Origin of the sequence: Allomesorhizobium camelthorni, assembly GCF_011045125.1 — a bacterium.
Taxonomy (GTDB): Bacteria; Pseudomonadota; Alphaproteobacteria; order Rhizobiales; family Rhizobiaceae; genus Allomesorhizobium; species Allomesorhizobium camelthorni.
This window is the reverse complement of the sequence record NZ_JAAKZF010000004.1, coordinates 115,344-227,957: the sequence shown is the minus strand read 5'-3', so window position 1 is coordinate 227,957 and position 112,614 is coordinate 115,344. Positions and strand designations below refer to the sequence as shown.

At 63.5% G+C, this 112,614-nt stretch carries 103 protein-coding genes and 1 pseudogene (1 of these 104 cut by a window edge); 61 read left to right on the top strand and 43 right to left on the bottom strand.

The window, feature by feature from the left end:
• The 4 genes from G6N73_RS06320 to G6N73_RS06305 form a co-directional block, all read right to left on the bottom strand.
• On the bottom strand, nucleotides 1–538 hold a 538-nt coding region (locus tag G6N73_RS06320), incomplete at its 3' end, for a carbonic anhydrase (RefSeq protein WP_246251694.1).
• 169 nt (nucleotides 539–707) lie between these two features.
• The gene (locus G6N73_RS06315) at nucleotides 708–1,277 is read right to left on the bottom strand and encodes a histidine phosphatase family protein (RefSeq protein WP_165024844.1); all 570 of its coding nucleotides are present in this window, start codon (nucleotides 1,275–1,277) and stop codon (nucleotides 708–710) included.
• 28 nt (nucleotides 1,278–1,305) lie between these two features.
• Entirely contained in the window at nucleotides 1,306–1,824 is a 519-nt protein-coding gene (locus G6N73_RS06310; RefSeq protein WP_343044560.1) for a nuclear transport factor 2 family protein, read from the bottom strand.
• A gap of 254 nt (nucleotides 1,825–2,078) precedes the next feature.
• Nucleotides 2,079–2,846, bottom strand: a complete 768-nt coding sequence (locus G6N73_RS06305; protein ID WP_246251702.1) for a ChbG/HpnK family deacetylase — start codon at nucleotides 2,844–2,846, stop codon at nucleotides 2,079–2,081.
• 9 nt (nucleotides 2,847–2,855) lie between these two features.
• Between G6N73_RS06305 and G6N73_RS36745 the strand changes: the two genes are divergently transcribed.
• Complete coding sequence (locus tag G6N73_RS36745; protein ID WP_246251708.1) at nucleotides 2,856–3,008, top strand: hypothetical protein; 153 nt, start codon at nucleotides 2,856–2,858, stop codon at nucleotides 3,006–3,008.
• 84 nt (nucleotides 3,009–3,092) lie between these two features.
• On the opposite strand, the gene G6N73_RS06300 is transcribed toward G6N73_RS36745, so the two are convergent.
• From G6N73_RS06300 to G6N73_RS06290, 3 genes are read right to left on the bottom strand one after another with little or no spacing between them, the layout of a single operon-like run.
• Nucleotides 3,093–3,428 carry a hypothetical protein gene (locus tag G6N73_RS06300; protein WP_165024841.1) on the bottom strand — a complete coding sequence of 112 codons (336 nt, stop codon included), beginning with the start codon at nucleotides 3,426–3,428 and terminating at the stop codon, nucleotides 3,093–3,095.
• Nucleotides 3,428–4,294 (bottom strand): DUF6772 family protein, encoded by an 867-nt coding sequence (locus tag G6N73_RS06295; RefSeq protein WP_165024894.1) that lies wholly within the window; start codon nucleotides 4,292–4,294, stop codon nucleotides 3,428–3,430. The genes G6N73_RS06300 and G6N73_RS06295 overlap by 1 nt, the downstream gene beginning before the upstream one ends.
• Nucleotides 4,295–4,335: 41 nt before the next feature.
• Nucleotides 4,336–5,502: a mandelate racemase/muconate lactonizing enzyme family protein gene (locus G6N73_RS06290; protein ID WP_165024840.1), complete on the bottom strand. Its 1,167-nt coding sequence runs from the start codon at nucleotides 5,500–5,502 to the stop codon at nucleotides 4,336–4,338.
• A gap of 121 nt (nucleotides 5,503–5,623) precedes the next feature.
• Here G6N73_RS06290 and G6N73_RS06285 point away from each other — a divergent pair, with 121 nt between their 5' ends.
• The 13 genes from G6N73_RS06285 (at nucleotide 5,624) to araD (ending at nucleotide 19,389) form a co-directional block, all read left to right on the top strand.
• A complete protein-coding gene (locus G6N73_RS06285) occupies nucleotides 5,624–6,382 on the top strand; it encodes a FadR/GntR family transcriptional regulator (RefSeq protein WP_165024839.1) in 759 nt (252 codons plus the stop codon).
• The gene (locus G6N73_RS06280) at nucleotides 6,379–7,170 is read left to right on the top strand and encodes an SDR family NAD(P)-dependent oxidoreductase (protein ID WP_165024838.1); all 792 of its coding nucleotides are present in this window, start codon (nucleotides 6,379–6,381) and stop codon (nucleotides 7,168–7,170) included. The genes G6N73_RS06285 and G6N73_RS06280 overlap by 4 nt, the downstream gene beginning before the upstream one ends.
• The gene (locus tag G6N73_RS06275) at nucleotides 7,167–8,081 is read left to right on the top strand and encodes an SMP-30/gluconolactonase/LRE family protein (protein WP_165024835.1); all 915 of its coding nucleotides are present in this window, start codon (nucleotides 7,167–7,169) and stop codon (nucleotides 8,079–8,081) included. The genes G6N73_RS06280 and G6N73_RS06275 overlap by 4 nt, the downstream gene beginning before the upstream one ends.
• A 31-nt stretch (nucleotides 8,082–8,112) precedes the next feature.
• A complete protein-coding gene (locus tag G6N73_RS06270; RefSeq protein ID WP_165024832.1) occupies nucleotides 8,113–9,360 on the top strand; it encodes an extracellular solute-binding protein in 1,248 nt (415 codons plus the stop codon).
• A 10-nt stretch (nucleotides 9,361–9,370) separates the two neighbouring features.
• Complete coding sequence (locus G6N73_RS06265) at nucleotides 9,371–10,300, top strand: carbohydrate ABC transporter permease (protein WP_165024829.1); 930 nt, start codon at nucleotides 9,371–9,373, stop codon at nucleotides 10,298–10,300.
• Nucleotides 10,297–11,139 (top strand): carbohydrate ABC transporter permease, encoded by an 843-nt coding sequence (locus G6N73_RS06260; protein ID WP_165024827.1) that lies wholly within the window; start codon nucleotides 10,297–10,299, stop codon nucleotides 11,137–11,139. The genes G6N73_RS06265 and G6N73_RS06260 overlap by 4 nt, the downstream gene beginning before the upstream one ends.
• Before the next feature lie 16 nt (nucleotides 11,140–11,155).
• A complete protein-coding gene (locus G6N73_RS06255; RefSeq protein WP_165024824.1) occupies nucleotides 11,156–12,187 on the top strand; it encodes an ABC transporter ATP-binding protein in 1,032 nt (343 codons plus the stop codon).
• A gap of 132 nt (nucleotides 12,188–12,319) precedes the next feature.
• The gene (gene ytfQ, locus G6N73_RS06250; RefSeq protein WP_246251700.1) at nucleotides 12,320–13,264 is read left to right on the top strand and encodes a galactofuranose ABC transporter, galactofuranose-binding protein YtfQ; all 945 of its coding nucleotides are present in this window, start codon (nucleotides 12,320–12,322) and stop codon (nucleotides 13,262–13,264) included.
• A gap of 60 nt (nucleotides 13,265–13,324) precedes the next feature.
• Entirely contained in the window at nucleotides 13,325–14,869 is a 1,545-nt protein-coding gene (gene ytfR, locus G6N73_RS06245; RefSeq protein WP_165024822.1) for a galactofuranose ABC transporter, ATP-binding protein YtfR, read from the top strand.
• Nucleotides 14,866–15,882: an ABC transporter permease gene (locus G6N73_RS06240; RefSeq protein WP_165024820.1), complete on the top strand. Its 1,017-nt coding sequence runs from the start codon at nucleotides 14,866–14,868 to the stop codon at nucleotides 15,880–15,882. Before ytfR ends, G6N73_RS06240 begins: the two co-directional genes overlap by 4 nt.
• Entirely contained in the window at nucleotides 15,882–16,865 is a 984-nt protein-coding gene (gene yjfF / locus G6N73_RS06235) for a galactofuranose ABC transporter, permease protein YjfF (protein ID WP_165024818.1), read from the top strand. The genes G6N73_RS06240 and yjfF overlap by 1 nt, the downstream gene beginning before the upstream one ends.
• The gene (locus G6N73_RS06230; RefSeq protein WP_165024815.1) at nucleotides 16,862–17,623 is read left to right on the top strand and encodes a FadR/GntR family transcriptional regulator; all 762 of its coding nucleotides are present in this window, start codon (nucleotides 16,862–16,864) and stop codon (nucleotides 17,621–17,623) included. The genes yjfF and G6N73_RS06230 overlap by 4 nt, the downstream gene beginning before the upstream one ends.
• Complete coding sequence (gene araD / locus G6N73_RS06225; RefSeq protein WP_165024812.1) at nucleotides 17,620–19,389, top strand: L-arabinonate dehydratase; 1,770 nt, start codon at nucleotides 17,620–17,622, stop codon at nucleotides 19,387–19,389. Before G6N73_RS06230 ends, araD begins: the two co-directional genes overlap by 4 nt.
• 84 nt (nucleotides 19,390–19,473) lie before the next feature.
• Here araD and G6N73_RS06220 read toward each other — a convergent pair whose 3' ends face one another.
• The 4 genes from G6N73_RS06220 to G6N73_RS06205 all read right to left on the bottom strand — a co-directional run bounded on the left by G6N73_RS06220 (nucleotide 19,474) and on the right by G6N73_RS06205 (nucleotide 23,709).
• On the bottom strand, nucleotides 19,474–20,298 hold the full coding sequence (locus G6N73_RS06220; RefSeq protein ID WP_165024810.1) for a galactosyl transferase: 825 nt from the start codon (nucleotides 20,296–20,298) through the stop codon (nucleotides 19,474–19,476).
• 112 nt (nucleotides 20,299–20,410) lie between these two features.
• Nucleotides 20,411–21,013 (bottom strand): sulfotransferase family protein, encoded by a 603-nt coding sequence (locus G6N73_RS06215; RefSeq protein WP_165024808.1) that lies wholly within the window; start codon nucleotides 21,011–21,013, stop codon nucleotides 20,411–20,413.
• Between the two features lie 138 nt (nucleotides 21,014–21,151).
• Nucleotides 21,152–22,159: a polysaccharide pyruvyl transferase family protein gene (locus G6N73_RS06210; protein ID WP_165024806.1), complete on the bottom strand. Its 1,008-nt coding sequence runs from the start codon at nucleotides 22,157–22,159 to the stop codon at nucleotides 21,152–21,154.
• Between the two features lie 65 nt (nucleotides 22,160–22,224).
• A complete protein-coding gene (locus tag G6N73_RS06205; protein ID WP_165024804.1) occupies nucleotides 22,225–23,709 on the bottom strand; it encodes a lipopolysaccharide biosynthesis protein in 1,485 nt (494 codons plus the stop codon).
• A 395-nt stretch (nucleotides 23,710–24,104) separates the two neighbouring features.
• On the opposite strand from G6N73_RS06205, the gene G6N73_RS06200 reads away from it, so the two are divergent.
• Nucleotides 24,105–25,268 (top strand): M20 aminoacylase family protein, encoded by a 1,164-nt coding sequence (locus tag G6N73_RS06200; RefSeq protein ID WP_165024801.1) that lies wholly within the window; start codon nucleotides 24,105–24,107, stop codon nucleotides 25,266–25,268.
• A 6-nt stretch (nucleotides 25,269–25,274) separates the two neighbouring features.
• Here G6N73_RS06200 and G6N73_RS06195 read toward each other — a convergent pair whose 3' ends face one another.
• The 5 genes from G6N73_RS06195 to G6N73_RS06175 form a co-directional block, all read right to left on the bottom strand.
• Nucleotides 25,275–26,336 carry an ABC transporter ATP-binding protein gene (locus G6N73_RS06195; RefSeq protein WP_343044558.1) on the bottom strand — a complete coding sequence of 354 codons (1,062 nt, stop codon included), beginning with the start codon at nucleotides 26,334–26,336 and terminating at the stop codon, nucleotides 25,275–25,277.
• Nucleotides 26,333–27,385, bottom strand: coding sequence for an ABC transporter ATP-binding protein (locus tag G6N73_RS06190; RefSeq protein ID WP_165024799.1), 1,053 nt, complete (start codon nucleotides 27,383–27,385; stop codon nucleotides 26,333–26,335). Before G6N73_RS06190 ends, G6N73_RS06195 begins: the two co-directional genes overlap by 4 nt.
• Nucleotides 27,382–28,359 carry an ABC transporter permease gene (locus G6N73_RS06185; protein WP_246251689.1) on the bottom strand — a complete coding sequence of 326 codons (978 nt, stop codon included), beginning with the start codon at nucleotides 28,357–28,359 and terminating at the stop codon, nucleotides 27,382–27,384. The genes G6N73_RS06190 and G6N73_RS06185 overlap by 4 nt, the downstream gene beginning before the upstream one ends.
• Nucleotides 28,360–28,361: 2 nt before the next feature.
• Nucleotides 28,362–29,342 carry an ABC transporter permease gene (locus G6N73_RS06180; protein ID WP_165024796.1) on the bottom strand — a complete coding sequence of 327 codons (981 nt, stop codon included), beginning with the start codon at nucleotides 29,340–29,342 and terminating at the stop codon, nucleotides 28,362–28,364.
• A 68-nt stretch (nucleotides 29,343–29,410) separates the two neighbouring features.
• Complete coding sequence (locus G6N73_RS06175; RefSeq protein WP_206078686.1) at nucleotides 29,411–31,027, bottom strand: ABC transporter substrate-binding protein; 1,617 nt, start codon at nucleotides 31,025–31,027, stop codon at nucleotides 29,411–29,413.
• Between the two features lie 419 nt (nucleotides 31,028–31,446).
• Between G6N73_RS06175 and G6N73_RS06170 the strand changes: the two genes are divergently transcribed.
• The 8 genes from G6N73_RS06170 to G6N73_RS06135 all read left to right on the top strand — a co-directional run bounded on the left by G6N73_RS06170 (nucleotide 31,447) and on the right by G6N73_RS06135 (nucleotide 43,148).
• The gene (locus G6N73_RS06170) at nucleotides 31,447–32,703 is read left to right on the top strand and encodes an ABC transporter substrate-binding protein (protein ID WP_165024781.1); all 1,257 of its coding nucleotides are present in this window, start codon (nucleotides 31,447–31,449) and stop codon (nucleotides 32,701–32,703) included.
• Between the two features lie 99 nt (nucleotides 32,704–32,802).
• Entirely contained in the window at nucleotides 32,803–33,678 is an 876-nt protein-coding gene (locus G6N73_RS06165) for a carbohydrate ABC transporter permease (protein WP_165024777.1), read from the top strand.
• Nucleotides 33,675–34,595: a carbohydrate ABC transporter permease gene (locus tag G6N73_RS06160; protein ID WP_165024775.1), complete on the top strand. Its 921-nt coding sequence runs from the start codon at nucleotides 33,675–33,677 to the stop codon at nucleotides 34,593–34,595. The genes G6N73_RS06165 and G6N73_RS06160 overlap by 4 nt, the downstream gene beginning before the upstream one ends.
• Before the next feature lies 1 nt (nucleotide 34,596).
• The gene (locus G6N73_RS06155) at nucleotides 34,597–35,652 is read left to right on the top strand and encodes a LacI family DNA-binding transcriptional regulator (protein ID WP_165024772.1); all 1,056 of its coding nucleotides are present in this window, start codon (nucleotides 34,597–34,599) and stop codon (nucleotides 35,650–35,652) included.
• A 40-nt stretch (nucleotides 35,653–35,692) separates the two neighbouring features.
• Nucleotides 35,693–37,597, top strand: a complete 1,905-nt coding sequence (locus tag G6N73_RS06150) for a glycoside hydrolase family 127 protein (RefSeq protein ID WP_165024770.1) — start codon at nucleotides 35,693–35,695, stop codon at nucleotides 37,595–37,597.
• 211 nt (nucleotides 37,598–37,808) lie between these two features.
• The gene (locus tag G6N73_RS06145) at nucleotides 37,809–39,203 is read left to right on the top strand and encodes a sigma-54-dependent transcriptional regulator (protein WP_165024767.1); all 1,395 of its coding nucleotides are present in this window, start codon (nucleotides 37,809–37,811) and stop codon (nucleotides 39,201–39,203) included.
• Entirely contained in the window at nucleotides 39,196–41,220 is a 2,025-nt protein-coding gene (locus G6N73_RS06140; protein WP_165024766.1) for a sensor histidine kinase, read from the top strand. The genes G6N73_RS06145 and G6N73_RS06140 overlap by 8 nt, the downstream gene beginning before the upstream one ends.
• 278 nt (nucleotides 41,221–41,498) lie before the next feature.
• Nucleotides 41,499–43,148 (top strand): OFA family MFS transporter, encoded by a 1,650-nt coding sequence (locus G6N73_RS06135; protein ID WP_165024763.1) that lies wholly within the window; start codon nucleotides 41,499–41,501, stop codon nucleotides 43,146–43,148.
• An 81-nt stretch (nucleotides 43,149–43,229) separates the two neighbouring features.
• On the opposite strand, the gene G6N73_RS06130 is transcribed toward G6N73_RS06135, so the two are convergent.
• Entirely contained in the window at nucleotides 43,230–43,898 is a 669-nt protein-coding gene (locus G6N73_RS06130; protein ID WP_165024761.1) for a TetR/AcrR family transcriptional regulator, read from the bottom strand.
• A gap of 161 nt (nucleotides 43,899–44,059) precedes the next feature.
• Between G6N73_RS06130 and G6N73_RS06125 the strand changes: the two genes are divergently transcribed.
• From G6N73_RS06125 to G6N73_RS06105, 5 genes are all read left to right on the top strand, one after another.
• Nucleotides 44,060–44,974: a shikimate dehydrogenase gene (locus G6N73_RS06125; protein WP_165024758.1), complete on the top strand. Its 915-nt coding sequence runs from the start codon at nucleotides 44,060–44,062 to the stop codon at nucleotides 44,972–44,974.
• 53 nt (nucleotides 44,975–45,027) lie between these two features.
• Nucleotides 45,028–46,014 (top strand): TRAP transporter substrate-binding protein DctP, encoded by a 987-nt coding sequence (dctP, locus tag G6N73_RS06120; RefSeq protein WP_165024754.1) that lies wholly within the window; start codon nucleotides 45,028–45,030, stop codon nucleotides 46,012–46,014.
• Nucleotides 46,015–46,098: 84 nt separating this feature from the next.
• Nucleotides 46,099–46,617 (top strand): TRAP transporter small permease, encoded by a 519-nt coding sequence (locus G6N73_RS06115; protein ID WP_165024752.1) that lies wholly within the window; start codon nucleotides 46,099–46,101, stop codon nucleotides 46,615–46,617.
• Nucleotides 46,614–47,915, top strand: coding sequence for a TRAP transporter large permease (locus G6N73_RS06110; protein ID WP_165024750.1), 1,302 nt, complete (start codon nucleotides 46,614–46,616; stop codon nucleotides 47,913–47,915). Before G6N73_RS06115 ends, G6N73_RS06110 begins: the two co-directional genes overlap by 4 nt.
• Before the next feature lie 14 nt (nucleotides 47,916–47,929).
• On the top strand, nucleotides 47,930–48,364 hold the full coding sequence (locus tag G6N73_RS06105) for a type II 3-dehydroquinate dehydratase (RefSeq protein ID WP_165024747.1): 435 nt from the start codon (nucleotides 47,930–47,932) through the stop codon (nucleotides 48,362–48,364).
• Between the two features lie 51 nt (nucleotides 48,365–48,415).
• Here G6N73_RS06105 and G6N73_RS06100 read toward each other — a convergent pair whose 3' ends face one another.
• The 7 genes from G6N73_RS06100 to G6N73_RS06070 all read right to left on the bottom strand — a co-directional run bounded on the left by G6N73_RS06100 (nucleotide 48,416) and on the right by G6N73_RS06070 (nucleotide 55,554).
• Nucleotides 48,416–49,795 carry an FGGY-family carbohydrate kinase gene (locus G6N73_RS06100; RefSeq protein WP_165024745.1) on the bottom strand — a complete coding sequence of 460 codons (1,380 nt, stop codon included), beginning with the start codon at nucleotides 49,793–49,795 and terminating at the stop codon, nucleotides 48,416–48,418.
• Complete coding sequence (gene rhaM, locus G6N73_RS06095; protein ID WP_165024742.1) at nucleotides 49,792–50,112, bottom strand: L-rhamnose mutarotase; 321 nt, start codon at nucleotides 50,110–50,112, stop codon at nucleotides 49,792–49,794. Before rhaM ends, G6N73_RS06100 begins: the two co-directional genes overlap by 4 nt.
• Complete coding sequence (locus G6N73_RS06090; protein ID WP_206078685.1) at nucleotides 50,109–51,119, bottom strand: ABC transporter permease; 1,011 nt, start codon at nucleotides 51,117–51,119, stop codon at nucleotides 50,109–50,111. Before G6N73_RS06090 ends, rhaM begins: the two co-directional genes overlap by 4 nt.
• Complete coding sequence (locus tag G6N73_RS06085) at nucleotides 51,116–52,093, bottom strand: ABC transporter permease (protein WP_165024739.1); 978 nt, start codon at nucleotides 52,091–52,093, stop codon at nucleotides 51,116–51,118. Before G6N73_RS06085 ends, G6N73_RS06090 begins: the two co-directional genes overlap by 4 nt.
• Nucleotides 52,090–53,628, bottom strand: a complete 1,539-nt coding sequence (locus G6N73_RS06080; RefSeq protein ID WP_165024737.1) for a sugar ABC transporter ATP-binding protein — start codon at nucleotides 53,626–53,628, stop codon at nucleotides 52,090–52,092. The genes G6N73_RS06085 and G6N73_RS06080 overlap by 4 nt, the downstream gene beginning before the upstream one ends.
• Before the next feature lie 78 nt (nucleotides 53,629–53,706).
• On the bottom strand, nucleotides 53,707–54,702 hold the full coding sequence (gene rhaS, locus G6N73_RS06075; protein WP_165024735.1) for a rhamnose ABC transporter substrate-binding protein: 996 nt from the start codon (nucleotides 54,700–54,702) through the stop codon (nucleotides 53,707–53,709).
• Nucleotides 54,703–54,744: 42 nt separating this feature from the next.
• Nucleotides 54,745–55,554, bottom strand: coding sequence for a DeoR/GlpR family DNA-binding transcription regulator (locus G6N73_RS06070; RefSeq protein WP_165024733.1), 810 nt, complete (start codon nucleotides 55,552–55,554; stop codon nucleotides 54,745–54,747).
• A 190-nt stretch (nucleotides 55,555–55,744) separates the two neighbouring features.
• Between G6N73_RS06070 and G6N73_RS06065 the strand changes: the two genes are divergently transcribed.
• On the top strand, nucleotides 55,745–57,847 hold the full coding sequence (locus G6N73_RS06065) for a bifunctional rhamnulose-1-phosphate aldolase/short-chain dehydrogenase (RefSeq protein WP_165024731.1): 2,103 nt from the start codon (nucleotides 55,745–55,747) through the stop codon (nucleotides 57,845–57,847).
• A 199-nt stretch (nucleotides 57,848–58,046) separates the two neighbouring features.
• A complete protein-coding gene (gene rhaI, locus G6N73_RS06060) occupies nucleotides 58,047–59,339 on the top strand; it encodes an L-rhamnose catabolism isomerase (protein WP_165024729.1) in 1,293 nt (430 codons plus the stop codon).
• A gap of 22 nt (nucleotides 59,340–59,361) precedes the next feature.
• On the opposite strand, the gene G6N73_RS06055 is transcribed toward rhaI, so the two are convergent.
• Entirely contained in the window at nucleotides 59,362–60,054 is a 693-nt protein-coding gene (locus G6N73_RS06055) for a FadR/GntR family transcriptional regulator (protein ID WP_165024879.1), read from the bottom strand.
• 174 nt (nucleotides 60,055–60,228) lie between these two features.
• Between G6N73_RS06055 and G6N73_RS06050 the strand changes: the two genes are divergently transcribed.
• Genes G6N73_RS06050 through G6N73_RS06030 form a run of 5 tightly spaced genes read left to right on the top strand, consistent with a single transcriptional unit; the run spans nucleotide 60,229 to nucleotide 64,329 of the window.
• Complete coding sequence (locus G6N73_RS06050; RefSeq protein ID WP_165024727.1) at nucleotides 60,229–61,224, top strand: ABC transporter substrate-binding protein; 996 nt, start codon at nucleotides 60,229–60,231, stop codon at nucleotides 61,222–61,224.
• A 9-nt stretch (nucleotides 61,225–61,233) separates the two neighbouring features.
• On the top strand, nucleotides 61,234–62,061 hold the full coding sequence (locus tag G6N73_RS06045) for an ABC transporter permease (RefSeq protein WP_165024725.1): 828 nt from the start codon (nucleotides 61,234–61,236) through the stop codon (nucleotides 62,059–62,061).
• Nucleotides 62,062–62,098: 37 nt separating this feature from the next.
• A complete protein-coding gene (locus G6N73_RS06040; RefSeq protein WP_425484050.1) occupies nucleotides 62,099–62,866 on the top strand; it encodes an ABC transporter ATP-binding protein in 768 nt (255 codons plus the stop codon).
• 6 nt (nucleotides 62,867–62,872) lie between these two features.
• Nucleotides 62,873–63,628, top strand: a complete 756-nt coding sequence (locus tag G6N73_RS06035) for an ABC transporter permease (RefSeq protein WP_165024721.1) — start codon at nucleotides 62,873–62,875, stop codon at nucleotides 63,626–63,628.
• Nucleotides 63,629–63,630: 2 nt separating this feature from the next.
• Complete coding sequence (locus G6N73_RS06030) at nucleotides 63,631–64,329, top strand: fumarylacetoacetate hydrolase family protein (protein ID WP_165024877.1); 699 nt, start codon at nucleotides 63,631–63,633, stop codon at nucleotides 64,327–64,329.
• A 51-nt stretch (nucleotides 64,330–64,380) separates the two neighbouring features.
• Here G6N73_RS06030 and G6N73_RS06025 read toward each other — a convergent pair whose 3' ends face one another.
• Both G6N73_RS06025 and G6N73_RS06020 read right to left on the bottom strand, forming a co-directional pair.
• Entirely contained in the window at nucleotides 64,381–66,582 is a 2,202-nt protein-coding gene (locus G6N73_RS06025) for a xanthine dehydrogenase family protein molybdopterin-binding subunit (RefSeq protein WP_165024719.1), read from the bottom strand.
• 2 nt (nucleotides 66,583–66,584) lie between these two features.
• The gene (locus tag G6N73_RS06020; RefSeq protein ID WP_008837236.1) at nucleotides 66,585–67,043 is read right to left on the bottom strand and encodes a (2Fe-2S)-binding protein; all 459 of its coding nucleotides are present in this window, start codon (nucleotides 67,041–67,043) and stop codon (nucleotides 66,585–66,587) included.
• A 500-nt stretch (nucleotides 67,044–67,543) separates the two neighbouring features.
• Between G6N73_RS06020 and urtA the strand changes: the two are divergent.
• The 5 genes and pseudogenes from urtA to urtE form a co-directional block, all read left to right on the top strand.
• A pseudogene (urtA, locus tag G6N73_RS06015) lies at nucleotides 67,544–68,770 on the top strand (urea ABC transporter substrate-binding protein); the annotation flags it as partial.
• A gap of 181 nt (nucleotides 68,771–68,951) precedes the next feature.
• Complete coding sequence (gene urtB, locus G6N73_RS06010; RefSeq protein ID WP_165024875.1) at nucleotides 68,952–70,532, top strand: urea ABC transporter permease subunit UrtB; 1,581 nt, start codon at nucleotides 68,952–68,954, stop codon at nucleotides 70,530–70,532.
• Nucleotides 70,533–70,710: 178 nt separating this feature from the next.
• Complete coding sequence (gene urtC / locus G6N73_RS06005) at nucleotides 70,711–71,946, top strand: urea ABC transporter permease subunit UrtC (protein WP_165024715.1); 1,236 nt, start codon at nucleotides 70,711–70,713, stop codon at nucleotides 71,944–71,946.
• Nucleotides 71,947–71,949: 3 nt separating this feature from the next.
• Nucleotides 71,950–72,696: an urea ABC transporter ATP-binding protein UrtD gene (urtD, locus tag G6N73_RS06000; RefSeq protein ID WP_165024713.1), complete on the top strand. Its 747-nt coding sequence runs from the start codon at nucleotides 71,950–71,952 to the stop codon at nucleotides 72,694–72,696.
• A 285-nt stretch (nucleotides 72,697–72,981) separates the two neighbouring features.
• The gene (urtE, locus tag G6N73_RS05995) at nucleotides 72,982–73,677 is read left to right on the top strand and encodes an urea ABC transporter ATP-binding subunit UrtE (RefSeq protein WP_165024711.1); all 696 of its coding nucleotides are present in this window, start codon (nucleotides 72,982–72,984) and stop codon (nucleotides 73,675–73,677) included.
• Nucleotides 73,678–73,699: 22 nt separating this feature from the next.
• Here the strand turns inward: urtE and G6N73_RS05990 are convergent, their stop codons facing one another.
• The 7 genes from G6N73_RS05990 to G6N73_RS05960 form a co-directional block, all read right to left on the bottom strand.
• A complete protein-coding gene (locus tag G6N73_RS05990; protein ID WP_165024873.1) occupies nucleotides 73,700–75,244 on the bottom strand; it encodes a SpoVR family protein in 1,545 nt (514 codons plus the stop codon).
• 17 nt (nucleotides 75,245–75,261) lie between these two features.
• On the bottom strand, nucleotides 75,262–76,572 hold the full coding sequence (locus G6N73_RS05985) for a YeaH/YhbH family protein (protein ID WP_165024709.1): 1,311 nt from the start codon (nucleotides 76,570–76,572) through the stop codon (nucleotides 75,262–75,264).
• 19 nt (nucleotides 76,573–76,591) lie between these two features.
• A complete protein-coding gene (locus G6N73_RS05980) occupies nucleotides 76,592–78,541 on the bottom strand; it encodes a PrkA family serine protein kinase (protein ID WP_165024707.1) in 1,950 nt (649 codons plus the stop codon).
• Between the two features lie 571 nt (nucleotides 78,542–79,112).
• Nucleotides 79,113–80,186, bottom strand: coding sequence for a D-alanine--D-alanine ligase family protein (locus G6N73_RS05975; protein ID WP_165024704.1), 1,074 nt, complete (start codon nucleotides 80,184–80,186; stop codon nucleotides 79,113–79,115).
• Nucleotides 80,187–80,380: 194 nt separating this feature from the next.
• On the bottom strand, nucleotides 80,381–81,421 hold the full coding sequence (gene ftsZ, locus G6N73_RS05970) for a cell division protein FtsZ (RefSeq protein ID WP_165024700.1): 1,041 nt from the start codon (nucleotides 81,419–81,421) through the stop codon (nucleotides 80,381–80,383).
• Between the two features lie 152 nt (nucleotides 81,422–81,573).
• Entirely contained in the window at nucleotides 81,574–82,449 is an 876-nt protein-coding gene (locus G6N73_RS05965; protein ID WP_165024697.1) for an MBL fold metallo-hydrolase, read from the bottom strand.
• A 20-nt stretch (nucleotides 82,450–82,469) separates the two neighbouring features.
• Nucleotides 82,470–83,942: an aminotransferase class V-fold PLP-dependent enzyme gene (locus G6N73_RS05960; RefSeq protein ID WP_165024695.1), complete on the bottom strand. Its 1,473-nt coding sequence runs from the start codon at nucleotides 83,940–83,942 to the stop codon at nucleotides 82,470–82,472.
• Nucleotides 83,943–84,049: 107 nt separating this feature from the next.
• Here G6N73_RS05960 and G6N73_RS05955 point away from each other — a divergent pair, with 107 nt between their 5' ends.
• From G6N73_RS05955 to G6N73_RS05935, 5 genes are all read left to right on the top strand, one after another.
• Complete coding sequence (locus tag G6N73_RS05955; RefSeq protein WP_165024693.1) at nucleotides 84,050–84,520, top strand: Lrp/AsnC family transcriptional regulator; 471 nt, start codon at nucleotides 84,050–84,052, stop codon at nucleotides 84,518–84,520.
• A gap of 351 nt (nucleotides 84,521–84,871) precedes the next feature.
• The gene (locus tag G6N73_RS05950; RefSeq protein WP_165024691.1) at nucleotides 84,872–87,007 is read left to right on the top strand and encodes a BTAD domain-containing putative transcriptional regulator; all 2,136 of its coding nucleotides are present in this window, start codon (nucleotides 84,872–84,874) and stop codon (nucleotides 87,005–87,007) included.
• 131 nt (nucleotides 87,008–87,138) lie between these two features.
• Complete coding sequence (gene gntR, locus G6N73_RS05945; RefSeq protein ID WP_206078684.1) at nucleotides 87,139–88,206, top strand: HTH-type transcriptional regulator GntR; 1,068 nt, start codon at nucleotides 87,139–87,141, stop codon at nucleotides 88,204–88,206.
• A 239-nt stretch (nucleotides 88,207–88,445) separates the two neighbouring features.
• The gene (locus tag G6N73_RS05940; protein WP_165024689.1) at nucleotides 88,446–89,570 is read left to right on the top strand and encodes a sugar ABC transporter substrate-binding protein; all 1,125 of its coding nucleotides are present in this window, start codon (nucleotides 88,446–88,448) and stop codon (nucleotides 89,568–89,570) included.
• A 192-nt stretch (nucleotides 89,571–89,762) separates the two neighbouring features.
• Entirely contained in the window at nucleotides 89,763–91,325 is a 1,563-nt protein-coding gene (locus G6N73_RS05935) for a sugar ABC transporter ATP-binding protein (RefSeq protein WP_165024686.1), read from the top strand.
• Between the two features lie 4 nt (nucleotides 91,326–91,329).
• Here the strand turns inward: G6N73_RS05935 and G6N73_RS05930 are convergent, their stop codons facing one another.
• A complete protein-coding gene (locus tag G6N73_RS05930; RefSeq protein WP_165024684.1) occupies nucleotides 91,330–91,617 on the bottom strand; it encodes a BrnA antitoxin family protein in 288 nt (95 codons plus the stop codon).
• Nucleotides 91,577–91,807: a BrnT family toxin gene (locus G6N73_RS05925; RefSeq protein ID WP_343044561.1), complete on the bottom strand. Its 231-nt coding sequence runs from the start codon at nucleotides 91,805–91,807 to the stop codon at nucleotides 91,577–91,579. Before G6N73_RS05925 ends, G6N73_RS05930 begins: the two co-directional genes overlap by 41 nt.
• A gap of 155 nt (nucleotides 91,808–91,962) precedes the next feature.
• On the opposite strand from G6N73_RS05925, the gene G6N73_RS05920 reads away from it, so the two are divergent.
• The 3 genes from G6N73_RS05920 to G6N73_RS05910 are packed head-to-tail and all read left to right on the top strand — an operon-like array spanning nucleotide 91,963 to nucleotide 94,500.
• Complete coding sequence (locus G6N73_RS05920) at nucleotides 91,963–92,943, top strand: ABC transporter permease (protein WP_165024679.1); 981 nt, start codon at nucleotides 91,963–91,965, stop codon at nucleotides 92,941–92,943.
• Nucleotides 92,940–93,926 (top strand): ABC transporter permease, encoded by a 987-nt coding sequence (locus G6N73_RS05915; protein ID WP_165024676.1) that lies wholly within the window; start codon nucleotides 92,940–92,942, stop codon nucleotides 93,924–93,926. Before G6N73_RS05920 ends, G6N73_RS05915 begins: the two co-directional genes overlap by 4 nt.
• A gap of 7 nt (nucleotides 93,927–93,933) precedes the next feature.
• A complete protein-coding gene (locus G6N73_RS05910; protein ID WP_165024674.1) occupies nucleotides 93,934–94,500 on the top strand; it encodes a gluconokinase in 567 nt (188 codons plus the stop codon).
• 202 nt (nucleotides 94,501–94,702) lie between these two features.
• On the opposite strand, the gene G6N73_RS05905 is transcribed toward G6N73_RS05910, so the two are convergent.
• The 6 genes from G6N73_RS05905 to ehuR form a co-directional block, all read right to left on the bottom strand.
• Nucleotides 94,703–95,791 carry an alcohol dehydrogenase family protein gene (locus tag G6N73_RS05905; protein ID WP_246251686.1) on the bottom strand — a complete coding sequence of 363 codons (1,089 nt, stop codon included), beginning with the start codon at nucleotides 95,789–95,791 and terminating at the stop codon, nucleotides 94,703–94,705.
• Nucleotides 95,792–95,893: 102 nt separating this feature from the next.
• Nucleotides 95,894–97,273 carry an aspartate aminotransferase family protein gene (locus tag G6N73_RS05900; RefSeq protein ID WP_165024671.1) on the bottom strand — a complete coding sequence of 460 codons (1,380 nt, stop codon included), beginning with the start codon at nucleotides 97,271–97,273 and terminating at the stop codon, nucleotides 95,894–95,896.
• Nucleotides 97,274–97,470: 197 nt separating this feature from the next.
• A complete protein-coding gene (locus tag G6N73_RS05895) occupies nucleotides 97,471–98,964 on the bottom strand; it encodes an NAD-dependent succinate-semialdehyde dehydrogenase (RefSeq protein WP_165024669.1) in 1,494 nt (497 codons plus the stop codon).
• A 143-nt stretch (nucleotides 98,965–99,107) separates the two neighbouring features.
• Nucleotides 99,108–99,533, bottom strand: coding sequence for a type II toxin-antitoxin system VapC family toxin (locus G6N73_RS05890; RefSeq protein ID WP_165024666.1), 426 nt, complete (start codon nucleotides 99,531–99,533; stop codon nucleotides 99,108–99,110).
• Complete coding sequence (locus G6N73_RS05885; RefSeq protein WP_165024664.1) at nucleotides 99,530–99,772, bottom strand: type II toxin-antitoxin system Phd/YefM family antitoxin; 243 nt, start codon at nucleotides 99,770–99,772, stop codon at nucleotides 99,530–99,532. Before G6N73_RS05885 ends, G6N73_RS05890 begins: the two co-directional genes overlap by 4 nt.
• 219 nt (nucleotides 99,773–99,991) lie before the next feature.
• The gene (gene ehuR / locus G6N73_RS05880; RefSeq protein WP_165024661.1) at nucleotides 99,992–101,377 is read right to left on the bottom strand and encodes a MocR-like ectoine utilization transcription factor EhuR; all 1,386 of its coding nucleotides are present in this window, start codon (nucleotides 101,375–101,377) and stop codon (nucleotides 99,992–99,994) included.
• A 91-nt stretch (nucleotides 101,378–101,468) separates the two neighbouring features.
• On the opposite strand from ehuR, the gene G6N73_RS05875 reads away from it, so the two are divergent.
• The 12 genes from G6N73_RS05875 (at nucleotide 101,469) to G6N73_RS05820 (ending at nucleotide 111,812) form a co-directional block, all read left to right on the top strand.
• Nucleotides 101,469–101,960 carry an Lrp/AsnC family transcriptional regulator gene (locus G6N73_RS05875; protein ID WP_165024867.1) on the top strand — a complete coding sequence of 164 codons (492 nt, stop codon included), beginning with the start codon at nucleotides 101,469–101,471 and terminating at the stop codon, nucleotides 101,958–101,960.
• An 82-nt stretch (nucleotides 101,961–102,042) separates the two neighbouring features.
• Nucleotides 102,043–102,828: an ectoine/hydroxyectoine ABC transporter ATP-binding protein EhuA gene (gene ehuA / locus G6N73_RS05870; RefSeq protein WP_165024659.1), complete on the top strand. Its 786-nt coding sequence runs from the start codon at nucleotides 102,043–102,045 to the stop codon at nucleotides 102,826–102,828.
• Nucleotides 102,829–102,893: 65 nt separating this feature from the next.
• Nucleotides 102,894–103,754, top strand: a complete 861-nt coding sequence (gene ehuB, locus G6N73_RS05865) for an ectoine/hydroxyectoine ABC transporter substrate-binding protein EhuB (protein ID WP_165024656.1) — start codon at nucleotides 102,894–102,896, stop codon at nucleotides 103,752–103,754.
• A gap of 178 nt (nucleotides 103,755–103,932) precedes the next feature.
• Entirely contained in the window at nucleotides 103,933–104,592 is a 660-nt protein-coding gene (gene ehuC, locus G6N73_RS05860) for an ectoine/hydroxyectoine ABC transporter permease subunit EhuC (protein WP_165024653.1), read from the top strand.
• Nucleotides 104,592–105,251, top strand: coding sequence for an ectoine/hydroxyectoine ABC transporter permease subunit EhuD (gene ehuD, locus G6N73_RS05855; RefSeq protein WP_165024651.1), 660 nt, complete (start codon nucleotides 104,592–104,594; stop codon nucleotides 105,249–105,251). The genes ehuC and ehuD overlap by 1 nt, the downstream gene beginning before the upstream one ends.
• Nucleotides 105,252–105,434: 183 nt before the next feature.
• Nucleotides 105,435–106,214, top strand: coding sequence for an ectoine utilization protein EutA (eutA, locus tag G6N73_RS05850; RefSeq protein ID WP_165024648.1), 780 nt, complete (start codon nucleotides 105,435–105,437; stop codon nucleotides 106,212–106,214).
• 7 nt (nucleotides 106,215–106,221) lie between these two features.
• The gene (gene eutB, locus G6N73_RS05845) at nucleotides 106,222–107,202 is read left to right on the top strand and encodes a hydroxyectoine utilization dehydratase EutB (protein WP_165024646.1); all 981 of its coding nucleotides are present in this window, start codon (nucleotides 106,222–106,224) and stop codon (nucleotides 107,200–107,202) included.
• Nucleotides 107,203–107,419: 217 nt separating this feature from the next.
• Nucleotides 107,420–108,412, top strand: coding sequence for an ectoine utilization protein EutC (eutC, locus tag G6N73_RS05840; protein WP_165024643.1), 993 nt, complete (start codon nucleotides 107,420–107,422; stop codon nucleotides 108,410–108,412).
• Between the two features lie 40 nt (nucleotides 108,413–108,452).
• A complete protein-coding gene (doeA, locus tag G6N73_RS05835; RefSeq protein ID WP_165024641.1) occupies nucleotides 108,453–109,634 on the top strand; it encodes an ectoine hydrolase DoeA in 1,182 nt (393 codons plus the stop codon).
• A 9-nt stretch (nucleotides 109,635–109,643) separates the two neighbouring features.
• A complete protein-coding gene (gene doeB, locus G6N73_RS05830; protein ID WP_425484051.1) occupies nucleotides 109,644–110,642 on the top strand; it encodes a N(2)-acetyl-L-2,4-diaminobutanoate deacetylase DoeB in 999 nt (332 codons plus the stop codon).
• 404 nt (nucleotides 110,643–111,046) lie between these two features.
• A complete protein-coding gene (locus tag G6N73_RS05825) occupies nucleotides 111,047–111,271 on the top strand; it encodes a hypothetical protein (RefSeq protein WP_165024638.1) in 225 nt (74 codons plus the stop codon).
• A 142-nt stretch (nucleotides 111,272–111,413) separates the two neighbouring features.
• The gene (locus tag G6N73_RS05820; protein ID WP_165024636.1) at nucleotides 111,414–111,812 is read left to right on the top strand and encodes a (R)-mandelonitrile lyase; all 399 of its coding nucleotides are present in this window, start codon (nucleotides 111,414–111,416) and stop codon (nucleotides 111,810–111,812) included.
• A 6-nt stretch (nucleotides 111,813–111,818) separates the two neighbouring features.
• Here G6N73_RS05820 and G6N73_RS05815 read toward each other — a convergent pair whose 3' ends face one another.
• Nucleotides 111,819–112,157, bottom strand: coding sequence for a hypothetical protein (locus G6N73_RS05815; protein WP_165024635.1), 339 nt, complete (start codon nucleotides 112,155–112,157; stop codon nucleotides 111,819–111,821).
• A 204-nt stretch (nucleotides 112,158–112,361) separates the two neighbouring features.
• Here G6N73_RS05815 and G6N73_RS36735 point away from each other — a divergent pair, with 204 nt between their 5' ends.
• Nucleotides 112,362–112,614: the start of a hypothetical protein gene (locus G6N73_RS36735; protein WP_246251683.1), read on the top strand. The gene runs 269 nt beyond the window's last position; the window shows 253 of its 522 coding nt (coding positions 1–253); the start codon lies at nucleotides 112,362–112,364; its stop codon lies off the right edge, out of view.

Below are 112,614 nucleotides of genomic sequence, written 5' to 3'. Positions count from 1 at the left end.
CCCCGACCGAGGCTTTGCCACCCGCCTCGGCCGGGAAAGCCGCGGCCAGGCTCGCAAACGTCTCGTTCTTCGCACCCGGGGTCAGGAACACGCCCAGCACGCCGAGCGCACCGCTTTCGGGATTCTTATGGACGAAATGCACCTCCATGGGGAAGGTCTTGCCTTCCACCAGATGTTCACTCGGCGCGTGGAAATGAAATTGCAGCAGGTCGTAGGCCTTGCCGCCCCGGGTGAGGGTGCTGCCTTCCGGCAGGTTGATCTGGATCGTGTGGCCGTTATTGACGACCGCGCCGCCGCCTGCCTTCCAGTCGATGCCGATTTGCGGGATATCCGCCTTGATGGCGCCAGTCAGGTTCAGGGGCGACTGCTGCACCCCGGCCGAGCATGCGGCGTTGGCGCCATCGAGCGCCCCCCAGTGCTCCGGACCGTTTTTCCCACCATAACTCCAATGGACGCCTTCGTCGGCAATACCTGCCCGCGCGCAGATCGCGCATGCGCCCAATGCTATGAATCCTTTAATTAAATTGCGCCGTTGCATGTCGTTCTTTCATTCCATTTCTGTTGCGGGATCAAAAGCCTCTGCGTCCGCAGAGGATGAGTTGAATGGCTTCGCCGCGCGTGTCGCCCGCCTGAGGAGCGGGAAGGGGACCCGAGCGGAAGATGGCCGGCGCCGCTCGGGCCGGAAATCCGGCCAATTGACGCATCATTCAGAAAGGCGCTGGCACCCGGCCGATGACCTCGACGGGACGATCGGCGTGAATCCGCGCAACGATCATCTCGCCTCGATCAGGCACTTCACCGGTAAGGCCGGTGATGTTGACCTGATGCGTGACGAAGATGGCAGGTCCGCCGAAACTCTGCTCGCGGAGCCAGTCCAGGAGAGCGGCCGAGCGTGCCGGTCCCGCCGAACTGTCGCCGAAGAACGAATTGAGTAGGTCGAGCGGCACAACCTCGCCCAGGCCAAGCAGGCGGGCCGTGTCGAGGCAGCGGCACCACTGGCTCGAATAAACGGCCGCCGAGGCGATGCCGTTCGCGCGGAACAGATCGCCGATCGCGCGGGACTGAGCCCGCCCGTCTTCCGACAGATTGCGCTGGGTGCTGCAATCGCCGAGCTTGAACCCAGGCGGATCGCCCGAGCCCGGAGCCTCGGCATGGCGCAGCAGGACGATGGCTTTTCCGGACCGCAGCTCCGCCCAGAACGGCTCTGCGGCCTGCGCTTTCTCGAAGCCGGCCGCCACGAGCGACAGGGCGAGAAATTGTCGGCGTCCAATTGGCATTCGCTCTGAACCTCGAAGCAATTCCGGCCTATTCGCCGGGCTGGAGATCGGGGGACTCGCCTACCAGGGCAGGATCCCAATGCTCCACCGCCTTGCCGTCCACGATCCGCCACATGTCGAACCAGGTAGTGCTGTAACCGCCGTTCGGGTGCTTTTGATCCTTGACCTCGCGCGGATAGGTGACGACCACCAGATCGCCCTCGGCGGTGACCGAGGTGATCGGCATGCCGAGCTTTTCGGGGATCGGCTTCGGCTCCACCTTCAGGACTTCGGTGAAGTATTTGACGACGGCCTCGCGACCGCTGGCGGCGTTCGGATTGTGCTGGACGTACTCCTCCGACAGGAACTGGTCGGCCATGTCCCAGTGGCCCGCTTCGAGCAGGTCCCTGATGATGTGATAGGCAACCTGCTTGTTGGCGTGGAGCTTGGGATCGGGGCTCGTGAACAGCTCTTCCGCATTGCTGGCGGCAATCACGGGCTCCTGCGCGAAAGCCGGAAACCCGCTGCAGGCGGCGGCGATCAGCACCGCAAACAGAACTCGTTTCACACTGATTTCCTTTCCATACTTCGGCGTCTGTTGATATTCGGGCCATGACGGCTTGCCGCAAACCAGGCGGGTGTTCATCGCCTTCACTCGAGCGAGTTGCGGCCTCGAAGACTGCAAATAGCAAGGCAGCTTATGTTTGGTAAGTACCAACAAAAAAGTAAGTGTCGCACGCACCGAAGCCCTGGCTGTTTATTCCGGCTCGGCAATGGTCGCACAAGGCGATAACCACCGGCTGCGATCAAATCGGCAGAGTATCAGCCTCCCGCGCGCATCGCGTCGCGGAAAGACCGCATGCCAACGAGGCTCAGCCCTGCAGCTTCGATCAAAGTCTTGGCGCGGCCAGAGCGAAAGAACTGGTATTCGGCTAGCCTGGTCGGCGCGTCGTCAGAAATCATCGCGAAGTCCCCGGGCGCTGTGAAATGGAAAGCGCCCCAATTGAGCCCCGGGACAGCTGCACTGAAAATTTCTGCATAAGCGTCTTTATCGGGAGCCGGATTGCCGAAGGGCGTCATCAGGAAACGTTGGAAATCAGGATTGCCCCGTTCCACCGATCGTTTGAATTCGGGTTCGAAATTGAAATCGGCGGGCGCCATCTTGCCGACGTCACGTGTCAGGACGATCGGCAGGCGGAATTCTTCGCCCAGACGTTGGTAGAGATCAACAAACTCGGGCTGCCATACGGTTCCCATATGCGAGTCGAGATGCGTCGCGTCGATTCCGGCTTCGAGCGCCGTTTCAATTTGTGCGCGCAGCTCTTCCTCGACCGCCTTCAAATCCGCCGCGCGCGCATCTGCAACGCTGCTCCAGAAGAACCCGCTTTCGTCGGTCAGGCCGTTCCGTTTTACTCCAGTGAGCGGCCGCCAGCGGAAGCCGGGAAATTCGGCGGTCAAGGTCAGATGCACGCCGATATCCAGGTCCGGCCGCTCGCGCGCAATCGCTGCTATCTCGGGAAACCAGGCGCAAGGCACCATCACCGAGCCGGAGGTCACCACTCCCATGTCGAACAGCTCAACGAACGCCATGTTGGCGCTATGGCTTCCGCCAAGGTCGTCGTGGTGCATTACGAGCATGCGGATTGGAAGAGCTTCGGCCATCGCGGCAGGGTAGTCAGAAGGCGTCCACATGTCAGCCTGTTTCGGCATGCCTTCGACGTGAGGCGGGCGTGGGACGCCGAGTGGGCCTGATTCAGGTTCGCGCCGCCAAGACATACGCGATATCTCCAGAGGAGATCACGTCACAGCGGGCTATCTCGAATCGATGACGCGTGTTCAAGCCTTGAGGTGAACTGTCACGAGCACGGTGCACTCCGCCCCTTGCTCGAATTGCGTCGCCACGCGCAGCCAGTTGCCGAAGCATGTCAGTCGAGCGGCCGCGATCGCATCCTTTTGACTCGGCATCCGGAATTCGGTTCCTTCGCGCAGCCAATGCATGCCGTCCGGCGATATCTCGATCCAACCGGTCGGCGATGCGCCGACCGGCTGTTTGAGCGCCCGGATGAAGAACAGCGCCTCGCGCGCCCAGCCGGCTTCGTAGGGTTCGCTGGCCGCGTCGCCGGTCCAGCGTTCGTTGCGGGCGATGACTGCCGTGATGTTTTCGGGCAGCATCAGAAGTCTCCCGATATGCAGATGGAATCGACGTAAAGGAAGGCGCGCTTTGCCACGTCGGTTTCGGCGAACAGGCAGAAATTCAGCATGCACCAGAGGTTCTTCATGGCCGGGATGCGGATCGAATCGAAACCCGACAGGTCGAAGTTGCGGTCGTTGCAGTGCAGACCCAGCGCCCGCATCGATTCCAGGTCAAAATCGAAGCGCAGATAGCTCCAGTTCACCTTGGTCGCTATCTCGTTGTAGCAGAGGCGCTGCTCGCCATCCGGCAGGTCGAGCCAGCCTTCGGGCGCCAGGTGATAATGGCTCAATATCTTGTCGCCGGCGCCGACCGCCTCGAACCTCGTTGTCTCGCGCTTGTACTGCCACTTCTGCAGGTGCTTGCCGTCGGCGGCGTTGAGGAAGCGCAGATGCGGCATCACCCGCTCGCCGTCGCCGTCGCGGTCGCCGCACTGCAGGTCGAACAGGAAGCCGATCGAACGCACGTCGGTTTCCGACAGTTTGAGCTCGCTCGCTTCCGGCTTGAAGGTGAAATAGAGTTCGAAGCGGATCGGCCCGCGCTTGCGGAAGGTGTGTCGCTTGATGGCGACGTTTCGCGCGCCTGGCCTGGCCCGCGTCGCGATCTTCAGCGCATAGGAAGAGTCCATGGCGCCATGCGAACCGGCATCCCAATGGCCGAGCGTGGAAAGCATGGCGCTGGAATGCTGCGCATAGCCCGGCAGCATCGTATCCAGATCGTCTTCGTAGTTGCCGACAAGCTGCGACCAGCCGCAATGGCCGCGCGAGAAATCGTCGAAGGAGATGATCCGGGGGAGGGGATCGAAACGGCTGAGCGCCGGATCGGCGCGCAATATAGCGAGGCGCATTGCTTCGGCCATGTCGGTCGCGGCAAGATCGGCAGGTGCTTTCATCCGGCCCTCAATCTTTTCACCGCGTCCCAATCGATCTCGATGCCGAGGCCAGGTCCGGTCGGCACCGGCAGCAGCCCGTTCTTCTGCCGGTCGGCGCCCGGCGCCGCGCCGGTTATCGCGGTCTTGAACGGGCTGGAGTCGGTCTCGCACTCCATCGCGCGCAGGTTTGGCATTGCAGCGGCGAGATGCACGCTGGCCGTCTCGCACACGATGCCCGACATGCCGATATGCGGCGCGTACTGGACGTCGTGGGCCGCCGCGAACTCGGCCATGCGCCGCGTCTCGGTGATTCCGCCGGAGCGCGCGACATCGGGCTGGAGGTAGGAAAGCGTACGGTTTTCGACCAGCCGCATCGCCTGGTCGAGCGTGAAATTGCTTTCGCCCGCCGCCAGTGGCGTGGCGCAACGGCGATGCAGTTCCTCGTAGCCGCGTTCGTCCTCGGGACGGAGCGGCTCCTCGAACCAGAAATAGGCATTATCGGTCAGCGCGCGGCCGACCTCGACCGCTTCCTCCAGCGTGTAGGCCCAGTTGGCGTCGACGCACAGTTCGATGTCGTCGCCCGCCCGTTTGCGCAATCGCTCGATCCGCCGTCGCGCTTCCTTTACCGGATTGGCGATCTTGACCTTGATGCGCGGAAATCCCTTTTCGAGATAGCGGTCGAGCTCGCAATCCATGAACTCGTCGCCGCCCCAATTGACGGAAGCGGCGTAGACCGGGACTTCGGTGCGGCCAACGCCGCCGAGCAGGCGGTGGATTGGCAGGCCGGCGATCTTGCCGAGAATGTCCCAGAGGGCAATGTCGACGCCGGCGATCGCCTCGAATAGCATGCCTCCGGAGCGGCCGGACAGCGCGCGGCGCATGGTCCGCCAATGCGTTATGATATCCGTGGGGTTGCCGCCGACGAGCCGCGGCTTGAGCGAGGTCTCGATGAGATCGGCGTAGGCTTTCGGCGAAAATCGCGCCAGCGCCTCACCCACGCCGGTGATGCCGGCGTCCGTGCGCACCTCGACAAGCACGATCGAAACCTCGGTATACTTCCCCCACGATGTCACTGTCGGCTGCGGCAGCTTCTGGGTCAGCGGATGTGCAATCACATCGGTGATGCGGATGTCCGCCTTGTCGCTGCCGTCAACCGTCAACTCGTTCTCTCCCGCGTGTCGCATCGCGGCCACCCGATGGGCCGACGCTGGAATTTCTAGCGAGCGCCAAGCAGCTTGGCAACTGATAAACTTAGTTGCTAAGTTATAAAATGCTGTGCTAGCTGTTGCGCAATCGAGGATGCGAATGACCGCAAGTCCGACCCGAAAGCCGATCTTCTCCACCAAGCTCGCGAGCCCGTTGCGGCTGGCGGACGCAGTGTCGGATGCGATTGCGGCCGCGTTGTTCGACGGCCGGATCGCGCCCGGCGAGGCGCTGCCGCCGGAAGGCGAGATCGCCCGGGAGTTCGGTGTGTCGAAACCGATCGCCCGCGAGGCGCTGCGCCAACTCACCTCTGCGGGGCTGATCTTCACCCAGCAAGGCAAGGTCGCGCGCGCCAAGGCGCTCAACGGCGAGCCGCTCGAGCGCATCTACGGCTATGCCGTGCGTTCGAGCCTTGAGCGGCTGCGCGAAGCCAACGAGATGCGCCGGGTGATTGAAACGGGCATTGCGCGGCTTGCCGCGGAGCGCCGCGACCAGGCCGGGCTCGAAGCCATGAAGCAGGGCCTTGCCGACATGCGCGCCTCCCTTCGCGAACCGTCCGGCTTCACCGAGGCGGACATCCTGTTCCACCTCGGCCTCGCCATGGCGACCGGCAATTCGATGATCCGCGTCCAGATGGAAGGCTTGCGCTCCGTGCAGCGCGAGGTCTCCGAACTTTTCTCGCGCCGCGCCAACCGCACGGACGCGGACTGGAATGCGACGATCGAACGCCACCAGGCGATCTACGAGGCGGTCGTGGCCGGCGACGCCGATCTCGCCGAACAGAAGATCAGGGTCCATTTCGACGCGGCCGACATTGCTTCGTTCGAAGTCGCCGACAAGCTCGCGGCTGCGAAACGATGAGCGCGGACCGTTTTTCGCTGGAAGGCAAGCGGGCGCTGGTGACCGGCGCCAACTCAGGCATCGGCAGGGCGATCGCGCTTGCGCTGGCGGAGCATGGAGCGGGCATCGTGCTGCACCACTTCGGCGATGCGCAGGGCGCGGCCGGGGTCGCAAATCAGATCGGTCGGGATACGCCCGTGGTGGAGGCGGATTTCACCGATACCGCCGCCGCGGCCGCGCTGGCCGACGACGTGCTGGCGAACCACGGTCCGATCGACATCCTGATCGCCAATGCCGCGATCGGGAGGCGGCTGCCCTGGCAGGAGACATCGCCGGATCATATCGAGGCGCATGTCGCGGCGAATTTCACTTCATTGCTGACGCTGACGCGCCGGCTCGTACCCGCCATGGCGGAGCGCGGCTGGGGCAGGGTGGTGGCGACCGGCAGCGTGATGGCCATGCGCCCACGAGCGGAAACCGTGGTGTACGCCTCCGTCAAGGCGGCGCAACTGGTCGCCATACGGGCCATCGGCCGCGAGGTCGCTGACCGCGGCGTAACCATGAACGTCGTGTCGCCAGGCGCGATCGAAACCGAAGCGACGGCGCATCGCTACGCTGATGCCGCGTTCCGTCGCGCTGTGGTGGCGAAAATCCCCACTGGGCGACAGGGCCGTCCGGACGATCTCGTCGGCGCTTTCGTCTTCCTGTGCAGCGATGCCGCGAGCTACGTCACCGGCGCGGACATCCCGGTCGATGGCGGCTGGACGATAGGCGATGCGCCCGGCGCACTGCCCGGAGAGACGGCATGACCGGCGTGCCTAAAATCTCCGTTTTCCACGACGGGCGCGACCGGGTCGGCGAGAGCCCTCTTTGGGATGCCGGCTCGGCTTCGTTGTGGTGGGTAGACATCGAAGGCATGGCGCTGCGCTGCAAGCATGTGGCGAGCGGGCAGCTGACCAGCTTCGCTCTCGACATCATGCCCGGAGCGCTCGCGCTTGATGAGGACGGCTCGGTCATCGTCGCGGCCGGCGTCGGCTGGTATCGTTTTGATGCCGAGGCCGGTGTGCTGGCCCTTATCGCCGAAGTGACGACGCCGCGCACTGACATGCGCATGAACGACGGCGTTGTCGATCCGGCCGGCCGATTTTGGGCCGGCACGATGCACATGCCGCCCGAACGCGAGCCGATGGGAACCCTCTACGTGTTTGACGACAACAAGGCCGTGGCGGCGGTCGAGGGTCTTCGCACCCAAAACGGTTGCGCGATCTCTCCGGACGGCAAGACATTCTACCTCGCCGACAGCCACCCCGCGGTCCGCACGATCTGGGCGTTCGATTTCGATGTCGATACGGGCGTGCTCGCCAATCGCCGCGTCTTCCACAAACCGTCGCGCGGGCGGCCGGACGGCGCCTGCATCGACGCCGACGGCTGCTACTGGTTCGCGGCCGTCGAGGGCGGATGCATCACTAGGCTCGATCCCGACGGCAACGAGATCGCGTCGATCGACCTGCCGATGTCGCGCCCGACCAAGCCCGCCTTCGGCGGCGATGATCTCTCGACCATTTTCGTCACCTCGATGAGCGCCGGGCTGGACACCGCCCAGCTTGCAGGCGAGCCGCTGGCCGGGTCAGTCCTCGCCGTCGAGGTCGGAGTGCGCGGCTTCGCTCAGCCACGCTTCAGGAGAATACCCGCACGGCAACCCGCCGCCGCGGGTTCGTAGAAACGGCTATCGAATCCAGGGAGGAGACCACATGAAAGCCGCAAGAACATATTTAACAGCGTCTGCATTGGCGATCGGCTTGATGTCGACGTCCGCGCTGGCGGAGGAACTTCGCTTCACCGTCTGGTCTGGCAACGAGGCGCACCTGAAGATGCTGAACGGCATTGCCGAAAGCTTCAAGGCCACGCATCCGGACGTCACCGTGAAGTTCGAGACCATTCCGCCGGCCGACTACACCCAGAAGCTCACCTTCCAGATCGCCGGCGGCAACCCGCCGGATCTTGGCTGGATGATGGAAGACGCGGCGCCGACCTTCGAGAAAGCCGGCGTCCTGATGGACATCGGGCCGTCCGTGAAAGCCGCCGAGGGCTATGATTTCGGCGACCTTTCGCAGGCTGCGATGGGCCTGTGGCAGGATGGTGACAAGGTGTACGGCATTCCGTTCTCCACCTCGCCGTTCATGATCTACTACAATAAGGCGATGTTCGACGAAGCCGGTCTCGAGGACCCGCTGGCGCTCGCCGCCAAGGGCGAGTGGAACATGGACAAGTTCCAGGAAGTCGCCAGGAAGCTCACCGAAGCCAACCCGGGCAAATGGGGCTTCGAGTTCAAGGATGGCGAGGGCTACGCCTCGCGCGTCATGCACGCGCTGATGCCGCCGATCCGCGCCTATGGCGGCGATGCCTGGGTAAATGGAGAATGCGGTTTCGACAAGCCGGAAGCCGTCGCTGCGGTGACGCAACTGCATGACATGGTGTTCAAGGACAAATCGATCGTGCCGCCGGGAGAACAGGGCGACTACTTCTCCGGCAACTCGGCGATGACAATCAACCAGATCTCGCGCGCGTCGAAAATGCCCGAAGCCGGCTTCGAATGGGGTATCGCTCCGCTGCCTACCGGCCCGGGCGGTGAATCTCCCGTGATCGGCCAGGCCGCTATCGTCGTCTTCGACCAGGGCAAGCAGAAGGACCTCGCCGCCGAGTTCGTCGCGCACATGACGAACAAGGAGAACGTCGCCACCATGGCGCAGTTTTTCCCGCCGGCGCGCAAGAGCGTTCTCGAAACCGACACCTTCATCAACAGCAACAAGCTGATCCCGGCCGACCAGATGAAAAACCTGAGCGCAGCGATCTCGGCCGGCAAAGTGCTGCCGAGCCATGAGAAGAGCCCGCAGATTCTTGCCGCTATGGCGCCGCGAATCGATGGGCTGTGGAAGGCCGACGCAAATGTTGAAGAGTCGCTGAAAGCCGTCTGCGCATCGATCGAGCCTCTGCTGTAGCGACCGGCCGATGACCGAGACCATTCTTCGGCAAACCACGGCGCGTCCCAAGGACGTGCCGTGGCTTTCCTTGAAGTACAGGGAGATGCTGGAGGCTTGGCTGTTCATCAGCCCGACGCTGATCGGCTTCCTGATCTTCTTCCTCGGGCCGCTGATGGCCATCGTCTATTACTCGATGACCGAGTGGAACCTGCTGACCCAGCAGGCGACATTCGTGGGCCTCGACAATTTTCAGGACGCCTTGTTCGTCAACCCGGATTTCTGGCACGTCGTCCGCAATTCGGTGATCTTCGCGCTCGGCCTCGTGCCGCTGAATATGGCGCTGGCGCTAACGCTGGCGCTCGCGCTGTCGCGGCCGTTCTTCGGCGTGGTGTTCTTCCGGACTGTCTTCTTCGCTCCAGTGATCACCTCGGCGATCGCCTGGGCGATCGTCTGGAAATTCCTGCTGCAGGGCGAAGCCGGCGCGGTGAACCAGATGCTCGCCTGGGTCGGCATTGACGGTCCCAACTGGCTGCGGGAGCCCAACTGGGCGATGGCGGCCGTCATCGTCACCCGCGTCATCAAGATGGTCGGCCTGAACATGATCCTTTACATCGCTGCACTCCAGGCGATCCTGCGCGACTATGAGGACGCGGCGCGTCTCGAAGGCGCTTCGCGCTGGCAGATCTTCCGTATGATCATCTGGCCGCTGCTCGCGCCGACCACGCTCGTCATCATGGTCATCACCACGATCGGCTCGTTCAAGGTGTTCGACCACATCTATCAGATGACCGGTGGCGGGCCGGAGAACGGCACGCTGGTGCTCGCCTATTACATCTATCAGCAGGGCTTCGAGTTCTTCGATGTCGGCTACGCCTCGGCGCTGGCGATGATCATGTTCGTCATCGTCATGGTGCTGACTGTCGTGCAGGTCACCGTGCGGCGAAGGGGAATGGAATGACCCAGCGCCAGATCCGGATCATCTATCGCACCTGCTGGACGTTGGCGCTGCTCATCGTCGCGATCCCGTTCGTCTTTCCGTTCCTGTGGATGGTGTCGGCCGGCTTCAAAAGCGTCACGGAGATATTCGGCGCACCGAGCCTCATTCCCCGCGTCTGGCGGTTCCAGAATTTTGTCGAGGTCTTCACCTATCAGCCATTTGCGCGACAGTACTTCAACTCGATCTACATCGCGCTTGCGGTCACGGCGCTGACGCTCGTCATCTCGTCTCTCGCCGGCTATGCGCTGGCGCGCATGCGCTTCGCCGGCGCCGGCCTGCTGATGCTGTTCCTCGTCTCGGCGCTGATGGTGCCGGAGGAGGTGACCATCATCCCGAACTTTTTCCTCATCAAGTGGATGGGATTGATGGACACGCATTGGCCGCTGATCCTGTTGCCGACTTTCGGCCCGCACGGCGTCATGGCGACCTTCCTCATGCGCCAGTATTTCCTGGCGCTGCCAAAGGAACTGGAAGAGGCAGGCAGGATGGACGGCCTGTCGCGGCTCGGCATCTGGTGGCGGATTGCGCTGCCCATGTCGCGCCCGGCGCTCGCCGCCGTCGCGATCATCACGTTTCTCTTCTCGTGGAACCTCTTCCTCGAGCCGCTCATCTTCCTGAGTTCGCTCGAAATGTTCACCCTGCCGCTGGCGCTTTCGAATTTCACCGACACTTACGGCCTGCCGCTCTGGAACCTGCAACTCGCCGCGACCACGCTGGCGGTGGTTCCGATCCTGATCGTCTATCTGATCGCGCAGCGCCAGATCATCGAAAGCTTCGCGCTATCGGGCGTCAAAGGCTGAGACGAAGGAAATCTCAATGACCGGTCTCGTGCTCAAGGATTTGAAAAAGCGCTTCGGCGGCACCCAGGTGATCCGTGGCGTCGACCTCGCGATCGAGGATGGCGAATTCGTCGTCTTCGTCGGCCCATCCGGCTGCGGCAAGTCCACGCTGCTGCGCATGATTTCAGGGCTCGAGGATATCACCAGCGGTGAGCTCTACATCGGCGACAGGTTGGTGAACGACGTGCAGGCCGCCAAGCGCGGCGTGGCGATGGTGTTCCAGTCCTACGCGCTCTACCCCCATCTCAACGTGCGCGACAATATGGGCTTCGGCCTCAAGGTCCGCAAAGTGCCGGCGGCGGAGCGTGAGCGGCGCGTCAACGAGGCCGCGGCGACGCTGAAGCTCGACGCGCTGCTGCACCGGTATCCGCGCGAACTCTCCGGCGGTCAGCGCCAGCGTGTCGCGATCGGCCGCGCCATCGTCGGCAATCCGGACGTGTTCCTGTTCGACGAACCGCTGTCCAACCTCGACGCGGAATTGCGTGTCCATATGCGCTCCGAGATCGCATCGCTGCACAAGCGGCTGTCGACCACCATGGTGTATGTCACGCACGATCAGATCGAGGCGATGACGCTCGCCGACAAGATCGTCGTACTGCGCGACGGCCTGATCGAGCAGGTCGGCTCGCCGCGCGAACTCTACGAGCGGCCGGGCAATCTGTTCGTCGCCCAATTCATCGGCAGCCCGAAGATGAATATACTGCCGGCAGCGAGCGCCCGGTTGCTGGCGCCGTTCGCAACTCCGCCGGCTTCGGCCGAAAGCGTCGGGGTTCGGCCCGAACATTTGGCGGTCGTGGAGCCCTCTGATAATGTTCTGCGCGGCAAGATCGCATTGAGCGAATACACCGGCGCCGTGACATTGATGCATGTCGAACTGCCGAATGGGCAGACCTGTCTCGTCGTCCATGATGGCAAGGACCTCCCGGCATTCGGCAGCGAGATCGGCCTTATGGCCGATCGCCAAAACCTTCACTTTTTCGATCGAAACCAGATGGCGGCCCAGCAGTAGGTGGACCATCCTTCGGGCTCCCACTAAGCCTCTTGCCAAAAGTCATACTATATGACTATACGGTTCAGACGATCGGGGAGGAGCCGCGATCGATTTTTTGGGAGGGTTCGAATGACCAGAATTTTGAAGACCATGCTGCTCGGATCTGCGATCGCCCTGGCGCTCGGCGGATCTGGATTGGCCGCGGACTTGACGGTCGGCTTTTCGCAGATCGGATCGGAGTCCGGCTGGCGCGCGGCCGAAACCAGCGTCACCAAGCTCGAGGCTGAAAAGCGCGGCATCGACCTGAAATTTGCCGACGCGCAGCAGAAGCAGGAAAATCAAATAAAGGCGATCCGCGGCTTCATCGCCCAGGGCGTCGACGCGATTCTCGTGGCGCCGGTCGTCGCGACGGGCTGGGAATCGGTGCTTGAAGAAGCCAAGGACGCCGAAATCCCGGTCATCCTGCTCGACCGCGGCATCGACGGTTCGCCGGACCTCTACATGACCATGGTCGCATCCGACCAGGTGCTCGAAGGCAAGGTTGCCGGGGAGTGGCTGGTGAAGGACGCTGCGGGCAAGGAGTGCAGCGTCGTCGAACTGCAGGGCACGACGGGTTCCTCGCCTGCCATCAATCGCAAGAAGGGCTTCGAGGAAGCGATCGCCGGTACGCCGACCATCAAGATCATCCGGAGCCAGACCGGCGACTTCACCCGCGCGAAGGGCAAGGAAGTGATGGAAGGTTTCCTCAAGGCCGAGGGCGGCGGCAAGAATATCTGCGCGCTCTACGCCCACAATGACGACATGGCGGTCGGCGCGATCCAGGCGATCAAGGAAGCAGGCCTGAAGCCCGGCGCCGACATCAAGGTCGTTTCGATCGACGCGGTGCCGGACATTTTCAAGGCGATGGCCGATGGCGAGGCAAACGCCACCGTCGAGCTGACCCCGAACATGGCCGGACCGGCCTTCGACGTCCTGGAGAAGTTCAAGGCTGACGGCACCATGCCGCCCAAGCAGATCATCACGGAATCGAAGCTTTATACCCCCGCCGACGATCCGATGAAGGTCTATGAGGAAAAGAAGGGCCTCGGCTACTGATATCCCTCGCAAGCGGGCCGGCCTTCCAAGGTCGGCCCGCGTCATCTGACGAACCGTGGCATGCGCCGCATCACCCTCGGGGAGGACGCCGTGAGCGAGCCTGACCTGCTGCTCGACGCGACCGAAATCCGCAAGAGCTTTCTCGGCTTGAAAGCCCTTGACGGTGTCGACTTCTCGGTGCGCAAGGGCGAAATCCATGCCCTGCTCGGCGAGAACGGCGCCGGCAAGTCGACGCTGATCAAGGTGCTGACCGGCGTCCACAAGCCCGACAGCGGCGCCATCGAACTTGACGGCCAAGCCGTGGCCGTGCGCGACCCCATGCACGCCCAGCAGTTGGGGATCGGCACGGTCTATCAGGAAGTGAATCTCCTGCCGAACCTGACGGTGGCGGAGAACCTCTATATCGGCCGCCAGCCGAGGAGATTCGGGCTCGTCGACACCCGTACGATGCAGAAGCAGGCCAGGGCGCTGCTCGCCCGGTACGACATCGAGATCGACGTCGGCGCACAGCTCTCCAGCTTCTCCATCGCCGTGCAGCAGCTCGTCGCCATTGCCCGCGCGGTGGACATGTCCGGCTCGGTGCTGATCCTCGACGAGCCGACCGCGAGCCTCGACAGTCACGAGGTCGAGCTTCTCTTCGGCGTCATGCGCAAGTTGCGCGACCGCGGCCTCGGCATCGTTTTCATCACCCATTTCCTCGACCAGGTCTACGCCGTCAGTGACCGCATCACGGTGCTGCGCAACGGCAAGCTGGTGGGAACGAGACAGACCAGTGATTTGATGAAAGTCGACCTCGTCTCGATGATGCTGGGCCGAACGCTGGCGGCTGCGACCGAGCACGGCCGCCGCGCGGCGCCACCGCCGTCGGAACGCAAGATTTCATTTTCAGATTTCGGCCGTGCACGATCGGTCGCGCCTTTCGACCTCACAATCTCCGCAGGTGAGGTTGTCGGCGTCGCCGGGCTGCTCGGCTCCGGGCGCACCGAGACGGCGCGCCTCCTGTTCGGCATCGATCTGCCGGATCGCGGCACGATCACGGTGGACGGCAAGCCGGTCAGGATCGCGTCTCCGCGCGACGCCATCCGGCTTGGCTTCGGACTTTGCCCCGAGGACCGCAAGGCGGACGGCATTGTCGGCGACCTGTCGGTGCGCGAGAACATCGCTCTCGCCCTTCAGGCGCGACGTGGCTGGCTCCGCCGCATGTCGACGCGCGAGCAGACGGAGCTGGCCGACCGTTTCGTCAAAGCGCTAGATATACGCACCACCGACATCGAAAAGCCCGTGAAGCTGCTCTCCGGCGGCAATCAGCAGAAGGTTATCCTTGCCCGCTGGCTGGCCACGCAGCCGCGTTTTCTGATTCTCGACGAGCCGACGCGCGGCATCGATGTTGGGGCGCATGCCGAGATCATCGAACTCATAAACAAGCTCTGCGACGAAGGCTTGGGACTGCTGGTCATTTCGTCCGAGATCGAAGAGATCGTCGCCTATTCGACGCGCGTGCGCGTGCTGCGCGACCGTGTCCATGCCGGTGAATTGGCCGGCGCCGAGATCTCCACCGACAACATCATGCGGGCGATCGCCGCTGAACACGGAGCAGCACGATGAGCGGGCTTGGCTCCGGATTGCGCAAGGCTGCCCCGCAGCTCGCTTGTCTCGCCGTCATCCTGTTTTTCAACTGGCTGGCATTTCCCGGCTTCTTCGACCTGCGCCTGCAGGATGGACGCCTGTTCGGCAGCCTGGTGGATGTGCTCAATCGCGGCGCGCCGGTAGCGATCCTTGCCATCGGGATGACAGCGGTCATCGCCTCCAAGGGGGTCGACCTGTCCGTCGGCGCGGTGATGGCAATGGCCGGCGCAGTGGCGGCGACCATGACGGTCGAGGGCTATTCGCTTCCCGTGGTGTTGTTGTCGTCGCTAGCGGTCGGTATCGCCTGCGGCCTGCTCAATGGCCTGCTTGTCGCCGTTCTCGAACTCCAGCCCATCGTGGCGACCCTGATCCTCATGGTCGCCGGCCGCGGCATTGCGCAGCTCATCACCGAGGGCGTCATCGTCACCTTCGTCGAGCCGGGTCTGATTTTCTTCGGCACCGGCTCGTTCCTCGGTCTGCCGATGCCGGTCATCATCGCGGCGGCGCTCGCGCTGCTTACCGTGCTGGTCGTGCGGCGCACCGCGCTCGGCCTGCTGATCGAGTCGATCGGCGTGAACCGCTCGGCCTCCACATATGCGGGCATCAACAGCCGCCTGCTGATCGTGATGATCTATACATTCTGCGGCTTCTGCGCCGCCCTGGCCGGCATCATCGCCGCTGCCGACATTCGCGGCGCCGACGCCAACAATGCGGGCCTGTGGCTCGAACTCGACGCAATCCTCGCGGTCGTGATCGGGGGCACTTCGCTGCTCGGCGGCCGCTTTTCAATACTGATGTCGGTCCTGGGCGCGATCATCATCCAGTCGATGAACACCGGTATCCTGATCTCCGGCTTCCCGCCGGAATACAATTTGATCGTCAAGGCAGCCGTCATCATATTGATCCTGCTCGTCCAGGCTGCCTCGCTGAGCGGCTTCAAACTGCTGCTCCGGCCCGGCGCCGCCGCAACTGCAAGGAAGGCCGAAGCCTGATGACTTCCTCGCGCCTCCTTCCCTTCTACGCCACGCTGGTGATCTTCCTGCTCGCATACGCAGTATGCGTCATCCAATTTCCGAACATGCTTTCGACGCGCGTCCTGGGCAATCTGCTCACCGACAATGCGTTTCTCGGCATAGCGGCGGTCGGCATGACCTTCGTGATAATCTCAGGCGGCATCGACCTGTCGGTCGGGTCCGTGATCGGCTTTACCAGCGTTCTGATCGCCGTGCTTGTGACTTGGTACGGCATACATCCGCTCGCCGCCTTCTGCATCGCACTTACTATTGCGACCGCCTTCGGCGCCGCTATGGGCGCGGTCATCCACTATCTCGATGTGCCGGCGTTCATCGTGACCTTGGCGGGCATGTTCCTGGCGCGCGGCATGGCTTTCGTCATCACCACCGATTCCATTCCGATCGCGCACGAGTTCTACACCACGCTCCACGGCTTGTACTTTCGCATGCCGGGCGGCGGGCGGCTGACACTCATCGGCGGATTGATGGTGATCGTCTTCCTGGCCGGCATCGTGGTCGCGCATTACACCCGGTTCGGCTCTTACATCTACGCTCTCGGCGGCAACAAAACCTCGGCCGAACTGATGGGCGTGCCCGTTGCTCGCACGACGATCGGCATCTATGCGCTCTCGGGTTTCCTGTCCGGGCTCGCAGGCGTCGTCTTCTCGCTCTACACCTCGGCCGGCTATTCGCTCTCGGCCGTCGGCGTCGAACTCGACACGATCGCGGCGGTCGTCATCGGAGGCACCCTGCTGACGGGCGGCGTCGGGCTGGTAGCCGGCACCTTCGTCGGCGTCATCATTCAGGGCCTGATCCAGACCTACATCGTCTTCGACGGCACGCTGTCGAGCTGGTGGACGAAAATCGTCGTCGGCCTTTTGCTCTTTGCATTCATTGCCCTGCAACGGCTATTGGTGGTCCTTTCGGCCCGCAAAGGGTCGTCGCAGGTCGCAACACCATGATCACCATCCAGCCAGGCATCAGCCGCACGCTCCCGCCGAAGGGATTTCACGGCCATGTGATGGCCGATCTCGGACGCGGCATTGTTTCCGGCGCCTTCCCCGAAAACTCCATTCTTCCCCGCGACGCCGAGCTTCAGCACCGCTACGGCGTCTCGCGCACGGTTCTGCGCGAAGCTTTGAAGACGCTGGCCGCCAAGGGAATGATCATGCCCAAGGCCAAGATCGGAACGCGCGTGATGCCGCGCGACAACTGGAACCTATTCGACCCCGACATTCTCCAGTGGCATGCAGACACAGGTGCGGTGGACGCCAAGTTCCTTTTCAGCCTGCAGGAGATGCGGCTGGCGCTGGAGCCGGAAGCGGCCGCTTTGGCGGCCATGCGCCGGACTGACGAGCAGGTCAAGGAATTGTACCGATGCGTCGACCGCATGGGCGACCCGGCCGTGACGGGCGATGATTTCGTCGAATACGATCTGCGCCTGCACATCGGAATTGCCGAGGCTTCGCAAAACCCGTTCATGCGGGCAATCAGCGGGCTGATCGAAGTGGCGCTCGCCACCACTTTTGCCGTCAGTTCGCCAATCCCCAATACGGAGCGACACAAGCTTACGGTGGAGCGTCACCGCGCCATCGTTAGCGCCATCGAAAGCCGCGATCAGGCAGCGGCGCGCGCAGCCATGCGACAGGTCATCCAGGAAGGCATCGACCGCGTCGCCGACGTTACCGGCAATTTGCCGCCGGAAGGGCAATTTTCATGACGATCCAAAGCAAGCCCAACCAGGGCAGATTCACGCCTGCAATTTGGCCGCGAAAGCTGCGTTCCCACGAATGGTTTGGCGGTACGTCGCGCGACCACATCTATCACCGCTCCTGGATGAAGAACCAGGGACTGCCGGCCGACCTGTTCGACGGCCGCCCGGTCATCGGCATATGCAACACCTGGTCGGAACTGACGCCCTGCAATGCGCATCTGCGTGATCTCGCGCAACGCGTGAAGCACGGCATTTACGAGGCTGGCGGGCTGCCGCTGGAATTCCCGGTATTCTCCACCGGCGAGAGCGCTCTGCGCCCGACCGCCATGATGTACCGCAATCTTGCGTCGATGGATGTCGAGGAGGCGCTGCGGGCTAACCCGCTCGACGGCGTGGTGCTGATGGTCGGCTGCGACAAGACCACGCCGGCTCTCCTGATGGGCGCTGCTTCCGTCGACATTCCCGCCATCGCCGTCACCGGCGGGCCGATGCTCAATGGCTGGTTCCGCAACGAGCGCGTCGGCTCCGGTACTGCGCTCTGGCAGATGTCGGAGGCGATCAAGGCCGGCACGATGAGCCAGAGCGATTTCCTCGATGCCGAGCAGGCGATGAGCCGCTCGCCCGGTTCCTGCAACACGATGGGCACCGCCTCCACCATGGCCTCCATGGCCGAGGCGCTCGGCATGGCGCTCTCGGGCAACGCCGCCATCCCCGCCGTCGATAGCCGCAGGCGGGTTATGGCTCAGCTCACTGGCCGGCGCATCGTGCAGATGGTCAAGGACGATCTGAAGCCCTCGAACATTCTGACGTATGCGGCATTCGAGAACGCGATCCGCACAAACGGCGCCATCGGCGGCTCGACCAACGCCGTGGTGCATTTGCTGGCCCTTGCCGGCCGCGCCGGTGTAGATCTGACGCTCGACGACTGGGATCGGCTCGGCCGCGACGTCCCGACCATCGTCAATCTGATGCCGTCCGGGAAATATCTGATGGAGGAGTTCTTCTATGCCGGCGGGCTTCCCGTCGTGCTGAAACGGCTCGGCGAATCCGGATTGCTGCACAAGGATGCGCTGACGGTTTCCGGCCAGACGCAATGGGAGGAGGTCAAGGATGTCACAAACTGGAACGAGGACGTCATACTGCCGGTCGACAGGGCGTTGACGCAGCAGGGCGGCATCGCGGTGCTGCGCGGAAATCTCGCGCCGAAGGGCGCGGTTCTGAAGCCTTCCGCAGCGACGCCTGCACTGATGGTCCATCGCGGCCGCGCCGTCGTCTTCGAGGACATCGACGACTACAAGAAGAAGATCAACGACCCCGATCTCGACATAGACGAGACCTGCGTGATGGTGCTGAAGAACTGCGGGCCGCGCGGCTATCCGGGCATGGCCGAGGTCGGCAATATGGGTCTGCCGCCAAAAGTGCTGAAGAAGGGCATAACGGACATGATCCGCATTTCGGATGCGCGCATGTCCGGAACCGCTTACGGCACGGTGATCCTGCATACGAGCCCGGAGGCGGCGGCCGGCGGGCCGCTGGCCATCGTGCGCAACGGCGATGTCATCGAAGTCGATGTGCCGAACCGGCGGCTGCATCTCGACGTGCCGGAAGACGAGATCGAGCGGCGGCTCAGGGATTGGAAAAACCCGGTCAGGCGGCCCGAAAGCGGATATGCCATGCTCTACCACGACCACGTGACGGGGGCGGATACCGGTGCCGATTTCGACTTCCTCAAGGGAGTGCGCGGCAACGCCGTGCCGAAAGATTCTCACTGAGGCGGAACAGGGGCGGCATGGCCCTGACTAACCGCTGAGCGGTGTCCTGCCCGTTGCCCCGGCATCAAAAGGATCGCGTGGTGCTCAGGCGTTGGGCGAGGCGGGCATGCCGAAAAACTCCTGCCTTGCAGTCTCGCCGACCAGCCGGAGCTTGCTCAAGTGTCTAAGCAGCCGTCTCGGCCGCTTCATCGCCTCCCAACTCAGAAAATATTTGACGAGGAGACTCGGCGCCTTGCTGTGCGACCCTCTGTGGGCAACGCGGTAGACAGCGCCGCGGAATGGCAGCGGCGCCAGCGGCGTTCCACGTTCGGCGAGGATGTCGGCGATGCGGACATGGCTGCCGAGCATCGACTTGATCCAATCGAGCGAGGCGTCCTCGAAGCGCTCCGGCACGCCATAAAGGTCCGATCGGATAATCAACGACGTTCCGCAGAGATGGTCGAAATCGTCATACCCCAACAGGAGCTTGCCACCGTCGTCCCAAATATAGCCGCGGTTGATGGTCCATCCGTTCGCATCGGGATTTTCCGATACGTATTGGACGATCCTGGCGCTTACGAAGTCGTCGTCGTCGACGATCATGAAGAAGCGGCTGTCGCGGGCGGCGAGCATTCCCTTCAGCACGCGGCGTCCCTTGTCGGCGCGGAAGGCGTCGTAGACGTCCTTGATGCTGCCTGACTTGCCGATCTCGTGCATATCGTTTGGAGGAAAGGTGACGCGCTCGACGCTGAAGCGGGGCGGCAGGTCGGGCAGGTCGGCGCCCTCGTTCGCCACGATGACGCCGCGCCAATCACCATTGGTCTGGTTCGAGATCGAGGCGATGGTTTGCGTCAGGTTCGCCTTGAGCAGGCTCCAATCGCGGGCATTGACCTGATGGCGGACGGGAATGATGAAGGTGAGGAGGGTCATTGATTTCCACTTCTGCAGATGCTTGTTTGTACTTCCCGCATCATTCGCCGGCCCGAAAGGGTCACCTGGCGGCGTGCCCAGGCGATCCCGCCGTCGAGGGGCGCCACTTTGGTCAACCTCTCGCCATCACTTTGGTCAAAACGCGCCTCATCATGGATTGAGACGAATACTTGCCTTTGTTCGCGTGAGGAAACGGCTCGCGAGGAACCTCCCGCCCCAGGAAATCACAGAGCTCCTTCCACCCGTCACCCCGTTCCCAATCCACGATGAGCAAATCTTCCGGGCGGTCGCGGAAGTAAAGTTGCACTTCCTGATTGTGCCTTTGACACCTCTCGATGAGTTGCGCTTCGGTTACGTCGGGAAACGGCAATCCATACAATATTTGACGAATCCTGTTCGTGCTTTCAGATGCGGTTCCTTTATTGGCCAGCATGTTCGTGTAGCTTCGAACCCATTTTTCCGTATCCCGTACGGTGAGAACAAAGCGGCTGTTGGGGAAAGCCTCGTCCAATTCCTTGTACAGGATGATCCACGGCCAATCCTCGAAAGTCTCCTTTTGTTGCGCGAGCGCCATTATTCTCGAAAGGTCATCCTTTGGGATGCCATCGACGAGACTCAAATCCTGACTTTGATGATTGAAGCCCAGGGTTCTGAAGCAATGACCCAGGGTCGTGGTTCCCGTCTTGGCCCAACCGATTCCGAAGATCTTGGACATTCTTTCTGTCCTCCATTGTATGGTCAACGATCGTGTTAGCCTGAGACTGTAATATTGATGCCCGTGCGTAGCAGCTCAGCTTCGCCAGGCTGCGTCTCGACATTTCCAGGTCCCGCCTTCCCGCCATTGACTGCCGCGTCATGCGGCGGCTCCCATGCTGGCCTGATGGCGCGCCCAGGCGATCCCGTCGTCGAGCGACGCCGCCTTGTACGAGAGATCGGTCCCGCCGGAGAACGCGTTCATGAAGCGCCGCACCTTGCCGTAGCTGTTGTCGAGCACGGCGTGCGGCCGCCCGAGCAGCAGCGCACAGATGTGCACGTGCAGGCGATCGGTCACGATCGCTCGCCCGCGAGAGATCTGTCTTATGCCGCGCCGGAAGCGGTTGTGCGCCGCCGCTTCGAGCTTGGCGCCCCTGATCCGCTCGGGATTGAACGAAACGGCCACCTTCGCCGCACCGAGCGCCTTGGCGATGCGGACGGGCGTGCGGGACTCGCTGATCCAGTCCTCCACAGGGATGTCGGGATAGGCGGAAAAGTCATAGTGCGAGGCCTTTTCCTTATCCGCCCGCAGCATGGCCAGCACGGGGAATTGCGAAGCCGCCAATGGCTGGATCGGGCCGATGCAGAACGCCATGTCCGGACAAAGATGCACCCGGCAATCGAAGTGCTTTTCCGCGAATTCCTTCGACTCCTCGTCGCGCACGAGCAGGACGAAATTCTTGTGGCGCGCGATTGCCCGCGCCATCCGGTCGGCGTGCTCTTGCGACTTGTAATGAATGGACTGCGGCAGTTGCACGACCAGACGGCCGGGCCAGCGCTCCAGAATGCTCTCGCGAAGCTCCTGGTGTCCCGGCCAGATGTCCCCGAACGTTCCTCCCCCGGTGATGAGGATCGGCCCGGACGGCATCGCCTCGTCGAGCCTGTCGTGCGAATGGTCCTGCAACGACGATATATATGACGGGCTCTTTTTGAGCCGGGATGAAAGGTAGGCTATCTGGCCCAGCCAGATGGCAGAATCGCCGACATTCTTGTAGTCCGGGAAATCGACCATCGCCACCGGCTCGCCATCGGAGACATAGTCTTTCAGGCAGTCATGTACGACGCCCTGCAACCTGGCGATCACGTCCAGATTTGATTCTGCAGGCATTTTTTTCATCTCCATCTGGCTGGTAGGGCGGCGGGTTGGCGGCGGCAGGAATTGCCCTGTAGTCTTCAAGCTGGGCGAACTTTGGACAGGACTTTGCCCAGTATCTTCTGGATCTCCGTCTCGGGTCCGGCCGGGCGCCTCATCAATATCCAGAGCAGGAAAGTCGACCCGCAATAAAGGACGGCGCCCAGCGCAACCAGCATCGCCAACTGCTCCGCCAGCATGATTTTCTCGGCCGTGTGGGGCAGGTAGCTGGACGCGAGCACCACGCCTGCCGCCATCACTGCGATGCTCGTCAGCGCCCGCATATTGGCCGAGAGTTGCTTCAATACCGTGACGCCGATAAAGCGCCGCACGAGGATCATGTTGACGAACGCGCTGAACAGCCCGGTGAACACGCGGCCGATGATGACCCCCTGAAGGCCGGCGAGCATCAGCCCGGCTATCATGATGGGAACGCGGACGCACAGCATCTGCGTGTCGCGGATGAACAAAAGCCGCGTCTCGCCCTTGGCCATGCCGAGCGGCTGCACCAGCGAGCCCAGCGTCTGCAGCGCGAAAACCGAGGCGAGCGACTGAATGATGAAGATGATCGGCGCCCATTTCTCCCCAAGCGCCAGCCTGACCAGCGGGTCTGCGACCACCGCGACCCCGATGCCGGCGGGAAGAGCGATCGCGGCGACCAGCGCCTGCACGCGCTGGTAGGCGGCGGCGAGTCTCGCCGGATCGTCGCGAATGCTGGAGAAGCCGGGATAGATCGTCTGCATAAGCGGCGCGGTCGCTTCGCGCGTCGGCATCATGGCAAGATTGGAGCCGACCGAATAATAGCCGAGCGCCGTGCCGCCGAGCATCTTGCCGACCAGCAGATAGTCGAAACGCCAGTTGAGCGTGTTGACGATCTGGCCCGCCGTCAGCCACGCGGAGAAGGAAAAGAACTCCCGTATGTGCTGGAAGGTGATCCTGGGCCGGAACGGCAGCACAAGATAGGAGATGATGACATTTGTGGCCTGGGTCACCAGCGTCCCGACCACCAGCGCCCAATAGCTCTGATAGATTATCGCGATCGCCACCGCCGCGATGAAGCCGGTCAGCTTCTGCGAGACGCTGAGCACGAACTCCTGCCAGAAGATCAACTCGCGCTGAAGCATGATCAGGCGCGGGTTGGTCAGGCCGCCCAGCAGCATGCTGAAGCCCAGGGCGATCATGACGCCGGCGAGCCTCGGCTCCTCGAACAGCCTGGACGCCGGATAGGCGCAGGCCGCAAAGAGAAGGCAAAGGAGCAGCCCGCGTGTGGCGTTGAGCGTCCAGGCGGCGCTGAAATGCGATTCCTTGGGCGCCTCGTGACGGATGAGCGCCTGGGTGAGTGAGAGCTCGGTGACGGTGCTGACGATCAGCAGCATGGTCGTGCCCAGCGCGACGACGCCGAAATCGGCGGGCGCTAGGTACCACGCCAGCACGATGGTGCTCAGCGTCGCCAGCCCGTTCACGATCGCCCGGGACAGGCTTAGCCACATGCTTCCCTTGATTAGCCGACCGCTGATGCTGGTCATACGATGGGAATAGCCTTGTTGGTGCTGACCCCAGTGCAGACCACCGGGACAACGGTATTCGTCCTCAAATCGTCATTCATGAGAGGGATGTCCGCCGGCGCCAAACCGTACTCCAATCGGAACTGATGCGGCGGCAATCCGCACGCCCTGAATTCCTGCACTCGGCTGATGGTGCTTGCAGACCACGCCGCTGACCGAAGCCGCCGCGAACTTAATTGCACCTATGCTGCACTGCAATAGGAATGAGATCACGGTTCGTTTCAGGCGTTTTCGAAAGTTCGAATTCTACTACCGCCGTGGACTTGGCGATGGATTGACTTGCCTCCATGCCGGCGCGCCTTCATTGTCCCGGCTTCCCGCCTAGCGCGATGCGCATGACCAGCCAGGAGAAACGGATGCCTATCATCAACCGGATTTCGGGGTTTCACGACGACATCACGAAATGGCGGCGCGACATTCACGCGCACCCCGAACTGCAGTTCGACGTCCACCGGACTGCGGCTCTGGTGGCCGAGAAGCTGAAGGAGTTCGGCGTCGACGAGATCGCTACCGGCATCGGGCGCACCGGTGTGGTCGGCGTCATCAAAGGCCGCCAGACGGCGAGCGGCAAGGCGATTGGCCTGCGCGCCGATATGGATGCGCTGCCGATCCAGGAGATTGTCGAGCGGCCCCATATGTCTAGGACGCCAGGCGTGATGCACGCCTGCGGCCATGACGGACACACCGCGATGTTGCTCGGAGCCGCGCGCTACCTTGCCGAGACACGCAATTTCGACGGCACCGCGGTGGTCATATTCCAGCCGGCGGAGGAGGGGGGCGGTGGCGGCCGTGAAATGGTCAACGAAGGCATGATGGACCGCTTCGCGATCGACGAGGTCTACGGCATGCACAACGCGCCGGGCATTCCCGTCGGCCAGTTTTCGATCCGTTCGGGGCCAATGATGGCGGCCGCCGACATGTTCATAATCGACATCGAGGGCAAGGGCGGCCACGCCGCTCGTCCGCAACGCGTCATCGACACGACGCTGGTCGGCGCGCACATCATGACTGCGCTGCAGTCGGTGGTGGCGCGCAATGTCGATCCGATCGAGGCAGCGGTGATCTCGGTCACCACCTTCAAGGCCGGCGACGCTTTCAACGTCATCCCGCAGACGGCGCGGCTGACCGGCACGGCTCGCACTTTGTCGCCCGAAGTGCGCGACCTCTTGGAAAACCGCATGAGGGAAGTGGTCGAGCACACGGCGGCAGCCTTCGGCGCAAAGGCCACTCTCGACTACCAGCGTCACTATCCGGTCCTGTCGAACAATGCCGAGAAAGCCGAGTTCGCCGGCTCCGTCGCCCGGCTCGTCTCCGACAAGGTCGACATGAACACGCCGCAGGTCATGGGCGGAGAGGACTTCTCCTTCATGCTGGACGCCAGGCCGGGTGCTTTCATCTATCTCGGCCAGGGCGACACTCAGTACCTGCACCACCCCGAATACGACTTCAACGACGACATCATCCCGATCGGCGTGTCCTACTGGGCCAAGCTCGTCGAGACGGCGTTGCCCGCGCTTTGAACCGGGTCAGCGCGCTAGCGGCGGGAGGGCGGCGTTGACGCCGTCCGCGTAGAGGTGACAGAGCACCTTGGCGCTGCCCACCTGGTAGAGCGGCGGCACGGTCGTCTTGCAATGCGGCATCACATACGGGCAGCGCGGGTTGAAGTGGCAGCCGGCCGGCGGGTTGATCGGATTGGGGATCTCGCCGGCGATCGACTGGCGCTCAGCGCCTTCCATGCCGATGTCGGGAACGGCGTCGAGCAGCATTCTTGTGTAGGGATGTTTTGGCGCGGCGAAGAGTTCACGCGCCGGCGCTTCCTCGACCAATCGTCCGAGATAGAGAACGCCCACCCTTGTCGCCATGTGGCGCACAACGGCCAGATTGTGGCTGATGAACAGGTAGGTCAGCCCGAGGCGCTCCTGCAACTCCCGCAGCAGATTGAGAACCTGCGCCTGCACCGAAACGTCGAGCGCCGAGGTCGGCTCGTCGCAAACGATGAATTCGGGTTCGGAGGCGAGCGCACGGGCGATCGCGATGCGCTGCCGCTGGCCGCCGGAAAATTCATGCGGAAATTTTCCGGCGTCGCGCGGATCAAGACCGACGAGCGCCAGAAGTTCGCCGACCCGGGCCTCCCGGTCGCGGGCGTCGGCGATCAGGCCGAACGCCTTGATCGGTTCGGCCACGATCGAGCCGACGCGCCAGCGCGGGTTGAGGCTGGCGAAGGGGTCCTGGAAAATCATCTGGATCCGCCGGCGAATCTGGCGCTGGCGCACACCGCCGCTCTCTGCCCATATGTCGGCCCCGCCGATATGGACGCTGCCGGCCGTCGGCGGCAAAAGGCCGACCACCATCCTGGCGATGGTCGACTTGCCCGATCCCGATTCCCCGACCAGCGCATAGGTCTCGCCGCGGTTGATCGAGATGTCGACGCCGTCGACGGCGGTCAGCGTCACCCTGCCGCTGCCGTCGAGAATGCGGTTCAGCCAGCGCTTGGACAGGTCGAAGACGCGGCCCAGCCCTTCGACCTCGACCAGCGGCGCGGCGTCTGCCGCCGGAGCCTCGGCGATATGGTCCGGGGCGGCGCTCACAGGCTTGCTCCCGCGGGAACGGCTCGGACCTCGATGCCTGCAGCCACCGCCCTGGCGGCGGTTTCGGCCGGCGGCGGCTTGCCCGTAGGGTCGAGCAGGAAGCACGACGCCCTGCTGGCGGAGGTTTCGTAGATGCCGGGCCGCTCGGCCGGGCAGCGGTCGAAGCGGAAGGTGCAGCGCGGATTGAAGGCGCAGCCGTCCGGAATGGCGCCGAGGCGCGGCATGGAACCCGGTATCTGCTCGAGCTTCTCATCGGGGTCGCCGATCAGCGACGGGATCGCGGCCATCAGCCCACGCGTATAGGGGTGCTGCGGATGCTTGACGACGTTGCGCACTGCACCGATCTCGGCGAGCCGGCCGGCATAGAGCACGCAGACCCGGTCGGCCGTCTCGGCGATCACCCCCATGTCGTGGGTGATCAGCATGACCGAGGTTCCGCGATCCCTGCACAGGCGTTTCAGAAGCGCGATGATCTGCGCCTGCACCGACACGTCGAGCGCCGTCGTCGGCTCGTCTGCGATGATGAGTTCCGGGTCGGCCGCCAGCGCCAGCGCGATGACGACGCGCTGGCGCATACCGCCGGAAAACTGGTGCGGATAAGAGGAGAGCCGGGCGCCTGCCGCCGGAATGCCGACCTCGATAAGCAGCCGCTCGGCCTTGTCAGCGGCCGCCTTGGGCGAAAGTCTCTCATGCGTCAGGATGGTCTCGGTCAACTGGTCGCCGATCCGGTAGAGCGGGTTAAGGCTGGTCAGCGGATCCTGGAAGATCATGCCGATGCGGTTGCCCCGGATGCCGCGCATGGCGGCCGGCGAAAGATTGTCGATACGCTGGCTGCCGAGGAGTATCTCGCCGCCGGCGACGCGGCCGGGCGGATCGAGCAGGCCGATGATGGCCGAGCCGGTGATCGATTTGCCTGCGCCCGACTCTCCGACGACGCCGAGCACCTCGCCCGGCGCGATGTCGAAGGACAGATCGTCGATCGCGGTGAGCGCGCCATGGCGGGTGGGGATCTCGACCCGGAGGTTTCTAACGGAAAGGGTTGGGGTCATCTGAGTTTCGGGTTGAGCGCGTCGCGCAGCCAGTCACCCAGGAGGTTCACTGCGAGGGCAAGGATGGCGAGGGTTATGCCTGGGAAGATGGTGATCCACCACTCGCCGGAGAAAAGGTAGTCGTTGCCGATGCGGATGAGCGTGCCGAGGGAAGGCTGCGTCGAGGGAACGCCGACGCCGAGGAAGGAGAGCGTGGCCTCGGTGATGATGGCGAGCGCGAGGTTGATGGTGGCGATCACCAGGACCGGGCCGAGCACATTGGGCAGCACGTGGCGGAACATGATCGTTACGGGCCTCAGGCCGATGAGCCGCGCGGCAAGCACATATTCCTTGTTGGCTTCGACCAGCACCGAGCCGCGAACTGTTCGCGCATACTGCACCCAGAAACTCAGGCCGATCGCGAGGACGAGCACGCCGAAGACGATCTCGTCATAAGCCTGCGGACCGGCAAGCGCCCGCGCCACGCCGTCGATGAGGAGCGCGGTGAGGATGGCGGGAAATGTAAGCTGGACGTCGGCGATGCGCATGATGATCGTGTCGGTGACGCCGCCGACATAGCCGGCGACGAGGCCGAGCGTCACGCCGAGCATCATGGCCAGAAGGACGCTGGCGAAGCCCACGGCCAGCGAGATGCGCATGCCGTAGAGGATGGTGGAGAGCACGTCGCGGCCCTGGTCGTCGGTGCCGAGCAGGAAGCCGGACTGTCCATCGGCGGACCAGACCGGCGGATAGAAACTGTCCATGATCGAGATCGACGCCGGATCGAACGGGTCGTGCGGAGCGACTATCGGCGCGAACAGCGCCGCCAGAACGAGGATCAGACTGACAATCGCCGCCCCTATGGTCAGCGGCGAATGTCGGAAGGAATACCAGATGTCGGAATCGAGCATGCGCGCGAATGCGCCGCGCCCCGCCGTATCGCCTGCCGCAACTCCCGCCCTTGCCTTCGATTCTTCGCCTGTGAAGTAGGGCATCGTCAGCCTGCCGTTCCGCCGAGCCTGATGCGTGGATCGACCGCGACATAGAGCAGGTCGACGATGAAATTGATCAGCGTGAACAGGAAGGCGATCAGGAGCAGATAGGCGGCCATGATCGGGATGTCGACGTTCTGCACCGCCTGCAGGAACAGCAACCCCATGCCGGGCCACTGGAAAACGGTTTCGGTGATGATCGAGAACGCAATGATCGAGCCGATCTGAAGGCCGGTGATGGTGATGACCGGCACCAGCGTGTTCTTCAACGCGTGGCCGAAATTTATCGCGCGCCGGGAAAGTCCGCGGGCGCGGGCGAATTTGATGTAGTCGGTGCGAAGCACTTCCAGCATCTCGCCCCGCACCAGGCGCATGATCAGCGTCATCTGGAACAGGCCAAGGGTGATTGCAGGAAGGATGAGCGAGACCAGCCCGGAGCGGGTCAAAAGGCCAGTGGTCCAGAAGCCGCCGATCGAAACGGTCTCGCCGCGGCCGAACGACGGCAGCCAGCCGAGATTGACCGAGAAGATGAAGATCAGGAGGATGCCGATCAGGAATGTCGGCAGCGATATGCCGACCAGGCTGATGGCGAGGAAGAGCCGCGACAAAAGCGTATCCCGATAGAGCCCGGTATAGACGCCCATAGGCAGGCCGACGAGCAGGGCGAAGATGGCCGATACGAAGGAGAGCTCCAGCGTCGCCGGAAGGCGCGAGGCGATGAGTTGGGCGACCGGCTGCTTGATTTGGTACGAAATGCCGAAGTCGAAACGCGCTGCCTTGCCGACGAAACGCGCGAATTGCACGTAAACCGGATCGTTCAGGCCGAGATCCTCACGCAGTTGCGCCCGCTGCTCGGGCGTCGTGTCGACGCCGACGAGCTGGTTGACCGGGTCGCCGACGAACCGGAACATCAGGAACGAGATCAGCGCCACGACCAACATGACGCCTGCCGCCTGGATCAGGCGCCGGATGGCAAAGGCAAACATTCAACGGCCTCCGCGGACTGTGCCGCCCGGACCGCCGATCGGTCCGGGCGGGCGGTTTCGCATGAGGCTCAGTTCAATTTGGCCCAGTAGAACAGCACCTGGTCGTCGGCGCGCTGTGCGATATCGAGGTTCTTACGCTTGCCCCACGCCAGCGACTGCTGATGCAGCGGGATGTGCGAAGTCTCGTCAAGCATGATCTTGTAGGCCTGTTGGATCAGCTCATTGCGCCTGGCGGTATCGGTCTCGACCACGATCTGCTTGGCGAGTTCATCGACCTTGGGATTGCAATAGCCGCCGAGATTGAACGGGCCGCCCTTGCCGGTCTCGTCACGGCAGGTCGCGAGGTTGACCAGCACGTTCCATGAATCGAACGAGCCGGGGGTCCATCCGAGCAGGTAGAAGTCGGTATCGTAGCCGCCAGGCGCCAGAACCTTGGCGAAATACTTTGCCTTGGGCTGGGCATTGAGGTTCACCGTCACCCCGATCTTGGCGAGCATCGACACCACGGCCTGGCAGATCTGCTCGTCATTCACGTAACGGTCGTTCGGGCAATCCATGCCGACGCTGAAACCGTCGGGATAACCTGCATCCGCGAGGAGCTTCTTGGCCGCTTCAACGTCGTTGGGCCAGCGCTTGAGATCGGCGGCATCATGGAGCTGGGGAGCAATGAGCAGCGGAACCGGCGTGGCGAGGCCGCGCATGACGCGCTTGTCGATCGCCTCGATGTCGATGGCCTGATAGAGCGCCTTGCGGACGTTCGGATCCTTGAACGGGTTCTTGCCCTTGATGTTCGAGGTCGGAAGTTCGTCGCGCATCTGGTTGAAGCCGAGATGGATGACGCGCAGTTCGGGTCCCGTCAGCGCCTCGGTGTTGGGATCGGAATTGACGCGGTCGATGTCCTGCACCGGAACCGGCTCTATAAGGTCCACGTCGCCCGAAAGCAGCGCGGCGACGCGGGTCGCGTCGGAGGCGATCGGCGTGAACACAACCCCGTCGAGATTGTGCTCGACGGTACCCCACCAGTCCGCGCTCGTCTTGAAGATGGTTTTTACGCCCGGCTCATGGCTTTCGATGGTGAAAGGTCCGGTGCCGTTGGCCTTGTAGGCGGCCTGGCCCGGATTGGTGTCCTTGGCGGAAACCGGCTTGGTCGCGCCTTCGGCTTCGGCCCACTCCTTGTCCATGATGTACCAGGTGTCCCACTCGTAATGGAGAATGGGATTGGGGGTCTTGAGTTCGACCTCGACGGTGTGGTCATCGACCTTGGTCCAGACCGAATCGGCCGGAATGCGGGTCTTGAGGTCGGAGCCGTCGGCGAGCACGCGTTCGGCCGAGAACAAAACGTCGTCGGCGGTGAAGGCGTTGCCGTTGGCGAATTTCACGCCCTGGCGCAGATGGAAGCGCCAATGCAGCGGATCGATCGTCTCCCAGCTCTCGGCGAGCCCGGGAATGATTGTCAGATCCTTGTCGCGCTTGGTCAGGCCTTCGTAGACGTTGCCCAGCATGCCGAGCGTGAAGGTCTCGTTGAGCGAGTAGGGATCGAGCGCGTTCAAGGTGCCCTGGAAGGCAAAGCGCAGCGTCTTGTCTTGGGCATTGGCCGAAAACGTCGCGGCAGTCAGCGCGCCGGCGACGAAAGAAGCGCGGACCGCCGCGCCTGCCGCTCTGGAAAGAAATGATTGTCGATTCATGTTCCACCTCTTCTTTTTGACGATTGTTTTGATTTTTGTTGCACGGAAAGTCCCGTCGGGAAACCCCGATCCGGATTAACATGTTGGAATACGAGGCATGGCGTCGATAATCCAAGTTGCACGGCCTCGATGCTGAGCCCGTGAGACTGTCCTGGAGTGGAAATGGCGCGTCTGCGAGCTTCGAAATCTGATGTTCATGCTCCGCCGCCGCTCGCTCGCGCTCTGTCGCACAACGCAGGTTCCGCATTCGAAGCGGGGTGTGCAATGTCGCTCCAAATCGGTTGCGCGCTGATCAAAATTGTGCGTCTATGGCATGAGAAAAGCTTTTCCCAACGCATCGGCGGAACTAAAGCCGGCTTTTGCAGGAGGATTGGGAAAAGCTTTTCCCAAAGATGCGAGCTGACGACAGGGAGGAACCTATGAGCTTGCAGATATCGACGAGGTACCGGTCGGCCTTGGCCGGCCTGCTGGCAATGGTGGCGTTGCCGGCCATGGCGGAAGACCTTCAGATGTGGGAGCGAAGTGGCGGCAATGCCGGCATGGTCGACGCTCTTGTCGCGGCCTGGAACGCAAAGAACCCGGATCGCAAGATCAATCTGACCTACATTCCGCATACTGAAATGGTGCCCAAGATCGCCCAGGCCATCGCCAGCGGCGAGGTGCCCGATTTGATGGGCATGGACCTGATCTACGGCCCCCAGTTCGAAGCTGCCGGACAGCTTGTCGACATCACCGACAAGGTCAAGGACTGGCCCGAACTCAAGACCGCCGTCCAGGGCCACATGACCGTCTCGACCTATGAGGGCCGGCTCTACGGCGTGCCGCTCTACGCCGACGTCTCGGCGCTGTTCTACAACAAGGACTTGTTCCGGAAAGCCGGCCTCGATCCCGAGAAGCCGCCGACGAGCCTTTCCGAAATCCGTGAATACGCCGACAAGATCACCGCGCTCGGCGGCGACGTGAAAGGCTATTTCCTGGCTGGCTCCTGCGCCGGCTGCAACATCTTCACCGTCGCCCCCCTGATGTGGGCGAGCGGCGCCACCGTCGAGCCGGAAGCCGCTAATGGCGAGCCACTCAACGGCGAGGGCGTCAAAGAAGTGCTGCAATGGGCGCGCGACATGATCAAGGCCGGCAATGTCCATGAAGACGCGCGCGCCGAGACGGGCGAGACCTTCCACCTGCGCTTCGGCTCCGGCAAGATCGGCATGATGGGCACCGGCAACTTCAACATTACGCTGGCCAAGGAACAAAACCCGTCGATGGATTTCGGCATCGCGCTGCTGCCCGGCGTGAAGAGTGGTCAGGTCTCCTCCTTCGCGGGCGGCGACATCGTCACCATTCCGAACGGCAGCAAGCGGGTCGACGACGCGATCGACTTCATGAAGTTCCTGCTATCGGATGAGACCCAGGTCGAGGTCTACGCCAAGATGCTGAACATGACGACGCGCGGCGACATGACTGAGAACAAGTACTTCCAGGCCGAGCCCAAAGTGCAGCAGGTGGCCAAGGCGATCGCGGTTGCGGAGACGCCCTACACGCTGAAGTTCTTCGAGCTGATCAACTCGCCACAGGGTCCGTGGCTGCAGATGCTGCAGCGCGCCTACTACGAGGACACCGATCTCGACACGATCATTTCGGAGGCCAAGGCGCAGATGAAAGCCATAGCCGCGGAATAGCTTCCCCCGGGAGGGCTGCGGCGCCGCTTCATAGGCGCTGCGGCTCGATCCTGAGCAATTGGCCGGCCTGTCCGGCCCCCACGCAGTCAAGCAGGTTCGATGCATTCGAAGACGAGCAGCTATGTCGGGCTTTTGTACGTCGCACCGGCGCTTGCCTTCGTGCTGACCTTCACGGTCTATCCCTTCGCGCAGATGGTGTGGATGTCGCTCCACAACTGGTCGCTCATCGCGCCCAAGAAATACATCGGCTTCGGAAACTTCGTGAAGGCATGGAACGATCCGCAGGTCTGGACCTCGCTCGAATTCACATTGAAATACACGCTCTTCATCACGCCGATCCTGATGATCCTGGGCTACCTCATCGCGCTGCTCACGGCGGAAAACAGGCCGCTCCGGCAGTTCACGCGCAGCGTCGTCTTTGCCCCGGTGGTCATCGGGCTCGGCGCGTCCAGCCTGCTCTGGTACTGGCTGTTCAGCTACGATTTCGGGCTCATCAATCGCGCTCTGATCGATCTCGGCCTGATCGCCAGGCCGGTCGTTTGGTTCGGCGCCGACGCCGACATATCGATGTGGGCAGTCATCGCTTCCATCGTATGGAAGGTCGTCGGCTTCGGGACGATCTTGTTCGTGGCCGCCATTCACGCCATTCCAGGCGAAATCGGCGAGGCGGCGATGGTCGACGGAGCCAGCTACTGGCAGCGCGTCCGCGCGATCACGCTGCCGCTCACCGCAAAGACCATCCTGCTGGTGACGCTGGTCAGCGTCATCGGTTCGCTGCTTGCCTTCGACCAGTTCTACATCATGACAGCCGGCCAGCCGCGCAATTTGACGGCGACATCCGTCTTCCTGATCTACCTCAACTCGTTTCCCTATCTGAAGCTCGGCTACGGTGCGGCCCTGTCGCTGATATTGGCCGGCATCATTCTCGTCTGCACCTTCCTGCAGATGCTGCTCAGTCGCAGGAGCCACGCATGAGCGCGTTCGGCGAGGCGGCAGGGCAGGGCATGAGCCGCACCTCGGCGCAGCACCGCGCTCAAGCCGGGCTGGTCGGCCGTCTGATCAACGGGCGCCAGAAATATCTCGCAGCAGCGGTCTGCGTGGCCGTCTGCACGGTCATGCTGCTGCCGCTGGTCGCATCGGTGCTCGCGTCGCTGAAATCGACCGAGGAGGCGGCGGCGGCGCCGCCAACCTACATCCCGCACGGACTTAGCCTCGACAGCTACGAGCGCCTTTGGAACTATCAGGCCGGGCTTCCGGTCTATTTCTCGAACAGCCTCGGCGCCGCGGCTCTGACCATCCTCTTTTGCCTCGCACTGACGATACCGGCCGGCTACGGGCTGGCGAAGTTCCGGATCCCTGCCAAGGAAGCGCTGTTCGTCGTGCTCCTGCTCGGTTTGATCGTGCCCTATCAGGCGCTGCTCACGCCTCTGTTTTTCCTGTTCGTCCAGCTCAAGCTGCACAATTCGCTGGTCGGGCTTGCCATCGTCCACACCGCGATCCAGCTGCCGTTCAGCATCTATGTCATGCGCAACGCCTTCGAGGCGGTGCCCCGCGAACTGGAAGAGGCCGCGATCATGGACGGCTGCAACAGCTTCCAGGTGCTGGTCCATATCTGCCTGCCGGCGGTGGTGCCGGCTATGATCACCGTGTCGCTGTTCGCCTTCATCACCTCGTGGAACGAGCTTCTGGCCGCGCTGGTGATCATGAACAAGGACTCCTCCTTCACGCTGCCCTTGATCCTCGCCGCGGCGCGGCAGCAGACCAGCATCGGCGGCACCGACTGGGGCATGCTGCAGGCCGGCATCACGATCTCGATAATCCCGTGCATGGCCTTCTATCTGCTGCTGCAGAAATATTACATGGCCGGCTTCCTCAGCGGGGCGGTGAAGTAGCATGCAGGAGACGGACCCGCCGCCTCCCGAAGGCCGCGTGCCGAACCTCGCTTTCGGCGGAGCTCCGACCATCCGCGACGTGGCGCGCATCGCCGACGTGTCGATCGGCACGGCGTCGAAGGCGCTCAACGCCGGCGGCCGGCTCAGCCAGGAGACGCGCGACAAGGTGTTGCGCGTCGCACGCGAGATCGGCTACCGGCCGAACGATCTTGCGCAGAGCCTGCATCGGGCAAAGTCGCGCACGATCGGCATCATCTCCAACGACAGTTTCGGGCGTTTCACCTTTCCGATCGTCGAGGCGCTCGAGGAGCGGCTGGCGGAGGAAGGCATGGCGGTGTTCATGTGCAACGCCACCGACGACCCGGCGCGCGAGCGCCAGCACCTCGACCAGCTGCTGGGAAAGCGGATCGATGCGCTCGTGGTGACGGCGCGGCGCGCCGATAAGCGCGCCCCGATCGGGCCGCTCGCGCATGGCCTGCCGGTCATCTACGTCTTCTCCCAGGCCGATGACCCCAATGCGCTTTCGCTGCTTCCCGACGACGAAGGCGGCGCGGTGCTGGCGGTCGCCCATCTGGCGGCGCTGGGCCGAAAGCGCATCGCCCATGTCACGGGACCCGAGCATTTCGAGGCCGTGCGACTGCGGCGCAAAGGCTACCGCTCGGTCCTGGCCGAAGCCGGATTGCCCGAGATCGAGGGTTTCTATCTCTCGGGCGTCTGGTCCGAGGCGTGGGGGCGCGAGGCGGCGGCCAGGTTGTTCTCCGGCCCGCAAACGCCGGACGCGATCTTCTGCGGCAATGATCAGATCGCCCGCGGCGCGTGCGACACGCTGCGCGAGATCGGCCTGGCGATACCCGCCGACGTCGCCATCGTCGGCTTCGACAATTGGGACGTGATGGTGCTTGCGGCGCGGCCGCCGCTGACCAGCATCGACATGAACCTGAAGGCGCTCGGACGCGAGGCGGGCGACAGCGTGCTGGAGATGATCGCCGGACGGAAGCTGAGCGGTGTCAGGCGCCGGCCATGTTCGCTGGTCGTGCGGGCATCGTCGAAGCCGTGAGCACGCCATTACACTTCACTGCAGGAACGGAGGCGTTCGAATGAACGAGTTCAAGCCGGTTCGGTTCGTCGATGTCGCGCTGGAGGGGCAATTCTGGCGCGAGCGGCTGGAGACGGTGCTGACACGCACCATTCCCAGCCAGCACGTCCAGCTTGGCAAGCACGGCATATTGGAGTCCCTGACGCTGCCGAATCCGCCACCTCCGCTGAGGTTTCCGCGCAACGAGCACAATTTCACGGTGCAGGTGTTCTGGGATTCCGACGTCGGCAAATGGATCGAAGCGGCGTCCTACGCACTGTCGCACAGGCGCGACGCCGATATCGAGGCCAGGATCGAAAAGATCGTCGACGATCTCGAAAAGGCGCAGGCTCCCGACGGTTATCTGAACTGCTGGTACCTGCAGCGCGAGCCGGACAAGCGCTGGACCAATTTGCGCGACAATCACGAACTCTACAATCTGGGACATCTGCTCGAGGGCGGCATCGCCTACTTCCTGGCGACGGGCCGGCGCCGGCTCCTCGACATCCTTGAGCGCTATGTCGACCATGTGCGCAAGACCTTCGGCCCGAACCCCGGCCAGAAGCGCGGCTATTGCGGCCACCAGGAGATCGAGCTGGCGCTGATAAAACTCTATCGCCTGACGGGAGAGAGGAAGCATCTCGACCTCGCTGCCTATTTCATCAACGAACGCGGGCGCCAGCCGCATTATTTCGACCACGAAGCGGTCGCGCGCGGCGAGAGCCCCAGGGATTTCTGGGCCAAGAGCTACGAATACAACCAGTCGCACAGACCGGTGCGCGAGCAGACCAAGGTGGTCGGCCATGCCGTTCGGGCGATGTACATGTTTTCCGCCATGGCCGACCTCGCCGCGGAACTGAACGACGACAGCCTCAAGCAAGCATGCGAGGTGCTCTGGGCCGATGTCATGACTTCGAAGATCTACATCACCTCCGGCCTGGGTCCGGCGGCCGCGAACGAAGGCTTTACTGAAGACTACGACCTGCCGAACGACACGGCCTATGCGGAGACCTGCGCCTCGGTAGCGCTGATCTTCTGGGCGCAGCGCATGCTCCATCTCGATCTCGACGGCCGATATGCCGATGTGATGGAGCAGGCTCTGTTCAACGGCGCGTTGACCGGGCTGTCTCGCGACGGCGAGCACTATTTCTACTCCAATCCGCTCGACAGCGATGGGCGGCACAGCCGATGGGCCTGGCACACCTGCCCATGCTGCACGATGAATTCGTCGCGTCTCATCGCTTCGGTCGGAGGCTATTTCGTCTCGGCCAGCGAAGACGCAATCGCCTTCCACCTCTACGGCGGCATTTCGACGAACGTCCGGCTCGCAAACGGAAATGTGTTCCTGCGGGAGACCAGCGCCTATCCATGGTCCGGCTCGATCAGGATCGAGATCAGCGCGGACGCGCCAGCCGAGTTCACCGTCAATCTCCGCATCCCCGGCTGGGCGCGAGGCGCCAGCGCGACCGTGAATGGCGAGCCGGTCGACGTCGGGTCCGGCACCAGCAACGGCTATCTTTCGATCTCCCGGCTATGGAGTGCCGGGGACACGATCACCCTCGAGTTGCCGATGCCTCCGGAGCGCATCTATGCCCATCCCTCGGTTAAGGAGGATGTCGGCCGCGTGGCGCTCAAGCGCGGGCCATTGGTCTATTGCGTCGAAGAGGTTGATAATCCCGGAGGCCGGGTGCAGCAGCTCAAACTGCCGCGGGATGCAAGCATCGAAACGGAGTCACGCGGCGACCTCTTCGATGGCGTGGTCACGCTGACCGCCCCCGCGCAGCGCGTCGAAGACCAAGGCTGGGGAGACAGCCTGTACAGGAGTACGCCGCCTGCGGCCTCGGAAAGCAAGCTTACCGCGCTGCCGTACTACCTCTGGAACAATCGACAAAAAGGCTCGATGCAAGTGTGGCTGCTGGAAAGCTGAATTCGGCGCTGCGGTTTCCCGTGGATTTCGACGGCAAGAATTCGCGTCTGAATAAATCGTGAAACTTTCTGCTGCCGGTCCCGGCGGCGTGGACGCAACCGCCCTCGATTCGAGATCGGCTCGCGCCCGGTGTCGGCCGGCTTGTCTGAACGAACGTCACCCATCATCATGACTTCCATCATCAGCATTCGACGACCGGAAGGATTCGATAATGGCAGAGGCGATCTGGAAGCTGCGTCAGCCGACGGCCGATCCTGAATTCGGACCGTGGCTGGCGCAGGCGTCGATCCTGATCGTCGACGATGAGCCGGGGATGCGCAACTTCCTCATGCGCACGCTCGGGCCGCGCTGCAAGCGGCTGGAGGAGGCAGCCGACACCGAGGAGGCGTCGCGCAAGCTCGACGAGCACCATTTCGACGTCGTCATCCTCGACAACATCATGCCGGGCAAGAACGGCGTCGACTGGCTGGCGGAGCAGCGCGCCATCGGCTTCTTCGCCGACGCGATCCTGATGACGGCCTTCGCCGACCTCGACACCGCGATCCGGGCGCTGCGCGCGGGCGCTGTCGACTTCGTGCTCAAGCCGTTTCGCTCCAACCAACTGCTCAACGCGGTCGCGCGTTGTCTCGACCGGGTCCGCCTGCAGCGCGAGAACTACGTGCTCAATTACCAGCTCAAGTCCAATTCCGACCACATCCTGCTGCGCGACAAACTGATCGGCGAATCCATCGCCGTGCGCCATGTACGCGACACCATAGCGCGCGTCGCGCCATTGCCGACTTCGGTGCTGCTCACCGGGCAGTCCGGGACCGGCAAGGAGGTCGCGGCAAGATCGTTGCATTCGCTCTCCGACCGGGTCGACAAGCCGTTCGTTCCGGTCAATTGCGCGGCGATACCGCCCGACATGATCGAAAGCGAACTCTTCGGCCACCTCAAGGGCGCTTTCACCGGCGCTGAAACTATGCGCGAGGGGCTGTTCATGCACGCGCAGGGCGGCACGCTGTTTCTCGACGAGATCGGTGAATTGCCGCCCGCGACGCAAAGCAAGCTGCTGCGCGCGCTGGAAGACAGGCGCATCCGGCCGGTCGGCTCCGAACGCGAGATACCGGTCGACCTCCGCTTCATCTTCGCGACCAATGCGGAACTTGAAAAGGAAGTGCAGAAGGGCCGCTTCCGGGCCGACCTCTATTTCCGCATCAACGTCATGCAGATTCGTCTTCCGCCGCTGAAGGACCGCGGCAACGACGTGCAGGATCTTGCGACGCTGTTCATGCGCAAGCTGTCGCAACAACTCGGCATGCCGCAAGTGCCGATCCCGGATTCGGTGCGGTCGGCGCTGGCACGGTACGATTGGCCGGGAAACGTCCGCGAACTTCGCAACCTGATCGAGCGCACGCTCATACTCGGGCGGTTCCCGGAGGACTTTTCCGGAGCGGGCCAAATACGCAATACGTCCGGCGCAGCCGGCGGCAGCCTCGCCGAGATGGAACGCCGGCACATCCTGGCGGTGCTGGCCGAGACCAATGGCGACCGTGACGAGGCGGCGCGCCGGCTCGGCGTCTCGCGCAAAACGGTCGATCGCAAATGCGCGGCGTGGAATGCTTGAGATACCGGCCAGCCAGACCGCTGGGCGAGGGCGCTCGGTCCGCTTTCGGCTCCTTGCCATCGCGCTCCTGCCAACGCTGGTCATCCTTCCGCTGCTGCTCGGCGTGACCATCTACCGGTGGAACGCCAAGTTCGATTCGATGCTGATCTCCAAGGTCAGTGGCGACCTTACCATCGCGCACCAGTATCTGGCGCGCATCCTGGAGAACACGGGCGAACAGGTCGAGGCGCTGGGCGCATCGATGCGGTTCCGCGACGCGATAGAGGCTGGCGGGACGGCCGCGGATATCGGCCCGCTTCTCGAGGAAAGCCGCGAAGCGCTCGGGTTCGACTTCCTCTTCCTCGTCGCCGAGGACGGCACAATCGAAGCCTCGGCCCGCCACCAGCCGGCGCCGTCGTTCAGGGCTGACTGGCCGATAATCATGTCGGCGTTCGCCGGAACCCCGTCGACGGCCATCGACATCTTCGACAATTCGGAGCTCGCCGGCATCGCGCCCGAACTGGCCGAACGCGCCCGCGTCGAACTGGTGCCGACGCCGAACGCCGTTCCAACCGACCGCGCCGAGGAAACGCGCGGCATGGTAGTGCAATCCGCCAGCCCAGCGCGGCTAACCGATGGCCGGCCGGCGGCCCTCGTCGGCGGAAGCCTGCTCAACCGGAACCTGGTTTTCATCGATACGATCAACGATCTGGTCTATCGCGAAGCGAGCCTGCCCGAAGGCAGCCAGGGCACCGCGACGCTTTTCCTGGACGACGTGCGCATCAGCACCAATGTCCGGCTGTTTGAGGACCGGCGCGCACTCGGAACGCGCGTTTCGGCCATCGTGCGATCGGCCGTCCTCGACAGTGGGCGGACCTGGCTCGACAGCGCCTTCGTGGTCAACGACTGGTACATCTCGGCCTACGAGCCGATCCTGGACAGCTTCGGCAAACGCGTCGGCATGCTTTATGTCGGCTTCCTGGAAGCGCCGTTCACGCAAGCCAAATACGAGACGCTTTTGACCATCGCACTCGCCTTCCTGGCGATTGCGGCCGTCAGCATTCCGATCTTCCTGCGTTGGGCGCGCGGCATCTTCATGCCGCTGGAGCGGATGACCGGGACCATCGCCAAAGTAGAGAGTGGCGATCTCGGCGCGCGAACCGGTCCCGTCGAAGCCAAGGACGAGATTGGCCGGGTGGCGCTTCATCTCGATCACCTGCTTGACCAGTTGCAGGATCGCGACCGCGAATTGCGCTCCTGGAACGAAGAGCTGAACGCGCGCGTCGAGGAGCGCACGCGCGAATTGCAACTGGCCAACCGCAAGCTCGAAGCCACGACCAAGCAACTCATCATGTCGGAGAAGCTTGCGGCCATCGGCGAGATCACCGCGGGCGTCGCGCACGAGATCAACAATCCCATCGCGGTGATGCAGGGCAATCTGGAAGTCGTCCGCAGCGTGATGGGCGACCGGGCCGACGAGGCGAAGACGGAATTCCGCCTGCTCGACGAGCAGGTCCAGCGCATCAGCCAGATCGTTACCAAGCTGCTCCAGTTCGCCAAGCCCGAGGAATATGCCGGCTATGTCGAACGCCATGCCCCGAAAGAGGTCCTCTCCGACTGTCTTCCGCTCGTGCAGCACCTGCTCAACAAGGCTGAGATCGTGGTGACGAGATCAGACCAGTCGACGCGGCTGATCCTGATGAACAGGACCGAACTGCAGCAGGTCCTGGTCAACCTCATCGTAAACGCCATCCATGCCATGCCGGACGGCGGCGACCTTCGCCTGCGCACGCTCGACGCCGACCAGGACGGACGACCCGGCGTGGCGATAGAGGTCGCCGACACCGGGATCGGCATGTCGAGAGAGGTCATGCACAAAGTGTTCGATCCCTTCTACACGACCAAGCGTCGCGAAGGCACCGGGCTCGGACTCTCGATAAGCCAGACGCTGGTCACCCGTCAGGGCGGAAAGATCTCCGCCGAGAGCGAACCGGGAAGCGGCACCATCTTCACCATCTGGCTGCCGGAAGCCGCCTGAGCCGGCTCGGCCTATGGACAATTTGTCCGGCGCGTCCGGACAAATTGTCCATAGGCATCTCTTCCGCTCGATAAGCCTTTGAAATCATTGCCTCTGCCGGCTGGCATGAAGGTTGCAAGCCTTTTTCCCGCAAGCGATGAGGAGGATTTCGCATGCCACAGCGTCAGGGGCCCTGAACCCCGCCGACGATCGCCGGGGGAGTGATCGGCGGTCAGCCAAACAACGTAACAGGACGATAACCGCCAGGGGAACCAAGGGCGGAGAGGAGGAAATTTTTCATGTCTGCAGGAAGTGAAACATTTACGGGGGGTATCGGCGGCGCCGGCTTTCTCGACCGCGAGAGGATCATCGCCAAACCGGGTTTCAACCGCTGGCTGGTGCCGCCGGCAGCGCTCGCCATCCATCTGTGCATCGGCATGGCATACGGCTTCAGCGTCTTCTGGTTGCCGCTGTCCCGCTCTCTTGGAATCGACCAGCCGGTCGTTTGCGCAGACCTGAACCTGGTTTCGGCATTGTTCACGACCAGCTGCGATTGGCGGGTTTCCGACCTCGGCTGGATGTACACGCTGTTCTTCGTCTTTCTCGGCTCGGCAGCCGCGATCTGGGGCGGCTGGCTCGAACGCGCCGGACCCCGCAAGGCCGGGATCGCTTCTATGGTATGCTGGTGCGGCGGCATGGTGATCGCCGCCATCGGCGTCATCACGCATCAACTCTGGCTGATGTGGCTCGGCGCCGGCGTCATCGGCGGCGTCGGCCTCGGGCTCGGCTACATCTCGCCGGTCTCGACGCTGATCAAATGGTTTCCGGACCGCCGCGGCATGGCGACCGGCATGGCCATCATGGGTTTCGGCGGCGGGGCCATGATCGGCGCACCGCTCGCCAACTTCCTGATGAACTACTTTAAGACGCCCGACTCCGTCGGCGTCTGGCAGACCTTCATCGTCATGGCGGCGCTCTACGCGATTTCGATGCTGTGCGGCGCCTTCGGCTACCGCATCCCGCCGGCTGGCTGGCGTCCGGACGGCTGGACGCCGCCGGCCACCAAGGCGCTGATCACGTCGCGTCACGTCCATCTGCGCGACGCGCACAAGACGAAGCAGTTCTGGCTCATCTGGACCGTGCTGATGCTCAACGTGTCGGCCGGCATCGGCGTCATCGGCATGGCGTCGCCGATGTTGCAGGAAATCTTCGCCGGCAAGCTGATCGGCATGCCCGACCTGGCGTTCAATCAACTCGACGCCACTCAGAAGACGGCAATAGCCGGCATCGCCGCCGGCTTCGCCGGATTGCTGTCGCTGTTCAACATTATGGGCCGCTTCTTCTGGGCCTCGCTGTCGGACTATATCGGCCGCAAGAACACCTATTATACATTCCTGCTGCTCGGCATCGCCCTCTATCTGCTGGCGCCGACTGCCGCCCATATCGGCAGCCAATTGATGTTCGTGGCAATCTTCTGCGTCATCCTGTCGATGTATGGCGGTGGCTTCGCGACCATCCCGGCCTATCTCGCCGACATCTTCGGCACGCAGTTCGTAGGCGCGATTCATGGCCGGCTGCTGACCGCGTGGTCGACGGCGGGCATTGTCGGTCCGGTGGTGGTGAACTACATCCGCGAATTCCAACTCGACGCGGGCATCCCTCGCGCGCAGGTCTACGACTTCACGATGTACATCCTGGCCGGCATGCTGGCGCTCGGCGTCATCGCGAACTTCCTCGTCAAGCCGCTCGAGGACAAGTGGTTCATGTCGGATGAGGAAGTCGGGGCCATGCAGGCCAAGACGGCCGCGAGCCAGACCAGCCATACCGGCTCCTTCGGCATCGGCAAGGGCGGTCTCGACGCCAAGGCGGCGCTCGCCTGGGCTGCCGTCGGCATTCCGATCCTCTGGGGCGTGTGGATCACGCTGCAGACGACGGCGAAGATGTTCTAGCGCTCTCCGTTCCAGTCGCGGCTGTTCCCTCCGCCGCGACTGGCCCGGGCGCGTTGACGAACTGCCGATCGGGTGCGGCGCTCAGCGTCGCGACCGCCGGTCCGGTTTCAAGGCAAGGCCGACGACCATTTCCACCAGATGTTCCTTCAGCGTCCGCTGGCCCTCGGGGCTGAACAGGGTGTTGCCGAAGATCCGGGAGAAGGTCGCCCGGTTGGAGACGTTGAAAAAGCTGAGGGCGCTGATGTGCCAGTGCAGTTCCAGCGGCGCGACGTCGTCCCGAAAGAGGCCGGCGTCCCGTCCGCGCCGGCAGATCGCTTCGAGTTTCTGGATGGCGCCGGCGTTGAGCAGGCGGATCAGTTCGGATTGTTCCAGATATGCCCCGTCATGGATGTTCTCGATCATGACAAGCCGGATGAAATCCGGATGGCGGCTGTGATGGTCGAAGGTAAATTCGGCGAGCAGCTTCAGCGCCTCGACCGGCGGCAGATGATCCAGCTCAAGCTCCTGCTCGCCGGTTCTGACCTGCCGGTAGGCTTCCTCGAGAACATGGCCGTATAGGCCTTCCTTGTCGCCGAAATAATAGTAGATCATGCGCTTCGACGTGCTCGTCTTTGCCGCGATCTCGTCTATGCGCGCTCCCGAAAGCCCGTTGGCGGCGAACTCCTCCATTGCCACGGCGAGAATGTTCTTGCGCACGCCCGCCGGGTCCTGCTTCCAGCCGGCGCGGCTGTTGGCCGGTTTGTCGTTCATGACTGTCTGGCGTCCTCCCGGCCTCGACGATTGCACCGCAATGCCGTCATAGCAAATTAACCGCTTGGTACAAAGCCATTGACGAAATTAACCGGTTGGTACAAAGTAGAGCCGGATGTCGTGAGGAGCCGTAGAACGCGGTTGGCATCCGGGAGGTTTGATTGGAGTCATCGGCCACGCACTCGGCAGAGTATTGGGGGATCGCTCCCGATCCGCCTCGCATATTGGTGGGGCTGCTGGGCCGCGGCATTCAATTGTCGCGCACGCCGGTCATGCACGAGGCGGAAGGCCGCGCGCAAGGCTACGCTTATATCTACCGCTTGCTCGACACGGACCGGATGGGCGATGCACCGCCGAGCCTCGTCAGCATCCTGGCGTTCGCGGAATATTTCGGCTTCGACGGTCTCAACGTCACCTTCCCCTACAAGCAGGAGATCATGCCGCTGCTGGACGGGCTGTCCGAGGCGGCGGAGGCGCTCGGTTCGGTCAATACGGTCGTGCTGCGCAACGGCCGTCGCATCGGCCACAACACGGACATGTGGGGCTTCAAGGAGAGTTTCCGCCAAGGGATGTCCGGAGCGGTTCGCTCCAGCGTGCTGTTGCTTGGCGCCGGCGGCGCGGGCGCGGCGGTAGCCCACGCGCTGCTCGATAGTGGCGTGGAGTTGCTGCTGCTGAGCGATGTCGAACAGCAGAAAGCGGCGACGCTCGCCGCGCGGCTCGCTTCACGCTTCGGCGCTGACCGGCTCGCGGTGGTTTCGAATCTTGGTTCGGCAGCGGCGCGGGTCGACGGCATCGTCAACGCGACCCCGGTCGGCATGGCCAAGCTGCCAGGCATCCCACTCGATCCGAAGCTCCTGCGCCCGGAGTGCTGGGTCGCCGACATCGTTTATTTCCCGCTGGAAACTGAGCTGCTCGCGCAGGCGCGCCGGCGCGGTTGCCGAACGCTCAACGGCGAGGGCATGGCCGTCTATCAGGCGGCGCGCGCCTTCGAACTTTTCACCGGCAGTTCGCCGGATGTCGATCGGATGAAGGCGGCCTTCGCCGCCTACATCGGTGAGCCCGCCGCCGGCGGGTGAAGTGCCGGGCCTCGCCCGGCGGAGGACTTTAGAAAAGTAACAGGGAGGAAGACATGAGTTTGAATACCACCCGTCGCCGGTTCCTGGTTGGAACCGGCATGCTCGCCACGGCTGCCGCCTTTCCGGCATTTGCCCAGGACAAGCCGAAGCTGCGATTTTCGGCGGTGTTCTCGGAGCAGGACATCCGCGCCGAGATGATGAAAATGTTCGCCGACGCCATCAAGGACGACTTCGCCTTTGAAGGCTATTACGGCGGCAACCTGTTCAAGCAGGGCACCGAGCTGGTCGCGCTGCAGCGCGGAAATCTGGAGATGGGCAACATCGCCCCGCAGGACATCTCCAATCAGATCCCCGCCTGGTCAATACTGACCGCAGGCTATCTCTTCCGCGACGCCGCCCATCTGAAGGCCTTCTTCGCCAGCGATGCCGGCGCCGAGATGAAGCAGATGACCGAGGACCAGCTCGGCGTGAAGGTGCTCGGTCCGACCTATTTCGGCGTACGCCAGGTCGGCCTCAGGATCGACAAGGAAATCAAGACGCCGGCCGACATGGCGGGCATCAAGCTGCGCATGCCCGGCGGCGACGCCTGGCAGTTCCTCGGCGAGTCGCTCGGCGCCAACCCGACCCCGATGGCCTATGCCGAGGTCTACACCGGCCTCCAGACCGGCGCGATCGACGGCCAGGACAACCCGCTACCGAACGTCGAGAACATGAAGTTCTACGAGGTGATGTCGCAGATCGTGCTCACCTCACACCTTGTCGGCTTCGATCTGCTAACCGTGTCCAAGAAGGTTTGGGACGAAATGGATGGCGACAAGCAGGCCCGCTTCCAGGCGGCTGCGGACGCTGCGATCGACTTCTCGACCGAGAAGCACCTCGCGCGCGAAAAGGAACTCGTCGACAAATTCAAAGGCTTGGGTCTGAAGATCTACGAGCCTGATGTCGCGGCCTTCCGCAAACACGCTCAGGAGAAGTATCTCGCTTCGGACCTGGCCGCGAGCTGGCCCGAAGGCATGGTCGACAAGATCAACGCGCTCTAGGGATAACAGTCAGCGACCGCCGGCCTGTATGGCCGGCGGCCCGGCTCGCAACACCAACGAACCGTGACTGTGGGAGGCAAGCCGATGTTGCAACGCGCGCGACGCTTGACGGGATGGCTTTATCGGCGCGGCGAGAACCTGATCGTCGCGATGATCGGCGTGATGTTCGCCGCCTTCCTGCTTCAAGTCATCTTCCGCTACATCCTGCAGTGGCCGACCGGCTGGAGCACCGAGCTTACCGTCGTCCTGTGGATATGGGTCGTCCTGTTCGGCGCCGCATTCGTGGTGCGCGAAGAAGAGGAGATCAGGTTTGACCTGATCTACGGCGGGGTCCGCCCCCGCGTCCGACGCGTGATGACATTGGCCTCGGCGGCCGCGCTCATCGCTCTCTACGGCTACTCGTTCCCCGCGGTGTTCGACTACGTCACCTTCATGAAGGTGCAGAAGACCGCCTATCTGAAAATCCGCTTCGACTGGCTGTTCTCGATCTATGTGATCTTCGTCATTGCCGTTCTCGCCCGGTATCTCTGGCTTGGATGGCACGCGCTCAAGGGCGAGGAGCCCGAAGAACTCGATCCCACCAAGGCGAGCTCCGGCGTATGACCTTCCTCGATCCGTTCTCCCTGACGCTGATCTCTATCTGCGTTCTGGCGCTACTCGGCCTGCCAGTCGGACATGCGATGATCGCCTCATCGATCCTTTATCTTTGGCTCGCCGGCCTCGACATGGGAACGGCGGCCGAACAGATCCTCAACGGACTCTATACGGGGTACCTGCTGCTCGCCGTCCCTATGTTCATCCTCGCCGCCGAGATCATGAACGCCGGGACGATGACGCAGCGGCTCCTGCATTTCTCCAATGCCATCGTCGGCCGGTTCCGCGGCGGCCTCGCCCAGGTCAACGTGCTGCAATCCCTCATCTTTGCCGGCATGTCGGGTTCGGCGATCGCCGATGCTGCCGGCACGGGCAAGATGATGCAGAAGCTCATGACCAAGGATGACAAATATCCCGCGAGCTACGCCGCCGCGCTGACGGCCGCCTCCGCCGTGATCGCTCCCATCATTCCGCCGTCCATTCCGCTGGTAATCTATGCGCTCGTCTCGGACGCCTCGGTCGGCTTCCTGTTCATCGCCGGCATCGTGCCAGGCGTGATGCTGGCGCTGGCGCAAATGTCGATCGTGGCGATCGACGCCCGCCGGAAGAACTTCCCGGTCGAAGAGCCAGTGCCGCTGCGCAAGCTGCCGGGTCTCACTCTGCAGGCATTTCCGGCGCTGATGCTGCCGGTCGTCCTGCTGGTTGGCATCAGGGGCGGCGTGATGACGCCGACCGAGGCGGCGGCTGTCGCGGCGGGCTACGCCCTCTTCATCTCCGTCGTGATCTATCGCAGCGTCACCATCCGACAACTCTACCGCGCGCTGTTGAACAGCGGGCGCACCACCGCCTCGATCGGCATGTTGCTGGCCGGCGCCATGGTGTTCAATTACGTGGTCACGGTCGAGAACATCCCGCAGTCCTTGTCCGCGCTGCTGCTCGCCTGGAACCTCTCGCCGACGCAGTTCCTCCTCCTCGTCAACCTGCTGCTTCTGCTTTTGGGCTGCTTGCTCGAGGGCACCACGATCCTGCTTGTGATCGTGCCGGTGCTGATCCCCACAGCGCGGGCGTTGGGCATCGATATGGTGCATTTCGGCGTCATGGTCGTCCTGAACATCATGCTCGGGCTGATCACGCCGCCTTATGGGCTCCTCCTCTTCATCATGACCCGCATCGCGGAGGTGCCGCTACGCGACATCGTGCGCGACGTAATGCCATTCCTCTGGGCCATGATCGGCTCGCTCGCACTCATCACCTTCTTCCCCGCATTCGTTCTCTGGCTGCCGCGTCTGCTCGGCTACCAGGGCTGACAATGGAGACAGACATGACGAAGCCAATCTTCATCCTGAACGGCCCGAACCTGAACCGTCTCGGCAAGCGCGAGCCGGAAATCTACGGCGCCACGACGCTCGCGGAAGTGGAGGCGATGTGCCGCGAGGCGGCCGGGGCACGTCCTGTGCGTTTCCACCAGTCGAATATCGAGGGCGAGATCGTCAACTGGATCCATGAAGCGATCGACGAGGGCGCGGGCATCATCATCAATCCGGCCGCGTTCACCTTCACCTCGATCGCCATCCTCGACGCGCTGAAGATGTTTCCTGGCCCGATCATCGAGCTTCATATCTCCAACATTCACAGGAGGGAGGCCTACTACCACAACTCCTTCGTCTCGAAGGTCGCCACGGCGGTCATGGCAGGGTTTGGGGCTTCAGGTTATGCGATGGCGGTTCGTGCGATGGAGGACTTCATCGCGAAGTGACGATCGCAGGACGAGGTGAGCAGCAAGGCGCTCGGCTCCAGCCGCTTGAAGTCAAATTCGCGCCATCGCATCGCTGACGGCCGACCTCCACGCATTCGCGTAGCGTTTCCAACCGTCTTCGTCAGGCCGATTCAAGGCACTCGCAGGGGCGACCGGCGGTTTGGCGGAAACCAGCAGTGCCGCCCCCACGCTAGTGCCGGTCGAGCCCGCGCTGTCGGCTACTACCGGTCTGCCGGTGGCTGCGGCCAGCATCCGGACAAACGCTGAATTCCTGGCGAAAGGCCCCTCGACGATCGTGGGACCGTCCGCCCCGATAAGCTCAAGGCACGTTGCCGTCATCAGAGCGAGGTAGAAGGAAGCCGCGACCGCGCGTTGTCCATCGCTTGCAGGCTCCTCGGGAATCCATTTCGACCTGAGCGCCGCGAACGGACCCGATCCCTGCTGGACAGCAGGAAGAAGCATGACGCCCTTGCTCAGCACGCTCTCCTGATCGGCCTCATCCCATCGCGCCTCATGGCCGCTCATGATCGTCTCGAACTCACGGCCGCCCATGAAGCGTGCGGAGGGCACAGGATCGCCCAGTGCGTTCACATTGATGAGCGTATCGCGCGCCGGATCGAGCGAAACCGCCCTGCCGCCGACCGCCATCGAGACCACCCATGTACCCGTGGACACGACGGCGAACGGGGGCTTTCGCGAGAGCAGATGCGGCAGCAGGGACGCGTTGGAATCGTGGATGCCGCAATAAACCGGCGTGCCGCTTGCGAGCCCGGTTTTCGCGGCGATTTCGGGGAGGAGCGGGCCAAGATTATCGCTGGCCTGGCGCACCGGTGCCATCAGCTTTCGCCAATGCTGGCGATCGACAAGCGAAGAATAGTCGCGCGCCGACGGGCTCCACAGATCGGTATGGCAGCCGAGCGAGGTCACCTCGTTGGCGAGCACGCCCGACAGGCGCCAGGACCAATATTGCGCGTACATGACGATCGACGCGGCACGAGCGAACTCGTCCGGGAAGGTCTGCATCTGCCAGAAGATCTGCGCGCCGACGTTCAGTCCGCTAGGCAGGCGCGGCGATCCGGTTTCCTCGAAGGGCGGGCGAACGGCATCGTATTCGGCCGCGAGCGTATCGGGACCGGCGTGCTCATAGTCGAGCACCGGCAAAGCAAGGTTTCCCTGCCCGTCGAGCAATACGGCCGTCGCTCCATGTGTCGTAACCGCAATCGCCTCGACCACCTGGTCGCGGTTGATCGCCGCGAGGCTTTCGAGAACGAAGCTCCACAGCCCTTCGATGTCGTAGTGCGGGTAAGGGCCGTCGCGAAGCACCGTATTCGGGCGGGTGCGGACCGCGATTTCCCGCATGTGCTCGAGGTCGACCAGCGCGACCTTCGCATTGGTCTTGCCTATGTCGATGACGGCGACTTGGCGCATCATTTCATGTGGAAGACTGTTTCGAGCGGCACGGCCACCGGCTCATTGTCCGGCTTCGTCTCCATGATGTCGGCCATGTGCGCCCACCAGCGTTTCATCACCGGGTGGTTCGGCAACTCGTCCATCGTGTGGTCCGTTCGCCGCCAGAGCACGCCGAACAGCGTGTTGGTCTCCTCGTCGAGATGGATCGAATAGTCGGAGACGCCGGCGTCCTTCAGCAGCGCCACGAGTTCCGGCCATATCTCGTCGTGGCGTTTCCTGTACTCGTCCTTCATGCCCGGATTGAGCTTCATCCTGAAGGCGTATTTCTCGCCGGTCATGCTGGCCTCCGTCCGAACAGACGCCGCCAGATGATGGGCAGTGCAATGACCAGGATCAGCAGCAGGCCGATGAAGATCGACATCACGATGCCGGGCACGTTGAGCAGGCCGAAGCCGAAGGTGACCATGCCCATGATGAGGGCGGCAAGCACGACGCCGACTATGCTGCCCGCGCCGCCCAGAATGCTGACGCCGCCGAGCACCACCATTGTGATCACTTCCAGCTCGTAGCCCTGGGCGATCGAGGGCCGCGTCGAGCCGAGCCGCGAGGTGATGAGCACCGAGGCGACGCCGGCCATAAGCCCGGTGAGGCAGAACAGGATGAACTTCACCCGCGCGACCCGGACGCCGGAAAACTGAGCCGCGACAGAGTTGTTGCCGATGGCGAATATGCGGCGGCCGAAACTCGTGCGGTGCAGCAGGAACCAGTAGACCAGCGCCGCGGCGAGGAAGAGCGTCAGCTCGAACGACACCACCCACCAGACATAGCCCTGGCCGAAGAAGGCGAAGCTGGCCGGATAGCCCTTGAACGCCTGGTCGCCGAGGATGATGAAGGCCACCCCGCGAAAGAGGCTCATCGTGCCGATGGTGACGACGATCGACGGCAGCCCGAGGCCGGTGACCAGCAGGCCGTTGAACGCACCGCACAGAAGCCCTGTGCCAATGCCTATCGCAACCAGCATCGGCGTGCCGGCATCCGCCTGCAGCGCCATGCCCATCAGTGTTGAGGCAAGCGCGATGATCGCCGCGACCGACAGGTCGATTTCTCCGCTGATGATCAGAAGCGCCATGGCGAGCGCGATCAGGCCCTTTTCGGTGAAGTTGAAAGTGAGGTCGGACAGCGACCATGCGTTCAGGAAGTAGGGCGACGCCAGGCTGTTGATGACGAAGATAGCCACCGCGACGGCGACCAGCAGCGCCTCCCACGAGAGCACGGCCCCCTTGAGCGGCGTGTCGAGCCGATCGGGTATCCTGCGCGGCGCGGCACTGGTTTCGATCGCGCTCATGCCGCTTCCGCCTTCTTCAGGATGATGCGCCCCTGCTTGCGCTCGCCGCGGGCGTTGAGGATCACGGCGGCGAGGATCGCCGTGCCGGAGATCGCCATTTGCCAGAAGGGCGAGATGTTGATGACGGGCAGGGCGTTGCTGATGATGCCGAGGAACAGCGCGCCGAGCACGGCTCCGCCGACCGAACCGATGCCGCCGGCGATCGACACCCCGCCGATGACGCAGGCGGCGATGATGTTGAGCTCGTAGCCATTGGCGACCTCGGTCGCGGCTATCACGTAGCGCGATACCCAGAGATAGCCGCACAGCCCCGCGACCATGCCGGAGATGCAGAAGGCGACGAACTTGGCGCGGCCGACATCGATGCCTGCGTAAACCGCGGCCGATGGGTTGACGCCGACGGCATAGATCGAGCGGCCGACCGGCGTTCGCGTCATCACGAGATAGAAGGCGACGATCGCCACGATGGCGAACCAGGACAGAACCGGCATGCCAAGGAATTCGCCGCGCTGCAGCGCGATGAAAGCCGGGGTCATCCGGTCGGCATTGACCCAGGTCCCGCCGGCGACGACGAAGGTTGCGCCCCGGAATATGGTCAAGGTGCCCAGCGTGACGACGATCGCCGGAATGCCGAGCTTCCAGATAAGCACGCCGTTGAAGGCGCCGAGGACGGCCCCGATCGTCAGCGCCTCGAGGATGATCAGCGGGATCGGAATGCCGGGAAAATTGGCGTTGGTCAGCGCTACGATCATGCCGGTCAGCGCGAGGTTCGACGCCATCGACAGATCTATCGAGCGCGTCAGGATGACCGCCATCTGCCCGAGCGCCAGGATCACCAGGATGGAAGTGTCGTTGAACACGGCGGCGAGGTTTTGCGGCCGCGCGAAGGCGGGAAAGCGCAGCGTGATCGCCGCGATGAGCAGAGCGATCGCGGCAACGAGGAACATCTCGCGGTATTTTAGAAGAGCGCTCATGCCGCGATCCCCGCTGCAGCGCGCACCAGCGTCTCGGCGTCTAGATCTTTGTTCTCAAACACTGCTGCAATGCGGCCCTCGCGCATGACGATGACGCGGTCGGACATGCCTAGGATTTCAGGCAGTTCCGACGACACCATGATCACCGAAAGCCGCTGGGCGACGAGCTCGGCCATGAAACCGTGCACTGCGGCCTTGGAACCGATGTCGATGCCCTTGGTCGGCTCGTCGAGGATGATGACCTTCGGCTCCGTCGCGAGCCATTTGGCGATCACCACCTTCTGCTGATTGCCGCCCGACAGCGTCCCGACATCCTGGCTGAGCGACGACGCCCTGAGGTCGAGGCGCTCGGTATAGGTTCGCGCAAGACTGAATTCCTCCGCCAGCCGCAGCAGGCCGGATTTGGAGGTGCGGTCGAGAGACGGAAGCGAAACGTTCTGGAAGATCGGCAGACCAATCACCACGCCTTGCCGTCCGCGCTCCTCGGGCACGTAGACGATGCCGGCCTCGATTGCCTCGGCCGCGGATTTCGGGGCAATCGGCGTGCCGTCGAGAGTGATGCTCCCGGCGCTGGTGCGTGTCATCCCGGCAATCGCCTGCATGACTTCGCTGCGGCCCGCGCCGACAAGCCCATAGAAGCCGAGGATTTCACCCTGCCGCAGTTCGAAACCGATGCCGTCGAACTCAGTCGGATGCGAAAGGCCGGATACCGAGAGGATCGTTGCGCCGATTTTCGGCTCGCGTTCGGGGAAGATATGGTCGACGGCGCGGCCGACCATCATCTTGACGATCTCGTTCTGAGGCTTGTCGGCCAGCAGGCCTTCGCCGATCATCTCGCCGTCGCGGAACACCGTGTAGCGATCGGCGATGCGATAGATCTCGTCGAACTTGTGGCTGATGAAGAGGATGGCCTTGCCGTCGCTCTTCAGGAACTCGATCAGTTCGAAAAGTTCCTCGATTTCCTTGGCTGACAGCGCGGCGGTCGGTTCGTCCATAATGACGATCCGGGCGTCGATCGACATTGCGCGCGCGACCGCGACGAGATGCTTGTTGGCGATGCCGAGATCGCGCAGCCGCGCGTCGGCGTCGATATGGCCGGCGCCCATGGTTTCCAGCACTTCGCGAGCATTGGCGCGCATGGTGCGCCAGTCGATCAGGCCGAAGCGGTTGCGCGGCGCATGGCCGAGGAAGATGTTTTCCGCGACCGACAAATCGTCGAAGAGGACGGTCTCCTGATGGATCGCGGTGATGCCATGGCGGAACGCCGCGTCGGCCGTCGGCAGCTTCACCGCATCGTCGCCGATGCGGATTTCGCCTTCGTCGGGCTGGTAGATGCCGGTCAGGATCTTGACCAGCGTCGACTTGCCTGCGCCGTTTTCGCCGATCAGCGCCGTGACCTGGCCGGGATAGAGCGAAAGGCTGACATTGTGGAGCGCCCGCACGCCGGGAAAGCTCTTGCTTACGCCCGAAAGCGAAAGCATCGGGGCATCTGCGGCGCTGGCCGGACGTTCTGCCTTCAGGGCTGCCGTGTGCATTTATCTCTCAAGCCCTGTCTTTAATTGAGCCGCGGCGGCAAAGTCGAAAGCCAGGCCGCCGCGGCCGATTTTGTCGGATCAATAGATCTTCGAGAACTCTTCGATGTTCGACTTGTCGAACTGGAAGGGCGGCGCCATCGCGGCGGAGTTGGTGTCGTCGAGCGTGACTTCGCCAACCTTGCCGATCGACAGCTTTGCGCCGGGTTCGGCCTTCGCCTTGCCCGTGGCGATGCCGTGGGCGAGATAGACCGCCGAGTAGCCGAGATCGATCGGGTTCCAGAGAGCGACCGCCTGTGAAGCGCCGTTGTCGATGAACTGCTTGAACTCGGACGGCAGCGCGAGACCGGTCACGTTGACCTTGCCGATCAGGTTCTGGTCGGTGACGACCTGCGCTGCGGCAACGACGCCGACCGTGGTCGGCGCGATGATCGCCTTGAGGTTGGGATGGCTGGCGATCAGGCCCTTGGCTTCGTTGGTGCTCTTCACCGAATCGTCGTCGCCATAGACCGTGGCCACGAGATTGATCTTCGGGAATTTCTCCGGAAGGACCTTCTTGGCCGCCTCGATCCAGGCGTTCTGGTTGGTCGCCGTCGACGAAGCCGACAGGATCGCCACATCTCCGCCCTCAGGCAGGTAGTCCGCGGCCAGCTTGATGATCGTCTCGCCGATCAGGCCTGTGTCCGACGGATTGAGGTGCATCTGACGTCCCTCCGGCGCGACGCCCGAATCCCAGGAGATGACCGTGATGCCGCGGTCCATCGCCTTCTTCAGCACCGGCACCAGCGCGTCCGGGTCGTTGGCGGATATCGCGATGGCTTTGACGTTCTGCGCGATCAGCGAATTGACGATCTCGATCTGGCCTTCGGCCGTCGCCGCGGTCGGACCGGTGTAGATGACTTCCACGTCGCCGAGTTCCTTGGCCGCCTCCTGGGCGCCTTTGTTGGCGGCGTCGAAGAAGCCGTTGCCGAGGGCTTTGACGACAAGCGCGATCTTTATCGATTCTGCATTGGCCGGGCCGGCAAACATGACGGCCGCGATTGCAGCGGTCGCCAGCAGTTTCCTGAATATGCTCATTAGTCGGTTCCTCCCGTGAGCGGTTGCATTGTTCCTCGCCGCCTATGCCTGCAGCGAAGCATCCTCACTGTTCGAACGCTGGTTTTTCGCCACGACCAGCGAAACGCCCGCGTCCTCCAGCATCTTTGCGTCGCGGTCCTCTAGGCCCGCGTCGGTCACCACCGTCGAAATCCGCGCCAGCCGGCAGAGAATAAGGCTCGAGCGTTGCCGGAATTTCGACGAGTCGATCAGCACGACCAGTTCGTCCGCCTGGTCGATCAGTTTCTGCTCCGCCTGGATGAGCAGCGGGTCGCCTTCCATAAGGCCGAGCGGCCCAAGTCCCTGCGCGCCCATGAACATGCGCTTGGCGTAGAAATTCCGCGTCACGTCGTTCTCGAACGGCGACAGGATGATGTTCTGCTCGCGATAGATCGTTCCGCCCGAAAGCATCACCGTGTTCTTGGAATGCTTCAGCAGATGGTCGGCGATCGGAAACGAGTTTGTGAAAATCGTCATCCGGCGGTTGGTCAGGAAATGGACCATCTGGAAGGTCGTGGTCCCGCCATTGATGATGATCGGGTCGCCGTCCTTGCAGAGTTCGACGGCTTCCCGTGCAATGGCGCGTTTTTGGGCGGCATGCAGCGCTTCGTTCACGCTGAACGGCCGGCCGGCTATGCCCATGAATTGCGGCGGTGTGATCGATTCGGCGCCGCCACGCACGCGGCGAAGCCGCTTCTGCAGGTGAAGCGCGGCGATGTCGCGCCGGATCGTCGCCTCCGACGATTCCGTCAGTTCGACCAGTTCCGGCACCGTCACGACAGGTTTTTCCTGGACGGCGGACAGAATGATCCGGTGGCGCTCTCTCTCGTGCATTGCTCCTCCCAAGCTGCTTCATCTAGGCAGCAGCTTCGCGCAATGTCAATCAATAACAATCAAATTATTTCGTTGTGCAGTGCAATATGATCGTTATTGATCGTTTCTGATTGACATGTGTGGCCGGCGCGTGCGAATTTCGGTCCAGAAATATTGCGCTCGCCACTGCGCTTCGGGAGGATTGCCTATCATGCTTGAAACGCGCACCGGTTCGCGCCTCGCCAATCTTTGGGATGAGGCAAGAGCTTCGAAGATGAGCGAATCCGAGCGGCTTTTATACCGCTCAAACTTGCTCGGTTCCGATAAGCGCATCACCAATTACGGCGGCGGCAACACCTCCGCCAAGGTGATGGAGAGGGACCCGCTCACCGGCGACCCCGTCGAAGTTCTGTGGGTGAAAGGCTCCGGCGGCGACGTCGGAACCATCAAGCTCGATGGTTTTGCGACGCTCTACATGGAAAAGCTCGAAGCGCTTAAGAAGCTCTATCGCGGGCTCGACCATGAAGACGAGATGGTCGGCTACCTGCCGCATTGCACCTTCAACCTGAACCCGCGCGCGGCATCGATCGATACGCCGCTTCATGCCTATGTGCCGAAGAAGCATGTCGACCATATGCATCCGGATGCCATCATCGCGATCGCGGCTGCGAGCAACAGCAAGGAACTGACCACGCGCATCTTCGGCGACGAGATCGGCTGGCTGCCATGGAAGCGGCCGGGCTTCGAACTCGGCCTGTGGCTCGAAAAATTCGCGAGGGAAAATCCGAACGCCGTCGGCGTCGTGCTTGAAAGCCATGGCCTGTTCACCTGGGCCGACTCCGCGAAGGAGTGCTACGAAACCACCATCCGCATCATCAACCGCGCGATCGAGTGGTTCGAGCAGGAGACGCGAGGCAAGGCGGCGTTCGGCGGCGCCGTCGTCGCTACGCTGCCGGCCGCCGAGCGCAAGGCTATCGCCGCGCAGCTGATGCCCGCGATCCGCGGCATGATCTCCGCCTCCGAACGCAAAGTCGGTCATTTCGACGACCAGGAGGCCGTGCTGGAATTCGTCGGCTCCAGGGACATGGAAAAGCTCGCGGCGCTCGGAACCAGCTGCCCCGATCATTTCCTGCGCACGAAGATCAGCCCGCTGGTGATCGATTTCGATCCGGCGAAGCCTGATGTCGAGAAGACGCTGGCTGGCCTGCCCGCCGCCCTCGAAACCTATCGCCACGGCCACGCCGCCTATTACGAGCGCTGCAAGCAGCCGGATTCCCCGCCCATGCGCGATCCGAACGCGGTCGTGTACCTCGTGCCGGGCGTCGGCATGATCACCTTCGCCAAGGACAAGGCGACCGCGCGCATTTCGGGCGAATTTTATGTCAACGCCATCAATGTGATGCGCGGCGCGTCGACCGTCTCGTCCTATATGGGCCTGCCCGAAAAAGAAGCGTTCGGCATCGAATACTGGCAGTTGGAGGAAGCAAAGCTCCAGCGCCTGCCCAAGCCAAAGCCGCTCGCCGGGCAGATTGCGCTCGTCACCGGCGGCGCCGGCGGCATCGGCCGCGCGACGGCGGCCCGCCTGCTCGCCGATGGCGCCTGCGTGGTTCTGGCCGACATCGACGAACAAGCTCTTGCCGCGGCCGAAGCCGAGCTCGGCAAAAAATCGGGCAGCGACTTCGTCCGCGCGGTGAAATTCGATGTCACCGACGAGACGGCTGTGATTGGCGGGTTCGCCGAAACGGCGGTCGCGTTCGGCGGTATCGACATTCTCGTATCCAACGCCGGCCTCGCTTCATCGGCCCCAATCGAGGAGACGACGCTGTCGCTGTGGAACAGGAATATGGACATCCTCGCGACCGGCTACTTCCTGGTCAGCCGCGAGGCCTTCAAGCTGTTCCGGACCCAGAAGATCGGCGGCAACGTCGTGTTCATCGCTTCTAAGAACGGTCTCGCCGCATCCCCGAACGCGGCCGCCTATTGCACCGCCAAGGCCGCCGAGATCCATCTGGCGCGATGCCTCGCGCTGGAAGGGGCGGAGGCGCAGATCCGCGTCAACGTCGTCAATCCGGACGCGGTTTTGCGCGGCTCCAAAATCTGGACCGGAGAGTGGAAGGAGCAGCGCGCCGCGGCCTACAAGATGTCGACCGACGATCTCGAGGAGCATTACCGCTCGCGCTCGATGCTGAAGCGCTCGGTGTTTCCGGAGGACATTGCCGAGGCGGTTTATTTCTTCGCATCCGAGATGTCGGCGAAATCGACGGGCAACATCATCAATGTCGACGCCGGCAACGCGCAGAGTTTTACGCGGTAGGAGTGCCCCCTTTGAGGGTCGGCGCTGCCCCTCACCTGCCTCCTGAGCGAAGTCGAATGGGCGGCATCCTCTCCCCGTAAGAACGGGGAGAGGAGAGGATGGCAGCAACGCCGACGCCTCCCTCTCCCCGTCCTTTACGGGGAGAGGGTAAGGGTGAGGGGCAGCGCTGGCTAAGCAAGCATTGGAGGGAACAATAAAAATGACCGAGCAACTCATCTCCGCCGACATCGTCGAGCGGGAAAACGCATCGCGCCAGGCAGCGCTTAAGCGCGATTACGAGGCGCTCGGCGACCAGCTCTCCCGGCGCGGCATCGCGATCGACGAGATCAAGAAAAAGGTCGCTTCGTTCGGCGTCGCCATCCCTTCATGGGGCGTCGGCACCGGCGGCACGCGTTTTGCCCGCTTTCCCGGCGGCGGCGAGCCGCGCGACATCTTCGACAAGATTGAGGATTGCGCAGTCATCGCGCAACTGACCCGGGCGACGCCGACCGTCTCGCTGCACATCCCGTGGGACAAAGCCGATCCGACGCGGCTGAAACAGGCGGCTTCACGTTTCGGCCTCGGCTTCGATGCGATGAACTCCAATACGTTTTCCGACGCGAAAGACCAGAAGCTCTCCTACAAATACGGCTCGCTCAGCCACGCCGACGCGGCCGTGCGCAAGCAGGCGGTCGAGCACAATCTGGAATGCATCGAGATCGGCAAGACGCTCGGTTCCAGGGCGCTGACGGTGTGGATCGGCGACGGCTCGAACTTCCCTGGCCAGGTGAACTTCGCCAAGGCGTTCCGCCGCTATCTTGATGCGATGCAGGAGATCTATGCCGAACTGCCGGACGGCTGGCGGCTTTTCACCGAACACAAGATGTACGAGCCGGCCTTCTATTCAACGGTCGTGCAGGACTGGGGCACCAACTACCTGATCGCGCAGGAGCTGGGGCCGAAGGCATACTGCCTCGTCGACCTTGGCCACCACGCGCCGAACGTCAACATCGAGATGATCGTTTCGCGGCTGATCCAGTTCGGCAAGCTCGGCGGCTTCCACTTCAACGATTCCAAATATGGCGACGACGACCTCGACACTGGTTCGATCGACCCGTACCGGCTCTTCCTGATCTTCAACGAGCTGGTCGACGCGGAGCTCTCGGGCGCCAGAGGTTTTGATCCGGCGCACATGCTCGACCAGAGCCACAACGTCACCGATCCCATCGAAAGCCTGATGCTTTCGGCGGCCGAGGTGCAGCGCGCCTATGCCCAGGCGCTGCTGGTCGACCGCAAGGCGCTGGCTTGTTTCCAGGACGACAATGACGCGCTGATGGCGACGCAGACGCTGAAGGCCGCCTACCGCACCGATGTCGAGCCGATCCTGGCCATGGCGCGCTCGGAGAAAGGCGGCGCGATCGATCCGGTTGCCGTCTATCGCGCCGCCGGCTATCGCCGGAAGGTCACGGCGCAGCGCCCGGCTGTCGTCTCGGGAGGCGGCGGGATCGTCTGAATTTGAATTCCGGCGCGGGCCGCTATTCCGCGGCTTCGTGAAGGGGGATCAGCCGCCGTCCGACCTGCTGCAGATGCAGGCGCATGGCTGCTGCCGCGCCGCCGAGGTCGCGCTCGGCGATAGCCTCCACTATGCGCTCATGGTCGGCGAAGCTGTGGTGGTCAGCCGGGGGGCGGGCGCCTTCCGAGCGCAGGCGGCCCCACACGACGGTGCGGCGCACGGCGTTCAGCACGTCGAACAGGCCGAGCAGCACATTGTTGCGGCTCGCCTGCGCGATCTGCCGGTGCAGCAGATTGTCGACATTCTCATACTGCCGCCAGGTGGCGGCCTCGCGCGTCTGGACCAGCGATTGCCGCATCGCGGCTATATCGGAGAGCGTGGCGTGCAGCGCCGCCTCGCGCGCGATCTCCGGCTCGATGATCAGGCGCGCGCGCATCACGTCGGCCGGATTGGTGCGGCCGGCGATTTCGGAGATGCCGATGGTCTCCTCGATCGGTCCGCTGCCGACAAAGGTGCCCTTGCCGACGTGCCGCCAGATGCGGCCGTCCTTCTCCAGCACCGCCAGCGCCTTGCGCAGGTCGCCGCGCGAAACGCCGAGGCTTTCGCACAATTCCCGTTCCGCCGGCAGCCGCGTCTCGCCCGTATGATCCATCTGGGCGAGATAGGCCTGAAGCTGGACCAGTGCGGCGTGGCCGCCATTCCCGCCAACATCCATCGATTTAACCAATTCGCGCATTGATTCCCATTGCTGGTGTTAAGACGATTGGTCCAAGGCGTCAATATCCAGAGCCTGCGCTCTTGTAGGCGGATTAGGATAGATTCATCCTTGACCAATTCATGCCATAGGCTTAACCAATACCATATTGGTTACAAAACGGGAGGAATAAAAATGGCCAGCCTGTCCAGACGTACCATCCTTGCAACGGTTTTCGCGGCGATCCTGGGAAGCGCCGCGCCTTTATCGGCGGCAAGCGCTGGCGACATGCGCATCGCGTTCGGCGATCTGCCCGGCATCGAATCCATCCAGACGCTGGCTGCGATCGAGCGCGCCAAGGAGCGTGGGGTGAATGTCGAACTGATCATCCTCAATGACGAGGACCTTGCCGCCCAGGCTGTTGTCGGCGGCCAGGCCGACGTCGGCATCGGCGCGCCCTATACGCTGATCCAGAAGGTCGGCGTGCCGATCCGCGTCTTTGCGCAGATCTCGACGCTGCGCTTCTTCCCGGTCGTCAACAGCGAGTTCTACAAGGAATGGAAGGATCTCGACGGGCAGGAAGTGGCGGTCCAGGCGCGCGGCTCCGGCACGGAGGCGGTCATGCTTCTGATGGCGAAGAACCATGGCATAACGCTCGGCAACATCAGCTACGTTCCGGGCTCCGAAGTCCGGCGCAACGCGCTTCTCCAGGGCACGATCAAGGCCTCGATCGTCGACGCGGCCAATCGGCGCGCGCTCGAAGCGGAAGCGCCAGGCAAGTTCGTCGTTCTGCCGGTCGAGGACCTCGGCGCATCGGACGAGGCGCTCTTCGCCACGGCCGACTACCTGAAGAACAATGCGGCCGACGTCGATGTTCTGGTTGAAGAACTGATGAAGACCGCCCGCGAGATCACCGAGAACCCGGCGGTCGCGGTCGAATTCCGCAATAAGTACAAGCTGCTGCCGGACCTCGGCGCGGAAGCGGACGCCGAAATCACCGAGTACTACAAGGAGACGGCAGAGGCAGGCGCCCTCGCGCCGAACGGCGGCGGAGCCGAGGCCGCGGCCGACGACTTCGCGTTCTTCAGTATCGCCGGCCAGATCGAAGGCGATCCGGCGACCTTGAAGGTCGAGGATTTCTGGGATACGGCCGCGATCGACCGCGCCCTCGCCAAGCTCGGCAAGAAATAGGCCGGCCTGATGGCGAGCAGCATTAGAACAGAGAGCGAAGCCGTTGGCTTCGCTCCCCTTTCCGGGCGCGGCGAAGCGGCAGGGTGGCAGGACCACCCGATCCTTCTCCGCCTCATATCGATCGCGCTCTTTGCAGGCATCTGGGAAATCGCTGGGCGCATTCCCGTCAGTTTCGCCTTCCCCACCTTTTCGGACACGATCATCGCTTTCTTCGGGCTGATGGCCGACGGCAGCTTGCCCAGCGCCTATCTTTCGACGCTGCAGCCGCTGCTGCTCGGTGTCGTGCTCTCGGCCTTCATCGGCGTCGGCCTCGGCACGCTCTGCGGCTTGTGGCGCACCGGCGAATGGCTGGCGATCCCGATCTTCATAGTGCTGCAGGCGGCGCCGGTGGCAGCCTTCATTCCGATGGTCACCTTCGTCTACGGCATAGGCCTGACCGCCAAGACGCTCGCCGTGATGATCCTGGCTTTGCCCGTCATCGTGCTCAACACCTACAAGGCGGTGCGCAACGTCAACGAATCCCTTCTCGTGATGTGCCGCTCATTCCTGGGCACGCGCTGGCAGAGCGTCACCAAGATCATCCTTCCCGACGCCAGCCCGGTGATCTTCGCCGGCCTGCGCCTCGGCGTCGCTGCAGGCTTCGTCGGCGTCGTGCTCGCCGAACTGCTGATCACGCCGACCGGCATCGGCGACCTCATCACTTTCCACCGCTCGCGCGCAGATTACGCCGAGATGTATGCAACAATCGGCTCGATCATCGCGCTTTCGACCCTGACGCTCGTTTTCCTGCAGTGGGTCGAAGTCCGCATTTTCAGGCCTGAGAAGAGAGGAGCCTGACATGCGCAGCGCTGTCTTGCGAAAGGAACCACCGCCCATGCCGGCGCCAGTCGATTCGATCGTGGAGGTCAGGGACATTTCCAAGACCTACGGGGATGTCGAGGCGCTGCGCGGCATCGATCTCGACTTCCCCCGTGGCAAGCTGACCAGCCTTCTCGGGCCAAGCGGCTGCGGAAAGACGACTCTTCTGAAGATCATCGCCGGCCTCATCGAGGCCAATGCCGGGACCGTCACGGTCGATGGCAAGCCGGTCAGCGGGCCGGGGCCTGAACGCGCCTTCGTCTTCCAGGATTTCGCCCTGATGCCCTGGGCGACGGTTATGCGCAACGTGGCTTTCGGCCTCGAACTGCGCGGCGTCAACAAGACCGAACGCGAGGGCAAAGCGCGCCACTATATCGGCGAGGTGGGCCTTGCCGGTTTCGAGAACAAATATCCGCACGAGCTTTCGGGCGGCATGCGCCAGCGCGTCGGCCTGGCGCGAGCGCTCTCGGTGGATGCGGAGGTGTTGCTCCTCGATGAGCCGTTCTCGGCGGTCGACGAGCAGAACCGGCGGAAATTCCAGGAAGACCTGATCCGGCTCAGGACCAACCAGAACAAGACCTTCATCTTCGTCACCCACTCCATCGAGGAGGCGGTCTACATCTCCGACCGCATCGTTTTGCTGTCGCCGCGGCCGGGCCGCGTCTCGCAGATCATCGAGCCCGAAATCGACCGCTCGGGCGACCCCGAGCGCATCCACCGGGACCAGCATTATCTCGATACGGTCGACGAGATCTGGCAGGGGCTGAAGCAGTATGTGGAGTGACCTGCCATGACACTCTTTGGCTACCGCGTGCCGATGATGGCGTCGCTCCTGGTCTGGTGCGTCGTCTGGGAGATCGTCGGCCGGCTTGACCTCATCTTCCTGCTGCCGCCCTTCAGCGATGTTCTGGTAGCGGCGGTCGACCTCGTGCAATTGCCGTCCTGGCAGAGCGCCACCGTCACGACGCTCCGCGCCTTCGCCATCGGCATGGCCCTGGCGATCGTTGTCGGCATTCCGCTCGGCATCCTCATGGGACGCGTGAGGATCGCCGACGATCTGCTTGGAATGTGGGTCAATATCTTCTCCAGTGCGCCGCTCTCGGCGATCGTGCCGGTGCTGATGATCCTGTTCGGCTTCGGCGAAAAGACGATCGTCGCCGCGGTATTCCTGTTCGCGATCTGGATCATCGTTCTGGACACGAGGGCAGGGGTTCGGCACATCTCGCCGTCGCTGATCGAGATGGCGCGTTCCTACGGTGCGTCGCGCCCGGCTCTCTATACCAAGATCATCCTTTGGGCCGCGCTGCCGGAAATCCTAGCCGGCATCCGGCTCGGCCTCATCCGAGGCGTCAAAGGCGTCGTCATCGGCCAGTTGCTCGTCGCCATCGTCGGCTACGGCGCGCTGTTCGAAACCTTCTCGCGGAACTTCCGCATGGCCGAATTCTGGGCCCTCACCATCATCCTTTTTGCCTTCGCCCTGCTGATCTCCGAGCTGATCGAAAGAGCCGAAGCCAAAGTCGAATATTATGCAGGAGCAAGACAGTGAACATGCACGGCGCAACCTCGAATTATGTCATCCAGCCGACCGTCATCCCGGCCCTGCCGGTCCAGGGAACCGACAAATTGTTTCCGGTGCACCGGGTCTATTGCGTCGGCCGGAATTACGCCGCGCACGCCGTCGAGATGGGCCACGACCCGAACAAGGAGCCGCCCTTCTTCTTCCAGAAAAACCCCGACAACCTCGATACATCAGGCGAATTTCCCTATCCGCCAGCTTCGAACGATGTCCACTACGAGATCGAGATGGTCGTGGCGCTGAAAAGCGGCGGCACCGACATTCCCGTCGAGAAGGCGATGGACTGCGTCTACGGCTATGGCATCGGCCTCGACATGACGCGGCGCGACCTGCAGGGAAAGGCCAAGGAGATGGGCCGCCCCTGGGAAGTCGGAAAGGCGTTCGAGGCGTCGGGGCCGTGCACGCCGCTGGTGCCGGCAAGCGCTATCGGCCATCCCACCCAGGGAGCGATCTGGCTGGACGTCAATGGCGAGCGCAAGCAGACCGGCGACCTCAACCAGATGATCTGGAAGGTTCCGGAAATGATCAGCTATTTGTCGGGCCTGTTCACGCTGATGCCGGGCGACGTCATTCTTTCGGGAACGCCGGCGGGCGTCGGCGCGGTCAACCGCGGCGACGTGCTTCGCGGCCATGTCGAGGGCGTCGGCGACATCGAGGTACGCGTTGTCTGAAGGCAAACCGGCCGCGATCAAAATCGCGGCCGATCTGCATGTCGTCTTCGCCTATGCCGACAGGTTCTTGATGATCGGCAGCTTGCTGATCGTCTTGCCCGTCGCGGCGCGCAGCGCGTTGGCGATGGCCGGGCCGATCGGCGGCACGCCCGGCTCGCCGACGCCGGTCGGCGGCTCGTCGGAGGGCACGATATGCACCTCCACCTTCGGCATCTGGTCGATGCGCAGCGGCGTGTAGGTGTCGTAGTTCTCCTGGTCGACCACGCCGCCGGTCAGGGTCAGCTCTTCCTGCAGGATCGCGCCGAGCCCGAAGCCGATGCCGCCCTCCATCTGGGCGCGGATCTGGTCGGGGTTGATCGCGGTGCCGCAGTCGACGGCGCAGACCACGCGGTCGACCGTGAAGTCGCTGCCGCCGTTGAAGGTGATCTCGACCACTTCCGCCACATAGGTGTGGAAGCTCTCATGCAGCGCCACGCCGCGGAACCGGCCCTCCGGCAGCGGCTTGTCCCAACCGGCCTTCTCCGCCGCGAGCCGAAGCACCGCGGCGTGCCGCGGATGCTTTTCAAGCATGGACAGGCGGAACTCGACCGGGTCGCGGTTGGCGGCCGCGGCGAGTTCGTCGACGAAAGTCTCCATGACGTAGGCGGTGTGGGTCGATCCGACCGAGCGCCACCACAGCACGGGGATCTTCACGTCGGTCGTCGTCAGGTCGATCTTCAGATTGGGCACCGCATAGGGGAGGTTGGATGCTCCCTCGACCGAAGTCGCATCGACGCCGTTCTCGATCATCGCCTCCATGGGCGAACCCGCCATGATCGACTGCCCGACAATGTGGTCGTGCATCGCCACGATGTTCCCGTCCTTGTCGAGCCCTGCCTTGATCGCATGGACATAGGCAGGCCGGTAGCGGCCGCCCCGCATGTCGTTCTCGCGCGTCCACTGCACCTTGACCGGCTTGCCGGGACCGAGCGCCTTGGCGACCGCGACCGACTCGACGATCAGATCCGCGTCCGAAACGGCGCGCCGGCCAAAACTGCCGCCGGTCTTCATGACATGCAGCTTGACCTTGTCCGGCGTGGTCCCGGCGACCTGAGCGGCGGCGGCCTGATAGAGATCGGGCATCTGGTGACCGCCCCAGACCTCGACCGTGCCGTCCTCGCCGATGCGCGCAACGGCGTTCAGCGGCTCGATCGAGGCATGGACGAGGTAGGGGAATTCGTAGTGCCCCTCCACGACCTTGTCAGCGCTTGCCAGCGCCGCGGCAGCGTCGCCGTCATTGCGGGCCGTGGCCTTGGCCGGGCCGTCGGCAAGCTTGTTGTACTCCGCCATGATCTCGGCGGTGCCGCGCTGTTCGGCCTTGGCTTCGTTCCACTCGACGGTGACAAGGTCGCGGCCCTTCAGCGCCGCCCACATATTCTTGCCGACGACCGCGATGCCGCGCGGCGTCTGGATCACGTCGACGACGCCGTCATGCGCCTTGGCCTTGGCCGCGTCGAAGCTCGCCACCTCGCCGCCGAACTTCGGCGGATGGATCATGACGGCGGTCAACAGCCCGTCCATCTTCAAATCGATCGTGTAGGGCTGGGTGCCGTTGGTCTTGCCGGCGGAATCGTAGCGCTTCAGCGTATCGGAGCCGATCTGGGTCCACTTGTCGCGCGACTTCAGCGGCACATCCTCGGGGACCGGCATGCCGGCCGCGGCTTGCGCCAGTTCGCCGAATGTGGCGCGCTTGTTCGATCCGTGAGCGATCACGCCGGAAGCCACCGTGATCTCGTCGGCAGGTGCGTTCCACTCCTTTGCGGCTGCCGCGACCAGCATCGCGCGGGCGGCCGCGCCGGCCTTGCGATAACGCTCCCACGACGAGGTCATGGAGGTGGAGCCGCCGGTACCCTGGAAGGCGCCGCCCCAGGCGAGATTGCCGAACAGGGCGGTGTTGCCGGAGCCGCCGATCACGTCGACCTGCGCCCAGTCGCCGTCAAGCTCCTCCATCACCAGCGTCGCGATGCCGAAATAGGAGCCTTGCCCCATCTCGAATTGCGAGGAGTGGATGACGATCCGGTTCGCGGGCGTGATCTCGACATAGGTCTGGAAGGGGTTGGCCTGTGCGGCCGCGGGCGCGGCTTGCGCGGCCGCCGGCCCGGCGGCGATCAGCCGGTAGCCGACCGCGAGCCCGGCCGCGGTTGCTGCCGTGCCGATGAGGAACTGGCGGCGCGTCGCCTGCACCGCTTCTTTCTTTGCTCGAAATTGCAACATGGTCATGCCTCCAGCCGGTTTGCGGCTTCGTGGATCGCCGTGCGGATGCGTTGATAGGTGGCGCAGCGGCAGAGATTGCCGCTCATCGCAGAATCTATGTCGTCGTCGGTTGGCTTGGGCGTTTCGGCCAGAAGGGCAGCGGCCGACATGATCTGGCCGGACTGGCAATAGCCGCATTGCGGCACGTCGAGCTCGGCCCAGACGGCCTGCACCGTCTCGCCGACCTTGCCGGACAGGCCTTCGATGGTGGTGATCGAGGCGCCTTCTATGTCGCTGATCGCGGTCTGACATGAGCGGGTCGGCACGCCGTCTATATGGACCGTGCAGGCGCCGCACTGCGCGAGGCCGCAACCGAATTTGGTTCCCGTCAACCCGACGACGTCGCGGATTGCCCATAGCAATGGCATTTCCGGGTCGGCGTCGAGCGTTTGCGCTTCGCCATTGAGGGTGAAAGCGACCATGGCTGGCTCTCCTTGTCTTGGGGCTGGCTATTTTTTGGAGCTGCGCCTCATCCGGCTGGGGCTCCGGACATTATTCGCGAGGTGTAGCTCCGTAGAGACTAGGGTCAGCCCGCCAAGCCAACAAGCGCTTAAGCGGCCAATCGCGACATCGTGAACGGCCCAAGCCGAATGCACAGAAAATGAGCGTATTTTATGCAGAATGCGGCCTTGCTGAAATTATGAGCAGCTTTGCTGCTGACTGCCCAAATCGACTCCAATCCTTGGCGGCGGGCAGCGCCAGCCCGGTTTCGAATTTTGCTCCGGATCTCTAACCCTTTGAGCACACACGCTTAATCCGTCGGCATTGGTGTTTTGCCCGGACTGGCACGCCGGTTGCTTTGTATTACGCGGTGCTAAAACAACCCTTTTTGGAGGTGTGGAATATGAGGGGTACTTTCTCGACATTCGGAAAATTCCTGTTCGCGAGCGCTGTCGCGGCAGGTCTCGGTCTCGCTACGCCGGCATTGGCGCAGGAAGAGACGATCAAGGTCGGCGTCCTGCATTCGCTGTCGGGCACGATGGCGATTTCGGAGACGACGCTGAAGGATACGATGCTGTTCCTCATCGAGGAGCAGAACAAGAAGGGTGGGCTGCTTGGCAAGAAGCTCGAAGCCGTGGTGGTCGACCCGGCTTCCGACTGGCCGCTATTTGCGGAAAAGGCGCGCGAACTGATTGCCGTCGACAAGGTTTCGGCCGTGTTCGGCTGCTGGACCTCGGTATCGCGCAAGTCCGTGCTACCGGTGTTCGAGGAACTGAATTCGGTGCTCTTCTATCCCGTCCAGTACGAGGGCGAGGAGAGCCAGCGCAACGTCTTCTATACGGGCGCTGCCCCGAACCAGCAGGCGATCCCGGCCGTCGACTATCTGATGAACGAGGAAGGCGTCGAGCGCTGGGTGCTTGCCGGCACCGACTACGTCTATCCGCAGACGACCAACAAGATCCTGCAGGCCTACCTGGAATCGAAGGGCGTGGCCAAGGAAGACATCATGATCAACTACACGCCGTTCGGTCATTCCGACTGGCAGACGATCGTGACCGACATCAAGAATTTCGGCTCGGCCGGCAAGAAGACCGCCGTCGTGTCGACCATCAACGGCGACGCCAACGTTCCCTTCTACAAGGAACTCGGCAACCAGGGCATCAAGGCCGAAGACATCCCGGTCGTCGCCTTCTCGGTGGGCGAGGAAGAGCTTGCCGGCCTCGACACCGCTCCGCTCGTCGGCCATTTGACCGCGTGGAACTACTTCCAGTCGGTCGACACGCCGGAGAATACGGCCTTCATCGACGCCTGGCGCGCCTTCACCAAGAACGACAAGCGCGTCACCAATGACCCGATGGAAGCGCATGTGATCGGCTTCAACATGTGGGTCAAAGCCGTCGAGAAAGCCGGCACCACCGATCCCGACGCCGTGATCGATTCCATCATCGGCGTGTCCGTGCCGAACCTGACCGGCGACCTCTCGTCGATGATGCCGAACCACCACATCACCAAGCCGGTGCTGATCGGCGAAATCCAGGCCGACGGACAGATGGAAACCGTCTGGGAGACCTCCGGCCTGGTGGTCGGCGACGAATGGTCCGACTACCTGCCGGACTCCAAGGACCTGATCGCCGACTGGCGCGCGCCGCTCTCTTGCGGAAACTTCAACGTCGCCACCGGCAAATGCGGTGGCAAGGGCATCAACTAACCTGAAGTTGACCGCGAGCGCTTCCGGGCGAGACTTCTCCTCCCTCCCGCCCGGAAGCCATCCTTCAAGAAGTGAGAGACACCAGTTGATCCTTCCCGCTCTACGTTGCCCGCCTCTGATCCTGAGCCTGTCGAAGGGCCATAAGAGCGCTGTCTTTGCATTTCTTTCCTTCTTCCTCTCCCTGCTGGTTGTTTTCACCTCGCCGGCTTCCGCCGACGAAGCCGCGCTTCGTGCCATCATCGCCAAATTCGCGGCGGCGCAGAACTTCAAGGCCACCGAGGCGGTCGTGCAGGAGCTGGCGGCAACCAGCGATCCCGCTGTCGAACGCCCGCTGGCAGCGCTCGCCGAGGGCGACCTCTATTTCCGCAAATCCGATTCCGCCGTCTTCATCGGCAAGGAGGCGGGTCAGGCGATCAAGCTCGCCGACCCGCTTACCAGCGCGGAGGCCGGCGAAGAACCGAAGGCGGCCGTCACCAAGATCAAGGTGAACAACGCGCTGCGCCGGAGCATCCGGGACGCGCTCGGCGGGCTGACGCTCGGCTCGCCCGACGCCAATGCCCGCATCGCCGCGGCCGACACCATGTTCAAGACGCCGGTTGCCGCGAACGTCGAAGCGCTCGACGCCGCAATCGCCAAGGAAACGATCGGCTCGGTGAAGCTGAAACTGGAGCAGGCGCGCGCCTCCTCGGTGCTGGTCTCCGACCTGCCCGAGGACGAGAAACTCGCCGCGATCGATGTGATTGCGGGGATAGGAAGCCGCGATGCGCTGTCGCTGCTGACTGGCTACGAGACCGGCGCGGAAGGCGCACTGAAGGACGCCGCTTCCGCCGCCGTCGCCAGCATGAACTCGACGCTGGCACTGTGGGCCTCCGCCCAGAATGTCTGGTACGGCCTGTCGCTGGGTTCCGTTCTCCTGCTCGCAGCGATCGGGCTGGCCATCACCTTCGGCGTCATGGGCGTCATCAACATGGCGCATGGCGAGATGGTGATGCTCGGCGCCTACACGACCTTCATCGTGCAGAACATCATCCGCACGTCATTTCCCGGCCTGTTCGACTGGTCGCTGGCGATCGCGCTGCCGCTCGCCTTCCTGGTCTCCGGCGCGGTGGGGCTCGCCATCGAGCGCGGCATCATCCGCTTCCTCTACGGCCGTCCTCTGGAAACGCTGCTCGCCACATGGGGCGTGTCGCTGATCCTGCAGCAGGCGGTGCGCTCGATCTTCGGCCCGACCAACCGCGAGGTTGGCAATCCTTCCTGGATGTCGGGAGCGTTCGACATAGGCGAGCTTTCGGTCACCTGGAACCGGCTCTGGATCCTCGCCTTCTCGCTCGCCGTGTTCTTCCTGCTGCTCTTCGTCATGAAGCGCACGTCCTGGGGCCTGCAGATGCGCGCCGTCACGGCCAACCGCCGCATGGCCTCTTCGATGGGCATCAGGACGCCATGGGTCGACGCGTTGACCTTCGCGCTGGGTTCGGGCATAGCCGGAATTGCCGGGGTGGCGCTGTCGCAGATCGACAACGTCTCGCCCAATCTCGGCCAAGGCTACATCATCGACAGCTTCATGGTCGTGGTGTTCGGCGGCGTCGGCAATCTGTGGGGAACGCTGGTCGGCGCCTTCTCGCTCGGCGTGCTCAACAAATTCCTCGAGCCCTATGCCGGCGCGGTGCTCGGCAAGATCCTCGTCCTTGTGCTGATCATCCTGTTCATCCAGAAGCGCCCGCGCGGCCTGTTCGCGCTGAAGGGCAGGGCGGTGGAAGCATGATGACGGGCCGCGGGTTCTTCGAAGATCTTACCCCCACCCCTAACCCCTCCCCTCAAGGGGGAGGGGGACTTGGCGGCGGCGCTTTCGTGTCCCCCTCCCCCTTGAGGGGAGGGGTTAGGGGTGGGGGTTCTCCTGGAAAGAGCCTTGTGTTCGGCGGTCGGCGTCGGAGATCCCTGCCGTGATCTCCGGAAAATTCTTCGCCGCCGGCTCCGACCGCCGCATCTTCGTCGCCATCGTGCTGCTGGTCGCGGCGGCGATCGTCGTGCCCGTGCTCAACGTCGCCGTGCCGGCCGGCAGCGCCTTCCACGTGCCGCCCTATATGGTGGCGCTGGTCGGCAAATATCTCTGCTACGCGCTGCTGGCGCTGTCGCTCGACCTCGTCTGGGGCTATTGCGGCATCCTCTCGCTCGGCCACGGCGCGTTCTTCGCGCTCGGCGGCTACGCGATGGGCATGTATCTGATGCGCCAGATCGGCTCGAGGGGAGTCTACGGCAATCCCGACCTGCCCGACTTCATGGTGTTCCTGAACTGGAAGGAACTGCCCTGGTTCTGGTACGGCTTCGACCAGTTCTGGTTCGCGGCGCTGATGGTCATGCTCGTACCTGGGCTGCTCGCCCTGGTGTTTGGCTGGTTTGCCTTCCGCAGCCGCGTCACCGGCGTTTATCTCTCGATCATCACGCAGGCGATGACCTACGCGCTGCTGCTCGCCTTCTTCCGCAACGACATGGGTTTCGGCGGCAATAACGGCCTGACCGACTTCAAGGACATACTCGGGTTCAACGTGCAGGCGAACGCCACGCGCTCGGCGCTGTTTGCTGCGAGCGCCATCGCACTGGCGCTCGGCGTTTTCGTCACCTGGCTGATCGTGAGCTCGAAATTCGGCAAGCTGCTGATCGCCGTGCGCAACGCCGAAAGCCGCACCCGCTTCCTCGGCTGGCGGGCGGAAAACGTGAAGCTCTTCGCCTTCACCGTATCGGCGGTGATGGCGGGCATCGCCGGCGCGCTCTACGTGCCGCAGGTCGGCATCATCAATCCTGGCGAGTTCGACCCCGGCAATTCGATCGAGGTGGTGGTGTGGACCGCCGTCGGCGGCCGCGGCACCATCGTCGGCCCGATCATCGGCGCGCTGCTCGTCAACGCCGGAAAAAGCTGGTTCACCGGCGCGCTTCCGGAACTGTGGCTGTTCGCGCTCGGCGGGCTGTTCGTCGCAGTCACGCTGTTCCTGCCCAAGGGAATCGTCGGCCTGTGGGACCAGTGGCGCGATGCGCGGGCGCAGCGACAAGTTTCCGTCGCGGCGGAGGCCGGCACAGACATCGACCCGACGCCGCCCAAGATCGGGCGCGCACAATCTGGCGCGCCGACCGGCGAGTGGGCGAAACCCAGTGGCGGCCCCGAGCCGCAACCGGCGGAGTAGAAGATGTCGAAATCCGGCACCATTCTCTATCTCGACGGCGTCTCCGTCGCCTTCGACGGCTTTCGCGCCATCAACAAGCTCTCGCTGGTGCTCGACAGGGGCGAGATGCGCGCGATCATCGGCCCCAATGGGGCGGGCAAGACGACGATGATGGACATCGTCACCGGCAAGACGCGGCCCGACGAGGGCGAGGTGTTCTTCGACGGTCAGGTCGATCTGACACGCCACGACGAGGCCGAGATCGCCATGATGGGGATCGGCCGCAAGTTCCAGAAGCCGACCGTGTTCGATAGCCATACGGTCGAGGACAATCTGGTGCTGTCGCTCAACGGTCCGCGCTCGATCTTTCCGGCGCTGTTCCACCGCCGGTCGGCCGAGGAGGCGCGCCGCATCGACGACATCCTCGGCGTCACCCGGCTTGGCGACAAGCGTGGCGCCCTGGCCGCCAACCTCTCGCACGGCCAGAAGCAGTGGCTGGAGATCGGCATGCTCCTGGCGCAGGATCCGAAGCTGCTCCTGGTCGACGAGCCGGTCGCCGGCATGACCGACGCAGAGACCGAAGAAACCGCGCGTCTCCTGAAGGACATCAACCAGACGCATTCGATCATCGTCGTCGAGCATGACATGCATTTCGTGCGCGAGCTTGGCGTAAAAGTCACATGCCTGCACGAAGGGGCGGTCCTGTCCGAAGGAACACTTGATTTTGTCTCGTCAGATGAGCGAGTAATGGAGGTGTATCTTGGGCGGTAGGGACTGCAATGAACTCTCGCGAGCTTTGGACGCGTTTGCGCGCCGGCTTGAAAGCTGGCCAGTTTCAATTTCAGATCGGGAATGTCGAGTGGCGCAGCGAGGTCGGCGCGCCGCCGTTCAAATTAAAAGGCATGTGGGAGACGCAGACGGCTTCCGGCGCGCGGGAGTGCTGGCGGGTCTCGTTCAGCTGCCACCATCGGACCATCACCGTCGAGACCAGAAAGCCCCGGCCCAAGCTGTGGCTGGTCGGGTCAAAGGCCTCCTGACCTTTTGCGGAGGCTTCTGATGCTGGAAGTCTCCAACGCCACCCTCCATTACGGCGCGGCGCAGGCGCTGCGCGGGGTCTCGCTCACGGCGCGGGCGGGCAAGATCACCTGCGTGCTCGGCCGCAACGGTGTCGGCAAAACCAGCCTGATGAGATCGATCGTCGGCCACCACCGGCTGACATCGGGAAGCGTAGCCTTCGAGGGGAAGGCGCTCGACCGGAGCGCGGCGTACGATCGCGCCCGGTCGGGCATCGCATTCGTGCCGCAGGGGCGGGAAATCTTCCCGTTGCTGACGGTGAAGGAAAACCTCGAATCCGGCTTCGCGTCGCTGAAACGCGCCGATCGCAATGTTCCCGGACACGTGTTCGAGCTTTTCCCGGTGCTGAGACAGATGCTGGCGCGGCGCGGCGGCGACCTGTCGGGCGGCCAGCAGCAGCAACTCGCCATCGGCCGCGCGCTTGTCATGCGCCCGAAGCTGCTGGTGCTGGATGAGCCTACCGAGGGCATCCAGCCGTCGATCATCAAGGATATCGGCCGCGCCATCCGCTATCTGCGCGACCAGGCAGGCATCGCCGTGCTGCTGGTCGAGCAATATCTCGATTTCTGCCGCGAACTCGCCGACGAAGTCTATGTCATGGATCGCGGCCAGATCGTGCACACCGGTCCGGCCGAAGACCTCGACAAGCCTCACGTGCGAAAGTTTTTGACGGTCTGACCCGCGCCCGTAGCGCGCCTGGTCATTCTTCGATCTGGCGTGTCGAACACTCGTAGACCGAGGCGCCGGTTTCGGCGTCCACGCCCTGCAGGCTGACATCGTAGCCCCAGAGCTTGCGGACATGGCGCAGCGTCGCGTCCCGGCTCTCCTCCTCCAGGACGATGCCGTCCCTGATCTTGTGCTGCAAACGCAGATGCCGGTCGCCGAGGAGATCGAGGTCGACCACCTGGATGTCCGACCGGCTCGTCCCGACATCATAGCTGTCGGCGAGCGCTGAGCGAATCTTCTCGTATCCCCGTTCGTTGTGGATCGATGCGACCTGGTAGTGCGAGTCGCTCGCAGCGTCGTTGAGGGTGAAGAGCCGCCATTTCCTTATCAGGGTAGGACTGAGATACTGACGGATGAACGATTCATCGCGATGGTTGGCCCAGGCCTCAAGCAGGGTTTCGCGCCAGTCGCCATTGCCCGCGATGTCTGGAAACCAGTCGCGGTCCTCTGCCGTCGGATGCATGCAGATTCGCTGGATGTCCTGCATCAGGTCGAGGCCGAGCGCATAGGGATTGATGCCCGAATAGCGAGGGTCGTCGAACCCCGGCTGGAAAACCACGTTCGAATGGCTGCGCAGGATCTCCAGCATGGCGCCTTCGCTGATCTGGCCCCGGTCGAAAAGCGTGTTCGTGATGGTGTAGTGCACGAAGGTGGCGCAGCCTTCGTTCATCACCTGCGTCTGCCGCTGCGGGTAGAAATATTGCGCGATGATGCGGACGATCCTGATGACCTCGCGCTGCCAGGGCTCCAGGATCAGGCTGTTCTTCTCGAGGAAATAAAGCAGGTTCTCTTCCGGCAGATGCAGCGATCTCTTCCGCTCCGCCACTTTGGATTCCGCCTCGTCGGCCGGTTCGCCGCTCTTGGGCTTCGGAACGGTCCGCCACAGATCGTTGTATGACCGTTCTTCGTATTCCAGGCGCTCGCGAATGCCTTCGCGCTGCTTTTCCGACGACAGCTTCGGCGGGCGCCGATACCTGAACACGCCCTGTTCCATCAATGAGTGCGCCGCATCGAGGATTTCCTCCACCGCGGCCAGTCCGTGGCGTTCCTCGCAGCGCGTGATGTAGCTCTTGGCGAAATCCAGATAGCTCAAGATCGCGCCCGCATCCGTCCACTGGCGGAACAGATAATTGTTCTTGAAGAAGTGGTTGTGGCCGAAGGCGGCATGCGCCGTCACCAATGCCTGCAACGGCATGGTGTTCTCCTCCATCAGGTAGACGATGCAGGGATTGGAGTTGATGACGAGTTCGTAAGCGAGCCCGCGGCCGGCCTTGCGGTACAAAAGCTCCTGGTAGAGGAAATGCTTGCCGAACGACCAGTGGCGGTACATCAGCGGCATGCCGATCGAGGAGTAGGCGTCGAGCATCTGCTCGGACGAGATGATCTCCATCTGCACGGGATAGACGTCGAGGTGAAGCTCGTCGGTCGCGATCTTCCCGATGGCGTCGTGGGCGCGCGACAGCGTGGCGAAATCCCAGTCCGAACCAGGAAACAGCAAACCGGATGTGCCTGGATCCATGGGCATCGACCTTGCTCTCATCCGCTCTTTTGAAGGGCGGGTTGCTTGGTGAAGAGCCGGCGGAAGACCGGATAGATGTCGGCGGCCTTTGCGATGCGGGTCATCTGGAAGTTCGGCCAATTGTCGTCGACGGTGCTGTAGGCCTGCCACAGCGAGGTGCCGTTGTCCGTCGAGCCGAATATGTGGCTCTCGCGCTCGTCGATGATCTCGACATAGGCGAAATACTGGCACAGCCGCATGATCTCGCCGTCGAGAAGTGAAATACAGCGCTCGGAATCGGTGACGGAATTGTCGCCATCCGATGCTTGCGCGGCATAGATGTTCCATTCTTTGCTGGGATAGCGCTCGTCGATGACGCGGCGCATTTCTTCGAGCGCGGTGGATACGATCGTGCCGCCGCTTTGCGTGCTGTAGAAGAAGGTTTCCTCGTCCACCTCCTGCGCCTCGTGCGTGTGGCGGATGAAGACGATTTCGGTGCGGTCGTAGCGGCGCTTCAGGAAAAGATGGAGCAGCACGAAGAACCGCTTGGCCAGATCCTTCTCGCGCTCGCCCATGGAGCCGGACACGTCCATGAGGCAGAACATCACCGCATTGGCGTTCGGCACCGGTTGCGGGTCGAAGCGGTTGAAGCGGATGTCGATCGGATCGACAAAGGCGATCAGCCTGCGCCGGCGCTCCAGCCGTTCCAACTCCACGCGCAACTCGGCTATCCGCTGGCTTGCGGCCGGGTTTGGCGGGGCCGCCTCCAGCGCCGCAAGCTCCTGCTTCACCGCCTCCACATCCTGCCGCTTGGGACGCTTCAGCGCGATGCGGCGGCCATGGCTGTGGCGCATCGTGCGCCCGACATTGATGTTGGTCGCAGATCCGGTCACGGTAAAGCCAGCCCGGCGCGGCTTGAACGCGACGATCTCCTTGAGATTGAGCTTGACCATGTCGGGCAGTTCGAGGTCCTCGAAGAAGAGATCGAGCACCTCTTCGCGCGAAAGCACGAAACGGAAATCGTCTTCGGAAACCCGCTTGCCGGGCCGGCTTCCGATCCCGCCGCCCTGGCTGGGCTTCGGGATACGATCGCCGGGGGCAAAATGCTTGTTGCCGGGCAGGACGTGCTGGCGCCGGCCGCTGTCCTTCGCGTCGTCGAATCTCGGTTCGCTGGTGCCCCTTGCGGGCATCGAAACCGCATGCTCGGCGTCGACGTCGGAAATCTTGCCGGTTCGGATCTGATCCCTGATGCTGCGCTTCAGCTCCTCGCGAGCACGGCGCAGGAAGCGCTGGCGGTTGCCAAGGCTCTTATCCTTCGGGTTCAATCGGCGATCGATGAAGATCGGCATGAAGCTTCCCGGGCGGGCTTCAGCCCGCCTTGTTGACGCGCATGTACCAGTCTACCAGCCGACGGACCTGGCGTCTGGTGTAGCCGCGCTCGACCATCCGGTGCACGAACTCAGTATGCCGCTTCTCCGTCACGCTGTCCTGCTTGGAGCCGAAGCTGATCACGGGAAGCAGGTCCTCGACCTGCCCGAACATCCGCTTCTCGATCACTTCGCGCAGCTTTTCGTAGCTCGTCCATGCCGGGTTGCGCCCATGATTGCGGGCCCTGGCGCGCAGCGTGAACTTCACGACCTCGTTGCGGAAGTCCTTGGGATTGGCGATGCCGGCCGGCTTTTCGATCTGCGACAGCTCGTTGTCCAGCACCTCGCGATTGAGATTTTGGCCGGTGTCGGGATCCTTGTAATCCTGGTCCTCGATCCAGGCGTCGGCGTAGGCGATATAACGGTCGAACAGGTTCTGGCCGTATTCGCTGTAGGACTCCAGATAGGCCTTCTGGATCTCGTGGCCGATGAACTCGGCATAGCGCGTGGCCAGTTCCGACTTGATGAAATCGAGATAGTCGGATTCCGTTTCCTTCGGGAACTGCTCGCGCCTGATCGCCTGCTCCAATATGTACATCATGTGCACCGGATCGGCGGCCACTTCCTCTGTGTCGTAGTTGAACGTCTGTGACAGGATCTTGAAGGCGAAGCGGGTGCTGACGCCGGTCATGCCCTCGTCGACGCCCGCCGCGTCGCGGTATTCCTGCACCGACTTTGCCTTCGGGTCGATTTCCTTCAGGTTTTCGCCGTCATAAACCCTCATCTTGGTATAAAGCGGCGAATTGTCGTGCTCGGCCAGGCGCGTCGAGACGGTGAACCGGCTCAAAATGTCCAGCACTTCGGGAGCGCAGGGGCTGCTGGCCAGTTCGCTTTCGCGCAGCAGCTTTTCGTAGATCTGCCTTTCTTCGGTGACCCGCAGGCAATAGGGAACCTTGACCACCAATATGCGGTCGAGGAACGCCTCATTGTTCTTGTTGTTCTTGAACTGCAGCCATTCCGACTCGTTGGAATGGGCAACAACAATGCCCTGGTATGGGAAGGCCCCGAAGCTTTCAGTGCCGTTGTAGCTGCCTTCCTGGGTTGCCGTCAGCAGCGGGTGCAGCACCTTGATCGGCGCCTTGAACATCTCGACGAATTCCAGCAGGCCTTGCGTCGTCCGGTTCAGGCCGCCGCTGTAGGAGTAGGCGTCGGGATCGGACTGGCTGAAATCCTCGAGCTTGCGGATGTCGACCTTGCCGACCAGCGCGGAGACGTCCTGGTTGTTCTCGTCGCCCGGCTCGGTCTTGGCGATGCCGATCTGGCGTAGCCGGGAAGGCGTCAGCCTGACGACGCTGAACTTGGAGATGTCGCCGTTCAACTCATCGAGCCGCTTGGCCGCCCAGGGCGAAATCAGGCCGTTCAGACGGCGGCGCGCGATGCCGTATTTTTCCTCCAGCAGATCGCCCATGCGATCCGGATTGAAGAGCCCGAGCGGCGATTCGAATACCGGGCTGACCTCGTTGCCGACCTTCAGCGTGTAGATCGGGCGCTCCTCCATCAGCTTCTTGAGCCGCTCCGCCAGCGACGACTTGCCGCCGCCGACCGGACCGAGAAGGTAAAGGATCTGCTTGCGCTCCTCGAGCCCCTGGGAGGCATAGCGGAAATAGCCGACGATACGCTCGATCGTGTCTTCCATGCCGTAGAATTCCGCAAACGAAGGATAGATCTTGATCGTCCTGTTCGCGAAAATGCGGCCGAGCCGTTCGTCCTTGCTGGTGTCGACCAGGTTGGGTTCGCCTATTGCCGCGACCATCCGCTCGGGAGCGGAGGCATACATCGAACTGTCCTCGCAACAAGCGAGGAGATATTGCTGAAGGCTCATCTCCTCTCGAGCCGTATCCGTGTAAATCTCCGAAAATAGGTCGAAGACGTCGGATGTTTTTCCTTGCATGACACCCTCGCGCATTGGCCGGTCTGGTTGCCTGCGGCCAGCGTAACTCAACTTCCGGAATGGGCCTGTGGTTCCTTCACATCCCGGAGAGTCTGTTTCGCGAGCCTGACTCTCTGATCCGATGTTATCATGAGTCGCCGGTTGAAGCCCGGTTAAAGCGTCGCACCTCTCTCTTGCAGCCCATCTTTATGAATGCCTGACAAACATGGCGCTTTCTCGGACGCGGCTCGATTTTCCGACAGCGATATTTATTAGCCATTGAAGCGCTGGCGCCGTGCCTCGGTCGAACATGAGCAGGACGCTGCCTCATGTCTTGGAACAAGCAGCGGCCCGAATGGTTGAGGTACGATACACGATCCTGAAACGGACCTTAGAGCAAGCGCTCAAGGGGACACAAAATGTTTACTGCAACCAATCAGCAACATCCGCAGCCGATTCCGCCGGAACCGATTCCGCCGCAGCCCTTTCCAGGCCCCGATCCGGCGCCGGATCCGATGCCGCAGCCGACGCCTCCGCCTGGTCCGATCCCCGTTCCGCCTGTGAGGCGAGACTGGCAGTCAGCCCTGGCCCATCAAGCTGATCGGCTGGCGCGCGCCAGCCCGTGCGCCACCAGCCGATCGATGATCTCGGAATAGCTGACGCCGCTTGCCGCCATTGCCTTGGAATACATGCTGATATCGGTGAAGCCGGGAATAGTGTTGAGCTCGTTGATGAGGATGCGGTCCGGCGTCACGAAGAAATCGACGCGCGCCATGCCATCGCAGCCGACCGCCCGGAAGGCCTTTGCCGCCGTCGCGCGGATACTGGCTTCGATCTCTTCCGGTAGCTCTGCCGGCACTTGCAGGGCCGCGCCGTTCTCGTCGATATATTTGGCGTCGTAGCTGTAGAAGCCATGGCTCTCAGCCGGCACGATCTCGCCCGGCCGCGAGACGAAGAGGCCGCCTTCCGTATCCTCCAGCACGCTGCATTCGATCTCGCGGCCCCGGATGAATTCTTCGGCCAAAAGCTTGCGGTCGTGCCTGAAACCTGCGGCAAGCGCTGTCTCATATTCCGCTTCGGTCGAAACCTTGCTCACGCCGACAGAGGAGCCCTGCCGGGCGGGCTTGATGAAAAGCGGAAGCCCCAGCGCGCCCTGCAGCCCTGCAAAGGCCGGTGCGGCGCCGTGGTGGATCGTGACGGACCGCGCGACAGGCAGCCCCGCCTCGTTCAGCAGGCGTTTGGCAATATCCTTGTCGAGCGCAGCCGCGGAACCGAGGATGCCGCAGCCCACCAGCGGTACGCGCGCCACTTCCGCGAGCCCCTGCACCGCGCCGTCCTCGCCATGCAGGCCGTGCAGCACCGGAAAGAGCATTTCGATCTTCGGCAGCTCGTAGGGCGCGCCATCGGCCGGGAGCGCAATCATCCGTCCCTGTCCGCCCGGCACGAGGCAGACTTCCGTGCCGCTCGAAGGTTTCGCCAGCACGCCGTCCTCGAAGCTGCTCAGCAGCCATTGTCCTTCGCGGGTGATGAAGACGGGAACGGCGTCGTATTTCGCGGGCTCCAGCGCACGCATCACATTGGTTGCCGAAAGCACCGAAACGTCGTGCTCGGCGGAGCGTCCGCCAAAGAGCACGGCGATGCGCAGTCTGTTCGAGCAAATGGCCATGAAAGGCTCCAAAATGATCCGGTTTAAATGGCCTGGAAGCCGGCAGCGAACCCACAGGCTGTACCCGCTGAGGGCTCCGGCCGCAAATCCGACCATTCGGGTCGGTGAGCACCGGAAGCGCAGAAAACGCCGGCAGATGACCGCCAGAGTAGAGTTTCCAAACAGACTCTGAGGGCTTTGGCCGCAAACCCGGCCTACTGGAGCGTATAGCCCGGAACCTCGGCCGAACCGTTTCCGGATCTTAAGATCATCTCGGCTCCAGCCTCCGCTTCGCTTCCTTCCAGCCCGGTGGCGACCACCGACACCTTGAACTGCCCTTCGAGCTGGTCGTCGAAAATGGCGCCGATGATGATGTCGGCATTGTCGCCGACCTCCTCGCGGATGCGTGTGGCGGCCTCGTCGACTTCAAACAGCGTCATATCAGAGCCGCCGGACATCGACACCAGGACGCCTCGTGCGCCCTTCATCGACTTTTCGTCCAGCAACGGATTTGCGATCGAGGCTTCGGCCGCTTTCTTCGCCCGGTGCTCGCCGGTGCCGACGCCGGTGCCCATCATCGCCCGCCCCATGTCCTTCATCACGGTCCGCACATCGGCGAAGTCGAGATTGATGAGGCCTTCCTTGACGATGAGGTTGGTTATGCAACTGACGCCGGAAAAGAGAACCCTGTCGGCAATGGCGAAGGCGTTCTCGAAGGTCGTGCTGGCGGTCGCGACCCTGAACAGGTTCTGGTTCGGGATGACGATGACCGTATCGGCGTATTCGCGCAGAAGCTCGATGCCCTGTTCTGCCATCTGCATGCGGCGCTTGCCTTCGAACACGAAGGGCTTGGTGACGACGGCCACGGTGAGGATGCCGGCCGCCCGCGCCGCCTTCGCGATCACCGGCGCCGCGCCCGTACCGGTGCCGCCGCCCATGCCGGCCGTCACGAAGCACATATGGGTGCCGGAAAGCTGGTCCATGATCTCGTCGATCGATTCTTCGGCGGCCGCCTGGCCGATCTCCGGCAGCGATCCGGCGCCCAGCCCTTCGGTCACGAGCGAGCCCAACTGGATCAGCCTCGACGCCTTCGACATCGTGAGCGCCTGGGCGTCGGTGTTCGCGACCACGAACTCCGTGCCTTCCAGGCCTTCCGCGATCATGTTGTTGACCGCGTTGCCGCCCCCGCCGCCGACCCCGACGACCGTCAGCTTCGGCTTCATTTCGGTGAATTCGGGTTTGTTGGTGTTCGTCATGCCATCCGGTCCTGTGCGCGCCCCGGCCCGAATCGGAGTAACCCAAGAGAATCAGATCGCGCGAGCCGGCACAAGAACCTCTCGGTCGAACATGCCCTTTTCGTGATAGCGGATTCAGTATTCGGGGCCGCGCAGCCTGTTGCGCGCTCGCGTCAGCCCCAGGCGGCGCCGGAGAGCGCGTCGATCGGAAACTTCAGGTACCGCTTGCCGTTCGCCTCGGGCTCGGGGAGGCGACCGCCATTGATGTTGACCTGCAGGGCATGCAGGATCAGCCTCGGCATGGCCAGCGTGCTGTCGCGCTCGTTGCGGAACGCCACGAATTCATCCTCGCAGGGGTAGCGGGTCAGGTGGATGTTCCGCGCCTTCTCTTCGGCGACGGTGCTTTCCCAGCGCGGCTCGCGCCCGTCGGGGTAGTCATGGCCGACGAACACCCGCGTCTCGCCGTCGAGCGCCAGGATGTCCTGTATGCTCGCCCACAGCGCCCTTGCGCTGCCGCCGGGAAAATCGGCGCGCGCGGTCCCGCTATCCGGCATGAACATTGTGTCGTGGATGAAGGCCGCGTCGCCCGCGACATAGGTAATCGAGGCCAGCGTATGGCCCGGCGAATGCAGGACCCGCGTGTCGATGTCGCCGATCCGGAAGGTTTCGCCGTTCGCGAACAGCCGATCCCATTGCGAGCCGTCGGTGCGCAGTTCCGGCCAGTTGTATATCCCCGCCCAGAGCCTCTGGACCTCGACGATATGCGCGCCGATGGCGGTCGGGGCGCCGGTCCTGGACTTCAGATAGCTTGCCGCCGAGAAATGATCCGCATGCGGATGCGTGTCGAGGATCCACTGCAGGTCGAGGTCCTGAGACCGCACGAAGTCGAGCAGCCGGTCCGCATTGTGCGTCGCCGTCGAACCTGACTTCTCGTCGAAGTCGAGGACGGGATCGATGACAGCGCATTTGCGCGTGCGCGGATCGCTGACCACGTACTGGATCGAGTAGGTGCGGGGATCGTAGAACCCGGCGACATCTGGTCTGTGCATGTAGTACCCCCTCTGCCCCGTCAGGCCGCATGCGGAAAGAAGATCGCCCGGCCGGCGTCGACATCATAGCGCGCCGTGAACGCTCCCGCATCACGGGCGAGTTCGGCGACGGAGTCCAGGATGAACCTCACCTTGTCGTCTGCCAGGAGAACGCTGAAATTGAGCCGGGTGAAGCCCGGCTTCTTCATCTCCTCGCCGGCCATGATCGCCTGCCGCATCCGGTCGGATTCGGCCTCATCTATCGAAAGCAGGCGGTGCACATAGGGGCCGGCGCATGCGCAGCCGCCCCGCGCCTGGATGCCGAAGCGGTCGCTCAGCATGCGCGTCACCAGTTGCTGATGAACGTAGCCGCCATTGCCGTCCCGCACCCTGAAGGAAAAGATCGGCAGCCTCAGTGCTGCCTGGCAGCCGAGCAGTTCGATCTGCTCCACTTGTCTCCATGCCGCCGCTGCGCGCCGGGTGAGTTCGGCGTTGCGGCTTTGCATGGCGTCCGCGCCGATGGCGTCCTTGACCAGGAAAGCCAGTGCCGCGCGGATATCGCCCACGACATTGGGCGTGCCGGCTTCCTCCCGCGCCTCGAGGCTGTCGCTGTAGTCATGACCGGTGGGCGATACGAACCGCACCGTGCCGCCGCCGGGCCAGGACGGCTTCGTCGCCGTCACCGCGTCGCGCCGCACGATCAGCACACCCGACGCCCCCGGACCGCCGATGAATTTGTGCGGCGACACCACGATGGCGTCGATCTCGGCGTCCGCCGCCGGAGACATGGCGATGGGCAGATATGGCCCGGCGCCGGCATAGTCCCAGACCATCCTGGCGCCCGCCGCCTTGACCATGCGCGTGACCGCGGCGACGTCGGTGACGATCCCGGTCACGTTGGATGCGGCGGAGAAGGCGCAGATCACGCATCCGATGCCGCCGGCGCCCTGCAACGCCGCGTCGAGCGCATCGAGATCAGGGCCGCCGGACGGATCTTCGGCGATCTCGATCACTTCCGCGCCGCTCTCGCGCCAGGGCAATATGTTGGAATGGTGCTCGTAGGGGCCGATGATGATGCGGGCCCGCCTGCCGGAAGCCACGGCCTCCGTGACGCCAAGCAGCGAGACCAGCCGGTTGAGGCCGGCCGTCGCTCCCGATCCCGCGAAGATCACCGCGTGCTCGTCCGTTGCGCCGCAGCACTGGCCGATCGCGGCGCGGGCCTCGCGCCGCAGCCTGGTCATGAAGCCGCCGCAGTACGACGCCTCGGTATGGCTGTTGGCGTAGAAGGGCAGGACCTTTGCCAGCACGAACTCCTCGACCTGCATCAGCGCCCGGCCGGAGGCCACGTAGTCGGCGTAGACAAGCGGCTTGCGCCCGAACGGCCCGTCGATCTCGGCATCGTTGCCGATCAGGCCGGCCCGCAGACGTTCGATCACGTCGCTCGAAGAAAGCCCGGCGCTGAACTGCCGGAGCAGGCCCGGATCGGCGGCGGTTTCGCGTCGTGTCGTATGCATGGCAAGCCTCCAGCGAGCTATGCCGGTGAGAATACCGCAACAGACGGGTTGAAACTTTACCGAAATTCTGCGATTTGACGACAGGCTTGTGTCAGGTGATCGAGAAAATGGAAAATATCGATAGCTTTGATCTGAAGATCCTGACCTGCCTGCAAAACGACGCAACCCTCTCGCAGCGGGATCTGGCGGATCGGGTCGGCCTGTCCCAAAACGCCTGCTGGCGCAGGCTGCAGCGGCTGAAAGCCAGCGGCCTCGTCCTCGGCTCGCGGACCAATATCGATCTGGCGGCGCTTGGCCTCGATCTTACCGTTTTCGTGATGATCCGCACCCGCCATCACTCGAAGGAGTGGGCCGACAGTTTCCGCAAGCATGTCGAACGCCTGCCCGAAGTCATAGACTTCTACCGGATCGGCGGCGACTGGGACTATCTCGTCAAGGTGGTGACCAGGGGCATGGCCGGCTACGACGCCTTTTATCAGCGGCTCATCACCAATTTCGATCTCGCCACGGTGACCGGCTTCTTTTCCATGGAAGCCATCGTCGAGAACAGGGCCGCCGATCTCACCCGGTTGCGATGAATGGCGGCCCATCCGAGGGGGAGCGCGCGATCCCTGGTGGACGCTGATGCCGGATTGTCTTCCGCCAACTCATGGCGCCAGGCGCCGGCACTTCGATAGAAGTTTTCGGCTGCTTTCTATCATCCGCTGCGCGCGGGTTATCTTCTCTGTTGCTGCATGTTCTGGCCGGAGCTTCGTGTTTTCTGGCCTAATACTTGGCGGCGAACGATGCGTCGTTGCCAAGTAAACGACATCGGCGTAGCCTCGAAAGAAGTAGCGCAGCATCGCGACCCCCTATGTGAATCGCTTCATAGTTCGATCAAGCCAATTGCTCGAAGGGTACCCGGGGCGGGTGAACCTCCGGTGGCGCCGATGGGAAAAGAATCGTTAATTCGAGAGGACGCGCCGTTTTTCCGCGCTGACGCCGTTGCGCTGCCGCTCTGCCCGAGGTCCGTGCTCCAGATCGGCCTGCTCGGAAGCCTGACGATCGGCGACGACGATGGCCCGCTCGATCTTCCCGGCGCGAAAGACCGCGCCTTGCTCGCCTATCTCGCTGCCTCGCCGGGCGTTCCGGCGCCGCGCGCCAAGCTGGCCGCGCTGCTTTGGGGAGACGTGCCCGAGCGCCAGTCGCGCGACAGCCTGAAGCAGGCGGTCTGGCACCTGCGCAAAGCCTTGGACGGCGTCGCCGCGCTCGGAACGGACCGGCAAAGCCTCAGCCTCGATCCCGCATCGGTAACGGTCGATGCCGTTGCCTTCTGCGACCTGTTGGCCAGCAACCTGCCCGAAGACATCGAGCAGGCGATTGCGCTTTATCGAGGCGACTTTCTCGAGGGGCTCGATGTCCGCAGCGCCGCCTTCGAGGACTGGATGCTGATCGAGCGGCAAAGATTACGGCATCAGGCGACCGACGCGATGGCTGCGCTGCTCGACCGGCAGTTCGCCGACGGTCGCAGGGAGCAGGCCGCCGTCACGGCGCAGCGCCTGATGTCCCTCGAACCCCTTCACGAGGGCGCCTGCCGATCCCTGATGCGCATTCATGCGGAACGCGGGCAAAGGAACCAGGCGCTGAAACTGTTCGAGACGCTGCGGCAAAGGCTGCGCGAGACGCTTGATGTGCGTCCGGAGCCTGCGACCTTGGCGCTCTATGATTCCATTCGGGGGACCGTCGTGCCCGTGGCCGGCCCGGCCGAGCGCGCACCAGAACGCGCGACAAAACCGTCGATCGCCGTGCTGCCCTTCGCCAATATCGGCCATGATCCCGAGCAGGATTATTTCGCGGCCGGGTTGACCGAGGACGTGATCACCGACCTGTCGCAGATTTCGGGACTGGCGGTTCTTGCAAGCCTTCGGGCGCACGGCGCCGTGGACCTGCCCTCCGCCCGCGAAGCGGCCCGCGCCCTCAATGCCCGCTACCTCCTCGATGGATCCGTCCGAAAATCCGGCGATCGTGTGCGCATCAGCGCGCTCCTGGTCGACGCCGAAAGCGGAGCGCATTTGTGGGCCGAGCGCTATGACCGCGACATGGCCGATATCTTCTCCGTGCAGGACGAGATCGCGCGCAGCCTCGCCGACGTGCTGCGCGTCAGGCTTCAGCCCGGCGACCTGGAACTCATGACGACGCGGCCGACCGCGAGCCCGGAGGCCTACAAATTCTATCTTCTCGGGCGCTCCTTTTATCTGCGTGGCCTCAACAGGAGCAGCCTGCGCGTCGCGCGCGACCTCTTCGCCAGGGCGATGGAAATCGATCCGCACTACGCACGCACCTATTCGAGTGTGGCGATCTGCGACTACTACCTTTCGATGAGCGACGCCTCCGCCACTCCCGAAAGCATGTTCGTCAACAGCGCGCGGGCGCTGGAGCTTGCGCCCGATCTCGCCGATGCGCATGCGGCGAAAGGCCTGGCCCTCTACGGCGTCGGCCGGTACGGCGAAGCGGCTGTCGAATTCGACCGCGCCATGGCGCTCGACCCCAAGCTCTTCGAAGCGCATTTCTTCCAGGCGCGATGCTGCAGGCTGCGCGGAGATCATGAAGAAGCGGTCGCGCTTTTTGAAAAGGCGGCCGAACTGCGCCCCGACGATTTCCGCTCGATCGGCCTTTTAGCGGAGGAGAGCAGGGTTCTCGGCCGCATGGAGGCGTTCCGTTCCGCGGCGGCGCGCTGCCTTCGATGCGTGGAGCAGGAGGTCAAGGACCATCCCGACAATGCAGGCGCCTGGGCCTTCGGCAGCAATGTCCTGGCGATGTTGGGCGAGACCGAACGCGGAGAGGAATGGGCCGAACGCGCCGTCATCATCGTGCCGGACGACCACCTGGTCCACTACAATGTCAGCCGCACGCACGCCGTTCTCGGTCGTCACGACCGGGCGCTCGAATGGCTGGAGCGTTCGCTCTCGGCCCTGCCGGCGTTCCGGTTCCGGCTGCTGGCCTGGCTTAAAGCCGATCCGGGCTTCGATACGTTGCGCGAAAACCCAAGGTTTTGCGACATCGTGCGCGGCGCCGAGTTGAAATAGCCAAGGTCGCGAGGCGTGCCGCCGCTAACCGACCGTATGCGGTCGGGCGGCTTCAGCTTGACATAGAGCGGGCGCTGCGCGACCCCATTGCTCTTGCCGGCCAGGCTCGGCTGGCTGGTCGCGGAGTAGGCATGCCACAGGATGAGAGAGGGCCCGGCGCAGAACTGGTGAGGCCGCGCGCGCGCCGTGGCGGCGGCCGCCCGACCATTGCCGATGTGGCGCTGCGCGCCGGCGTTGGCGCCATCACCGTCTCGCGGGCGTTGCGCGAGCCTGGACGCGTCTCGCCGGAACTGCGCCGCCAGGTCGCCGCCGCCATCGCGGAACTAGGCTACGTGCCCGACCGCAACGCCCGCGCGCTGGCTTCCGCCCGCGCCGACGTCATCGGCGTGCTGGTGCCGTCGCTCACCAACAATGTGTTCGCCGAAGTGGTTCGCGGCATTTATGACGGCCTCGGCGACAGCCACCTCCAGGTCCAGATCGGCAATACGCATTATTCCGGGCTGGAAGAGGAGCGGCTGCTGCAGGTGTTCCTCAGCCAGCGGCCTTCCGCGCTGATCGTCTCCGGCATCGACCAGACGCTGGCCGCCCGCGCTTTGCTCGAAAACGCAGGCTGCCCGGTCGTCCAGATCATGGAGACCGGCCCCGATCCGGTGGACATGATGATCGGGTTTTCGCATTTCGACGGTGGCCGGGCGGCGGCCCGTCATCTGGCCGAAGCCGGCTATCGCAATATCGGTTTCATCGGCGCGCGGATGGACCCGCGCTCGCAGCGCCGCCTGGCCGGCTACAGGGCGGCGATGGAGGAGGCGGGCATATTCGACCCGCGGCTCGTCACCACCACGACCGTGCCCTCCAGCGTGTCGCTCGGGCGCGATTTGCTTCGCGAGGCGCGGGCGAAGATGCCGGCGCTCGACGCCGTCTTCTGCAACAATGACGACCTTGCCCTCGGCGTGCTCTTCGAATGCCACGGCGTCGGGCTCGCTGTGCCTTCAACCATCGGCATTGCCGGCTTCAACGACCTCGAGATGATGCAGGCCGCGTTTCCGTCGATCACCAGCGTCAGGACGCACCGCTACGAAATCGGTAGGCGGGCTGTGAGCATGGCCCGTGCGGCGATTTCGGGCGAGAGGCCGCCGCAACGGATGGTCGATGTCGGCTTCGAGCTGATGCCGCGCGAAAGCACGAAACGGGCCCGCTGACTGAAATCTTACGTGGCGGAAAGCCACTTTACAGCCCGTAATGGTAGCGCTACCATAATTACTGCAAGCTCGGGCTTCCGACCGTGGCGCGCGGCTTGTGAAATTGATATTGTCGGATAAATCGGGTCAAATGCAGCCGGCTGGAGGAGAGCTTCCGATGAACGGGAGCGCAGCCGCTGCAGGTGGCCGGGTTCGCAGGGACTACAGTCAAACCGGAACTGCATTTGGGAGGAATATCGATGATCAGAACCGTTCTTGGCGGCATCGTTGCCGCCACTGCACTCGTCATGTTGAACACGACGGCCATGGCCGAGCCGGAGATCGTGAGCGGCCCGTCCGCCGAGCCGGAATGCTTCGCGCCGTGGTCTGCCGACACCAAGTTCTTCAAGTATCCGAAGAAGGAAGGCCCGTTCCGGATCGCGCTCGCCAACGGCTACATCGCCAACACCTGGCGCATCCAGATGATCCAGACCGCCAAGGCCTATGCGGCGCAGCCGGAGGTCGCGGCGAAGCTCAAGGAGTTCAAGGTCGTCTCTACTGGTGAGGATGTGCCGGCGCAGATCTCGGCGATCAACAACTTCATCGACTCAGGCTATGACGCGATCGTCGTCAACGCCCAGAACCCGACAGCCTTCGCGCCCGTCATCAAGCGCGCCAAGGACGCCGGCGTCATCCTTGTTGCCTTCGACAACATCCTCGACACCGAAGATGCCATCAACGTCAATGTCGACCAGAAGGGCCTCGGCGTACTGTGGGCGGACTGGTTGATCAAGCATCTGCCGGAAGGCGGCAAGGTGCTCGAAGTGCGCGGCGTCGCCGGCACGTCGGTCGACACCGATCGCCACAACGGCATCCACGAGACCTTCGCGGCGTCCGGCAAGAAATGGGAAGTGGTCGAGGTTCTCGGCAAGTGGGACGACCCGACCGCCCAGAAGGCGACCGCCGACGCCATCGCGGTGCACAAGACCTTCGACGGCATCACCGCGCAGGGCGGCGACACCGGCGTCGTGCAGGCCATGATCGACGCCAAGCATCCCTGGGTTCCGATCGGCGCCGAGACCGAGAACGGCTTTCGCAAATTCTGCGCCAAATTCTCGGCCGAAGGCCTGAAATGCTCCTCGGCCGGCACCGGACCGGCGCAGGTGGCCGTCGCCATCAAGACGGCCATCGCCGCACTTGAGGGCAATGTCGTTCCCCAGTCGGTCAAGCTGCCGCTGGCGATCGTCGAGGATCCGAACTTCAAGGAGAACGAGGACTATTTCCCCGACCAGTCCGACAATTTCTTCGTCGGCAATTCCTTCCCGACCTGCGGCATCAATTTTACGGCGCAGGAGATCATGGGCCAGTCGGAAGCGAACCAGTAACCAAGGCTCGCGCTGCCCCTCACCCTACCCCTCTCCCCGTTATCCTTCGACAAGCTCAGGACGGGGAGAGGGGTTCGCCAGCGTCGCGGCCAGATCTCTTCTCCCCGTCCTTACGGGGAGAAGATGCCGGCAGGCAGATGAGGGGCAGGGCCGACTTGTCAGTATCCAGCTCCGACCGATCGAGAGAGCCCGATGCTTCCTGAGATACCGAAAAACGAAACATTGCTCTTCCAGATGGAAGGCGTGTCGAAACGCTATGGCGGCGTTCGGGCGCTGGAGCAGGCGGAGCTTCGCGTCCATGCCGGCCGCATCCACGCCATCCTTGGCGAGAACGGTGCCGGCAAGTCGACGCTCATCAAGGTCATGGCCGGCGTCGTCGCGCCGGACGAGGGCCGCATGACGATGGCCGGCAACGAAGTCTCCTTCGCCTCGCCGGCCGAGGCCAACAAGGCCGGCATCGTCTGCATATTCCAGGAACTGTCGTTGATCCCAGACCTCAGCGTCGCCGACAACATAGTCATCTCCGATCCGCCGAAGAAGTTCGGCATGATCGACCGCAAGGCGCAGCGCAAGATCGCCGAGGAAGCGCTGGCGCGCGCGGGGGCGGCCGACATCCATCCCCTGGCGCTGGTCAAGGACCTGCCGCTCTCGCGCCGGCAGATGGTGGAGATCGCCAAGGCTCTGGCCCGCAAGCCGCGCATCCTGATCCTCGACGAAGCGACCTCGGCGCTGACCGCGGCGGACGTGTCGAAGGTGTTCGCTGTGCTGAAGCGCCTGCGCTCGGAGGGACTCGCGCTTCTTTACATCTCGCACCGCATGCACGAGATCGCCGAACTCGCCGATGAATGCACCGTATTCCGCAACGGCCGCAACGTTGCAACCTACAAAGCCGGCAGCAAGTCCGACAACGAGGTCGTCGAGCTGATGATCGGCCGCGAATACAGCCACATCTTTCCGCCCAAGCCGCCGGCCGCCGCCAGCGACCGCCCGCCGGTGCTCGAATGCCGCAATCTTAGCTGGAATGGCCGGCTGCGCGAAATTTCGCTGTCGGTCCGGGCGGGCGAGGTGATCGGCCTCGGCGGGCTGGACGGGCAGGGGCAGCGCGAACTGCTCTTGGCCCTGTTCGGCGTGCTGCGCGGCGTTTCGGGCGAGATACTGGTCGACGGCCGGCCCGCCTCGATCGCCAGTCCCGCCGCGGCACGCGCCGAAGGCATCGGCATGGCGCTGATCCCGGAGGACCGCAAGACCGAGGGCCTGATGCTGCCGATGAGCGTGCGCGAGAACCTGTCCTTCGCCGCCCTCGACCAGGTCTCCAGCGGCGGCGTCATCGACCGCGCCGCCGAGCAGCGGCTGATCGACGAGATGGTTCGCCTGCTCGCCATCCGCACTGCGGGCGTCGACATTCCTGTCGGCGCGCTTTCCGGCGGCAACCAGCAGAAGGTGGTGATCGCCAAATGGCTGATGCGCAAGCCGCGCATCATCCTGCTCAACGACCCGACGCGCGGCATCGACGTCGGCACCAAGCAGGAGCTTTACCAGTTGCTGCGCCAGCTCGCCGATGCCGACGCCGCGATCATATTCTATTCCACCGACTATGACGAACTGATCGGCTGCTGCGACCGCGTGCTCGTGCTCTACGACGGAGCCATCAAACGCGAACTGGCGGGCGATGAGATCACCGAGCGGGCGCTGATCGCCAGCGCGCTCAACATCAGGAGCGGCGCTGAGGCCATGGCGGTGGGAGCGGGCGCATGAATAATTATAGCCCGACCGCCTTGCGCAATACGTCGTTCATCCGGCTCTGCCACCCCGGCCCGCTCTGCCTGAATCGATCTATCACATCAGGATCGATGCGTAGCTTGATGGCGCGCTTACGGCTAAGACTCACAGGGCGTCCTCTTCTGCGCAGGAGATCGTCCGCCGGAGGATTGTCCGGATCGGCCAACGCATCGGCGCTTATCGACGCGTCTTCGACGTCGCTCATTTCGTCCAGGTTCGCCAGCGCCTTACGCGTCGCCTCTTTCCACTCCGGTTGTTTTTTGGACATAGGTTTTAATCTCTCGCTTGTTGGCCTTACGAAGCGAAATGATGTGGCAAACATCATTTCGCATCGTGAAGACAATGATGTGCAGGCGCTGCCCGACAAAGCCGGCTGCAACTTCCCGCACTTCGCCGTAGTCATTGCGGTCGTCCGTCGCTACGATCGCCGTGGAAAAATCAAATTCCTCGGCCTGCACAAAGTCGATGCCGCGCTCCGCTATGTTGCGACGGTTCTTCAATGGATCAAAAGTGAACCGACGCGGCTTATCCACAAAATTGTTGTACCCCCATTAAATCGCAATTGCGAGGGTTTTTTGAGGGCTGGTCGACGTCATTGCGTGGAGATGGCGGCATGAAGGACTGGCGCTACTGGGCGGCCGAACAGCGCGGCACGCTGCTCGCGCTCGGCATCTTCGTCGCGATGTTCATCCTCTACACGGCGAACCACCCCGCCGGGCTGACCGCCAATGTGGTGCAGACCGCCTCCAACAAGGGCGTGCTGCTGGCTTTCGTGGCGATGGCGCAGACGCTTGTGGTCATTACGGCGGGCATCGATCTTTCGGTCGGCATGATCTTCATCCTCACCAACTGCCTCGCCTCATGGCTGGTCGTCGGAACGCCGATGGAAACCGCCTTCGGCGTCGCGGCGGTGCTTATGGTCGGCATCCTTTGCGGCGCGATCAACGGCGCCATCGTCATCTACGGCAGACTGCAGCCTATCGTCACGACCATCGCCACTGGCGCTGTCTATTTCGGCATCGCGCTGATGCTGCGGCCGTTCCCTGGCGGCTCCGTCAACGAGGATCTGGCCGACGCGCTGACAGGCCGCCTGTTCGGTCTGGTGCCGGCGAGCCTGGTCACGCTGGTCGCCGTGGTGCTGGTTATCTGGATCCCGTTCAGGCGCTCGGTGACCGGCCGCGCGGCCTATGCCGCCGGCTCCTCCGACGTCGCGGCCTATATGTCGGGCGTGCCCATCCGGCGGGCAAAATTCGTCGCCTATACGCTTGGCGGACTGCTCGCCTCGATCGGCGGCCTGTTCCTGACCTTCTTCACCTATACGGGCGAGGCGGCGCTTGCGAGCGGCAACGCCTACACGCTGTTTTCCATCGCCGCCGTCGTGCTCGGCGGCGTTTCGCTGTTCGGCGGCAAGGGCAGCGCCATCGGCGCGATCTTCGGGGCGTTCGCCTTCCGCACAATCGGCGACCTTTTGTTCGTCTTCGATTTCGATCCGCTCTGGCAGCCGCTGTTCCAGGGCGTGGTGCTGCTCGTGGCGGTCAGCATCGGCGCATTCGCGCTGTTCCGGGTCAAGAACCGGCTGGAGTGGTTCGGATGAGCGACACGACCACCGCCCGCATCGCCGGCCGGATGCCCGGCTTCCTGCGCCGCGCCGACCCGGCGGTCGCCACCGCCTTTGCCTGCATCATCCTGCTGCTGGTCTTCGGCAGCCTCTATTCGACGAGCTTCCTGTCGCCGGAATATCTCCTGCAGCAGCTCAAGGTGGCGTCCTTCCTCGGCGTCATCGCGTCGGGCATGATGCTCGTCATCCTGCTCGGCCAGATCGACCTTTCCGTGCCTTGGGTGGTCGCGGTCGGGGCGATGATGGCGTGCGCGGCAGCCGCTCACGGCACGGCCGGCATGGTGCTGGCCATCCCGTTCGGCATCGCCTGCGGCGTCCTGATCGGCCTCGTCAACGGCATCGGCGTCGCCTATCTGCGCATCCCCTCCATGATCATCACGCTCGCCACCAACGCCGTCGCGCAAGGGCTGATGGTCGTGCACACCGGCGGCTTCTCGCCCCAGGATTCCGCCTCGGCGGCCATGCGCTGGCTCGCCACAGGCTTCCTTTTGCCGGGCGTGCCCAACGCCGTCGTGGTGTGGGCGATCGTCGGCGCGGCCATGGTGTTCGTCCTGACCCGCACGACGTTCGGCCGCGCGGTCTACGCGATCGGCAACCGCGAGCGCGCCGCCTATCTCTCCGGCGTAGACACGCGGCGCATCGTCATGATCGCCTTCGCCGTCTCCGGCGGGCTCTCGGCCTTCGGCGGCGTGCTTTTGGCCGGCTATGCCTCCAAGGCGGCGCAAGCCATGGGAGACGCCTACCTGCTGCCGGCAATCGCCGCCGTCGTGCTCGGCGGCACCTCGATCCTCGGCGGCCGCGGCTCCTATCTCGGAACCGTCGCCGGCGTCATCCTCATCACCTTGCTGCAGTCGATCCTGTCGGTTATGCAGATGCCCGAAGCGGGACGCCAGGTGATCTATGGCGTCGTCATCATCGGCATGCTGCTGCTCTACGGGCGCGCGCCGGCCAGCAGGTGAGTTCAAAATGGAAATGAAACCGGAACCCGATCAGGCGGGGTCGGCCGACTCTGTGCCGGTCGCGGTGGTGATGGGCGTCGCCGGCTGCGGCAAGTCGGTGGTGGGCGCAGCCCTCGCCGAAGCGCTCGGCTGCCGCTTCATCGAGGGCGACAGGCTGCATCCGCCGGAAAACGTCGCGCGCATGGCGGGCGGGCAGCCGCTGACCGACGCGCACCGCGCAGGATGGCTCGACGCGGTCGGCGCGCAATTGAGCGAAGCCGCGCGAGCGGGAAGCGGCGGCGTCGCCGCCTGCTCGGCGCTGAAGCGGGCCTATCGCGACCGGCTGCGGCGGTTCTGCCCGGGCATGGTCTTCATCCATCTCGCGATCGACCGGGAGACGGCGAGGCAGCGCGTCGGCCGCCGCAAGGGACATTTCATGCCGACCACGCTGGTCGAAAGCCAGTTCGCCGACCTCGAGCCGCCGGCAGGGGACGAGGCCGCGCTAAGCCTCGACGGCACGCGGCCAGTAGCGGAACTCGTCGCGGCAGCTGCCAAATTCCTCAAGCCGGCGACGGCCAAGACCGGCAAGATTTAAAGACGCCCAGGACGGGGCTATCGTATGCGCGTGCATACCCCCACCCCTAACCCCTCCCCTCAAGGGGGAGGGGATATTTCAACGACCCCGCCTCACGAAAAAACGATCCATTTTGGCCTACGCAGCGACGAAATAGTAACCCCTCCCCATTGAGGGGAGGGGTTAGGGGTGGGGGTAAACGTCGAAAGCAAGTCCGCGGCGATTAGGACATCTTGCTGTCGGGAACCACGACGAGCTTGCCGACGAAATCCTTGGCCATGAAATCCGTCTGCGCGCGGTGGAAATCCGACAGCCTATAGACGCCGCCGACCAGCGGCCTGATCTTGCCTTCCTCGATGTAGCGGACGATGCGGCGGAAGTCCGCCCGCGTGCCCTGGCTCGACCCATGCAGTTGCAGCTGCTTCAGATACATCGTCCTCAAATCGAGCTGCACCACCGGCCCGGCAATCGCGCCGGCCGTGGTGTAGCGGCCTTCCGGACGCAGGATGCGCAGCAGATCGTTGAACATCGCCCCGCCGACCAGGTCGGCGACGACGTCGATGGGCTTTCCGCCTGTGGCCTCGTTCACCGCCGCGAGCAGGTCGGGAACGCCGCGGGTGATGACCGCTTCCGCGCCGATATCCTTCACCGCCTGTTCCTTGCCTGGGCCGACGATCGCATAGGGGATCGCGCCTCGGGCGCGGGCAAGCTGGACGATGCCGGAGCCGACGCCGCCGGACGCGCCGGTCACCAGCACGCGCTCTCCCGCCTTCAGGCCGGCGCGCTCCAGCATCTGCTCGCCCGTCAAATAGGCGCAGCAGAAGGTTGCGAGCTCGACATCGGAAAGATCGGCGCGGACGAGGTGCGCGTTCTCGGCCGGCAGCGCCTGGTATTCGGCGTAACCGCCGTCGCGGCCATGGCCCATATAGTCGATGTCGGCGAGACTATCGTCGTCGCGGTTGTAGATCGAGAAATCGACCATCACGCGCTCGCCGATGCGGCTCTCCGGCACGCCGTCGCCGACCGCGACGATGCGGCCGACCGTATCGGCGCCCTGGATGCGCGGAAATGTCAGCGTGTTGCCCTGCCGCCGCCACGTCGAGACCGCCCCCGCGTCCTCTTCCGTGCCGTACGCGCCCTGGCGCACCCAGACGTCGGTGTTGTTCATGCCGCATGCCGTCACCTCGACCAGCACCTCGCCGGGAGCGGGCGAGGGGACGGGGACGTCAGTGCGGTATTCGAGTTTATCAAGCCCGCCATGCCCGGTGAGCAGCACGGCGGCCATTGTGGAGGCGAGGGGTTTGGAAGTCATGTACGTTCCACTTTGCAAACTTGGCGCTGCCCCTCACCCTTACCCTCTCCCCGTTCTTACGGGGAGAGGGTAAGGGTGAGGGGCAGCGGCACCTTTTCAGAATTAGACGCCGGCAAACACCGCCTTCACCGCATCCGCTGTCTTGGCGACCACCACATCCGCCTCCTCCCGCGTCAGACACAGCGGCGGAGCGAAGCCCAGAATATCGCCCTGCGGCATGGCGCGGCCGATCACGCCGCGCTCGGCGAGAGCCGCCGCCACCTGCGGGCCGATCTTCTGAGCCGCGTCGAAGAACACCCGGTCGTCCCGGTCAGCAACGAATTCCACCGCCGCCATCAGCCCGTCGCCGCGAACCTCGCCGACATTTTTGTGGCCGCCGACCGCCTTGGCCAGTTCGGCACGGAAGTATGCCCCGGTCTCGCCGGTGTTGGTCACCAGGTCCATCTCGTCGATAAGTTCCAGGTTGGCCACACCGGCCGCAACGCAAATCGGATGCGCCGAATAGGTCCAGCCATGGCCGAGCGAACCGAGCTTGTCAGAGCCCTGCACCAGAATTTGCCACATCTTCTCTCCGACGATGACGCCCGACAGCGGCGCGTAGGCCGAGGTCAGGCCCTTGGCGATGGTGATCAGGTCCGGCTTCATGCCGTAATGATCGGAGCCGAACATCGTGCCGAGCCGGCCGAAGCCAGTGACGACCTCGTCGGCGACCAGCAGCACGTCGTATTTCTTCAGCACCGTCTGGATCTTTTCCCAATAGCCTGCGGGCGGCGGCACGATGCCGCCGGTGCCCAGGATCGGCTCGCCGATGAAGGCCGCGACCGTCTCCGGCCCTTCGGCCAGGATCATTTCCTCCAGCTTGTCGGCGCAATGCTGCGAGAACTGCTCCTCGCTCATCGAGCGGTCGGCGCGGCGGAAATAATAGGGCGCTTCGGTGTGCAGGATCGGCGCGCGCGGCAGGTCGAAGGCGTTGTGGAAGAGGTCGAGGCCGGTCAGCGAGCCGGTCATCACGCCCGAACCGTGATAGCCGCGCCAGCGCGAGATGATCTTCTTCTTCTCCGGCCGGCCGAGCACGTTGTTGTAGTACCAGATCAGCTTGATGTTGGTCTCGTTGGCGTCTGAGCCGGACAGGCCGAAATAGACCCTGGACATGCCCTTCGGTGCACGGTCGATGATCATCTTGGCGAGCGTGATCGAAGCCTCGGTGCCGTGGCCGACATAGGCGTGATAATAGGCGAGGTTCTTCGCCTGTTCGGCGATGGCGTCGGCTATCTTCTGGCGGCCATAGCCGACATTGACGCAGTATAGCCCGGCAAAGGCGTCGAGGCTGCGGCGGCCGTTGGTGTCGGTGATGTAGACGCCTTCGCCGCCTGAAATCACCCGCGTCGGCGATTCCCCGCGCGCGTGCGTGCCCATATGGGTCGAGGGATGGAAGAAATGGTCGCGATCCCAGGCGGAAAGTTCGTTCGAGCGGTCGAGCATGATGGTTCCTTTCGATAGTTCGACTGTTGGCGCCTCGGCCAGCGTTGATGACTCAGCGCTGCCCCTCACCTGCCTGCCGGCATCCTCTCTCCGTAAGAACGGGGAGAGGAGAGTTGGTGCGACGCTGGCGACCCCCTCTCCCCGTCCTTCACGGGGAGAGGGTAAGGGTGAGGGGCTGCGTCAACCTGGCCAACTGGCTATGCCGCATCCAGGCACAAATACTTCAACTCCGTGAAAGCTTCGATGCCATGGCGCGAGCCTTCGCGGCCGATGCCGGACTGCTTCACGCCGCCGAACGGAATCGGCGCGCCGGTGATCTTCACGCGGTTGATCGCCACCATGCCGTAGTCCAGCGCGCGGCCCATGCGCAACTGGCGCGCGCCGTTCTCGGTCACGACGTAGGCGACGAGGCCGTATTCAGTGTCGTTGGCTCGGGTAATGACCTCCGCCTCCGTGTCGAAGGGCGTTACGGCTGCGACCGGCCCGAATGTCTCCTCGCGCATGATCAGCGCATCGTCGCCGACATCGGCGAGCAGTGTCGGCTGGAAGAACAGTTTTCCGGCCGGGTGCCGCTTGCCGCCGGTAACGAGCCGCGCGCCGCGCTCGATCGCGTCGGCGACCTGCTCCTCGACCTTGACCACGGCGCGCTCATGCATCAGCGGACCGAGATCGGCATCTTCCATGAGGCCATGCCCGACCTTCAGCATGGCAATGCGCTCGGCATAGGCCTCGCAGAAGGCGTTGTAGATGCCGCGCTGCACATAGATGCGGTTCGCGGCAAGGCAGTCCTGGCCGGAGGTGGCGAATTTGGCGTCGATGGCGATCTTAACCGCGCGGTCGAGGTCGGCATCGTCGAATACGATCAGCGGCGCGTGCCCGCCGAGTTCCATCACCAGCCGCTTCATGGTCGGCGCGCATTGCGCCGCGATCAGCCGGCCGATCTCAGTCGAGCCGGTGAAGGAGAGCGCGCGCACCCGCGCGTCCTCGCAGATCCGCCCGACGATCGTCGCGGCGTCGCCGGTGACGATGTTGAACACGCCCGCCGGCAGGCCGGCGCGCTCGCCGAGTTCGGCAAGCGCCAGCGCCGACAGCGGCGTCTCTGAGGAGGGGTGAGCGACGATCGTGCAGCCGGCGGCCAGCGCGGCGGCGGCCTTGCGGGTCAGCATGGCGGAGGGAAAATTCCACGGCGTCACCACGCCGACGACGCCGAGCGGCTCGCGCCGCACCATCATTTCCGCGCCGGGAAGGTGGCTGGTCACGCTCTCGGCGTTGAGGCGCTTTGCTTCCTCGGCATACCATTCGATGAAGGAGGCGGCGTAGTCGATCTCGCCGCGCGATTCCGCCAGCGGTTTGCCCTGCTCCAGCGTCATCAGCAGCGCCAGATCTTCCCTCGAGGCGACGATCAGCTCGAACCATTTTCGCAGTATGGCCGAGCGCTGCTGCGGCAGCAGCGCCTTCCATTTCGGAAAGGCCTTGGCCGCCGCGTCCACCGCAGCCGTGGTCTGCCCGGCGTCGAGCGCCGCCACCCAGGCGACGGCATCGCCGGATGCGGGATCGCGCACCTCGAAGGTGCGGCCGGCCTCGCTCGCCGTCCAGTGTCCGTCGACATAGGCGAGTTCGCGCAGCAGCCGGCGATCGGAAAGCCGGTCGAAAGCATCGTGGCGGTGCGGTCGTGCGAAATGCGCGGACATGGAAGGGCCTCGCTTGGAAAAGGATCAAGCGAGATTAGCCGGCACGCGTGGAGAGAGGAGCTGAATCTTTGGAGAAGCAAAGAGACTCTGTCTAAGGAAATGCCCGTCGACGGGCATTCCCTCCATCAGATGCCGTAGACCGATCAGACCATGATGGTCGGTATCCCAAGCGCGATGGACGCCTTAGCCATTCCCCTGTCCAGCGTGCACAGCGTGCTGTGATTTGCCGCTGCTATGGCGGCATGCAATGCGTCACCGGCCCGAAGGCCCACGACGTCTCGGTCGGCCAGTCTCGCGGCCTCGACAAAATACTCTTCGGTGATCGGAAACAGCGTCAATGAATCTCGTCGTAACCGAGAGAACGCAGCAAGCGAATCCGCTCGCTCGAACGGTTGCAGGACTTTAGCCCGGACCTTTGCGGACAGGGCGGCCGAAAATTCCGATACCACCCAATTACTGGTTGCACCAACTCCCGGTGTTTGGGCTGCCAGCCAGCGTTCAATTTCCTCTGTCCGCGGCTCTCGCGTGAGGAGCGCTACAAGCAGCGATGTATCGAAATAAAGGGTCAATAGCGTTCGTTATCGCGAAACCGCCGCATGAAATCGCCAGCCGACTCCTCCTGGTAAGTCATCTTCTCGGTCACCTTTCGGATGGAATCGAAATCGATCGGCTTCAGTTTCTTCTTCACCGGCACAAGCTGAGCCACCGGCTTCCCGCGCTTGGTGATCTCTACCGTCTCACCGGCCGCCGCGCGTTCGACGAGTTCGCTGAGCTTGGCCTTTGCCTCGGCGAGGCTGATCGTCGTCATGACACTACTCCTGACCATTTAGTTGGTCACTTATCGCATATGCCGCAAGGGAGCGCAAATTTTCAGCTATTTCGGCCGAGAGTGCAGGACGAACGGGCATTGTGAACAAATTCCGTACGATGGATTGTCCTGATTTCGCACTAACGTTGTGATATCACGAGAGAAAATCCGTTTCAAATCCCGGAGATTCCTCGATTCTATCCCCGCGCAGGTGGGAATTCAGATCGCCAGCAGCAGATGTTCCGGGTCGCCGAGAAGCAGCTTCGCCACCACTCCGAGGCCGGCGCGCAGCTCGCCTTCCGTGGTCGAGCCGAGCGAAATGCGCACCGCCGGCCGCCATTCGTCCTGCGAAATCCTGAACGAGGCGCCCGGCGCGATCGCCACGCCCTGCAACCTCGCCTGGGCGACAAAACCCTCTTCCGAACGCTCGCCGCTCAGCGGCAGCCAGACGTGCAGGCCGTCGCGATGCGCGCGATAAGGCACATTCGCAAAGACTTCGGCAGCGATGGCGTTCCGCCGTTTCAGCGCCCCGCGCTGCCACTCGACAAGCTCCATGGCTGTGCCGTCGGCTACCCATTTGGTGGCGATTTCGGCCATTATCGGCGTCGCCATCCAGTTGGAGACGAGGTGGCGGTTGGCGACCGCCGCCACGTAACGATCCGGCGCGGCGAGATAGCCGATGCGCAATCCCGGCACCACGATCTTGGTGAAGCTGGTGACGTAGAGCGTGCGCTCCGGCGCAAAAGCCGCCACCGGCGGCGGCCTGTTCTCGACCAGCGGGCCGAGCACGTCGTTTTCGATGATCGCCAGATCGTGCTTGCGCGCCACCGCCGCGATGGCCTCGCGCCGTTCGGCGCCCATCAGGGTGGCGGTCGGATTGATCACCGAAGGCTGCAGGAAAACCGCGCGGATCGGCGTTTCGCGGCAGGCTGCGTCGAGTGCTTCGGGGATCATGCCCTGGTCGTCGATCGCCAACCCTACAAGATTGAAGCCGAGATAGGTGGCGAGCGGAATGAGCGTATGGTGGCCGATCGCCTCAGTCGCCACGGTGGAACCGGGCGGCGCGACGCTCATCAGCGCGACCGTCATGCCGGCCGTGGCGCCGTTGGTCAGGCTTATGTTCTGCGGCGAAATGCTGAGGCCGCAGGCCTTCAGCCACTCCACCGCCACCGCGCGGTGGCGTGGAAACACGACGTTAGGCCGGAACGACAGCGCCGCGCTCGCAGGCAGGTTTTCCGCCAGCCAGCCCAGCGCCCGCTTCATCCTGTCGAGATGCATCGGCTCACAGACCGGCTTCAGGATCGACAGGTCGATGACCTCACCCAGCCGTTCCGGAAGATACGGCGGGTCCGGCTCGCGGCGGCGGGTCTGCACGAAGCTGCCGCGGCCGATCTCGCCCGAAATCAGCCCGCGCCGGATCAGTTCCTCATAGGCGCGGCTGACCGTCTGCACCGACAGCCTCAGATCGTCGGCCAAACGCCGGTGCGTCGGCAGCCGCGCGCCGCTTTCCAGCCGTCCGTCATGGATCGCCCGCGCGATCTGCTCGGCCAGCGAGAGATAGGCGGGGCGTCTGATGAGGTCCGGATCGGGGCGCCATAATGTCATGACTCATATGAGATCAGAATCAGTGCAATTGACAATCGAAAAAATGCGGGATCATGCTTGGCGCATGACAATTCTCCCGTCCATGTCCGGCATGAAGCTCGACCCGATCGACCTGCGCATCCTCGACGCGATCCAGCGCGACGGGCGCATCACCAAGCTGGCGCTGGCCGAACGCGTCGGCCTGTCGCCGACGCCGTGCTGGATGCGGTTGAGAAAGCTGGAAAAGGCCGGCATCGTCGCCGGCTATCATGCCAGGATCGCCATGCGCCAGATCGCACCTGTCGCCACCGTGCTGATGGAGGTGACGCTCGGCGCGCACCGGCAGGCCGATTTCGACCGTTTCGAGCGCGCCATACGCGACATCCCCGAGATCGTCGCCTGCTGGTCGGTCGGCGGCGGCGTCGATTATGTGCTGAAGGTCATGGCGCGCGACATCGACGCCTATCAGCGGCTGGTCGACGGCCTGCTCGAGCGCGAGATCGGCATCGACCGCTATTTCACCTACATCGTCACCAAGACCGTGAAGGAGGAGACGGCGCTGCCGGTGGCGGAACTGATCGGGCAGGGCCGTGGCGTCGGATAATTGTCATGATATTATTTTCGCAATTGACATGATTTTGTAACTTCCCCATCGTCGGGCTATCGGCCCTCCGACGGGGAAACGCATGCCCGCGCCCATCATCAAAATAGATAGCATTTCCAAGAGCTTCGGCTCTTTCAAGGTGCTGGACGGCCTGTCGATGGACGTGATGCCCGGCGAAAAGCTGGCGCTGATCGGCCCGTCCGGCTCGGGCAAGACGACCATCCTGCGCATCCTCATGACGCTGGAGCGCATCGACGACGGCCACATCCAAATCGATGGCGAACAGCTCTATCACGTGGAGCGCGACGGCCGGTTGCTGCCGGCGGATGAGCGCCATCTGACCAGGATGCGCCAGAAGATCGGCATGGTCTTCCAGCTCTTCAACTTGTTTCCGCACAAATGCGTGCTCGACAACGTCACGCTGGCGCCGATGCTGACCAAGGGCATGCCGCGCGCCGCGGCCGAGAAGCGGGCGATGGAACTCCTCGACATGGTCGGCATGGCCGACAAGGCGAAAGCCATGCCGGCGCAGCTTTCCGGGGGGCAAAAGCAGCGTGTCGCCATCGCCCGCGCTCTGGCGCTGTCGCCCAAGATCATGCTGTTCGACGAGGTGACCTCGGCGCTCGACCCGGAACTGGTCGAGGAGGTGCTGAACGTCATGCGCAGGCTGGCAGACGAAACCGACATGACCATGCTGCTCGTCACCCACGAGATGGGCTTCGCCCACGATTTCGCCGACCGGATCCTGTTCTTCGACCGTGGCAGGATCGTCGAGGAGGGCAAGCCCGACGAGATATTCAGGCGTCCGAAGCAGGAGCGCACTCAGGCCTTCCTGAAAAAGATCATCGCGGCCGGACATCGGGTCTGACCGCAATGGGCGCGGCGAGTTCGCCGCAAGCAGTGAACCACAAGAAAACCATGGAGTTGGGAACAGTGAAAAAAATAGCAATTCTGGCCGGCGTCTCCGGTGTAGCGGCCGCGGTCATTTTGGCGGCATTCGTCGCATCCGGGTCGAGCGTTGCCGACGAAAACAAGCTCGAGGAACTGAAGGCGCAGGGTTTTGCCCGCGTGGCCATCGCCAATGAACCGCCCTTCACGGCCGTCGGCGCGGACGGGAAGGTGTCGGGCGCCGCCCCTGATGTGGCGCGCGTGATTTTTCAGAAACTCGGCGTTCCGGAAATCGTCGCCTCGATCTCGGAATATGGCGCGATGATCCCCGGCCTGCAGGCCGGTCGCCACGATGTCGTCACGGCCGGCCTGTTCATGAAGCCGGAGCGTTGCGCCGCCGTCGCCTATTCCGAGCCGGTGTTGTGCGACGCTGAAGCCTTCCTGCTCAAGAAGGGCAATCCGAAGGGCTTCAAGAGCTTCGCCGACATCGCTAAGGACCCGACCGGCACGATCGGTGCGCCGGGCGGCGGCACCGAGGAGAAGCTTGCGCTCGAGTCCGGCGTGCCGCGCGACCGCGTCATCGTGGTGCCGGACGGCCAGAGCGGCCTGAAGATGCTGCAGGACGGCCGCATCGACGTCTATTCGCTGCCGGTGCTTTCGATCAATGACCTCGCCAGCAAGGCCAACGACCCGAATCTCGATGTGGTCGCCCCGGTCGTCGGCGCGCCGGTCTATTGCGACGGCGCCGCCTTCAGGAAGGGCGACGAAGCCCTGCGCGACGCTTACGACGTCGAACTTGCCAAGATGAAGGAATCGGGCGAGTTCGCCAAGATCATCGAGCCCTACGGCTTCTCGGCCGCGGCGGCGATGTCGACTTCGCGCGAAAAGCTCTGCGCGGCGCAGTAGCAGAATCGCCCCTCGCCCTTACCCTCTCCCCGTTATCCTTCGACAAGCTCAGGACGGGGAGAGGGGTTCGCCGGCGTTGCGGCCGTCTCTCCTCTCCCTGTTCTTACGGGGGAGAGGATGCCGGCAGGCAGGTGAGGGGCAGCGCTCACCTTAATTCAGGAAACGATTGAATCGCTTCATGATTAACTGGTCCGGCTACATAGGACTGATCCTCGACGGCGCGCTGGTCACCATCCAGCTCACGCTTATGGGATCGGCGCTGGCGCTGGTCATGGCGTTCCTGGCAGGGCTTGGCCGGCTGTCGCGCTTCTTCGCGGTGCGTGCGCTGGCGACCGCCTATATCGAATTCTTCCGCGGCACCTCGATCTTCGTGCAGCTTTTCTGGGCCTATTTCGTGCTGCCCTTCTTCGGCATCTCGCTGACGCCGCTGCAGGCCGGCATCCTGGCGCTGGGGCTCAATGTCGGCGCCTATGGCGCTGAAGTGGTGCGCGGCGCGATCAAGTCGGTCGGCCGCGAGCAGTACGAGGCCTGCACCGCGCTCAATCTCGGCCGCTGGCAATGCATGCGCCACATCATCCTGCCGCAGGCGCTCCTGGTGATGCTTCCGACTTTCGGCAACAATGCGATCGAGCTCTTGAAGGCGACCGCCGTGGTGTCGCTGATTTCGCTGACGGACATGACGTTCCAGGCGCAGGTGGTGCGCGCCCAGACCGGAAACACGCTGGTGCCGTTCACCACCATCCTGGTCCTCTATTTCGCCATGGCCTGCGTCATCTCATGGGGCGTGCGCGGACTTGAGCGCCGCATGGCGCGCGGCCTCGACGGAGTGCGCGTCTGATGGAATGGGACTGGAACTTCGTTCGCGAGATTTTCCCGACGCTCGTCGACGGCGTGAAGATCACCATCCTCGCCACTCTGCTCGGATCGGTCCTGGCGGCAATCGTCGGGCTGGGCATCGCGCTTGCGCGGCGTTCGCCGAACCGGCTTTTGTCGCGCACGGTCGGCTTCCTCGCAGAATTCATCCGCGGCACGCCGCTTCTGGTTCAGCTCTATTTCATCTTCTTTGTGCTGCCCGACATCGGCATCCTGCTCTCGCCGCTGGTGGCGGGCGTGATCGGCCTCGGCCTGCACTACGGCACTTATACGGCGGAAGTGTACCGCGCCGGCATCGAGAACGTGCCGCGCGGGCAGTGGGAGGCGGCGAAAGCCTGCAATCTCAGTTCGACCCAGACATGGACGCGCATTATCCTGCCGCAGGCGCTGCCGCCGATGATTCCGGCGCTGGCCAACTATTTCATCGCCATGTTCAAGGAAACGCCGTTGCTTTCGGCCATCACCGTGCTCGAACTGATGAACCAGGCGAAAAGCGTCGCCAATTCGAGCTACCGCTACATCGAGCCGATCACGCTGGTCGGCGCGTTCTTCCTCGTCATCAGCCTGTTCTCGGTGATCGCGCTGCGCTGGCTTGAAGCACGGTACGGCCGGATCGAGCGGTAGAATGCGGTCGATGTCATTTTCCATGGAAAATACCCCCACCCCTAACCCCTCCCCTCAAGGGGGAGGGGAACGTTTTCTGGCACGCCGCTCATCCGCTGAATGGTCGGAAGCATTGCCGCAGAGATCCCCCTTGTGGGGAGGGGTTAGGGGTGGGGATATTCTGGCCAAGCGTAGGACCAGATCATGACTGCGCAGATCGACATACGGGTTAGTGCGATAAAGCCCGCCCTCGACGCGCGGCCGCTGAAGAAGCGCGTCGGGCTGATCATCCTTGCAACGGACCATACGACCGAGCCCGATTTCCAGCGCATGGTGGCGGGGCCGGATATCGGCGTCTATGTCGCGCGCATTCCCTTCGCCAATCCGGTGACGCCGGACAATCTGCGCGCCATGCAGCCGTCGCTGACCGAGGCCGCAGTGCTCATCCTGCCCGGCGAGGAACTGGACGTGATCTGCTATTCTTGCACCTCGGCCTCGGTGGTCATCGGCGATGCCGAGATCGAGGCGGCGATCCAGGCGGCAAAGCCGGGCGTGCCCGTGGTGACGCCGCCGCTCGCCGGCGTGCACGGCTTGCGGGCGCTCGGCGCGAAGCGGATAAGCGTTCTCACGCCCTACACCGTCGAGACCAGCCGGCCGATGGTGGATTATTTCGCCGGCCACGACTTCGACATTGCGAGTTTCACTTGCCTGGGCCTCGACGACGACCGCGACATGGCCCGGATTTCGCCGGCAGCGCTCGTCGAGCTTGCCCGCGACGCCATTGCCGCTGATGCCGATGCGCTGTTCATTTCCTGCACGGCGGTGCGCGCCGCCCTTGCCGCTGCCGAGATTGAACAGGCGACCGGCCGGCCGCTCGTATCCAGCAATCTGGCGAGCGCCTGGTCATGTCTTCGCCTCTGCGGGGACGACACGCCGCGGCCAGAATTCGGTCGGCTGATGACCATGCCGATGGCGCGAGGCTGATTTCGTCATGACCAATTCAACCGTCACCCTCTCCGACATTCAGGCGGCGCGCGAGCGCATCGCCGGAAAGATCGTACGCACGCCGACCGTGCTTTCACCGAATCTTTCCGAGCGGTTGGGCGTGCCGGTTCATCTGAAGCTGGAACATCGCCAGACCACCGGCAGCTTCAAGCTGCGCGGCGCGTCCAATGCCATCGCCTCGCTTGCCGCCGACGAGAAACGCCGGGGCGTGGTCGCCGCCTCGACCGGCAATCACGGGCGGGCGCTGGCGCATGCTGCCAGGCTCGAAGGCCTGCGCGCGGTGATCTGCATGTCGCGCCTGGTGCCGGAAAACAAGGTTTCGGAAATCCGCCGGCTCGGCGCCGACATCCGCATCGTCGGGAAATCCCAGGACGATGCGCAGGAGGAGGTCGACCGGCTGGTTGCGGAAGAAGGGCTCACAATGGTGCCGCCCTTCGACCATGCGGCGGTTATCGCGGGTCAGGGCACCGTCGGGCTGGAAATGCTCGACGATGTGCCGGACGCCGCGACGGTGGTGACGCCGGTTTCGGGCGGGGGGCTCGCAGCCGGCGTCGCCGCTGCCATCAATGGGCTCAAGCCGACCATGAAAGTGATCGGCGTCTCTATGGAGCGTGGCGCGGCCATGCAGGCCAGCCTCGCGGCCGGCAAACCCGTGCTGGTCGACGAGATGCCGACGTTGGCGGATTCGCTCGGCGGCGGCATCGGCCTCGAAAACCGCCTGACATTTTCGATGATCCGCGACCTTCTCGACGGGATCGTGCTCGTCTCGGAAGAAGAAATCGCCGCCGGCATCGTCCATGCCTATGCCGAGGAACGCGAGATCGTCGAAGGGGCGGGCGCTGTCGGCATCGCCGCGCTGCTCGCGGGCAAAATCGTTGCCGAAGGACCGGTCGTGATCCTGATGTCCGGCCGCAACATAGACATGGCGCTGCATCGGAAAATCATTTGTGGGGAGTGGGCGGCGTGATTCAGTCGGCACCGACCCCCCTCTGGCCTGCCGGCCATCTCCCCCTCAAGGGGGGAGATCGGCTGTTGGCGCGGCTTTCGCAAATCGCCAGCGATCAATGGCTCGCGCCAAGGATGAAGCTGCCAATCTCCCCCCTTGAGGGGGAGATGGCCGGCAGGCCAGAGGGGGGTCGGTGCAGAAGAATCTGCGCATCGGACGAGCCACAGAAAGATACTCCATGCCAAAGATGACCATCCTCACCGAAACCGATCTGCGCGGGATCGTGTGGCTGGACCTCGACGCGGTCGCTTGCGTCGAGAACGCCTTTCGCGCTTTGGCGACGCTGCCTGTAGCGATGCCGCCGATCCTCAGGCTCGACATTCCCGAGCATCGCGGCGAGGTCGACGTCAAGACAGCCTATGTGCCCGGTATTGACGGCTTCGCGATAAAAATCAGCCCCGGCTTCTTCGACAATCCAAAGCTCGGCCTGCCGAGCGTCAACGGCATGATGGTGCTGCTTTCGTCGCGCACCGGTCTGGTCGAGGCGCTGCTGCTCGACAATGGCTATCTGACTGACGTGCGCACGGCCGCCGCCGGCGCAGTGGCGGCGAAGCATCTGTCGCGCGAGGATGCGAGCGTGACCGCGATCTTCGGGGCAGGCGTCCAGGCCGGCCTGCAACTCGAGGCGCTCACGCTCGTCCGGCCTATCCGCGAGGCCCGGATCTGGGCGCGCGACATGGTCAAGGCCGAGGCAGCGGCAGCCGCGCTGCGCGAGCGGCTGGGGATAATCGTGCGAGCCGAAAGCGACCCGCAAAAAGCTGTTGCGGGCGCCGACGTCATCGTCACCACGACCCCGTCGGAGACGCCGATCCTGAAAGCCGAATGGCTCTCGCCCGGCCAGCATATCACTGCGATGGGCTCCGACGCCGAGCACAAGAACGAGATCGAGCCGGCGCTGGTGGCGACGGCCGGCCTCTACGTCGCCGACAGCCTCAGGCAGACAAGGCGGCTCGGCGAATTGCACCACGCCATCAAGGCGGGGCTGGTCGCGGCCGAGGCGGAGTTTGCCGAACTCGGGCAGGTCGTCGCCGGACAGCGCGCCGGACGGAGCTCACCCAGCCAGATCACGCTCGCCGACCTGACCGGCACCGGCGTGCAGGATACGGCGATCGCAACGCTGGCACGCAACCGCGCGCTGGCGGCGCATGCGGGCACGATTTTTGAAAGCTGATACCCGGCCAGAAGGCCCAATAAACGAGGAAACCAAGAAAATGAGCGGACCCGATTTGAAGTTTTGGCGCGGCGAATATGCGGATCGCCTCGCCAAGACGAGGAAGGCGATGGACACCAAGGGCGTCGATCTCCTGATCGTCACCGACCCTTCCAACATGGCCTGGCTGACCGGCTATGACGGCTGGTCGTTCTATGTCCACCAGGCGGTGATCGTGCCGCCGGATGGCGAGCCGGTCTGGTTCGGCCGCGGGCAGGACGCCAACGGCGCAAAGCGCACGGCCTATCTCGACCACAACAACATCATCGGCTACGCTGACCACTACGTCCAATCGACCGAGCGCCACCCGATGGACTACCTGTCCCAGGTACTGACGGATCGGGGTTGGGGGTCGAAAAAAATCGGCGTCGAGATGGACAACTATTATTTCTCGGCCGCCGCCTTCGCCTCGCTCACCAAACATCTGCCCAATGCACGGTTTGTCGACACGACGGCGCTGGTCAACTGGCAGCGCGCGGTGAAGAGCCCGACCGAACTCGACTACATGCGCAAGGCCGCGCGTATCGTCGAATCCATGCATCAGCGCATCGTCGACAAGATCGAGGTCGGCATGCGCAAATGCGATCTCGTCGCTGAGATCTACGACGCCGGCACGCGCGGCGTCGACGGCATCGGCGGCGACTATCCGGCGATCGTGCCGTTGCTGCCCTCCGGCGCCGACGCCTCCGCGCCGCACCTGACCTGGGACGACCGGCCGATGAAGAGCGGGGAGGGCACCTTCTTCGAGATCGCCGGCTGCTACAACCGCTATCACTGCCCGCTCTCGCGCACGGTCTTCCTCGGCAAGCCAACGCAGGAGTTCCTTGACGCCGAGAAGGCGACGCTGGAGGGCATGGAAGCGGGACTGGCGGCGGCCAAGCCCGGCAATGCCTGCGAGGACATCGCCAACGCCTTCTTCGCGGTCCTGAAAAAATACGGCATCGTCAAGGACAACCGTACCGGCTACCCGATCGGTCTTTCCTATCCGCCGGATTGGGGCGAGCGTACAATGAGCCTGCGCCCCGGCGACCGCACCGAGCTGAAGCCCGGCATGACCTTCCATTTCATGACCGGGCTGTGGCTGGAAACTATGGGTCTGGAAATCACCGAGAGCATCGTCATCACCGAGACCGGCGTCGAGTGTCTCGCCAATGTCCCGCGCCAGCTTTTCGTGAAGAACTGAGCCATGCCGATGCCAAATCTTCGGCCTTCGCCCATAACCCCGACTGTCGATTTCGACGCGGACGGCGTGCAGCATGGCTTCCTCCGGCTGCCCTACAGCCGCGACGATTCCGCGTGGGGATCGGTGATGATCCCCGTCTGCGTGATCCGCAACGGCGAGGGACCGACGGCGCTGCTCACCGGCGGCAACCATGGCGACGAGTATGAGGGGCCTCTGGCGCTCTACGATCTGGCGCGGACGCTCGACCCGAATGATGTCACAGGCACGGTCATCATCGTGCCGGCGATGAACTATCCGGCCTTCCGAGCCGGCACGCGCACTTCGCCGATCGACAATGGCAATATGAACCGCAGTTTTCCAGGCCGCCCGGACGGCACGGTGACGGAAAAGATCGCCGACTATTTCCAGCGGCATCTTTTGCCTCGGGCCGACATCGTGCTCGACTTCCATTCGGGCGGGAAAACGCTCGACTTCCTGCCGTTCTGCGCGGCCCATGTGCTGCCCGACAAAGAGCAGGAGCGGAAGGCGTTCGCCGCAGTCGCGGCGTTCTCCGCGCCCTATTCTATGCGGATGATCGAGATCGACACCGTCGGCATGTACGACACGGCCGCCGAGGAGATGGGCAAGGTGTTCGTTACCACCGAACTCGGCGGCGGCGGCACCTCGCGCGCCGAAACCGTGCGGGTCGCCCGGCGTGGCACGCTCAACGTGCTGCGCCACGCCGGCATCGTCGCGGGCGCCGTCGAGACGCAGCCGACGCGTTGGCTCGACATGCCGTCCGGCGATTGCTTCTCTTTCGCCGAGGATGATGGGCTGATCGAGACCATGATCGATCTCGGTGAGAGTGTGGAGGCGGGCCAGGTCGTTGCGCGCATCCACCCGGTCGGACATACGGGCGGGGCGCCGCAGGAAATCCACGCAAAGATGTCCGGTGTGCTCGCTGCCCGGCATTTTCCGGGTCTGGTCAAGGCCGGCGATTGCGCCGCTGTGCTTGCGGTGGTGGAGTAGCGCTATATCATCTGCACCGAGGCAAGCGTGGATTGGTTGGTGCCGTGCTCGTCATTCCGGGGCCGCGCAGCGGAACCCGGAATCCAGAGCGTCGGCACTGAAGGAACGAGAGGCATCCGATGCGATCGGAACGAGATCGGACGCTTTCGGACAACTGGACGAGGACCAGCGTGCTGGATTCCGGGTTCCGCTGCGCGGCCCCGGAATGACGAGCACGGCACCAACCAATGCGCGCTTGCCTGGTGCAGATGCGCAGCACGCTCAGAGTTAATGACGGCGTTGAAGCCCATAGTCCATCAAGCTCATATTGCAATCGCCCTGCCTGAGGGGCGGGAAACGCCTGAATCGTGCAACCGATCCATCCGCCCGGCGTTTTTCGATCGATCCGTTGGAAAGGGTAAGCCATGGCCGACAGACCCAGGAAAAAGCTTCCGGCGCCGCCGGACGGCGAGCCGGTAAAACGTCGCGACGACCGCGACTCGACCACGCGCAGCCGCGTCTCCGAAGTGCAGGATCCCGAGATTTCGGGCGACGTGGAGCCGGGCCAGCGCAGCAACAGCGTCGAGCCCATCGTCGACAAGGCCGGCCAGATCGTCAGCCAGAAAGAGCCAATCGACGAGCTTCATTGAATGAGTCCATGCGGCATTCTTCCTTCTCTCCTTGTGCAAGGGGAAGGGAGGGGCATCCCGCCGCATTCCAACGATCAGCATTTCCCTCCCGGCCACAGCCGCTCTATGTTGACGCGCAAAGCGCCCGCCTATGGAGAAAGCCATGAAAATCACACCCTGCGGTTCGTTGCCGTCGCGCCGGGCGCCGGACAAATGGTTCACCGGGACGGTGTGGCAGGAACCGATCGTCGAAGCCGAGGCGCCGGCGCGCATCCGGGCTTTGGTGGTGAGCTTCGAGCCGGGCGCCCGCACGGCCTGGCATACGCACCCGCTCGGCCAGACGCTCTATATCGTCTCGGGCTTCGGCAAGGTGCAGAGCTGGGGCGCGCCGGTCCTGGAAATCCGCGCCGGCGACACGGTCTGGTTCTCGCCGGGCGAAAAACACTGGCATGGCGCCGCACCGGCCAATTCGATGACACATATCGCCATGCAGGAGGCGCTGGACGGCGTCTCAGTGGATTGGCTCGAACACGTCACCGACGAGCAGTATTCGGCGGCCTGACCCGACCTATTCGCTGCACCGCCGCGTGATCGACGAATTCATGGCCACGATCTTGCCCCAGGCGAGGCCGCGCTCCTTTTCCGCCGCCGAGCGGAAATCGGGTGTGACGACGCTTAATCCGGTCGGGGTTATCGGGTCGCCCGGCTGCCTCTTGTCGGGTTGCTTTTCGGGATCGCCATATTGCCTGACCAGTGCAGCGCGCTCGGCCTTCAGCGTCCCGCAGGGTATGTCGTCATAGAGGGTCGCCCGCACCACTTCGGCCTCGATCGCGGCTGGAAGCGACGAGCAGGCCGATGCCGGCATCGCCGCAAGCATGATCACCACGTAACGAAATCCTGAAGCCATCACACTCACCAGCCGAATTGCGCCCCCGACTATTGTTGCACCGAACGCGGCAAAGCGGAACGTTATCGGCGGACTTTCGTTTCCGGGAACATCGGAGCTCCACCATTCCCCAGAAACGGGATGGAAATAGCTCTAACATGTTGAGCAGTCGGCATGATCTCGTACGAGAATCTTCGCGATCATGCCAAGGGATGGAGCAAAGTCATGCCTGACGTGCGCAAACACCGAACAGGCGAGGCCCACGACGACGAGGACAAGCCGCGCCGGACCGAAGGCCGGGCTGAAGACCGCGCCACTTTGGAGGAACAGTTGAAGGAGGGGCTGGAGGATACCTTTCCTGCCAGCGACCCGGTGTCCGTGGTGTCGACCACCATCGCCAACAAGACGAAGAAGGTCGTCGGCGCCGACAAGGCCAAGAAGATCGTTGGCACCGACGAGGTGCTCCGCCAGAAGACCG

What these genes read in the sequence shown, in the direction of transcription:
- G6N73_RS06315 (WP_165024844.1), bottom strand. Translation starts at nt 1,277, where the DNA reads ATGCCAATTGGACGCCGACAATTTCTCGCCCTGTCGCTCGTGGCGGCC.
- G6N73_RS06305 (WP_246251702.1), bottom strand. Translation starts at nt 2,846, where the DNA reads ATGGCGTTCGTTGAGCTGTTCGACATGGGAGTGGTGACCTCCGGCTCG.
- G6N73_RS36745 (WP_246251708.1), top strand. Translation starts at nt 2,856, where the DNA reads ATGGCTTCCGCCAAGGTCGTCGTGGTGCATTACGAGCATGCGGATTGG.
- G6N73_RS06300 (WP_165024841.1), bottom strand. Translation starts at nt 3,428, where the DNA reads ATGCTGCCCGAAAACATCACGGCAGTCATCGCCCGCAACGAACGCTGG.
- G6N73_RS06295 (WP_165024894.1), bottom strand. Translation starts at nt 4,294, where the DNA reads ATGCGCCTCGCTATATTGCGCGCCGATCCGGCGCTCAGCCGTTTCGAT.
- G6N73_RS06290 (WP_165024840.1), bottom strand. Translation starts at nt 5,502, where the DNA reads ATGCGACACGCGGGAGAGAACGAGTTGACGGTTGACGGCAGCGACAAG.
- G6N73_RS06285 (WP_165024839.1), top strand. Translation starts at nt 5,624, where the DNA reads ATGACCGCAAGTCCGACCCGAAAGCCGATCTTCTCCACCAAGCTCGCG.
- G6N73_RS06280 (WP_165024838.1), top strand. Translation starts at nt 6,379, where the DNA reads ATGAGCGCGGACCGTTTTTCGCTGGAAGGCAAGCGGGCGCTGGTGACC.
- G6N73_RS06275 (WP_165024835.1), top strand. Translation starts at nt 7,167, where the DNA reads ATGACCGGCGTGCCTAAAATCTCCGTTTTCCACGACGGGCGCGACCGG.
- G6N73_RS06270 (WP_165024832.1), top strand. Translation starts at nt 8,113, where the DNA reads ATGAAAGCCGCAAGAACATATTTAACAGCGTCTGCATTGGCGATCGGC.
- G6N73_RS06265 (WP_165024829.1), top strand. Translation starts at nt 9,371, where the DNA reads ATGACCGAGACCATTCTTCGGCAAACCACGGCGCGTCCCAAGGACGTG.
- G6N73_RS06260 (WP_165024827.1), top strand. Translation starts at nt 10,297, where the DNA reads ATGACCCAGCGCCAGATCCGGATCATCTATCGCACCTGCTGGACGTTG.
- G6N73_RS06255 (WP_165024824.1), top strand. Translation starts at nt 11,156, where the DNA reads ATGACCGGTCTCGTGCTCAAGGATTTGAAAAAGCGCTTCGGCGGCACC.
- ytfQ (WP_246251700.1), top strand. Translation starts at nt 12,320, where the DNA reads ATGCTGCTCGGATCTGCGATCGCCCTGGCGCTCGGCGGATCTGGATTG.
- ytfR (WP_165024822.1), top strand. Translation starts at nt 13,325, where the DNA reads ATGCGCCGCATCACCCTCGGGGAGGACGCCGTGAGCGAGCCTGACCTG.
- G6N73_RS06240 (WP_165024820.1), top strand. Translation starts at nt 14,866, where the DNA reads ATGAGCGGGCTTGGCTCCGGATTGCGCAAGGCTGCCCCGCAGCTCGCT.
- yjfF (WP_165024818.1), top strand. Translation starts at nt 15,882, where the DNA reads ATGACTTCCTCGCGCCTCCTTCCCTTCTACGCCACGCTGGTGATCTTC.
- G6N73_RS06230 (WP_165024815.1), top strand. Translation starts at nt 16,862, where the DNA reads ATGATCACCATCCAGCCAGGCATCAGCCGCACGCTCCCGCCGAAGGGA.
- araD (WP_165024812.1), top strand. Translation starts at nt 17,620, where the DNA reads ATGACGATCCAAAGCAAGCCCAACCAGGGCAGATTCACGCCTGCAATT.
- G6N73_RS06220 (WP_165024810.1), bottom strand. Translation starts at nt 20,298, where the DNA reads ATGACCCTCCTCACCTTCATCATTCCCGTCCGCCATCAGGTCAATGCC.
- G6N73_RS06215 (WP_165024808.1), bottom strand. Translation starts at nt 21,013, where the DNA reads ATGTCCAAGATCTTCGGAATCGGTTGGGCCAAGACGGGAACCACGACC.
- G6N73_RS06210 (WP_165024806.1), bottom strand. Translation starts at nt 22,159, where the DNA reads ATGCCTGCAGAATCAAATCTGGACGTGATCGCCAGGTTGCAGGGCGTC.
- G6N73_RS06205 (WP_165024804.1), bottom strand. Translation starts at nt 23,709, where the DNA reads ATGACCAGCATCAGCGGTCGGCTAATCAAGGGAAGCATGTGGCTAAGC.
- G6N73_RS06200 (WP_165024801.1), top strand. Translation starts at nt 24,105, where the DNA reads ATGCCTATCATCAACCGGATTTCGGGGTTTCACGACGACATCACGAAA.
- G6N73_RS06190 (WP_165024799.1), bottom strand. Translation starts at nt 27,385, where the DNA reads ATGACCCCAACCCTTTCCGTTAGAAACCTCCGGGTCGAGATCCCCACC.
- G6N73_RS06185 (WP_246251689.1), bottom strand. Translation starts at nt 28,359, where the DNA reads ATGCCCTACTTCACAGGCGAAGAATCGAAGGCAAGGGCGGGAGTTGCG.
- G6N73_RS06180 (WP_165024796.1), bottom strand. Translation starts at nt 29,342, where the DNA reads ATGTTTGCCTTTGCCATCCGGCGCCTGATCCAGGCGGCAGGCGTCATG.
- G6N73_RS06175 (WP_206078686.1), bottom strand. Translation starts at nt 31,027, where the DNA reads ATGAATCGACAATCATTTCTTTCCAGAGCGGCAGGCGCGGCGGTCCGC.
- G6N73_RS06170 (WP_165024781.1), top strand. Translation starts at nt 31,447, where the DNA reads ATGAGCTTGCAGATATCGACGAGGTACCGGTCGGCCTTGGCCGGCCTG.
- G6N73_RS06165 (WP_165024777.1), top strand. Translation starts at nt 32,803, where the DNA reads ATGCATTCGAAGACGAGCAGCTATGTCGGGCTTTTGTACGTCGCACCG.
- G6N73_RS06160 (WP_165024775.1), top strand. Translation starts at nt 33,675, where the DNA reads ATGAGCGCGTTCGGCGAGGCGGCAGGGCAGGGCATGAGCCGCACCTCG.
- G6N73_RS06155 (WP_165024772.1), top strand. Translation starts at nt 34,597, where the DNA reads ATGCAGGAGACGGACCCGCCGCCTCCCGAAGGCCGCGTGCCGAACCTC.
- G6N73_RS06150 (WP_165024770.1), top strand. Translation starts at nt 35,693, where the DNA reads ATGAACGAGTTCAAGCCGGTTCGGTTCGTCGATGTCGCGCTGGAGGGG.
- G6N73_RS06145 (WP_165024767.1), top strand. Translation starts at nt 37,809, where the DNA reads ATGGCAGAGGCGATCTGGAAGCTGCGTCAGCCGACGGCCGATCCTGAA.
- G6N73_RS06140 (WP_165024766.1), top strand. Translation starts at nt 39,196, where the DNA reads ATGCTTGAGATACCGGCCAGCCAGACCGCTGGGCGAGGGCGCTCGGTC.
- G6N73_RS06135 (WP_165024763.1), top strand. Translation starts at nt 41,499, where the DNA reads ATGTCTGCAGGAAGTGAAACATTTACGGGGGGTATCGGCGGCGCCGGC.
- G6N73_RS06130 (WP_165024761.1), bottom strand. Translation starts at nt 43,898, where the DNA reads ATGAACGACAAACCGGCCAACAGCCGCGCCGGCTGGAAGCAGGACCCG.
- dctP (WP_165024754.1), top strand. Translation starts at nt 45,028, where the DNA reads ATGAGTTTGAATACCACCCGTCGCCGGTTCCTGGTTGGAACCGGCATG.
- G6N73_RS06115 (WP_165024752.1), top strand. Translation starts at nt 46,099, where the DNA reads ATGTTGCAACGCGCGCGACGCTTGACGGGATGGCTTTATCGGCGCGGC.
- G6N73_RS06110 (WP_165024750.1), top strand. Translation starts at nt 46,614, where the DNA reads ATGACCTTCCTCGATCCGTTCTCCCTGACGCTGATCTCTATCTGCGTT.
- G6N73_RS06105 (WP_165024747.1), top strand. Translation starts at nt 47,930, where the DNA reads ATGACGAAGCCAATCTTCATCCTGAACGGCCCGAACCTGAACCGTCTC.
- G6N73_RS06100 (WP_165024745.1), bottom strand. Translation starts at nt 49,795, where the DNA reads ATGATGCGCCAAGTCGCCGTCATCGACATAGGCAAGACCAATGCGAAG.
- rhaM (WP_165024742.1), bottom strand. Translation starts at nt 50,112, where the DNA reads ATGACCGGCGAGAAATACGCCTTCAGGATGAAGCTCAATCCGGGCATG.
- G6N73_RS06090 (WP_206078685.1), bottom strand. Translation starts at nt 51,119, where the DNA reads ATGAGCGCGATCGAAACCAGTGCCGCGCCGCGCAGGATACCCGATCGG.
- G6N73_RS06085 (WP_165024739.1), bottom strand. Translation starts at nt 52,093, where the DNA reads ATGAGCGCTCTTCTAAAATACCGCGAGATGTTCCTCGTTGCCGCGATC.
- G6N73_RS06080 (WP_165024737.1), bottom strand. Translation starts at nt 53,628, where the DNA reads ATGCACACGGCAGCCCTGAAGGCAGAACGTCCGGCCAGCGCCGCAGAT.
- rhaS (WP_165024735.1), bottom strand. Translation starts at nt 54,702, where the DNA reads ATGAGCATATTCAGGAAACTGCTGGCGACCGCTGCAATCGCGGCCGTC.
- G6N73_RS06070 (WP_165024733.1), bottom strand. Translation starts at nt 55,554, where the DNA reads ATGCACGAGAGAGAGCGCCACCGGATCATTCTGTCCGCCGTCCAGGAA.
- G6N73_RS06065 (WP_165024731.1), top strand. Translation starts at nt 55,745, where the DNA reads ATGCTTGAAACGCGCACCGGTTCGCGCCTCGCCAATCTTTGGGATGAG.
- rhaI (WP_165024729.1), top strand. Translation starts at nt 58,047, where the DNA reads ATGACCGAGCAACTCATCTCCGCCGACATCGTCGAGCGGGAAAACGCA.
- G6N73_RS06055 (WP_165024879.1), bottom strand. Translation starts at nt 60,054, where the DNA reads ATGGATGTTGGCGGGAATGGCGGCCACGCCGCACTGGTCCAGCTTCAG.
- G6N73_RS06050 (WP_165024727.1), top strand. Translation starts at nt 60,229, where the DNA reads ATGGCCAGCCTGTCCAGACGTACCATCCTTGCAACGGTTTTCGCGGCG.
- G6N73_RS06045 (WP_165024725.1), top strand. Translation starts at nt 61,234, where the DNA reads ATGGCGAGCAGCATTAGAACAGAGAGCGAAGCCGTTGGCTTCGCTCCC.
- G6N73_RS06040 (WP_425484050.1), top strand. Translation starts at nt 62,099, where the DNA reads ATGCCGGCGCCAGTCGATTCGATCGTGGAGGTCAGGGACATTTCCAAG.
- G6N73_RS06035 (WP_165024721.1), top strand. Translation starts at nt 62,873, where the DNA reads ATGACACTCTTTGGCTACCGCGTGCCGATGATGGCGTCGCTCCTGGTC.
- G6N73_RS06030 (WP_165024877.1), top strand. Translation starts at nt 63,631, where the DNA reads ATGCACGGCGCAACCTCGAATTATGTCATCCAGCCGACCGTCATCCCG.
- G6N73_RS06025 (WP_165024719.1), bottom strand. Translation starts at nt 66,582, where the DNA reads ATGTTGCAATTTCGAGCAAAGAAAGAAGCGGTGCAGGCGACGCGCCGC.
- G6N73_RS06020 (WP_008837236.1), bottom strand. Translation starts at nt 67,043, where the DNA reads ATGGTCGCTTTCACCCTCAATGGCGAAGCGCAAACGCTCGACGCCGAC.
- urtD (WP_165024713.1), top strand. Translation starts at nt 71,950, where the DNA reads ATGTCGAAATCCGGCACCATTCTCTATCTCGACGGCGTCTCCGTCGCC.
- urtE (WP_165024711.1), top strand. Translation starts at nt 72,982, where the DNA reads ATGCTGGAAGTCTCCAACGCCACCCTCCATTACGGCGCGGCGCAGGCG.
- G6N73_RS05990 (WP_165024873.1), bottom strand. Translation starts at nt 75,244, where the DNA reads ATGGATCCAGGCACATCCGGTTTGCTGTTTCCTGGTTCGGACTGGGAT.
- G6N73_RS05985 (WP_165024709.1), bottom strand. Translation starts at nt 76,572, where the DNA reads ATGCCGATCTTCATCGATCGCCGATTGAACCCGAAGGATAAGAGCCTT.
- G6N73_RS05980 (WP_165024707.1), bottom strand. Translation starts at nt 78,541, where the DNA reads ATGCAAGGAAAAACATCCGACGTCTTCGACCTATTTTCGGAGATTTAC.
- G6N73_RS05975 (WP_165024704.1), bottom strand. Translation starts at nt 80,186, where the DNA reads ATGGCCATTTGCTCGAACAGACTGCGCATCGCCGTGCTCTTTGGCGGA.
- ftsZ (WP_165024700.1), bottom strand. Translation starts at nt 81,421, where the DNA reads ATGACGAACACCAACAAACCCGAATTCACCGAAATGAAGCCGAAGCTG.
- G6N73_RS05965 (WP_165024697.1), bottom strand. Translation starts at nt 82,449, where the DNA reads ATGCACAGACCAGATGTCGCCGGGTTCTACGATCCCCGCACCTACTCG.
- G6N73_RS05960 (WP_165024695.1), bottom strand. Translation starts at nt 83,942, where the DNA reads ATGCATACGACACGACGCGAAACCGCCGCCGATCCGGGCCTGCTCCGG.
- G6N73_RS05955 (WP_165024693.1), top strand. Translation starts at nt 84,050, where the DNA reads ATGGAAAATATCGATAGCTTTGATCTGAAGATCCTGACCTGCCTGCAA.
- G6N73_RS05950 (WP_165024691.1), top strand. Translation starts at nt 84,872, where the DNA reads ATGGGAAAAGAATCGTTAATTCGAGAGGACGCGCCGTTTTTCCGCGCT.
- gntR (WP_206078684.1), top strand. Translation starts at nt 87,139, where the DNA reads ATGCCACAGGATGAGAGAGGGCCCGGCGCAGAACTGGTGAGGCCGCGC.
- G6N73_RS05940 (WP_165024689.1), top strand. Translation starts at nt 88,446, where the DNA reads ATGATCAGAACCGTTCTTGGCGGCATCGTTGCCGCCACTGCACTCGTC.
- G6N73_RS05935 (WP_165024686.1), top strand. Translation starts at nt 89,763, where the DNA reads ATGCTTCCTGAGATACCGAAAAACGAAACATTGCTCTTCCAGATGGAA.
- G6N73_RS05930 (WP_165024684.1), bottom strand. Translation starts at nt 91,617, where the DNA reads ATGTCCAAAAAACAACCGGAGTGGAAAGAGGCGACGCGTAAGGCGCTG.
- G6N73_RS05920 (WP_165024679.1), top strand. Translation starts at nt 91,963, where the DNA reads ATGAAGGACTGGCGCTACTGGGCGGCCGAACAGCGCGGCACGCTGCTC.
- G6N73_RS05915 (WP_165024676.1), top strand. Translation starts at nt 92,940, where the DNA reads ATGAGCGACACGACCACCGCCCGCATCGCCGGCCGGATGCCCGGCTTC.
- G6N73_RS05910 (WP_165024674.1), top strand. Translation starts at nt 93,934, where the DNA reads ATGGAAATGAAACCGGAACCCGATCAGGCGGGGTCGGCCGACTCTGTG.
- G6N73_RS05905 (WP_246251686.1), bottom strand. Translation starts at nt 95,791, where the DNA reads ATGACTTCCAAACCCCTCGCCTCCACAATGGCCGCCGTGCTGCTCACC.
- G6N73_RS05900 (WP_165024671.1), bottom strand. Translation starts at nt 97,273, where the DNA reads ATGCTCGACCGCTCGAACGAACTTTCCGCCTGGGATCGCGACCATTTC.
- G6N73_RS05895 (WP_165024669.1), bottom strand. Translation starts at nt 98,964, where the DNA reads ATGTCCGCGCATTTCGCACGACCGCACCGCCACGATGCTTTCGACCGG.
- G6N73_RS05885 (WP_165024664.1), bottom strand. Translation starts at nt 99,772, where the DNA reads ATGACGACGATCAGCCTCGCCGAGGCAAAGGCCAAGCTCAGCGAACTC.
- ehuR (WP_165024661.1), bottom strand. Translation starts at nt 101,377, where the DNA reads ATGACATTATGGCGCCCCGATCCGGACCTCATCAGACGCCCCGCCTAT.
- G6N73_RS05875 (WP_165024867.1), top strand. Translation starts at nt 101,469, where the DNA reads ATGAAGCTCGACCCGATCGACCTGCGCATCCTCGACGCGATCCAGCGC.
- ehuA (WP_165024659.1), top strand. Translation starts at nt 102,043, where the DNA reads ATGCCCGCGCCCATCATCAAAATAGATAGCATTTCCAAGAGCTTCGGC.
- ehuC (WP_165024653.1), top strand. Translation starts at nt 103,933, where the DNA reads ATGATTAACTGGTCCGGCTACATAGGACTGATCCTCGACGGCGCGCTG.
- ehuD (WP_165024651.1), top strand. Translation starts at nt 104,592, where the DNA reads ATGGAATGGGACTGGAACTTCGTTCGCGAGATTTTCCCGACGCTCGTC.
- eutA (WP_165024648.1), top strand. Translation starts at nt 105,435, where the DNA reads ATGACTGCGCAGATCGACATACGGGTTAGTGCGATAAAGCCCGCCCTC.
- eutB (WP_165024646.1), top strand. Translation starts at nt 106,222, where the DNA reads ATGACCAATTCAACCGTCACCCTCTCCGACATTCAGGCGGCGCGCGAG.
- eutC (WP_165024643.1), top strand. Translation starts at nt 107,420, where the DNA reads ATGCCAAAGATGACCATCCTCACCGAAACCGATCTGCGCGGGATCGTG.
- doeA (WP_165024641.1), top strand. Translation starts at nt 108,453, where the DNA reads ATGAGCGGACCCGATTTGAAGTTTTGGCGCGGCGAATATGCGGATCGC.
- doeB (WP_425484051.1), top strand. Translation starts at nt 109,644, where the DNA reads ATGCCAAATCTTCGGCCTTCGCCCATAACCCCGACTGTCGATTTCGAC.
- G6N73_RS05825 (WP_165024638.1), top strand. Translation starts at nt 111,047, where the DNA reads ATGGCCGACAGACCCAGGAAAAAGCTTCCGGCGCCGCCGGACGGCGAG.
- G6N73_RS05820 (WP_165024636.1), top strand. Translation starts at nt 111,414, where the DNA reads ATGAAAATCACACCCTGCGGTTCGTTGCCGTCGCGCCGGGCGCCGGAC.
- G6N73_RS05815 (WP_165024635.1), bottom strand. Translation starts at nt 112,157, where the DNA reads ATGGCTTCAGGATTTCGTTACGTGGTGATCATGCTTGCGGCGATGCCG.